111 protein-coding genes, 4 tRNA genes, 2 pseudogenes and 1 riboswitch (1 of these 118 running past the window's edge) are annotated in these 111,755 nt (G+C 70.1%); of the genes and pseudogenes, 56 read left to right on the top strand and 61 right to left on the bottom strand.

Annotated features, from left to right (window positions below):
* Both VAB18032_RS00570 and VAB18032_RS00565 read left to right on the top strand, forming a co-directional pair.
* Positions 1–444 carry the 3' end of a GTPase gene (locus tag VAB18032_RS00570; protein WP_013730812.1) on the top strand. The gene continues 1,233 nt to the left of window position 1, outside the view, so the window shows 444 of its 1,677 coding nt (coding positions 1,234–1,677); its start codon lies off the left edge, out of view; the stop codon is at positions 442–444.
* A 57-nt stretch (positions 445–501) separates the two neighbouring features.
* A complete protein-coding gene (locus VAB18032_RS00565) occupies positions 502–1,722 on the top strand; it encodes a hypothetical protein (RefSeq protein ID WP_013730811.1) in 1,221 nt (406 codons plus the stop codon).
* Positions 1,723–1,773: 51 nt separating this feature from the next.
* Here the strand turns inward: VAB18032_RS00565 and VAB18032_RS00560 are convergent, their stop codons facing one another.
* Both VAB18032_RS00560 and VAB18032_RS31385 read right to left on the bottom strand, forming a co-directional pair.
* A complete protein-coding gene (locus VAB18032_RS00560) occupies positions 1,774–2,403 on the bottom strand; it encodes a phosphatase PAP2 family protein (RefSeq protein ID WP_013730810.1) in 630 nt (209 codons plus the stop codon).
* Between the two features lie 41 nt (positions 2,404–2,444).
* Positions 2,445–3,449 carry a hypothetical protein gene (locus tag VAB18032_RS31385; RefSeq protein ID WP_148272164.1) on the bottom strand — a complete coding sequence of 335 codons (1,005 nt, stop codon included), beginning with the start codon at positions 3,447–3,449 and terminating at the stop codon, positions 2,445–2,447.
* 403 nt (positions 3,450–3,852) lie between these two features.
* Between VAB18032_RS31385 and pdhA the strand changes: the two genes are divergently transcribed.
* The 6 genes from pdhA (at position 3,853) to VAB18032_RS00525 (ending at position 12,744) form a co-directional block, all read left to right on the top strand.
* The gene (gene pdhA, locus VAB18032_RS00550) at positions 3,853–5,028 is read left to right on the top strand and encodes a pyruvate dehydrogenase (acetyl-transferring) E1 component subunit alpha (protein WP_013730808.1); all 1,176 of its coding nucleotides are present in this window, start codon (positions 3,853–3,855) and stop codon (positions 5,026–5,028) included.
* Positions 5,028–6,017: an alpha-ketoacid dehydrogenase subunit beta gene (locus VAB18032_RS00545; RefSeq protein ID WP_013730807.1), complete on the top strand. Its 990-nt coding sequence runs from the start codon at positions 5,028–5,030 to the stop codon at positions 6,015–6,017. Before pdhA ends, VAB18032_RS00545 begins: the two co-directional genes overlap by 1 nt.
* Positions 6,018–6,022: 5 nt before the next feature.
* Positions 6,023–7,483, top strand: coding sequence for a dihydrolipoamide acetyltransferase family protein (locus VAB18032_RS00540; RefSeq protein WP_013730806.1), 1,461 nt, complete (start codon positions 6,023–6,025; stop codon positions 7,481–7,483).
* A gap of 213 nt (positions 7,484–7,696) precedes the next feature.
* Positions 7,697–7,834 (top strand): hypothetical protein, encoded by a 138-nt coding sequence (locus VAB18032_RS32270; protein WP_013730805.1) that lies wholly within the window; start codon positions 7,697–7,699, stop codon positions 7,832–7,834.
* A 343-nt stretch (positions 7,835–8,177) separates the two neighbouring features.
* Positions 8,178–10,739, top strand: coding sequence for a hypothetical protein (locus VAB18032_RS32455; RefSeq protein WP_013730803.1), 2,562 nt, complete (start codon positions 8,178–8,180; stop codon positions 10,737–10,739).
* 169 nt (positions 10,740–10,908) lie between these two features.
* Entirely contained in the window at positions 10,909–12,744 is a 1,836-nt protein-coding gene (locus VAB18032_RS00525) for an NHL domain-containing thioredoxin family protein (RefSeq protein WP_013730802.1), read from the top strand.
* A 77-nt stretch (positions 12,745–12,821) separates the two neighbouring features.
* Here the strand turns inward: VAB18032_RS00525 and VAB18032_RS00520 are convergent, their stop codons facing one another.
* From VAB18032_RS00520 to VAB18032_RS00510, 3 genes are read right to left on the bottom strand one after another with little or no spacing between them, the layout of a single operon-like run.
* Positions 12,822–13,571 carry a LamB/YcsF family protein gene (locus tag VAB18032_RS00520; protein ID WP_013730801.1) on the bottom strand — a complete coding sequence of 250 codons (750 nt, stop codon included), beginning with the start codon at positions 13,569–13,571 and terminating at the stop codon, positions 12,822–12,824.
* The gene (locus VAB18032_RS00515) at positions 13,555–14,409 is read right to left on the bottom strand and encodes a 5-oxoprolinase subunit C family protein (RefSeq protein ID WP_013730800.1); all 855 of its coding nucleotides are present in this window, start codon (positions 14,407–14,409) and stop codon (positions 13,555–13,557) included. Before VAB18032_RS00515 ends, VAB18032_RS00520 begins: the two co-directional genes overlap by 17 nt.
* Entirely contained in the window at positions 14,406–15,068 is a 663-nt protein-coding gene (locus VAB18032_RS00510) for a 5-oxoprolinase subunit B family protein (protein ID WP_013730799.1), read from the bottom strand. Before VAB18032_RS00510 ends, VAB18032_RS00515 begins: the two co-directional genes overlap by 4 nt.
* 106 nt (positions 15,069–15,174) lie before the next feature.
* Here VAB18032_RS00510 and trhA point away from each other — a divergent pair, with 106 nt between their 5' ends.
* Complete coding sequence (trhA, locus tag VAB18032_RS00505; protein WP_013730798.1) at positions 15,175–15,852, top strand: PAQR family membrane homeostasis protein TrhA; 678 nt, start codon at positions 15,175–15,177, stop codon at positions 15,850–15,852.
* 56 nt (positions 15,853–15,908) lie between these two features.
* On the opposite strand, the gene VAB18032_RS00500 is transcribed toward trhA, so the two are convergent.
* Positions 15,909–16,193, bottom strand: coding sequence for a DUF6458 family protein (locus VAB18032_RS00500; RefSeq protein ID WP_013730797.1), 285 nt, complete (start codon positions 16,191–16,193; stop codon positions 15,909–15,911).
* Between the two features lie 115 nt (positions 16,194–16,308).
* Between VAB18032_RS00500 and VAB18032_RS00495 the strand changes: the two genes are divergently transcribed.
* The gene (locus VAB18032_RS00495; protein ID WP_043719200.1) at positions 16,309–16,848 is read left to right on the top strand and encodes a SixA phosphatase family protein; all 540 of its coding nucleotides are present in this window, start codon (positions 16,309–16,311) and stop codon (positions 16,846–16,848) included.
* 78 nt (positions 16,849–16,926) lie between these two features.
* Here the strand turns inward: VAB18032_RS00495 and VAB18032_RS00490 are convergent, their stop codons facing one another.
* The 4 genes from VAB18032_RS00490 to VAB18032_RS00475 all read right to left on the bottom strand — a co-directional run bounded on the left by VAB18032_RS00490 (position 16,927) and on the right by VAB18032_RS00475 (position 21,204).
* Positions 16,927–17,196: a DUF6458 family protein gene (locus tag VAB18032_RS00490; RefSeq protein WP_013730795.1), complete on the bottom strand. Its 270-nt coding sequence runs from the start codon at positions 17,194–17,196 to the stop codon at positions 16,927–16,929.
* Between the two features lie 159 nt (positions 17,197–17,355).
* Positions 17,356–19,212: an acyl-CoA dehydrogenase gene (locus VAB18032_RS00485; RefSeq protein ID WP_013730794.1), complete on the bottom strand. Its 1,857-nt coding sequence runs from the start codon at positions 19,210–19,212 to the stop codon at positions 17,356–17,358.
* A 128-nt stretch (positions 19,213–19,340) separates the two neighbouring features.
* On the bottom strand, positions 19,341–20,468 hold the full coding sequence (locus VAB18032_RS00480; RefSeq protein WP_013730793.1) for a PP2C family protein-serine/threonine phosphatase: 1,128 nt from the start codon (positions 20,466–20,468) through the stop codon (positions 19,341–19,343).
* Positions 20,469–20,568: 100 nt separating this feature from the next.
* On the bottom strand, positions 20,569–21,204 hold the full coding sequence (locus VAB18032_RS00475; RefSeq protein ID WP_013730792.1) for a septal ring lytic transglycosylase RlpA family protein: 636 nt from the start codon (positions 21,202–21,204) through the stop codon (positions 20,569–20,571).
* A 180-nt stretch (positions 21,205–21,384) separates the two neighbouring features.
* Here VAB18032_RS00475 and VAB18032_RS00470 point away from each other — a divergent pair, with 180 nt between their 5' ends.
* Positions 21,385–21,927 (top strand): phosphoribosyltransferase, encoded by a 543-nt coding sequence (locus tag VAB18032_RS00470; protein ID WP_013730790.1) that lies wholly within the window; start codon positions 21,385–21,387, stop codon positions 21,925–21,927.
* Positions 21,928–22,043: 116 nt separating this feature from the next.
* Here VAB18032_RS00470 and VAB18032_RS00465 read toward each other — a convergent pair whose 3' ends face one another.
* Positions 22,044–22,559: an alpha/beta fold hydrolase gene (locus tag VAB18032_RS00465; protein WP_013730789.1), complete on the bottom strand. Its 516-nt coding sequence runs from the start codon at positions 22,557–22,559 to the stop codon at positions 22,044–22,046.
* A 109-nt stretch (positions 22,560–22,668) separates the two neighbouring features.
* Between VAB18032_RS00465 and VAB18032_RS00460 the strand changes: the two genes are divergently transcribed.
* Positions 22,669–23,100, top strand: a complete 432-nt coding sequence (locus VAB18032_RS00460) for an ASCH domain-containing protein (protein WP_043722496.1) — start codon at positions 22,669–22,671, stop codon at positions 23,098–23,100.
* An 11-nt stretch (positions 23,101–23,111) separates the two neighbouring features.
* On the opposite strand, the gene VAB18032_RS00455 is transcribed toward VAB18032_RS00460, so the two are convergent.
* From VAB18032_RS00455 to VAB18032_RS32265, 4 genes and pseudogenes are all read right to left on the bottom strand, one after another.
* Positions 23,112–23,990: an LLM class flavin-dependent oxidoreductase gene (locus tag VAB18032_RS00455; protein ID WP_081476228.1), complete on the bottom strand. Its 879-nt coding sequence runs from the start codon at positions 23,988–23,990 to the stop codon at positions 23,112–23,114.
* Positions 23,991–24,254: 264 nt separating this feature from the next.
* Complete coding sequence (locus tag VAB18032_RS00450; protein WP_043719197.1) at positions 24,255–24,491, bottom strand: hypothetical protein; 237 nt, start codon at positions 24,489–24,491, stop codon at positions 24,255–24,257.
* Positions 24,488–24,853 (bottom strand): annotated as a pseudogene (locus tag VAB18032_RS33275) (hypothetical protein); the annotation flags it as partial. The gene VAB18032_RS00450 and the pseudogene VAB18032_RS33275, both read right to left, overlap by 4 nt.
* A gap of 36 nt (positions 24,854–24,889) precedes the next feature.
* Positions 24,890–25,060, bottom strand: coding sequence for a hypothetical protein (locus VAB18032_RS32265; RefSeq protein ID WP_169804604.1), 171 nt, complete (start codon positions 25,058–25,060; stop codon positions 24,890–24,892).
* A 146-nt stretch (positions 25,061–25,206) separates the two neighbouring features.
* On the opposite strand from VAB18032_RS32265, the gene VAB18032_RS00435 reads away from it, so the two are divergent.
* Positions 25,207–25,965 carry a helix-turn-helix domain-containing protein gene (locus VAB18032_RS00435; RefSeq protein WP_086011261.1) on the top strand — a complete coding sequence of 253 codons (759 nt, stop codon included), beginning with the start codon at positions 25,207–25,209 and terminating at the stop codon, positions 25,963–25,965.
* Here VAB18032_RS00435 and VAB18032_RS00430 read toward each other — a convergent pair.
* Both VAB18032_RS00430 and VAB18032_RS00425 read right to left on the bottom strand, forming a co-directional pair.
* Positions 25,954–27,186 (bottom strand): helix-turn-helix domain-containing protein, encoded by a 1,233-nt coding sequence (locus VAB18032_RS00430; protein WP_013730782.1) that lies wholly within the window; start codon positions 27,184–27,186, stop codon positions 25,954–25,956. The genes VAB18032_RS00435 and VAB18032_RS00430 overlap by 12 nt on opposite strands.
* A 216-nt stretch (positions 27,187–27,402) precedes the next feature.
* Positions 27,403–27,789: a winged helix-turn-helix transcriptional regulator gene (locus tag VAB18032_RS00425; RefSeq protein ID WP_043719189.1), complete on the bottom strand. Its 387-nt coding sequence runs from the start codon at positions 27,787–27,789 to the stop codon at positions 27,403–27,405.
* 101 nt (positions 27,790–27,890) lie between these two features.
* On the opposite strand from VAB18032_RS00425, the gene VAB18032_RS00420 reads away from it, so the two are divergent.
* Positions 27,891–28,514, top strand: a complete 624-nt coding sequence (locus VAB18032_RS00420; RefSeq protein WP_013730780.1) for an NAD(P)-dependent oxidoreductase — start codon at positions 27,891–27,893, stop codon at positions 28,512–28,514.
* Positions 28,515–28,595: 81 nt separating this feature from the next.
* Here the strand turns inward: VAB18032_RS00420 and VAB18032_RS00415 are convergent.
* A tRNA-Gly gene (locus tag VAB18032_RS00415) sits at positions 28,596–28,669 on the bottom strand.
* 214 nt (positions 28,670–28,883) lie between these two features.
* On the opposite strand from VAB18032_RS00415, the gene VAB18032_RS00410 reads away from it, so the two are divergent.
* Positions 28,884–29,894 carry a zinc metalloprotease gene (locus VAB18032_RS00410; RefSeq protein WP_013730779.1) on the top strand — a complete coding sequence of 337 codons (1,011 nt, stop codon included), beginning with the start codon at positions 28,884–28,886 and terminating at the stop codon, positions 29,892–29,894.
* Between the two features lie 67 nt (positions 29,895–29,961).
* Here VAB18032_RS00410 and VAB18032_RS00405 read toward each other — a convergent pair whose 3' ends face one another.
* Positions 29,962–30,507 carry a pyridoxamine 5'-phosphate oxidase family protein gene (locus tag VAB18032_RS00405; protein WP_013730778.1) on the bottom strand — a complete coding sequence of 182 codons (546 nt, stop codon included), beginning with the start codon at positions 30,505–30,507 and terminating at the stop codon, positions 29,962–29,964.
* Positions 30,508–30,582: 75 nt separating this feature from the next.
* On the opposite strand from VAB18032_RS00405, the gene dcd reads away from it, so the two are divergent.
* Positions 30,583–31,161 (top strand): dCTP deaminase, encoded by a 579-nt coding sequence (gene dcd, locus VAB18032_RS00400; protein WP_013730777.1) that lies wholly within the window; start codon positions 30,583–30,585, stop codon positions 31,159–31,161.
* A gap of 39 nt (positions 31,162–31,200) precedes the next feature.
* On the opposite strand, the gene VAB18032_RS00395 is transcribed toward dcd, so the two are convergent.
* The 4 genes from VAB18032_RS00395 to VAB18032_RS00380 all read right to left on the bottom strand — a co-directional run bounded on the left by VAB18032_RS00395 (position 31,201) and on the right by VAB18032_RS00380 (position 36,566).
* Positions 31,201–32,241, bottom strand: coding sequence for a C40 family peptidase (locus tag VAB18032_RS00395; RefSeq protein WP_013730776.1), 1,041 nt, complete (start codon positions 32,239–32,241; stop codon positions 31,201–31,203).
* Positions 32,242–32,253: 12 nt separating this feature from the next.
* Positions 32,254–32,387, bottom strand: a riboswitch (cyclic di-AMP (ydaO/yuaA leader).
* Positions 32,388–32,561: 174 nt separating this feature from the next.
* Positions 32,562–33,575, bottom strand: a complete 1,014-nt coding sequence (locus VAB18032_RS00390; RefSeq protein ID WP_232510724.1) for a C40 family peptidase — start codon at positions 33,573–33,575, stop codon at positions 32,562–32,564.
* A gap of 254 nt (positions 33,576–33,829) precedes the next feature.
* Positions 33,830–36,028 carry a (Fe-S)-binding protein gene (locus tag VAB18032_RS00385; protein WP_013730774.1) on the bottom strand — a complete coding sequence of 733 codons (2,199 nt, stop codon included), beginning with the start codon at positions 36,026–36,028 and terminating at the stop codon, positions 33,830–33,832.
* A 274-nt stretch (positions 36,029–36,302) separates the two neighbouring features.
* On the bottom strand, positions 36,303–36,566 hold the full coding sequence (locus VAB18032_RS00380; protein ID WP_013730773.1) for a cell division protein CrgA: 264 nt from the start codon (positions 36,564–36,566) through the stop codon (positions 36,303–36,305).
* Positions 36,567–36,789: 223 nt separating this feature from the next.
* Between VAB18032_RS00380 and VAB18032_RS00375 the strand changes: the two genes are divergently transcribed.
* From VAB18032_RS00375 to VAB18032_RS00360, 4 genes are read left to right on the top strand one after another with little or no spacing between them, the layout of a single operon-like run.
* Positions 36,790–37,587 carry a DUF881 domain-containing protein gene (locus VAB18032_RS00375; protein WP_013730772.1) on the top strand — a complete coding sequence of 266 codons (798 nt, stop codon included), beginning with the start codon at positions 36,790–36,792 and terminating at the stop codon, positions 37,585–37,587.
* A 53-nt stretch (positions 37,588–37,640) separates the two neighbouring features.
* Entirely contained in the window at positions 37,641–39,494 is a 1,854-nt protein-coding gene (locus VAB18032_RS33410) for a class E sortase (RefSeq protein ID WP_081475986.1), read from the top strand.
* Positions 39,494–39,796 (top strand): hypothetical protein, encoded by a 303-nt coding sequence (locus VAB18032_RS00365; protein ID WP_013730770.1) that lies wholly within the window; start codon positions 39,494–39,496, stop codon positions 39,794–39,796. Before VAB18032_RS33410 ends, VAB18032_RS00365 begins: the two co-directional genes overlap by 1 nt.
* 5 nt (positions 39,797–39,801) lie before the next feature.
* Positions 39,802–40,452: an aminodeoxychorismate/anthranilate synthase component II gene (locus tag VAB18032_RS00360; protein WP_013730769.1), complete on the top strand. Its 651-nt coding sequence runs from the start codon at positions 39,802–39,804 to the stop codon at positions 40,450–40,452.
* Positions 40,453–40,562: 110 nt separating this feature from the next.
* Here the strand turns inward: VAB18032_RS00360 and VAB18032_RS00355 are convergent, their stop codons facing one another.
* From VAB18032_RS00355 to VAB18032_RS00320, 8 genes are all read right to left on the bottom strand, one after another.
* Positions 40,563–41,246: a SanA/YdcF family protein gene (locus VAB18032_RS00355; protein WP_043722488.1), complete on the bottom strand. Its 684-nt coding sequence runs from the start codon at positions 41,244–41,246 to the stop codon at positions 40,563–40,565.
* Between the two features lie 65 nt (positions 41,247–41,311).
* Complete coding sequence (pknB, locus tag VAB18032_RS00350) at positions 41,312–43,141, bottom strand: Stk1 family PASTA domain-containing Ser/Thr kinase (protein ID WP_013730767.1); 1,830 nt, start codon at positions 43,139–43,141, stop codon at positions 41,312–41,314.
* Entirely contained in the window at positions 43,138–44,544 is a 1,407-nt protein-coding gene (locus tag VAB18032_RS00345; protein WP_013730766.1) for a serine/threonine-protein kinase, read from the bottom strand. Before VAB18032_RS00345 ends, pknB begins: the two co-directional genes overlap by 4 nt.
* A 1-nt stretch (position 44,545) precedes the next feature.
* The gene (locus tag VAB18032_RS00340; RefSeq protein ID WP_013730765.1) at positions 44,546–46,051 is read right to left on the bottom strand and encodes a peptidoglycan D,D-transpeptidase FtsI family protein; all 1,506 of its coding nucleotides are present in this window, start codon (positions 46,049–46,051) and stop codon (positions 44,546–44,548) included.
* Positions 46,048–47,535: an FtsW/RodA/SpoVE family cell cycle protein gene (locus VAB18032_RS00335; protein ID WP_013730764.1), complete on the bottom strand. Its 1,488-nt coding sequence runs from the start codon at positions 47,533–47,535 to the stop codon at positions 46,048–46,050. Before VAB18032_RS00335 ends, VAB18032_RS00340 begins: the two co-directional genes overlap by 4 nt.
* A gap of 27 nt (positions 47,536–47,562) precedes the next feature.
* Complete coding sequence (locus tag VAB18032_RS00330; protein WP_013730763.1) at positions 47,563–48,990, bottom strand: PP2C family protein-serine/threonine phosphatase; 1,428 nt, start codon at positions 48,988–48,990, stop codon at positions 47,563–47,565.
* Positions 48,987–49,475 carry an FHA domain-containing protein FhaB/FipA gene (locus VAB18032_RS00325; protein WP_013730762.1) on the bottom strand — a complete coding sequence of 163 codons (489 nt, stop codon included), beginning with the start codon at positions 49,473–49,475 and terminating at the stop codon, positions 48,987–48,989. Before VAB18032_RS00325 ends, VAB18032_RS00330 begins: the two co-directional genes overlap by 4 nt.
* 6 nt (positions 49,476–49,481) lie before the next feature.
* Positions 49,482–50,270, bottom strand: a complete 789-nt coding sequence (locus VAB18032_RS00320; protein ID WP_043719182.1) for an FHA domain-containing protein — start codon at positions 50,268–50,270, stop codon at positions 49,482–49,484.
* A gap of 227 nt (positions 50,271–50,497) precedes the next feature.
* On the opposite strand from VAB18032_RS00320, the gene VAB18032_RS00315 reads away from it, so the two are divergent.
* The 3 genes from VAB18032_RS00315 (at position 50,498) to VAB18032_RS00305 (ending at position 52,575) form a co-directional block, all read left to right on the top strand.
* Positions 50,498–50,583, top strand: a tRNA-Leu gene (locus tag VAB18032_RS00315).
* Between the two features lie 64 nt (positions 50,584–50,647).
* Positions 50,648–51,781: an NAD-dependent epimerase/dehydratase family protein gene (locus VAB18032_RS00310; protein WP_193386281.1), complete on the top strand. Its 1,134-nt coding sequence runs from the start codon at positions 50,648–50,650 to the stop codon at positions 51,779–51,781.
* Positions 51,778–52,575 carry a WecB/TagA/CpsF family glycosyltransferase gene (locus tag VAB18032_RS00305; protein WP_043722484.1) on the top strand — a complete coding sequence of 266 codons (798 nt, stop codon included), beginning with the start codon at positions 51,778–51,780 and terminating at the stop codon, positions 52,573–52,575. Before VAB18032_RS00310 ends, VAB18032_RS00305 begins: the two co-directional genes overlap by 4 nt.
* 70 nt (positions 52,576–52,645) lie before the next feature.
* Here VAB18032_RS00305 and VAB18032_RS00300 read toward each other — a convergent pair whose 3' ends face one another.
* Positions 52,646–54,520 (bottom strand): S8 family peptidase, encoded by a 1,875-nt coding sequence (locus VAB18032_RS00300; protein WP_043719178.1) that lies wholly within the window; start codon positions 54,518–54,520, stop codon positions 52,646–52,648.
* A 219-nt stretch (positions 54,521–54,739) separates the two neighbouring features.
* Here VAB18032_RS00300 and VAB18032_RS00295 point away from each other — a divergent pair, with 219 nt between their 5' ends.
* On the top strand, positions 54,740–55,342 hold the full coding sequence (locus tag VAB18032_RS00295; RefSeq protein WP_013730757.1) for a hypothetical protein: 603 nt from the start codon (positions 54,740–54,742) through the stop codon (positions 55,340–55,342).
* On the opposite strand, the gene VAB18032_RS00290 is transcribed toward VAB18032_RS00295, so the two are convergent.
* The 3 genes from VAB18032_RS00290 to VAB18032_RS00280 all read right to left on the bottom strand — a co-directional run bounded on the left by VAB18032_RS00290 (position 55,310) and on the right by VAB18032_RS00280 (position 56,986).
* Positions 55,310–55,714: a hypothetical protein gene (locus VAB18032_RS00290; RefSeq protein ID WP_013730756.1), complete on the bottom strand. Its 405-nt coding sequence runs from the start codon at positions 55,712–55,714 to the stop codon at positions 55,310–55,312. The genes VAB18032_RS00295 and VAB18032_RS00290 overlap by 33 nt on opposite strands.
* A 199-nt stretch (positions 55,715–55,913) precedes the next feature.
* Entirely contained in the window at positions 55,914–56,135 is a 222-nt protein-coding gene (locus tag VAB18032_RS00285; RefSeq protein ID WP_043719173.1) for a DUF397 domain-containing protein, read from the bottom strand.
* The gene (locus tag VAB18032_RS00280) at positions 56,105–56,986 is read right to left on the bottom strand and encodes a helix-turn-helix domain-containing protein (RefSeq protein WP_013730754.1); all 882 of its coding nucleotides are present in this window, start codon (positions 56,984–56,986) and stop codon (positions 56,105–56,107) included. The genes VAB18032_RS00285 and VAB18032_RS00280 overlap by 31 nt, the downstream gene beginning before the upstream one ends.
* Before the next feature lie 565 nt (positions 56,987–57,551).
* Between VAB18032_RS00280 and VAB18032_RS00275 the strand changes: the two genes are divergently transcribed.
* Positions 57,552–57,839 carry a hypothetical protein gene (locus VAB18032_RS00275; RefSeq protein WP_013730753.1) on the top strand — a complete coding sequence of 96 codons (288 nt, stop codon included), beginning with the start codon at positions 57,552–57,554 and terminating at the stop codon, positions 57,837–57,839.
* A 102-nt stretch (positions 57,840–57,941) separates the two neighbouring features.
* Entirely contained in the window at positions 57,942–58,409 is a 468-nt protein-coding gene (locus tag VAB18032_RS00270) for a hypothetical protein (RefSeq protein ID WP_043722481.1), read from the top strand.
* An 8-nt stretch (positions 58,410–58,417) separates the two neighbouring features.
* Here VAB18032_RS00270 and VAB18032_RS00265 read toward each other — a convergent pair whose 3' ends face one another.
* Both VAB18032_RS00265 and VAB18032_RS00260 read right to left on the bottom strand, forming a co-directional pair.
* Entirely contained in the window at positions 58,418–59,170 is a 753-nt protein-coding gene (locus VAB18032_RS00265) for a PASTA domain-containing protein (RefSeq protein WP_013730751.1), read from the bottom strand.
* Positions 59,171–59,242: 72 nt separating this feature from the next.
* The gene (locus tag VAB18032_RS00260) at positions 59,243–59,932 is read right to left on the bottom strand and encodes a PASTA domain-containing protein (protein ID WP_013730750.1); all 690 of its coding nucleotides are present in this window, start codon (positions 59,930–59,932) and stop codon (positions 59,243–59,245) included.
* Positions 59,933–60,053: 121 nt separating this feature from the next.
* Here VAB18032_RS00260 and VAB18032_RS00255 point away from each other — a divergent pair, with 121 nt between their 5' ends.
* On the top strand, positions 60,054–61,478 hold the full coding sequence (locus tag VAB18032_RS00255) for a hypothetical protein (protein WP_013730749.1): 1,425 nt from the start codon (positions 60,054–60,056) through the stop codon (positions 61,476–61,478).
* 4 nt (positions 61,479–61,482) lie between these two features.
* Here the strand turns inward: VAB18032_RS00255 and VAB18032_RS00250 are convergent, their stop codons facing one another.
* Together VAB18032_RS00250 and VAB18032_RS00245 are read right to left on the bottom strand one after the other, a co-directional pair.
* The gene (locus tag VAB18032_RS00250) at positions 61,483–62,961 is read right to left on the bottom strand and encodes a glutamate-cysteine ligase family protein (RefSeq protein ID WP_013730748.1); all 1,479 of its coding nucleotides are present in this window, start codon (positions 62,959–62,961) and stop codon (positions 61,483–61,485) included.
* A 338-nt stretch (positions 62,962–63,299) separates the two neighbouring features.
* A complete protein-coding gene (locus tag VAB18032_RS00245; protein WP_013730747.1) occupies positions 63,300–63,881 on the bottom strand; it encodes a YceI family protein in 582 nt (193 codons plus the stop codon).
* A gap of 103 nt (positions 63,882–63,984) precedes the next feature.
* Here VAB18032_RS00245 and VAB18032_RS00240 point away from each other — a divergent pair, with 103 nt between their 5' ends.
* On the top strand, positions 63,985–64,497 hold the full coding sequence (locus VAB18032_RS00240; protein WP_013730746.1) for a MarR family winged helix-turn-helix transcriptional regulator: 513 nt from the start codon (positions 63,985–63,987) through the stop codon (positions 64,495–64,497).
* A 272-nt stretch (positions 64,498–64,769) separates the two neighbouring features.
* Here the strand turns inward: VAB18032_RS00240 and VAB18032_RS00235 are convergent.
* The 7 genes and pseudogenes from VAB18032_RS00235 to VAB18032_RS00205 form a co-directional block, all read right to left on the bottom strand.
* A pseudogene (locus tag VAB18032_RS00235) lies at positions 64,770–66,509 on the bottom strand (ATP-binding protein); the annotation flags it as partial.
* A 112-nt stretch (positions 66,510–66,621) separates the two neighbouring features.
* Positions 66,622–67,770, bottom strand: a complete 1,149-nt coding sequence (locus VAB18032_RS00230; RefSeq protein WP_013730744.1) for an acyl-CoA dehydrogenase family protein — start codon at positions 67,768–67,770, stop codon at positions 66,622–66,624.
* 86 nt (positions 67,771–67,856) lie between these two features.
* Entirely contained in the window at positions 67,857–69,389 is a 1,533-nt protein-coding gene (locus VAB18032_RS00225; RefSeq protein ID WP_043722467.1) for an acyl-CoA carboxylase subunit beta, read from the bottom strand.
* Positions 69,390–69,592: 203 nt separating this feature from the next.
* Positions 69,593–70,501, bottom strand: a complete 909-nt coding sequence (locus VAB18032_RS00220) for a hydroxymethylglutaryl-CoA lyase (RefSeq protein WP_193386301.1) — start codon at positions 70,499–70,501, stop codon at positions 69,593–69,595.
* Between the two features lie 86 nt (positions 70,502–70,587).
* On the bottom strand, positions 70,588–71,925 hold the full coding sequence (locus VAB18032_RS00215; RefSeq protein ID WP_013730741.1) for an acetyl-CoA carboxylase biotin carboxylase subunit: 1,338 nt from the start codon (positions 71,923–71,925) through the stop codon (positions 70,588–70,590).
* Between the two features lie 226 nt (positions 71,926–72,151).
* Complete coding sequence (locus tag VAB18032_RS00210) at positions 72,152–72,778, bottom strand: TetR/AcrR family transcriptional regulator (protein WP_013730740.1); 627 nt, start codon at positions 72,776–72,778, stop codon at positions 72,152–72,154.
* 247 nt (positions 72,779–73,025) lie between these two features.
* Complete coding sequence (locus VAB18032_RS00205) at positions 73,026–73,916, bottom strand: sulfurtransferase (protein ID WP_043722457.1); 891 nt, start codon at positions 73,914–73,916, stop codon at positions 73,026–73,028.
* 122 nt (positions 73,917–74,038) lie between these two features.
* Here VAB18032_RS00205 and VAB18032_RS00200 point away from each other — a divergent pair, with 122 nt between their 5' ends.
* A complete protein-coding gene (locus VAB18032_RS00200; RefSeq protein ID WP_158309484.1) occupies positions 74,039–75,256 on the top strand; it encodes an LPXTG cell wall anchor domain-containing protein in 1,218 nt (405 codons plus the stop codon).
* A gap of 54 nt (positions 75,257–75,310) precedes the next feature.
* Here VAB18032_RS00200 and VAB18032_RS00195 read toward each other — a convergent pair whose 3' ends face one another.
* Entirely contained in the window at positions 75,311–76,090 is a 780-nt protein-coding gene (locus tag VAB18032_RS00195) for an SGNH/GDSL hydrolase family protein (RefSeq protein ID WP_043722454.1), read from the bottom strand.
* Positions 76,091–76,278: 188 nt separating this feature from the next.
* Between VAB18032_RS00195 and VAB18032_RS00190 the strand changes: the two genes are divergently transcribed.
* Both VAB18032_RS00190 and VAB18032_RS31370 read left to right on the top strand, forming a co-directional pair.
* Positions 76,279–76,917, top strand: a complete 639-nt coding sequence (locus VAB18032_RS00190) for a formylglycine-generating enzyme family protein (protein WP_013730736.1) — start codon at positions 76,279–76,281, stop codon at positions 76,915–76,917.
* Between the two features lie 121 nt (positions 76,918–77,038).
* Positions 77,039–77,602, top strand: a complete 564-nt coding sequence (locus VAB18032_RS31370; protein WP_148272162.1) for a hypothetical protein — start codon at positions 77,039–77,041, stop codon at positions 77,600–77,602.
* Between the two features lie 155 nt (positions 77,603–77,757).
* On the opposite strand, the gene VAB18032_RS00180 is transcribed toward VAB18032_RS31370, so the two are convergent.
* Positions 77,758–78,207, bottom strand: coding sequence for a hypothetical protein (locus VAB18032_RS00180; RefSeq protein WP_013730734.1), 450 nt, complete (start codon positions 78,205–78,207; stop codon positions 77,758–77,760).
* Between the two features lie 177 nt (positions 78,208–78,384).
* Between VAB18032_RS00180 and VAB18032_RS00175 the strand changes: the two genes are divergently transcribed.
* From VAB18032_RS00175 to VAB18032_RS00150, 6 genes are all read left to right on the top strand, one after another.
* A complete protein-coding gene (locus VAB18032_RS00175) occupies positions 78,385–79,560 on the top strand; it encodes a sensor histidine kinase (RefSeq protein WP_013730733.1) in 1,176 nt (391 codons plus the stop codon).
* Complete coding sequence (locus VAB18032_RS00170) at positions 79,557–80,222, top strand: response regulator (RefSeq protein WP_013730732.1); 666 nt, start codon at positions 79,557–79,559, stop codon at positions 80,220–80,222. The genes VAB18032_RS00175 and VAB18032_RS00170 overlap by 4 nt, the downstream gene beginning before the upstream one ends.
* Before the next feature lie 48 nt (positions 80,223–80,270).
* Complete coding sequence (locus VAB18032_RS00165; protein WP_013730731.1) at positions 80,271–82,022, top strand: proline--tRNA ligase; 1,752 nt, start codon at positions 80,271–80,273, stop codon at positions 82,020–82,022.
* A gap of 80 nt (positions 82,023–82,102) precedes the next feature.
* On the top strand, positions 82,103–82,528 hold the full coding sequence (locus tag VAB18032_RS00160) for a CBS domain-containing protein (protein ID WP_013730730.1): 426 nt from the start codon (positions 82,103–82,105) through the stop codon (positions 82,526–82,528).
* Positions 82,529–82,554: 26 nt separating this feature from the next.
* Positions 82,555–82,995 (top strand): SufE family protein, encoded by a 441-nt coding sequence (locus tag VAB18032_RS00155; protein ID WP_013730729.1) that lies wholly within the window; start codon positions 82,555–82,557, stop codon positions 82,993–82,995.
* Between the two features lie 8 nt (positions 82,996–83,003).
* Positions 83,004–83,639 (top strand): DsbA family oxidoreductase, encoded by a 636-nt coding sequence (locus VAB18032_RS00150; protein ID WP_013730728.1) that lies wholly within the window; start codon positions 83,004–83,006, stop codon positions 83,637–83,639.
* A gap of 47 nt (positions 83,640–83,686) precedes the next feature.
* Here the strand turns inward: VAB18032_RS00150 and VAB18032_RS00145 are convergent, their stop codons facing one another.
* From VAB18032_RS00145 to VAB18032_RS00135, 3 genes are all read right to left on the bottom strand, one after another.
* Positions 83,687–84,235 carry a YbaK/EbsC family protein gene (locus tag VAB18032_RS00145; RefSeq protein WP_013730727.1) on the bottom strand — a complete coding sequence of 183 codons (549 nt, stop codon included), beginning with the start codon at positions 84,233–84,235 and terminating at the stop codon, positions 83,687–83,689.
* A gap of 80 nt (positions 84,236–84,315) precedes the next feature.
* Complete coding sequence (locus tag VAB18032_RS00140; protein ID WP_013730726.1) at positions 84,316–84,513, bottom strand: hypothetical protein; 198 nt, start codon at positions 84,511–84,513, stop codon at positions 84,316–84,318.
* Between the two features lie 75 nt (positions 84,514–84,588).
* Positions 84,589–85,224, bottom strand: coding sequence for a GAP family protein (locus VAB18032_RS00135; RefSeq protein ID WP_043722451.1), 636 nt, complete (start codon positions 85,222–85,224; stop codon positions 84,589–84,591).
* 252 nt (positions 85,225–85,476) lie between these two features.
* Here VAB18032_RS00135 and VAB18032_RS00130 point away from each other — a divergent pair, with 252 nt between their 5' ends.
* On the top strand, positions 85,477–89,934 hold the full coding sequence (locus VAB18032_RS00130) for a cation-translocating P-type ATPase (protein ID WP_013730724.1): 4,458 nt from the start codon (positions 85,477–85,479) through the stop codon (positions 89,932–89,934).
* Between the two features lie 54 nt (positions 89,935–89,988).
* Here VAB18032_RS00130 and VAB18032_RS00125 read toward each other — a convergent pair whose 3' ends face one another.
* Complete coding sequence (locus tag VAB18032_RS00125) at positions 89,989–90,753, bottom strand: class I SAM-dependent methyltransferase (protein ID WP_013730723.1); 765 nt, start codon at positions 90,751–90,753, stop codon at positions 89,989–89,991.
* Positions 90,754–90,845: 92 nt separating this feature from the next.
* Between VAB18032_RS00125 and VAB18032_RS00120 the strand changes: the two genes are divergently transcribed.
* The 5 genes from VAB18032_RS00120 (at position 90,846) to VAB18032_RS31355 (ending at position 95,148) form a co-directional block, all read left to right on the top strand.
* On the top strand, positions 90,846–91,760 hold the full coding sequence (locus VAB18032_RS00120) for a MerR family transcriptional regulator (RefSeq protein ID WP_043719161.1): 915 nt from the start codon (positions 90,846–90,848) through the stop codon (positions 91,758–91,760).
* A 676-nt stretch (positions 91,761–92,436) separates the two neighbouring features.
* A complete protein-coding gene (locus VAB18032_RS00115) occupies positions 92,437–92,709 on the top strand; it encodes a hypothetical protein (RefSeq protein ID WP_415877986.1) in 273 nt (90 codons plus the stop codon).
* A 39-nt stretch (positions 92,710–92,748) separates the two neighbouring features.
* On the top strand, positions 92,749–92,967 hold the full coding sequence (locus tag VAB18032_RS00110; protein ID WP_013730720.1) for a hypothetical protein: 219 nt from the start codon (positions 92,749–92,751) through the stop codon (positions 92,965–92,967).
* Positions 92,967–93,383, top strand: a complete 417-nt coding sequence (locus tag VAB18032_RS31360) for a DUF6941 family protein (RefSeq protein ID WP_148272160.1) — start codon at positions 92,967–92,969, stop codon at positions 93,381–93,383. Before VAB18032_RS00110 ends, VAB18032_RS31360 begins: the two co-directional genes overlap by 1 nt.
* A gap of 829 nt (positions 93,384–94,212) precedes the next feature.
* Positions 94,213–95,148, top strand: a complete 936-nt coding sequence (locus tag VAB18032_RS31355; protein ID WP_148272159.1) for a hypothetical protein — start codon at positions 94,213–94,215, stop codon at positions 95,146–95,148.
* 504 nt (positions 95,149–95,652) lie between these two features.
* Here VAB18032_RS31355 and istB read toward each other — a convergent pair.
* The 4 genes from istB to VAB18032_RS00085 form a co-directional block, all read right to left on the bottom strand.
* Positions 95,653–96,441: an IS21-like element helper ATPase IstB gene (gene istB, locus VAB18032_RS00100; RefSeq protein ID WP_013730719.1), complete on the bottom strand. Its 789-nt coding sequence runs from the start codon at positions 96,439–96,441 to the stop codon at positions 95,653–95,655.
* Entirely contained in the window at positions 96,441–97,667 is a 1,227-nt protein-coding gene (istA, locus tag VAB18032_RS00095) for an IS21 family transposase (RefSeq protein ID WP_013730718.1), read from the bottom strand. Before istA ends, istB begins: the two co-directional genes overlap by 1 nt.
* Positions 97,668–98,174: 507 nt before the next feature.
* A complete protein-coding gene (locus VAB18032_RS00090) occupies positions 98,175–98,687 on the bottom strand; it encodes a kinase (protein WP_232510638.1) in 513 nt (170 codons plus the stop codon).
* Positions 98,688–98,734: 47 nt separating this feature from the next.
* Entirely contained in the window at positions 98,735–99,538 is an 804-nt protein-coding gene (locus VAB18032_RS00085) for an AAA family ATPase (protein ID WP_232510636.1), read from the bottom strand.
* Between the two features lie 294 nt (positions 99,539–99,832).
* Here VAB18032_RS00085 and VAB18032_RS00080 point away from each other — a divergent pair, with 294 nt between their 5' ends.
* The 13 genes from VAB18032_RS00080 to VAB18032_RS00025 all read left to right on the top strand — a co-directional run bounded on the left by VAB18032_RS00080 (position 99,833) and on the right by VAB18032_RS00025 (position 107,565).
* Positions 99,833–100,231, top strand: a complete 399-nt coding sequence (locus VAB18032_RS00080) for a hypothetical protein (protein ID WP_013730715.1) — start codon at positions 99,833–99,835, stop codon at positions 100,229–100,231.
* Positions 100,231–100,449 (top strand): hypothetical protein, encoded by a 219-nt coding sequence (locus VAB18032_RS00075; protein ID WP_013730714.1) that lies wholly within the window; start codon positions 100,231–100,233, stop codon positions 100,447–100,449. The genes VAB18032_RS00080 and VAB18032_RS00075 overlap by 1 nt, the downstream gene beginning before the upstream one ends.
* A gap of 94 nt (positions 100,450–100,543) precedes the next feature.
* Complete coding sequence (locus VAB18032_RS32260) at positions 100,544–100,714, top strand: hypothetical protein (RefSeq protein ID WP_169804603.1); 171 nt, start codon at positions 100,544–100,546, stop codon at positions 100,712–100,714.
* 50 nt (positions 100,715–100,764) lie between these two features.
* Positions 100,765–101,025, top strand: coding sequence for a DUF4326 domain-containing protein (locus tag VAB18032_RS00070; protein ID WP_013730713.1), 261 nt, complete (start codon positions 100,765–100,767; stop codon positions 101,023–101,025).
* Positions 101,022–102,665 (top strand): FtsK/SpoIIIE domain-containing protein, encoded by a 1,644-nt coding sequence (locus VAB18032_RS00065; RefSeq protein WP_148272158.1) that lies wholly within the window; start codon positions 101,022–101,024, stop codon positions 102,663–102,665. Before VAB18032_RS00070 ends, VAB18032_RS00065 begins: the two co-directional genes overlap by 4 nt.
* A complete protein-coding gene (locus VAB18032_RS00060; RefSeq protein ID WP_013730711.1) occupies positions 102,662–102,970 on the top strand; it encodes a hypothetical protein in 309 nt (102 codons plus the stop codon). The genes VAB18032_RS00065 and VAB18032_RS00060 overlap by 4 nt, the downstream gene beginning before the upstream one ends.
* Before the next feature lie 26 nt (positions 102,971–102,996).
* On the top strand, positions 102,997–103,185 hold the full coding sequence (locus tag VAB18032_RS00055; protein ID WP_013730710.1) for a hypothetical protein: 189 nt from the start codon (positions 102,997–102,999) through the stop codon (positions 103,183–103,185).
* Positions 103,182–103,766 (top strand): hypothetical protein, encoded by a 585-nt coding sequence (locus VAB18032_RS00050; protein ID WP_013730709.1) that lies wholly within the window; start codon positions 103,182–103,184, stop codon positions 103,764–103,766. The genes VAB18032_RS00055 and VAB18032_RS00050 overlap by 4 nt, the downstream gene beginning before the upstream one ends.
* Positions 103,763–104,203 carry a hypothetical protein gene (locus VAB18032_RS00045; protein WP_013730708.1) on the top strand — a complete coding sequence of 147 codons (441 nt, stop codon included), beginning with the start codon at positions 103,763–103,765 and terminating at the stop codon, positions 104,201–104,203. Before VAB18032_RS00050 ends, VAB18032_RS00045 begins: the two co-directional genes overlap by 4 nt.
* Positions 104,191–104,424 (top strand): hypothetical protein, encoded by a 234-nt coding sequence (locus VAB18032_RS00040; RefSeq protein WP_148272157.1) that lies wholly within the window; start codon positions 104,191–104,193, stop codon positions 104,422–104,424. The genes VAB18032_RS00045 and VAB18032_RS00040 overlap by 13 nt, the downstream gene beginning before the upstream one ends.
* Positions 104,421–106,163, top strand: coding sequence for a replication initiator (locus VAB18032_RS00035; protein ID WP_013730706.1), 1,743 nt, complete (start codon positions 104,421–104,423; stop codon positions 106,161–106,163). Before VAB18032_RS00040 ends, VAB18032_RS00035 begins: the two co-directional genes overlap by 4 nt.
* Positions 106,160–106,345, top strand: coding sequence for a helix-turn-helix transcriptional regulator (locus VAB18032_RS00030; protein WP_013730705.1), 186 nt, complete (start codon positions 106,160–106,162; stop codon positions 106,343–106,345). The genes VAB18032_RS00035 and VAB18032_RS00030 overlap by 4 nt, the downstream gene beginning before the upstream one ends.
* Positions 106,345–107,565 (top strand): tyrosine-type recombinase/integrase, encoded by a 1,221-nt coding sequence (locus VAB18032_RS00025; RefSeq protein WP_013730704.1) that lies wholly within the window; start codon positions 106,345–106,347, stop codon positions 107,563–107,565. The genes VAB18032_RS00030 and VAB18032_RS00025 overlap by 1 nt, the downstream gene beginning before the upstream one ends.
* Positions 107,566–107,627: 62 nt before the next feature.
* Here the strand turns inward: VAB18032_RS00025 and VAB18032_RS00020 are convergent.
* The 5 genes from VAB18032_RS00020 to gyrA all read right to left on the bottom strand — a co-directional run bounded on the left by VAB18032_RS00020 (position 107,628) and on the right by gyrA (position 111,738).
* Positions 107,628–107,703 (bottom strand) — tRNA-Ala (locus VAB18032_RS00020).
* A gap of 38 nt (positions 107,704–107,741) precedes the next feature.
* Positions 107,742–107,870, bottom strand: a complete 129-nt coding sequence (locus VAB18032_RS32585) for a DLW-39 family protein (protein ID WP_013730703.1) — start codon at positions 107,868–107,870, stop codon at positions 107,742–107,744.
* A 45-nt stretch (positions 107,871–107,915) separates the two neighbouring features.
* Positions 107,916–107,989: transfer RNA gene (locus VAB18032_RS00015), tRNA-Ile, on the bottom strand.
* Positions 107,990–108,308: 319 nt separating this feature from the next.
* On the bottom strand, positions 108,309–109,214 hold the full coding sequence (locus VAB18032_RS00010) for a DUF3566 domain-containing protein (protein WP_013730702.1): 906 nt from the start codon (positions 109,212–109,214) through the stop codon (positions 108,309–108,311).
* A gap of 4 nt (positions 109,215–109,218) precedes the next feature.
* The gene (gene gyrA / locus VAB18032_RS00005) at positions 109,219–111,738 is read right to left on the bottom strand and encodes a DNA gyrase subunit A (RefSeq protein ID WP_013730701.1); all 2,520 of its coding nucleotides are present in this window, start codon (positions 111,736–111,738) and stop codon (positions 109,219–109,221) included.
* Positions 111,739–111,755: the final 17 nt, after the last annotated feature.

Here is a 111,755-nt window from a genome sequence, read left to right as displayed (position 1 = left end):
TCCCGGCTCGGCGACCTGCCGGACGCCCTGGACCGCGCGATCGCCGACACCGACCTGGGGATGAACCGGCCCCGCCTCTGGTGGCGGCTGGTCGGCGGGTTGCAGTGGCTGGTGACCCTGGCCGCCGTGGCCGGGCTCGGCTGGCTCGCCCTCGGCTATGCGCTGCGGGCCCTGGGGTTGCCGGAGCTGCGTCATCCGATGGTCGGTGAGGTGCCCGTGCCGACCCTGCTGCTGCTCGGTGGGCTCTTCGCCGGGCTGCTGATGGCGGCCCTGACCCGGCCGGTGGCACGGTGGGCCGCCCGGCGGGCCCGGCAGCGCGCCGAGGCCCGGTTGACCGGGGCGGTGACGAAGGTCGGCGAGGAGTACGTGCTCGCACCGGTTCGGACGGTGATCGCCGCGCACGCCGACGCGCGGACCGTCCTCGAGGTCGCCCGGCATCGCTGAGCGACGCCGCACGTCTGCTCACCGGTCATCGGGCCCCGAGCGGCGTAGTGTCGGGTCATGGCCACGCCACAGACCCCGTACGAAGCGGTGCTGCACGCCGCCCGCGACGTGACCAAGCTCGACACCGCCCTCGACGCGGAGATGCTCGGCGCGGCCCTGCTGGGCAGCGTGTACGAGGTTGCGGAGACGGACCGGGAGACGGCAGTACGCGAGTTCGTGGCCGGTTTTCTCGCGGCCACCTCGCGACGGCGGGCTCTCGCCGCCACCACCGTACGCGCCGTGTTCGCCGCCCTCGTGCCGGACGCGAAGGGCGCGGACCGGGTCCGTCCCGGCGCTGCCGCACCAGCCTGGTCGGGTCACCTCGGCCGGGTGCACCTCACCGGCACCTGGGCGTACGGCGACGTCTACGGCGACCAGACCTCCTACCTGGCGACCTTCGCCTACGACGACACGGTCGGCGGGCCGGAACATGCGCTTATCGCGTTGGTGGACCACAACATCGGCATCGCCAAGGACGTCTTCGTCGGCGGGCCCGCGAGCCGGATCCTGGCCCAGGTCCGACAGTTGTGCGCCGAGGACGAGCTGACCTGGTTCCGGGAGGAGGATCCGAGTCGGATGCGTGGCGAGGTGAGCCGGCATCTGGCGGTCACCGACCACCTGGGGCAGTTGCCGGGTACGACGTCACTGGCCACGGATCGGGCGCTGGTCGGGGCCCGGCTGACGATCCTGCCGGCCTGGCAGGGCGCGGTGCCGGTGCCGTCCGACGATCCGCTGCCGGCAGCCGTACGGGCCGACGAGATCCGACGTTTCCTCGCCTCGCCGGAGGCGAAGCGGGCGGGCTTCGACGACGTCGACGGTGCCGAGTTGGCCTCGCTGCACTTCTGCCTGGGCCTGCTGCTCGACCACGCGGCCACCTTCGCCGACGCCGACCCGCTGCGCTGGAGCCCGACCGTGGCCGGGTTCTTCCTGCTCGACTGGGTGCACCGTCGGGCCGTACTCGACATGGACGACGCGGCGATGCTGCCCCGGGTCCTGCGGGCCTGGGCCGCGTACGCCGCCCGCAGACGTGGGTTGCCGGAAACGGCTGCCGCCGGTACGGACACCGCCATCGCCGAGATGGTGCCCGAGTTCGTCCGGCTCTACGCCACCGGCGAGCGGCGCAGCCCGGCGACCGCGGCGGTGGCGCAGTTGATGGCCGACGGGGTCGACCCGGACGATCCGGCCGCGCTCGACGCCTGGATCGACGCCAACCGGCACCGCCTCTCCGACGACAGCTGACCGCGGGCCGTGGCGAAGTTGTCACGGCGACCGCACTCGGATCGACCAGGGTCAGCGCAGCACGGTGAAGACCACGGCCGCGACCAGGCCACCGAGGACGCCACCGGCGAGCACCTGGGCGGGGGTGTGATCGCCCAGGCGCACCCGTGACCAGCCGACCAGCCCGAGCAGCGGGGTGGCCACGAGCACCCAGACGCCGAAGGTGACAAGCAGCACCGCCAGCGTGCCGACCGCGACCGCCGAGTGGATCGACATCTTCCACCATTGGCTGACCGTCACTGCGACCACCAGACCCACAAGTCCGGCGGCGACCAGGGCCAGCACGGGTCGCGGCGCGCCGAGCACCGCGAGCAGGGCCAGCCCGGCCGCCACCGAACCGAGCCCGAACAGCAGCGGAATCCGCCGCTGTTCGCGTACCCGGACGTGATGATCGGTGAGTCGGCCGCGACGCACCCCGCCGACGATGTACGCCATCGGGAGCAGGCTGGCGAAGACGACCGCGACCAACCCCCAGCCCACGCCGCTCAACCTGCCCTGGGCGCTGTGCCAGCCGATCACGACGGTGAGCAGGGAGACGAGGATGGCGGGCGCGGTCAACTCGGTGACGATCCGGGCCAGTCGCAGCCCTGGGCCGGGCCGGGCCGCAGCGACGTCGTCAGCGACCAGGTCACGGTCGACCAAGATCAGACCCCCCGCTCCGCTCCGGTCCGTCGACGGCCTTCTCACCGTACCGTCGGTGACCCGGTGCTTCCCGGGTGATCCGGAGTGGGGCAGGCCGGCTCGCCCGACCTGCTCGGACCCGCCGAGGCGCTGGGCCCGTCGGGCGTGGCGGGGTCCCGGGGCAGGTGGGGGTTCGCCGACGTGGACGGCTCCGACGTGGACGGCTCCGTCGTGGCAGGCGAGTCGGTGGCAGGTGGGTCGGTTGCGGGCGGGTCGGTGCTCGCCGACGGGTCGGTCGGGTCCGGCGGTTCCGCCGATGCGCTCGGCCCGGCACCGCCCGGGTCCGGCGAGGCGGACGGGCTCACGGAATCACTCGGCACGGGCGGGTCACTCGGGACCGGCGGTGGCGAGGTAGGTGTGGCCGGCGGCGCGGGAGTGACTCCCGGCACCGGCCGGGTCGGCGTGGGGTGGGGAGTCGGGGTCGGGCGCGGGAGCGGCGCGGGCACCGGGCTGGGCGGCCGAGGTCGGGGGTCACTGTCCGGTAGCTCCGGGCGACGCTCGGGTGTCAGGTCCACCGGCGTCGGCCCCGGGTCAGGTCGGTCCACCGGGTCGATCGGCGGGGCGGCCGGAGCGGTCGACGGCACCGCCGTCGAGGTGGCTGCGGGGGCACCGGTGGGCGGCGGCGGGATGACCACCGGCCCGATGGACGGCGTCGGGATGAACGGCGTACCGCTGTCCGGCAGGGCGGTGCTGCCCACCGTCGCCGAGCCGGTGCTGATCGCGGCGAGAACCGGCATCGAGGCCGTGCCGGCGAGCAGCGCCACGGTCAGCAGGTAACCGCGGGACGGACCGGCGGTGCGTACGGCGCGGTGGGTACCCACCACCCGGCGGTAGCTGCCGGGTGCCCGGTGCCGGCCGGAACTCCCGGCGCCCTCGTCTGGTTCCGACACCACGCACTCCTCGTCGTCGCCCGGGGCCTGGACCGTGATGAGCTGCCCCGGCGGACCGCCGAGTGAGATCGGGGTCCAGCCGGAAACAGCGTCGGTCAGCGACTCCGGGTCAGCCAACCCCCCACCGCGTGTCGAAACGCTCATATGGCCGAATAGCGACAAATCATCACCGGAACGTCCGGGCGTCATTGGAGCCGACACCCCGGCATTTCAGGTAACGAACCGGACCGGCCCTGGGATGCGGGGCAGGCAGGGTGTGGGGCGGCTCACCTGTGATGCGAATATGGAGCCACGACGGCAGCGCAGCCGTGACCTCCGCGCACCCACGCGGAAGGCGCGACTGGGCGCCGGCGCTCCCGAACCGGGTTCGGCCATGAATCCGGCTCAGGCCGCGCGGCAACCCCCACCGGGGCTAGGCGCGGTCGCCAGGAACCGATCCCGGCACCAGCCGGGGCGGGCTCACGAGTCGCGCGGCCGGGTGACCCCCCGGTGCCGACGCAGACACGACAGGGAGAGACGGATGGCAAAGGGCGACCCCGGGGCCAGCACCCGCGGCCGGCGAGCCGCACCCCGATCCAGGAAAGCCGCGACCGGCGACCCGGAACTGGTGCAACTGCTCACCCCGTCGGGTGAGCGCATCGACAGCGTCACCGGCCCGGACGGCGTCGAATACCGCGTCGACTTCACCGACGAGGAGTACCGCGGCCTCTACCGTGACCTGGTACTCGTGCGGAAGTTGGACGCCGAGGCCACCGCCCTGCAACGGCAGGGCGAACTGGGCCTGTGGGCCAGCCTGCTGGGCCAGGAGGCCGCGCAGGTCGGTTCCGGACGGGCGCTACGCGCCCAGGACATGGCCTTCCCGACCTACCGGGAGCACGGCGTCCTCTACTGCCGTGGCATCGATCCGATCATGCCCCTGGGCCTGTTCCGCGGCGTCGATCAGGGCGGCTGGGATCCGAACGAATTCAAGTTCAACATGTACACGATCGTGATCGGGGCGCAGACCCTGCACGCGACCGGGTACGCCATGGGTGTCGCGATGGACGGCAAGACCGGCGGCGAGGACGGCGAGGCGGTCATCGCCTACTTCGGCGACGGCGCCACCAGCCAGGGCGACGTGAACGAGGCGTTCGTCTGGGCCAGCGTCTTCAACGCCCCGCTGGTGTTCTTCTGCCAGAACAACCAGTACGCCATCTCCGAGCCGTTGGAGCGGCAGACCCGGGTTCCGCTGTACCGACGGGCCGCCGGCTTCGGCTTCCCCGGTGTGCGGGTGGACGGCAACGACGTGCTGGCCACGTACGCGGTGGCCCGGCACGCCCTGGACAACGCCCGCAACGGGCAGGGCCCGAGCCTGATCGAGGCGTACACCTACCGGATGGGGGCGCACACCACCTCCGACGACCCGACCCGCTACCGCATCGCCAGCGAGGTCGAGGCCTGGCAGGCCAAGGACCCGATCGCCCGGATGAAGGCCTTCCTGGAGCGGGAGAAGATCGCCGACAGCGACTTCTTCGCCGAGGTCGACGAGCAGGCCCGCCGGGAGGCGATCGACCTGCGCGAGCGGGTGCTGGCCATGCCGAACCCGGAGCCGGTCACCATGTTCGACCACGTCTACCCCAACGGGTCGCCGCTGCTCGACGAGCAGCGCGCACAGTTCAACAAGTACTTCGACTCGTTCGAGGGGAGCGCACACTGATGGCCACGGAGACGCTCACCCTCGGCAAGGCCCTCAACGTCGGCCTGCGCAAGGCCCTGGAGAACGACCCCAAGGTCGTCATCATGGGCGAGGACGTCGGCAAGCTCGGCGGCGTCTTCCGGATCACCGACGGGTTGCAGAAGGACTTCGGCGACCAGCGGGTGATCGACACGCCGCTCGCCGAGTCGGGCATCATCGGCACCGCGGTCGGCCTGGCCATCCGGGGCTACCGGCCGGTCTGCGAGATCCAGTTCGACGGCTTCGTCTACCCGGCGTACGACCAGATCGTGTCGCAGGTGGCGAAGATGCACTACCGCTCGGGCGGCAACCTGCGCATCCCGATGGTCATCCGAATTCCCTTCGGCGGCGGCATCGGTGCGGTGGAGCACCACTCGGAGTCGCCCGAGGCGTACTTCGCCCACACCGCCGGACTCAAGGTCGTCTCCTGCGCCAACCCGCAGGACGCGTACGTGATGATCCAGCAGGCGATTGCCTCGGACGACCCGATCGTCTTCCTGGAGCCGAAGCGGCGCTACTGGGAGAAGGGCCAGGTCGACCTGGACACGCCACTGACCGAGGCGTACCCCCTGCACTCGGCCCGGGTGGTGCGGCCCGGCACGGACGCCACAGTGCTGGCGTACGGCCCGATGGTGCGCACCTGCCTGGACGCGGCGACCGCCGCGGCCGAGGACGGCCGCAACCTGGAGGTCATCGACCTGCGCACGCTCTCCCCGCTGGACCTGGCTGCGGTGTACGAGTCGGTGCGGCGCACCGGCCGCGCGGTGGTGGTGCACGAGGCACCGTCCAACGTGGGCCTGGGCGCGGAGATCGCCGCCCGGATCACCGAGGAGTGCTTCTACTCGCTGGAGTCCCCGGTGCTGCGGGTGACCGGCTTCGACACCCCCTACCCGGCCGCCCGGGTGGAGGAGGAGTACCTGCCCGACCTCGACCGGGTGCTCGACGCCGTCGACCGCACCTTCGGCTGGTGAGCGTTATGTCCCGGATCAAGGAGTTCAACCTTCCCGACCTGGGGGAGGGCCTGACCGAGGGCGAGATCCTCGCCTGGCTGGTCAAGGTGGGCGACACCATCGAGCTGAACCAACCGATCGTCGAGGTGGAGACCGCCAAGGCGGCGGTGGAGATCCCCGCGAAGTGGGCCGGTCAGGTGCAGGCGATCTTCCACCCGGAGGGCACCACGGTCGAGGTCGGTACGCCGATCATCGCGATCGACACCGACCCGGGCGCCGGGCCGGTCGAGTCCTCGACCGAGGAACTGCCCGCGCCCTCGGCGGCGTCGCTGGCCGCCGTCGACATCGCTCCGGCAGAGGGCGCGGTCGAGCCGGGCCTGATCGGCGGTCCCGCACCGGGCGGTCGTACCGCCGTCCTGGTCGGCTACGGCCCGCGCACCACCGCCGCGAAGCGCCGTCCCCGCAAGGGCGCGGCCCCGGCCCAGGCCACCACCGCCCCGGTCACCCCGGCCGCGCCGGCCCCGGTCGTCGCGGCTCCGGTGCCGGTGCAGGCCGCGCCGGTGCCGACGGTGAACGGCAACGGTCACCCCGGCGGTCCGGTGCTGGCCAAGCCGCCGGTACGCAAGCTCGCCAAGGATCTCGGCGTCGACCTGCGTACGCTGACCGGCTCGGGCCCGCTCGGCTCGATCACCCGGGAGGACGTCCAGCAGGCGGTGGCGGCGTCGTCGGCTGCGGCCGAGCCGCTGACGGTCGGCGCGGCGGCCACCTCCGCCGCGAGCTTCGGTGCCGACCGCGAGCAGCGCATCCCGGTGAAGGGGGTACGCAAGCTCACCGCCGAGAACATGTCCCGCTCGGCGTTCACCGCCCCGCACGTCACCGAGTTCCTCACCATCGACATGACCCGGGCGATGAAGGCGCTGGACCGGCTGCGTGGCCGGCGGGAGTGGCGCGACGTACGGGTCTCGCCGCTGCTGCTGGTGGCGAAGGCGGTGCTGCTGGCGGTCAAGCGACACCCGATGGTCAACTCGACCTGGGCCGGCGACGAGATCGTCGTCAAGGAGTACGTCAACCTGGGCATCGCGGCGGCCACCGAGCGCGGCCTGATCGTGCCGAACATCAAGGATGCCGGCCGGCTGACCCTGCGGGAGTTGGCGGACGCGATGACGGACCTGGTGCAGACCGCCAAGGCCGGCAGGACCTCGCCGGCTGCCATGTCGGGCGGCACGCTGACCATCACCAACGTCGGTGTGTTCGGGGTGGACACCGGGACCCCGATCCTGCCGCCGGGGGAATCGGCGATCCTGGCCTTCGGGGCGGTGCGCGAGCAGCCCTGGGTGCACAAGGGCAAGGTGAAACCACGCATGGTGACCACGCTCGCGCTCTCCTTCGACCACCGGATCATCGACGGTGAGCTGGGTTCGAAGTTCCTGCGCGACATCGGTGACTTCCTCACCGACCCCGAGGCGGCACTGCTCGCCTGGACCTGACGCGCTGCGACGACGGCCGGTGTGCCACGGGTGAACGCCCGGCACGCCGGCCGTTGCCGTTGGGTGAAGAATGCCGGTCCACATCGCACCCCACACCTAAGATTCGTAGGCTCGTGGCGCAGCTCACCTAATAATCGATGGATGCTGGCGGCGTTTTGCTGTTCAATAGAGACATCACCGGGCCGACAACCGAATAGCCAGCAGGAGAGAACCATGAGCATGATCGAGCGAATCCGTAGCCGCCGCGACGCCAACCGCCGCGCCCGGGCCATCGAGCGGGCCCTGCGCTCCGCCAGCTCGCCGGCCGTACGCGACGAGATCCTCGTCATCGCCCAGCGTCACATGCACTGACGCCCACGACGTTTATTCACCTCCTCCCCGACGACGACCCGCCCGGATCACCGGGCGGGTCGTTGTCATTGCGCCCATGCCCTGACACCGGGATACCGCCTCGCCCCAGCGCCCGGTACGGTGGGGCACGGTCGTCATCCCCGGCCCCGGGAAGGTCGATGCGATAGATGCGAATCGACACCACCCGGCAACGGACAGTGATGATTGGCGCTCCCCGGATGCGCCCCGGTGACCACCGGATACGGTGCGGGGGGAGCCGGCACGGCCGGCACGCCGGCACCGCCGGCTGCCCGGCCGAGACGATCGGCGACGGCGGCCGACATGTGATGGAGGAGGCGCACGCATGACGTCCGAGGGCCCGCACCACCCCGGCCACGAGCCGGACGAGGTGCCGCCGGGCGGCGGCGGATCGGCGCCGTACGGCGACCGCCCGGTTCAGCAGGAGAACGGATACGGCGCACCTGCCTCGGATCTCGGCTGGGCACCCCCACCGCCGGCCCGACCCGACCAGGCCGCTCCCGCCTGGGCGAGTCAGCCGGGTGCCGGCTGGGGCAACCAGCAGGCCAACCGGCAGGCGCAGGCTCCGAGCGCCGGCACCTGGACGCCGGCCGGCGGCCAGCAGTCCTGGAACCCACCGGGCGAGCAGCCCGCCGCCAACTGGCCGGCAGCGTCCACGTCGGACCAGCCGGCCTGGGCCAACGCTGGGCAGAGCAACCCGGCCTGGGGTGGTGCCCCCACATCAGAGAGCACCCAGCCAGCTGAGTGGACACCCCACCAGACCTCGTCGGACCAGTCCGCGAGCAGCCAGTCAGGCTCCCCACCCGCCAGTTGGCAGGGCAACCAGCAGCCGGAGTGGAACACCGCCCCCCGCCCGGGGGAGCAACCTCCCGGCTGGGCCGCCGGCGCACCCGAGTCGGCGCAGCCGGACTGGGCGCAGGCGAAGCCCGCCCAGCCCGACTGGGCGCAGGCCAACCCGCCTTCACAGTCCGAGCGGGCGCAGAGCAACTCGCCCGCGCAGCCCAACTGGACGCAGAGCAGCCCGCCTGCTCAACCGGACTGGGCGCAGGGCAGTGCGCCCGCGCAACCGGACTGGGCGCAGGGCAACTCCCCCGCGCAGCCGGACTGGGCCCAGGCCAAGCCCGCCCAGCCCGACTGGGCGCAGGCCAACCCGCCGGCGCAGCCGGACTGGGCGCAGACCAGCCCGGCAGCCCAACCGGAGTGGGCGCAGGGCGGCCCGTCCGCGCAGCCGGACTGGGCTCAGACCGATCAGGCCGCGACGCGCGGCGAGCCGGCCGCCCGGGCCACCGCCCAGGTGCCACCGGCCGACCCGGCACCGCAGCAGCATTCCGCTCCCGGCGACCCGGCCCGCGCCGGTGCCTGGCCGGGCGAGCAGCAGGAACAACCCGGTTGGCCCGTCGGCCAGGGACGCCAGCCGGAGCCGGCTGGCTGGGCTCAGGATCAGGCCCCGGCCTGGACGCCCACCGAGGCCGCCAGCGGATCGGCATCGCCGCTGCCGTCCCGCAACGCCGCCGACCGCGCGCCGCTGACCGAGATCGAGCCGTGGGCACCCGGCGAGGCCTGGGGTGGTGGCGGGGCACCCGAGGCAGGGCCGTCCCGATCCGACACCGGGCGTGCCGAGGAGAGCCCGGTGTACCAGCCCGCGCCGGCGCCCGGCATCTCGCCGGCCAACATGGTTCCGCTGCCGCCGCAGGAGCAGCGGATCCCCGGTGCCAGCCTGGCTGCGGCACCCCCGGCCGACTATTCCGCCCCGGGCCAGTACCCCGGCGACCAGTCCACGCCGGGTCAGCGCCCCGGTGCCGACCAGCCGGCCGGCAGCTGGGGGCAGCCCGAGTCGCGGCCGGACGAGCCGAAGCCGCCGGCTGAGGCGTCGATCCCCGCCCCCCGTACCTCGCCCGAGTCGGTCGGCCGGGCCACCCCGCCGACGGCGGCGGCCGGCGGCGTCTCGGCCAGCGCGTCGGTGCCGACGACCAGCCGGGTCACCCCGCCGGCCGATCACACGGCCATCCCGACCAGCACGCCGGCACCTCGGGTGTACGGCCGGCCGGCCCGTCCGGAGCCGGAGGAGCCGGTCCAGGAGCGCGAGGAGCAGCCCCAGCCGCCCCGGTTCGGCCAGGGCCCGGAGCCACGCTTCGCCGATCACGAGCAGGCTGGACCGTCCGCCTTCACCGGCGCAGCCGCTCCCGCGTCCCCGGCCTTCCCGCCGGGCCTGCCCGCCTTCGCCGACGCGCCGGCCACCGATCGGCCGGTCAACGGCGTCAAGCCGCACCCCGAGCCGGAGCGACCGGCCGACCGCTTCGGCGGCCCCGCCGGGGATCCCTTCGGCAGCCCGGCCGGTGACCCGTACGGCGGCGCGGCTCGCGACCCCTTCGGCGGCCCGACCGACCGCCCCGGCGTCACCTACGGTTCCCCCGCCCGTCCGGAGTCGGGCCCAGACCACACGTCGGCCTTCCCGCCGGGGCCCCAGGCGAACGCGCCGTGGAGTCCGGGCACGCCGGCAGCCGAGCCGGAGCAGGGCCGCTTCGACGCGTTCAAGCCGGTCGCCGAGCCGGCCGCCGACGCGCCGCCACCGAAGGTACGCAACGGCCGGGTGCTCGCCGCGGTGCTTGTCGCCGCGGTGCTCATCCTCGCCATCCCGCTCGGCCTACTGCTGCTGCTCGGCAAGTTCGGCGGCTCGGACGACAACGCCTTCGACCCGGCGGTCGGCTCCTGCGTCAAGCGCTCGGGCGACTCCGCCGTCGAGGCGGTGTGCGGGGAGCCGGAGTCGTTCAGCGTGGTGTCGAAGGTCGAGTCGAAGGACAAGTGCCCCGACCCCGCCCTGCCGTACGTCGAGTTGCGCGGCGACGTGGCCAACCCGGTGCTCTGCCTGAAGAACTCCGCCGGCTGATCACTCGCTGCCACCCGCGCGGTTACGACAAACGCGAAGCGCCCGCCCTCGCCAAGGGGCGGGCGCTTTCGCACACTCCGGTGGCCCGGAGGCGGCCCGCTCGTGCTGGATGCCGCCAGGTGATCCGCCCAGCGGGTCGGCGCGGCCTGCGGTACGGCACGATGGGGGTATGAGTGCACGCGTACGGGCGCCGGAGCTGCGGGGTCGGGGTTGGCTGAACACCGGGGGGCGCGAGCTGACGCTCGCCGACCTCCGCGGCAAGATCGTGATCGCCGATTTCTGGACGTTCTGCTGCATCAACTGCCTGCACGTGCTTGACGAACTGCGCCCGCTCGAGGAGAAGTACGCGGACGTCCTCGTCGTGATCGGGGTGCACTCGCCGAAGTTCGAGCACGAGAAGGATCCGGTCGCGCTTGCCGACGCCGTCGAGCGGTACGGCGTGCACCACCCCGTACTCGATGATCCTGAGCTGGACATGTGGCAGCAGTACGCGGCCCGCGCCTGGCCGACCCTCGCGGTGATCGACCCCGAGGGCTACGTGGTGGCCACGATGGCCGGCGAGGGTCACGCCGAAGGGTTGGCCCGGTTGATCGACGACCTGGTCGCCACCCACGAGGCCAAGGGCACGCTGCACCGGGGCGACGGCCCGTACGTCCCGCCGGCGGAGCCGCAGACCACCCTGCGTTTCCCCGGAAAGCTGGTGGTCGGGCCGGACGGCACCCTGCTGGTGTCGGACTCCGCCCGGCACCGGGTGGTCGAGTTGGCCGCCGACGGGGAGACGCTGCTGCGCGCCATCGGCACCGGCAGCCGGGGCCGGGTCGACGGTACGGCCGACACCGCGACCTTCTCCGAGCCCCAGGGGCTGTGCCTGCTCCCGCCGCACGTGGCCGAGGTGGCCGGCTACGACCTGGTGGTCGCCGACACGGTCAACCACCTGCTGCGCGGCGTACGCCTGGGCAGCGGTGAGGTGGTCACCGTGGCCGGCACCGGGCGGCAGTGGCGCTCCACGGTCGACGACCACGCCCACGACGCGCTCTCGGTCGACCTCTCCTCGCCCTGGGACCTCGCCTGGTACGACGACAAGGTCGTCATCGCCATGGCCGGCATCCACCAACTGTGGTGGTTCGATCCGATCAAGCGGACCGCCGGCATGTACGCCGGCACGACTGTGGAGGCGCTGCGCGACGGGCCGCTGGCGGAGACCTGGCTGGCGCAGCCGTCCGGGCTCGCCGTCTCCGCCGACGGCCGCCGACTCTGGGTCGCCGACAGCGAGAGCAGTGCCATCCGGTACGTCGAGGACGACGTCATGGGTACGGCGGTCGGTCAAGGCCTGTTCGACTTCGGTCACGTGGACGGGCCGGCGGCGCAGGCGCTGCTCCAGCACCCGCTCGGCGTCTGCGCGCTGCCCGACGGTTCGGTGCTGATCGCGGACACCTACAACGGGGCGGTACGGCGCTACGACCCGGCGACGGACGAGGTGTCGACAGTGGCCACCGACCTGGCCGAGCCGAGCGACCTGGCGCTCACCCCGGACGGTGCGGTGCTGGTGGTGGAGTCCGCCGGGCACCGGATCACCCGGTTGGCCCCGGGTGCGCTCTCCGCCGTCGGCGCGAGCACCGTCGACGGCCCGCGCCACCGGACCGAACGCAAGCCGACCGACCTGGCGGCCGGTGAGGTGACGCTGGACGTGATCTTCACCCCGGCGCCCGGGCAGAAGCTCGACGAGACGTACGGCCCGTCCACCCGGGTGATGGTGTCCGCGTCCCCGCCGGAGTTGCTGGTCGAGGGGGCCGGCACCAGCACGGACCTGTCCCGCCGGCTGGTGCTCTCCGACTCGGTGACCGAGGGCGTGCTCCAGGTGACCGCCCAGGCGGCCACCTGCGACGCCGACGTCGAGCATGCGGCGTGCCACCTGACCCGACAGGACTGGGGCATCCCGGTACGTGTCGCCACCGGCAGCGCGACCCGTCTCCCTCTGGTGCTGCGCGGCCTCGACGCCGGCTGACGCCGCATCGGGCGGATTGTGTTAACAGGGGGCCCCTCCTCTACCGCAGGCGTTAACAAGGTGCCCTTCCTTTCACCTCAGGTGAAGGGGGTGGGGGTGGCGCCGGCGTCGATGAGGGCGGCGCGGACGAGTTCCGCGGCGGCCACCGCGCCGGGGCTGTCGCCGTGCAGGCAGATCGAGTCGACCACGCACGGGAACACGCTGCCGTCGGTGGCCACCACCGTCTGCTCGGTGGCCATCCGTACGGCCCGGCGGGCCACCTCCATCGGGTCGGTGACCAGGGCGTCGGGCGAGGTACGCGGCACCAGTTGACCGTTGGGCAGGTAGTTGCGGTCGGCGAAGCCCTCGGCCACCACCCGCAACCCTGCGCCCTGGGCGAGTTGAGCCAGCACCGAACCGGGCAGGCAGAGCAGGGGCAGTTCCGGGTCGTAGTCGTTCACGGCGGCCACCACCGCCGCCGCCTGTGTCTCGTCGCGGGCCGCCGCGTGGTAGAGCGCGCCGTGCGGCTTCAGGTAGCGGACCCGGGTGCGGTACGCGCGACAGAAGGCGTCGAGCGCACCGAGCTGGTACAGGACCTCGTCACGCAGTTCCGCGAACTCGTACGCGATGTGTCGACGGCCGAAGCCGGCCAGGTCGCGGTAGCCGACCTGGGCACCGACGGCGACCCGGCGTTCGGCTGCGGCGGCGCAGACCCGGCGCATCGTCACCGGGTCACCGGCGTGGAAGCCGCAGGCCACGTTGGCCGAGGTGACCAGTTCCAGCAGTGCCTCGTCGTCGCCGAGTTGCCAGACACCGAAGCCTTCACCGAGATCAGCGTTGAGGTCCATGGAACCTGACGGTAGTGCCTGGTCTGGCCTGGGCGAGCGGGGTCACGTCGTCCACCACGGCGATGACGGGATATCCGCCGGTGGTGGGATGGTCGGCGAGGAAGATCAACGGCTGGCCGTCCGCCGGCACCTGGACCGCACCGAGGACGACCCCCTCGCTGTGCAGTTCCCCGGGCACCGCGCGGGGCAGCGGTGCGCCGGTCAGTCGCGCGCCGACCCGGTTACTCAACGGACTCACCGTGTACGCCGTGCCGTACAGCCGGTCGAGCGCCACGGTGTCGAACCAGTCGTGTCGCGGCCCGAGGCGGACGGTCAGGTGCAGCTCCTGCGGGTGTGCCCTCGGCACGGTGACGTCGACCGGGGCGGGTGGGCCGATCGGGACGCCCACCGGCAGCCGGTCGCCGTCGCGCAGTGGTGCCGGTCCGAGTCCGGCGAGGGTGTCGGTGGCCCGGCTGTCCAGCACCGGGTCCACGGCGATGCCGCCCGCCACCGCCAGCCAGCAGCGCAGACCCCGTCGGGCGGGGCCGATCCGCAACACCGCCCCCGCCGGTACGGCCAGCGGACGACCGGGGTCGCCGGGCCGCTCGCCCACCCGGACGTCGACCTCGGCACCGACGACGGCAACGGTGGTGGCCCGGGTGAAGCGCAGTGCGCAGCCGGTCATGGTGATCTCCAGGCCGGCCGCCGGTTCCGGGTTGCCGACCAGCCGGTTGGCCAGCCGTAACGCCTCCGGGTCGAGCGCGCCGGAGCGGGGGACCCCGAGGTGCGCCCAGCCGGGGCGGCCCAGATCCTGCACGGTGGTCAGCGCCCCGGCGGTCAGTACCTCGATCTCGCTCATGTCGGCAGCAGGCGCACCGGGGTGCCGGGGGTGAGCCGGGCCGGCGGGTCGGCGTGCACGTCGAACAGGGCCAGCGTGGTACGCCCCACCAGCAGCCAACCGCCCGGTGAGGCGGTGGGATAGATCCCGGCGTACGGGCCGGCCAGTGCCACCGAGCCGGCCGGCACCCGGGGTCGCGGCGAGGGCAGCCGGGGCACCGCCAGTTCGGCGGGGAGCCCGGTCAGGTAGCCGAAGCCGGGGGCGAAGCCGCAGAAGGCCACCCGGAATTCGGTATGCGCGATGCGGCGCACCACGGACGGCACATCCGTGTGCCAGAGTGCCGCCACCCGGGGCAGATCCTCCCCGTCGTACGTCACCGGCACCTCGACCGGTTCGGCGGCGGCCGACGTGGTCAGCGGCGGCGTCGGGGTCCACGTCCTGATGGCGGCCGCGGTGGTCGCCGGGTCCGGTACGCCGTCGAGCAGCACGGTGGCCGCCGCCGGGACGATCTCGGTGGCCACCAGGTCGCCCCGCTCCCGACGACGCCACAGCTCGGCCCGCCACCCCTCCACCACTGCGGGGTCCACCGGCTCGGCAGGGTTGGGGGAGTCGGGCTCACGGTCGGCGGGTGCGGCGAAGTCGAGGAGCAGGGCGTGCCCACCGACGCGTCTGATCCGCATGCCACTATCCTTTCGGACCGGGGCACCCGGATGCGTCATCCACTCGTCCGCAAGCGTGACCCGTTGCACTACCCGAAAGTAACCTACGCTGCCGTAACCTGGTGATGTGACGACCTCAGCACCGTCCCGGCTCAAGCCGGTCGACATCGGGAAACCCCGGATGCGCGGCTGGCTGCACACGTACGCGTTCTTCGTCGCCGTGGTCTGTGGCATTGTGCTCTGTTCGATCGCCGCCGCCCGACCCGGCTGGACACCCCTGATCAGTTGCGCCGTCTACAGCTTCACCGTCTGCGGCCTCTTCGGCACCAGCGCGCTCTACCACCGTCGCGTCTGGTCCACCCGCGGCTTCCAGGTGATGCGGCGGATGGACCACTCGATGATCTTCCTGTTCATCGCCGGCACGTACACGCCGTTCTGTCTGCTGCTGCTCGACAACCGCGCCACCGTGACCATGCTGGCGGTGGTCTGGGGCGGCGCGCTGGCCGGCGTGGCCCTCAAGATGGTCTGGCCCCACGTCTCGCGGTGGGTCTCCGCACCGCTCTACCTGGCGCTCGGCTGGGTGGCGGTGGCGATCCTGCCGGACATCCTGCGCCAGGGCGGTGTCACCGCGTTGGTGCTGCTCAGCGTCGGTGGCGCGATCTACACCGTCGGCGCGGTCTTCTACGCGCTACGCCGGCCGAACCCGTGGCCCACCGTGTTCGGGCATCACGAGTTCTTCCACGCCTGCACCCTGGTCGCGGCGATTTGTCACCACATCGCCATCTACTTCGCCCTCTTCGCCTGACCGCAGGCCACGGGGTCGGTGGGCGAACCCACCGACCCCCGGTTTGCGTACGCGGATCAGACCGTGGGGCCGGGTCGGCGCACCTCGCGGTACTCCTGCACCACCCGGTCGTCCTGCACCGGTACGGCCCGGTCGGCGACGACCCGCTCCTGACGGACCGGGGTGACCACGGTCCGTCGACGCGAGTTCCAGAAGTAGAGCGTCACTAGCAGGCCGGCAACCCCCGTGAGCATCAGCACCCAGCCGACGACGCTCAGGTTGAGCCAGCCGAGATCCGCCTCCACGGCGAACGCGAAGATCGCGCCGAGCGCGATCAGGAAGATACTGCCACCGATGCCCATCTCTCGTCTCCTCGGCTATCGAAGCTGCATTCCACTTCGCCGCGGCCATCGATGAGGTTGCGGCATGCCTGGACTTACCCCGGCACGGAGATCGCCAATCGGGCAAGCTGGTGACATGAGGGACGGCGCGGTGCAGGAACGGACGCTCGTGCTGCTGCGGCATGCCAAGGCGGAACCGCCCACGGCGGATGGTCTCGACGTCGAGCGCCCGCTGTCGGCGCGGGGACGAGCCGACGCCGCCGCGGCCGGTGCCTGGCTGGCCCGGTACGGGCTGCTGCCCGAGGTGGTGCTCTGCTCGGCGGCGCTGCGGACCCGACAGACCTGGCACGGCGTCGAGATGGGCATGACCGGGTCACCCCCGGAGGGTGGCCCGGCCGGTCCGGTGCCGGAGGTCCGTTACGAGCCGGATGCGTACGAGGCACATCCGGAGGATCTGCTGACCCTGGTACGACGGGTCGATCCGACGGTCGGCACCGTCCTGCTGATCGCCCACAACCCGGGCATCTCGCTGCTGTCGGAGCTGCTCGACCCACAGCGGGCCGACCCGGCCGGGCTGCACACCAGCGACCTGGTAGTGCACCGGAGCACGCTGCCGTGGGCGGACCTGGCTCGCGGTACGGCGGCGATCAGCACCCGGCACACCGCCCGAGGCTGAACCACACCCGCGGCTGAACACGGACGCGCCGAGTCAGCGGGAGCCTGTCCGTCCCGCTGACTCAGCGCGTGTGTCGTCTCAGCTCGGTGGTGCGGTGGGCGGCGGCGGATCGGGAGGTGGCGGCATCATCGCGGTCGGATGAGACAGCCGGTTCTCCTCCACGATCAGCGTCCTCGCCCGCTTTCGGCGGTCCTGCCAGAACCAGAGCGTGGTGAGCAGGACGCCCAGGCCGGCCAGGATGAACACCCAACCGACCGCGCGTAGGTCGACCCACCAGACGTTTGCCCGAATGGCGAAGGTCAGGATCGCACCGATGGCGATCAGGAAGATCCCACTACCAATGCCCATGTGCGCGGCACTCCCCCGTGCGGTTGCTCTGGGCGTACGTTGACTGGCTCGCGACGGTTACCCGTCCGAGCCGGGGTTACCCGCGCCGCGCCGGGGCGAACACGGCCGACGGCCGGCGGGCAGTACGCCCACCGGCCGCCTGGAGCCGCTGTCCACAGGTCAGAAGACCTCCTCCGGGAGGTCCATGATCTCCAGGTCGGTGCCCTCGATGATGCGCCGGTCGGCGCCGATGCGCGGCAGCACCTCGCGGGAGAAGAACCGGGCGGCGGCCACCTTGCCGGTGTAGAACGCCTTGTCCGCCGCCGAGACCTCCCCGGCCAGCGCCTTCAGCGCCACCTCCGCCTGCTTCTGGAGCAGCCAGCCGACCACCAGGTCACCGATCGCCAGCAGGAACCGCCGGCTGGCGAGCCCGACCTTGTAGAGCGCCCGGGTGTCGCCGCCCTGGGCCTCGCCCAGCCAGCCGGTCAGCACGCCGAGGATGGTCTGGATCTCGGTCAGCGCCTTGCCGAGCGCCTGGCGCTCCTGCTTGAGCTGGCCGTTGCCGCCCTCGCTGGTGATGAACTCCTGGATCTCGGCGGCCACCGCCATCAGGGCCTTGCCGTTGTCCCGGACGATCTTCCGGAAGATCAGGTCGAGGCTCTGGATCGCCGTGGTGCCCTCGTACAGGGTGTCGATCTTGGCGTCCCGGACGTACTGCTCCAGCGGGTAGTCCTGGAGAAAGCCGGAGCCACCGAAGGTCTGCAGGGACTCGTGCCCGAGCAGCTCGTACGCCCGCTCCGAGCCGACGCCCTTGACCAGCGGCAGCAGCAGGTCGTTGACCCGCTTGGCCAGCTTGGTGGCCTTCTCGTCACCGGCCGCCTCGGCGATGGCGACCTTGTCCTGCCAGGAGGCGGTGTAGCAGACCAGCGCCCGCAGACCCTCGGCGTACGACTTCTGCAGCAGCAGCGAGCGGCGTACGTCGGGGTGGTGGGTGATGGTCACCCGGGGGGCGGTCTTGTCGGTCGACTGGAGCAGGTCGGCACCCTGCACCCGGTTCTTGGCGTACTCCAGGGCGTTCAGGTAGCCGGTGGAGAGGGTGGCGATCGCCTTGGTGCCGACCAGCATCCGGGCGTACTCGATGATCATGAACATCTGCCGGATGCCGTCGTGCTTGTCGCCCATCAGCCAACCCTTGGCGGGTACGCCGTGCTCGCCGAAGGTCAGCTCGCAGGTGTTGGAGACCTTCAGGCCCATCTTGTGCTCGACGTTCGTGGCGTACACGCCGTTGCGCTCGCCCAGCTCGCCGGTTTCCTCGTCGAAGTGGTACTTCGGCACGACGAACAGCGACAGACCCTTGGTGCCCGGGCCGCCCACGCCCTCCACGCCGACCGGGCGGGCCAGCACGTAGTGGACGATGTTGTCGCTGAGGTCGTGCTCACCGGAGGTGATGAAGCGCTTCACGCCTTCGATGTGCCACGAGCCGTCCGGCTGCGGGATGGCGCGGGCCCGGCCGGCGCCCACGTCCGAGCCGGCGTCCGGCTCGGTGAGCACCATCGTCGAGCCCCACTGCTTGTCGACGAAGAGCTTGGCCCACTTCTTCTGCCGCTCGGTGCCCTCGACCCGCAGCACGTGGGCGAAGGACGGGCCGGAGGCGTACATCCAGATCGGGGCGTTCGAGCCGAGCACCAGCTCGGCGAGGGCCCACCACAGCATCCGGGGGGCGTTGCTGCCGTCCAGCTCCGCGGGGAGGTCCAGCCGCCAGAACTCGGAGTCCATGAACGCCTGGTACGACTTCTTGAACGACTCCGGCAGTGGCGCGGTGTGCGTGGCCGGGTCGAAGACCGGTGGGTTGCGGTCGCTGTCGGTGTAGCTGGCAGCCAGGTCCTCGCGGGCCAGGCGGTCCATCTCGGCGAGGAAGGTGCGCGCCGTGTCGACGTCGAGGTCGGTGTACGGCTCCTGGCCGAACGCCCGGTCCGCCCCGAACACCTCGAACAGGTTGAACTCGAGGTCCCGAAGGTTGCTCTTGTAGTGGGTCATGCCGCTGGCCCCGCTTCCGGACAGGTGTTACCGATCAGTAACCCCGACTGTATTACTCGCGGGTAGACAGCGACAAGTCGCTCGCCGAAGTGACAGCAATTACACACGATCGAACACGGGGGTTCCGGTCAGCTCTCGGTCGCGCCGACCTCCCAGCTCGGCACCACCGCGGTCACACCGCTGGCGGTGCCCGTGTACTCCATCAACACCAGCGCTATGTCGTCGTCGAGCCGGCCGTGCACCCACTCCTTGAGCGCGGTCTCCAGCGACGCCAGGCCGTCGGCGACCGTCCCGTGCCCGAGCAGCCGCCAGGCCCGGTCCGCAGTCGGGAAGAACTCGCCGTCCCGACGCGCCTCGCCGAGACCGTCGGTGAACAACAGCAGGCGATCGCCCGGCTCCAACCGCTCCACCCGGGGACGCACCACCGGCATGAAGCCCAGCGGCGGCGCGGGAGCGGGCGGCTCCAGCGGGATCACCGCACCACCGCGCAGCAGCAGCGGAGCCGGATGCCCGCAGTTCACGATGGTCAGCGTGCCGCCACGCTCCTCGACCAGCGCCGCGGTGACGAAGTCCTCGTCGCCGACGTTGCGGGCCACCGCGCGGTCCAGGTCCGCCACCACGGCCCGCAGATCGGCCCGCTCGTAGGCCACATGCCGGTACGAGCCGAGCACGATGCTGGCCAGCCGGACCGCCTCCAGCCCCTTGCCGCGTACGTCTCCGATGATCATGCGTACGCCGTACGGGGTTTCGATCGCCTCGTACAGGTCGCCACCGATCTCCGCCCGCGCGGTGGAGGAGATGTACCGCCCGGCCACCGACAGGGCACCCACCCGAGGGCCGAGCGGGCGCAGCACCGCCTGCTGGGCGACCGCCGCGAGCTTGGACAACTCGGCGATCTGCTTGGCCTGCCGCTCTCGTACCGAGGCCACCGCCGCGGCGATGCCGGTGCCCAGCACGATGCCCGCCACGGCGACCGCGGTGGACAACGACAGCGTCCGCTCGGCCAGCGCGAAACCGGCCCCGAGCAGAGATGCCACCGTGCCGGCGCCGAGCACCACCCGCCAGGACGCCAACGCGGCGGCCAGGAAGGGGGCGGCCACCATCAACGCGATGTAGTTCGCCGCACGGCCGTCCGCCAACTCCACCGCCGAGACGGTTGCGAGCAGAACGAGGGCCGCGCCGAGGCCGGCGCGGGATCCGGGGCTCAGCGGGCTACGGCCCGGCTGGAGGAGTCGCGTGCGTACGTCCGACAGCATGCCTGATAGATGTGAACGAAAGCACGAACCTGACCCGTCGTACGAGCGGACTCTGGCCACCAGGATCGTGGGCCAGAGCCGATCGCCGGCCGGCACCGGCTCAGCCGAGCACCTCGTACCGGACCTCGATGTGGCCCAGGTCGAGCGACGCGATCTCGGCGAACGCGGCCCGGGACAGGTCCAGGCAACGGCCGGCGATGAACGGACCCCGGTCGTTGATCCGGACGGTGATCGACTTGCCGTTGGCCGGATTGGTCACCCGGACCTTGGAGTTGAAGGGCAGCGTCTTGTGCGCGGCCGTCATGTCCTCCGGGTTGAACGTCTCGCCGTTGGCGGTCATCTGACCCTGCCAGTAGAACGACGCCCCGCACGAACCGGTCTCCACCACCGGTCGTGCCGTCGTCTTCTTCGCGGTGGGCGTCGGCTTCGTGCTCGGCGTCGGCTTGGCGCTGGGCGTACGCGGCTTGCTGCGCGACGGCGCCTGCGCGGTACGGGTCGGCGTCGGGCTCGCGGTCGCGCTCGGTGAGGCGCTGACGCTCGGCGAGCCGCTGGCCAGGTCAGGCGTGGCGGAGCTGGGCAACAGCTCGATCGCCGCCGGCCGCACCGGCTCCGACCCGGCGGTCAGCCGTACGGCGCCGACGGTGCCACCGACGGCGAGCGCGACGGCCACCACCGCGCTGGCCGCGATACCGGCCGGCGAACTGATCCTTCGGGTACGGGTGTGCCTACCAGTCACCGGCCCGGTCCTTTCCTCAACAGATCAAATCGGGTCGGACCATAACGAGAGAAGCACTTCCGAAGTCAACGTGATCATGGTGGTATGCCCGGAATTGCGGCGATACCTGAAGCCGATCATCCGACCCGCGATCGGCCGGGCGGCCCGGTGCCCGCTGACGTCCCGGCGCACCATAGGAGGATGTCCGCCGAGCTCAGCAAGCGTCTCGTCGAGTTGTTCCGTTGGGTCGACCCGGGCCCGGACGCGAGCCACCTGGTCAGCGACGTCTCCGGCTGGTGGCGGGACCCGACCGTCCTGGCCGAGTTGGGCCCGGCACTCGTCGCACCGTTCCGGGCGGCCCGCCCCACAGTGGTCGTCGCACCGGCGGTCACCGGTTTCCTACTCGGCCCGCTGGCCGCCACCGCGCTCGGCGTCGGCTTCGTGCCGGCCCACAAGCCGGGTGACGGACGACTGCCCGCCGGGCCACTGACCTGGGCGCAGAGTCCGTCCGACTTCCGTGGTCGGCGCGTCGACCTGGCGGTGCAGAGCCGGCACCTGAGCGCGGGCGACCGGGTGCTGGTGGTGGACGACTGGGTCGCCACCGCCGCCCAGGTCCAGGCCCTCTACGACATCTGCGCCAGCCTGGGCGCGGAACCGGTGGGCACCTCCGCAGTGGTCGTCGACTGCCCCCCGTCCGTAGCGACCACCCTCCGCATCCACGCCCTCACCACCCTGCCCGGGTGAAAGGAAGGGCACCTTATTAACGCCTCAGGTAGAGCAAGGGCCCCTTATTAACACCCGCCCCGCGCCGCGCCCGCACCCGCGCCGCGCCCACAGCCGCGCCGCGCCCGCAGCTGAGCTCAGCGGACGAAGCCCTCGACCACCGTGCAGACCCGGCCGAGCGCCTCGGCCGAGTGGGCCAGCGGCCCCGGCACCATCAACGCGTGATCGGCGGCCGGGATCTCCAGCACGTGCGGGGTCAGCCGCCGGGCGGTCGCGCTGTCCCAGGACGAGTCGGCCGTACCGCCGACCAGGATGAACGGGGCGGTGGCCCGGCGCAGCGCGTCGACCAGCTCCGCCCGGTGCAGCAGCGGGGTGAGCCAGACGGCGGGCAACCCGCGCGCGGCCGCCAGCGGCGCGGCCAGCGTGCCGAGCGACTTGCCGACCAGCAGGTCCGTGCGTTCATTCAGGGACGGAGCGACCTGGTCGCACACCCACCTGCCGATGGTGTCCACGTCGAAGTCCTCCGGCACCTGCCAGGAGATCCCGTGCAGCCCGAAACCGGCCCGCCGCAGCGCCTCACCCAGATAGAGGAACAGTGGGTACCGGGTGTCGTAGCCACGCCCCGGAATGAGCACCGCACGTCGGTCCGCCATGGACATCTCCTTCTTGTCGGGCATCGACCGTACCGCCAGAAAAGCCGCGGCGGCATGGCCGAAGCGTCACCGGGCACCCACCAGCTGGTCGGCCGGTACCCTCGGCAGGATGTGGCCACGGATCGGCGACCTGCGCGCCCTCGCTCTCGGTACCCCCGGCGAGCTGCGAACCCACCTCAACACGCTGGTGCTCAACGGGGTGAAGACCGCGACCGCCGGCCTGCTCGACGAGTACGCCTCGGACGGCGAGGAACTCGAACACGTCGGTGAGCGGCTGGCCCTCGTCGACGACCACGACGCGCTGCTGGGCGTCGTCGAGGTGACCGACGTGCAGACCTGCCGCTTCGCCGAGGTGCCCTGGGACTTCGCCCGCGCCGAGGGTGAGGGCGACCGCTCGATCGAGGAATGGCGGGCCGGCCACGCCGCCTACTGGGCCCGCATCGGCACCCCGGTCACCGACGACACCCAGATCGTCTGCCTCCGTTTCCGCCTGGTCAGCGCTGGCGATGGCGGCATCGCCACCGGCGACCTGAGCACCTGACCCCGGCGTCCTCAGCCTCGTAGCTGCGGCAGGAGGCGGGTGGCGACGTCGGCCAGGACCGCCTCGTCACCGGCGTACCAGCTGCTCTCCCGGGGCCAGTGCGTAATCACGTCGGTGAAGCCCAACTCGGCTGCCCGCCCGACCTGGTCGGCGAAGAACTGGGCGCTGTTCAACGAGAAGATCGGAGCCGCGTCCAACGAGAGATAGCGGTCCAGCGCGTCCGGGTCACGCCCCTGCGCCGCCAGCACCGAGTCGAACCGGGCCACCGTCTCGGCCACCCCCGCCCACCAGGTGTCGAGGTCGTCGCCACCGTTGCCGATGGTCACCCAACCCTGGCCGTACCGGGCGGCGAGCCGCATCGAACGCGGCCCGTTCGCAGCGACCACGAACGGCACCCGTGGCTGCTGCACACACCCGGGGTTGTTGCGCGCGTCGACCGCCGCGAACCAGTCGCCGCGCCACGTCGTACCGTCCTCGCGCAGGATCGCGTCGAGCAGCTCGGTGAACTCGCCGAACCGGTCCACCCGCTGCCGTGGCGGCAGGGTCTCGCCACCGAGCACCGCCGAGTCGAAGCCGATGCCACCCGCGCCGAGCCCGAGCAGCACCCGACCGTCGGAGACGTCGTCGAGTGCCGTCACCTGCCGGGCGAACGCCGTCGGATGCCGGAAGTTGGGCGAGGCGACAAGCGTCCCGAGCCGGATCCGGGAGGTCACCGTCGCGGCGGCGGTCAGCGTGGCCATCGAGTCGAACCAGGGCCCGTCCACCAGATCCCGCCAGCCCAGGTGGTCGTACGTCCAGGCGTGGTCGAACCCCCACTCGTCGACCTGCTGCCAGCGGTGCCGGGCCACCGACCAGCGCTGGTCGGGCAGAATCACGATGCCAATCCGCATGATCACCAGGGTACGGCGAGCCCGGTCATCGGGCGCGGCACCATCGCGTCGGAGACCTCGGTCCCTACTTGCGGTCCCGTCGCGCCATCCAGAGGCCAGCGACAGCCGCCGCGGCGAGCGGCACCAGACAGCACAGGCTGAGAATGAACAGATGCCACGGCCTGATCGCTCCCACGGCCAGCAGCGTACCGACAGTCGGCCACCTACGAGGTCCCGTGGTCGACGGAGCCAGCGCTCGTCTCGTCCTGATGTGTTCTGGCCCGGTTACTGTCCTTCTGAGGGTTGCCTGGCCCAGCCGATGAAGCGTCGGTGCAACGCCCCGGCCGGCGCCCACGGCATGTCCTCGGCGGCCTGGACAAGACAGACCCCGAGGTAGAGGGCCAACGACACCGGCGCACCGGCATACTCCGCCCGCAGCTCCCGCCGCCGCGTCGGGCACGGCCACGGCAGGTCACAGCCACCGCAGCTCCAGATCGGCAACACCGGACCGTGCGTGCTCACCGCACGCCCCCCAGGAACCGGGCCACGCTCGCGCGGGCCTGCCGGCTCGTCGCCCACTCCACCTGCCAACACGGGTACGGCACCAGCCGCGCCCACCACACCCGGCAACCCGCACACATACCGTCGAGTCCTCGAACGTGTACGGCGAGAATCATGCGCTCCGGCCCGCCCGTCACTGCTCACTCTCCGGCGGCCAGTGACCACGGTTGATCGGGATCCGGTGCCGGGCACGACAGGGCAGGTCGGCACCGCATCGGCAGACACGCCGCCAGCGCTGCCAGGACCACACCGGCCGATGCCGCCGCGCGAACGTCAACGCGGTAGCGGAGAGATACTCGTCGTACGAGACGCGCCGCACGTAACCTCCCTCGCCGCTCCGCCGTCCGACCGGCGACCGCTCAACGCCGTCCATAACGCCACCGCTGCTCCGGCACCGCCCGGGTGATCTCCTCCGCCGGTATCCGATCCGCTTCAGCCCCGGCGAGCAGCCGCCGCCTCGCCGCCTCCCGCTCTGCTGCCTGGATCTGCTCGCCCCGACTCATTGCCGGGTTGTCGCCATCACCTGGCATCCCCACCTCCGTCAGCAGAAGAACAGCGGCAAGCTCGATCGCCGAGTCCGTTCCACAATGACGTCGAGATGTCACCGACTGCGACGGCACAAGACCCGACAAACTGACCACATACCCGGCGACATTTAGGCGACATACCGCTATGGTTGGCGCTCATGACCGTCCCGAACACCGCCCTGCGCGCTGTCCGCACCGGCATGCGCATGAGCCAGGACGACTTCGCCCGCGCGCTCCAGGCCGCCGGCCACCGTGTCGGCGAGCCCAACGACGCCAACAAGAGACTCGTCCAGCGATGGGAGTCCGGCGCGATCACCGCGCCACGACCGGTCTACGCCCGCGCGCTGGAGGTCGTCACCGGCCTACCCATCTCGCTACTCGGCTTCGCCGCCGTGCCCAACGGCAATGTCGCCGACGATCAACACGGCGGCCACGACTTGACAACTCCGATGTCCGACCTGGCCACACCGACGCCAAGCGCCAGGACAGCGACGGTCCACAGGTCCTACGAAGGCGTCTGGCTCAGTCGCTACCAGTACTACTCCAGCGGCCGGGGAGATTCCTTCGCCGGGCAGCACTTCCTGGTCATGCTCCAGCACGGAGACCGACTGACCGCGCGCAGCCTGCCCGGCTCGGCCTCATCGTCTCTGTCGCTCGACCTCACCGTGGACGGTGCCGTGGTCACCGGAACGTGGGTCGAGCAGACCGACCCGGCCGGCTACTACCGGGGCGCCCGCTATCACGGCGCGATCCAACTACTCGCCGAGCCCACAGGTCGACGGATGGCCGGAAAATGGGTCGGGTTCGGCAAGGACATGGACGTCAACACCGGCCCATGGGAGCTCATCTTCCGCGACGCCTCCACCTCGAAGGCAACGCTGGACCTGTACAACACGTCAGCGGAATAGGGGGTGGTCGCCGAAGTCGGCACTGACCTTGACCGCGAGGTCACGGGCGTCGTCTCGGATGGAACGCGGCCCGTCGAGCAGGTCCAAGGTGATCTGACGGGCGTACCCGTTGAAGCGGATCGTCTCCGGAGCCGACTCGTACGCCTTCCGCAGCGTCGCCACGGTCGCTTCCTTGTCGTCCTTGCCGTAGTGCGCCCGCGCGACCTCGATGAGATGGCGTGCCCGACGCGGCCGCGACGGGATCGCCGCCGCATCATGACGGCGGGCCTGCCGCGCCGCCTCGCCGGATTTCTGCAGCTCCACTGCCACGGTCACCGCATGAGCACCCATGATGACCTGGGAGAACGACGTCTGCGGCTGGTAGAAGGCCTTCGGCAGGCGCTGTGCCACCTGGTCCGCACGGTCCCAGTACCGCCAGGCTCGCCCTTCCTCACCGGCACGGGCAGCGGTGTAGGCGGCTTCGAAGTTCAACGCACCCCACAAGGCCAGCAGATTCGTGCTTCCGTCGGCTGCCCGCGACTCCAGGGCCGACAGCACGTCAAGCGTCACCGCCATCGCGGTGTCCCAGTCACCGGCGTCCCGATGCACCTGACACAGGAACCACCCCGCACACGCGATCGCCTCCGGATCACCGGACTCCTGCGCCGCCACCATCGCCCGATCCGCCACCCGCCAGAGCAACTCGGCAGCGGGCTGGTACGCGATGAACATCTGGGCCAGCCCGAGCGTCTCCGCCAGCAGGGCCTGCGCCTGCCGCCGCTGGTCACCCTCGTACGCCAACACGGCCCGCTGCCCGTCGCGCAGCAACCCCGGCAACAACCCGCCCAGCACCGTACGGTGATCCGACGCCTGATGCCGCGCCCGCCACGCCACCGCAAGCCGCTCCCTCAGACCGGCCAACGACTCCGCCGGGGTGTAACCAGAGAGCGGGATGCGGTTCACGGCATCCCGAACCGACGCCAGAGCCGGATGCTCCGGTCCGTTGACCGTCGCAGACCGGTCACCCAGTTCTACGGCCAATACCGACACGTCGATCTTCAGGGCACGCGCGATCCGATCCAGCATATGAATGCGCGGCGGCAGAATCCGATCCGTCTCCACCGCCTTGACCCACTCGGCGCTACGCCCCACCAGCCCACCGAGCACCGCACGAGTCTTCCCGGACCGCTCCCGGTAGACCTTCAACCGCTGCCCGAACGTCAACTCCGGCAAGGAATCCACCCGGAACCTCCTCGCGTAGCGCAGCGAAGACCACCGACCCATCGGCCGCAATCACCACGCTACCGACAGGCAGGCCACCCCATAACCCCTCACACTCCGGGGTTTTCAGCGTCAGCAAAAGCGCACTGACAATCGCGGCCGCCAAACGCCGTCACCGAACGACGCCAGACAACGCTCGACCGGTACAACACGTCAGCGGATTAGTGCGGCACAGTGTCATCCGGCGCGGTCGAGGCGGGTGGCGTTGTCGTACGACTCTCGGGCATCGAGCAGTTCGTTCCAATGCTGCTCAGCCCACGCGCACGCGACCGCCATCGGTTCGAGCATGCTGCGGCCCACCGGCGTCAGCTCGTACTCGACATGCGGGGCGAGTTCGGCGTAGACCGTGCGCTTGACCAGGCCATCGCGTTCGAGGGAGCGCAGCGACTGGGTGAGGACCTTGGGGGTGACGCGGCGCAGCGGCACGCGCAGTTCGGAGAACCGGCGAGGCCCATGCTCAAGGCAACGGATGATCAGCGCCGCCCACTTGTCGCCGAATCGGATCGGAGTGAGCGAGGACGGGCACAGCTCGTCGAACATGTCAGCGGGCAGGGGCTGCCTCATGGCCCCACGATAGCTGGTATCCCGGTGGTAACCATGACCCTCGATAGCGTCGGCTGACTGGCCGGACGCACGGGCTCTGGCCCTGGTGAGAGGCATTGCTCATGAACATCGTGGTCTTCGGCGCGGGCGGCCGGGCCGGACGGCAGGTCGTCGCCGAGGCACGTCGGCGCGGCCACCAGGTCACTGCCGTGGTGCGCGACCCCGCACGCCACAACAACCTGGCCGACGTGCGAATCGTGGCTGGCGACGTTACGGACGCGGTGAGCATCGCGGCCGTAGCCGCCGGGCATGACGCCGCCATCAGCGCGGCCGTGGACCTGTCCGTGTCACCGCACGACTTCTTCACTGCCTCGTCACGCGCCCTGGCCACCGGGCTGGCGAAGGCGGGCGTGCGCCGTCTGGTGGTGGTCGGCCTCGCATCGATCATGCCCGGGGCGTCCGGCGCGGCCCTGATGGACGAGCCCGGCTACCCGAACGAGTACCGCTCCTTCTACCTTGGCCACGCAGCAGGACTTGAAGAGCTTCAGACCTGCGACCTCGACTGGGCGTACATGGCTCCCGCAGGCGACTTCGATCACGAGGGCACGCGCACCGGCCATTACCGGCTCGCCGATCACGGCGATGCGGCCAGTCGGATCAGCTACGCGGACTTCGCGATCGCACTGCTCGACGAGATCGAGGCACCTCGCCACCACCGCGTCGCCTTGAGTGTTCGGGAGCTGTGATACCCAGGATTCTCATGATCGTTTACCTTGGAAAATCGAAGGCCCTGACCGGAACTCACGTCCTGATCAGGGCCTCTCGCGTGGAGCGGGTGACGGGAATCGAACCCGCACTGTCAGCTTGGGAAGCTGATGTTCTGCCATTGAACTACACCCGCAAGCGGGACCACTGTACCTGAGTCACTGCCCCCGTGCACCCAGGCACCCCGCTCGCCACCCGGACCGCCGAGGCGATCAACGACCGGCAAGAAGTTTCACCCCAAGCAACATATGCCCATTCTCAAATCTATCGATGGGTTGTAACGTCTGCCCCACGTTTTCCGCACGGCGCGACACAACCCCCCGGTCGCGTCGACAGAAAGAGGTGGGCTTATGGGACTCCGTCCCGTCCTGCTGAACCGGCGCCTCGCCGGCATCGCATCGACGTCACTGGTCATGGCGCTCGGCCTGGTAACGGTGGGCGCGCTGCCGGCCGCCACCATCTCCGCCAGTCCGGCGATGGCCGCCGGGCACGCGCACGCCGACGAGGAGTGCGCGGAACCCACCGGCAGCGCGGCCCGGGTCCGCGGTGGCGGTGTCCTCGCGCACGACCCGAACGAGCTGACCAAGAGCCAGGTCCTCCAGCGGGAGGCCGAGTTCGCCGACCTGCTCCAGGAGCGGGCCAAGCGGGTCGGTCAGCGTAACCTCGGCACCCAGGCCGCCGCCGCGTCGGTCACCATCCCGGTCGTGGTGCACGTGATCCGGAGGGACACCACCCGCGCCGGCGGAAACATCCCCGACTCGATGATCCAATCGCAGATCAACGTGCTCAACCAGGCGTTCAGCGGGGCAACCGGTGGGGCGGCGACCGCCTTCGCCTTCCAGTTGCAGAGCATCAACCGGGTCACCAACACGTCGTGGTACCCGATCCGGCAGGGCACCACCGCCGAGCGGCAGATGAAGACCCAGTTGCGGGTCGGCGGCAAGAACACGCTGAACATCTACCTGGGGGCGCTGAGCAACAACCTGCTCGGCTGGGCGACCTTCCCGCAGACCACGCTGAACAGCATGGACGGCGTCGTGGTGCTGAGTGAGTCGCTGCCCGGCGGCACGGCCACCAACTACAACCAGGGCGACACCGGCACCCACGAGGTCGGGCACTGGCTGAACCTGTACCACACCTTCCAGGGCGGCTGCTCCGGCTCGGGTGACCAGGTCTCGGACACCCCGGCGGAGGCTTCCCCGGCGAGCGGCTGCCCGACCGGTCGGGACACCTGCTCCGCCCCGGGCCTCGACCCGATCACCAACTTCATGGACTACTCGTACGACTCCTGCATGTACCAGTTCACTCCGGGCCAGGCCAGCCGCATGATCAGCGCCTGGAACACCTACCGAGCCGCCTGACGCGAGCCCTTCGGCACGTACCGCCTCCGGTGCCGGTCCCGTTCGACGGGGCCGGCACCGGCTGGTGTCAGGCCGCGCAGCGGGCGCGGCGGGCGGAGTGGGCCGCCAACGACGCGGGCCGCTGCGCCTGCGGGGCGGTGGCTGTCGGATCGAGCCAGACCTGGACGGCCGGCGCCCCGCCGTGCTCGCCCGGCACGTCGGAGTTGGCGTGGCCGCGGCGGCTGAGCATCGCGACCTCGATCGTGAACTCGAACAGCCGCCAGTCGACCTGCGGCGCGGCGCGGGCGGCAAGCGCCAGGCGGGCCACGGTGGCGTCGTCGGTGACCGGCCAGGCCCGACCGGCGACGTACGCCTCGTCGTCGCTCTCCTCCGGCGGGAAGGAGTGCAGGGCATAGCGGCCGTCGCGTTCCAGGTCGCGCCGCTTCGGCGAGTCGATCACAAAGCAGTAGAGACCGTCGTCGGTGATCACCGGGGAGACCGGGTGCACCCGGGGCCCGCCGTCGGCGCGGACCGTGGCCAGGTAGCCGAAGCCCGGGCCGTATTGCTGCATGAGAAGGCGGATCTCGTCGGCGAGTCGAGGCTCGTCAGCGGCGAATTCGGACCAGGAAGCCATGTCGACATCTTATCGAACATACGTTCTAGACAGGTAGCGCGACACGCAGGTCAGCCATATCGGTATGGTGTGGCGATGCTGCTCTCCGACCGCGACCTGGTCTCCGAGATCAAGGCGGGCACGCTCGCGCTGGAGCCCTTCGAGCCCACGCTGGTGCAGCCGTCCAGCATCGACGTACGCCTGGACAAGCTGTTCCGGGTCTTCAACAACCACCTCTACACCCACATCGACCCGGCGACCCGGCAGGACGACCTGACCTCACCGGTCGAGGTGCCCGACGGCGAGCCCTTCGTGCTGCACCCGGGCGAGTTCGTGCTCGCCTCCACCCTGGAGGTCATCTCCCTCGGCGACCAGTTGGCCGGTCGACTGGAAGGCAAGTCCAGCCTGGGGCGCCTGGGCCTGCTCACCCACTCCACCGCCGGCTTCATCGACCCCGGCTTCTCCGGGCACGTCACGCTGGAACTGTCCAACGTGGCGAACCTGCCGATCACCCTCTGGCCCGGCATGAAGATCGGTCAGCTCTGCATCTTCCGGCTCTCCTCGCCGGCCGAGCACCCGTACGGATCGGCCGTCTACGGCTCCCGCTACCAGGGGCAGCGCGGGCCGACGCCGAGCCGGGCCTGGCAGAACTGGCGCACCTGGCCGACCCGCTGACCACACCAACGCCAGGCCCAAGCTCAGTCAGGACAACACTCAGCCGGGTCGGCCGAAGCTGTGGATGGGGCTGGTGTCCATCCGTTTCATCTTCACCGGCTGACCGGCGCGGGAGGCGTGCACCACCCAGCCGTCACCCACGTACATGCCGACGTGGTGCAGATCGCGGTAGTAGAAGACCAGGTCACCCGGGCGTAGGGCGCTGCGGCTGACCGACGCGGTGACCTGACGCTGCCGGGCCGCGTTGTGCGGTAGCGCCACCCCGGCCCGCGCCCAGGCGGCCAGCATCAGACCCGAGCAGTCGTACGCGTGGGGTCCCTCGGCCCCCCACACGTACGGCTTGCCGATCTGGGCGCAGGCGAACTTCACCGCCACCCCCGCCGGCCCGCCCGGATAGCCGGCCGGGCAGGGCGCCGGACGCAGCGGGCCGCCGCCTCCATTGCCGTACGCCCGCAGCCGGAGCCGCTGCAACCGGTCGATCTCGGCGTCGATCTGGCGGCGCTTCTGCGCGAGCTCGGCCTCGGTACGGGCCAACTGGTCGATGGTGCGCTCCAGCCCGGCCTTGGCGGTGGTGAGTTCGTCGCGCAGTTCGCTCGCCTCGCGTACGTCCTGTTGCTGGAAGTGGGCGTAGCGGTTGAGCAGGCCGATCTGCTCCACGACCTCGCCGGGCGACCTGCTGTCCAGCAGGGCGTTGACGGCACCGACCGTGCCGCCCTTGTACGCCCGTGCCGCCAGCGCGCCGACCCGGGTCATCGCCGCGTCGACCTGCTGCTCAAGCGGTGCGATCCGAGCGGCCAGGGCGTCGGCCTCCCGGCGCTTACCGGCGAGATCCTGCCGGGTGGAGTTGTGGCGTTCGATGAGTGGTTCGAGCCGGTTCCAGTCCGCGTCGATCTGGCGCTCGATGGCGTCGACCGTCGGCTCGGCGTGGGCCGCCGTCGCGCCGCCGGTCAGCATGACGGCGGTCGCGGACAGGGCGGCGAGTGCGGTGGTGCAGCGGTACCAGCGGGATCGCGGCGCAGCCGTCGTCGGGCCGGGCGTCGCCGGCCGTGCTGACGGTGGCCGCGGGGCATGGTGTGCCACCGGGCTCCGTACTCCTTCTTCCCGTACCGCCTACCGGGTTAGCTGACGGGTTCGGGCGGGAAGGGAGCGCCCTACCGCGGTGATCGCGGATTCACCCCGGGAACCTGGATCCCCGGCTCGCGCAAGCGACTCGGCGGTGTCGGACCGTTACCGCCCCTGGTGGACGGAACTGCCATCGGACCCGACGATTGCCCAGCGTAGGGACGATCCCCGTCGATACGCAACACATCCACACCATCACTCACGGTGCACAAATCCGACAACGAACAGGGCCCCCGGTCGCTTGACCGAGGGCCCTGGTGATGTTCCTGTCTGCTCGCTCAGCCGGGTCGGCGGAAGCCGGCGATCGGCATCGTGGTGATCGGGGAGACGTTCACCGGCTTGCCCGCTCTGGGTGCGTGCACCATCAGATTGTTGCCCAGATAGAGGCCGACGTGACTCAGGTCACTACGGAAGAAGACCAGATCGCCGGGGCGGGCCTCAGACCTGGAAATGGCCTTGCCCTCGTTCCACTGCGCACCGGTGAAGTGCGTCAGGTAGATGCCGGCGGCCTTGTACGCGTACTGGGTCAGCCCGGAGCAGTCGAACGAGTTCGGGCCGGTGGCACCCCAGACGTACGGCTTGCCGACCTGGGCGCAGGCCACCTTGATGGCGGTGCGGGCCGCCGCGCTGACCACCCCGTTGATGGTCGGGCAGTTGGTGGTCTTGACCGTGGTCACCGGCAGCGACCGCTCAAGTTGCTTGATCTTGGCGTCGATCTGCTTCTTCTTCGCCGCGAGCTGCTTTTCCTTCGCCTCCTGGTCGGCGATCAGCGCGTCGAGCTTGGCCTTCTGCGTGTCGTACTTCTTGCGGACCTTCATCACGCTCTCGAGCTGCTGGCGCTCGTACGCCGCCAGCCGCTCCAGCATGGCCATCTGCTCGCCGAGCAGGTCCGGCTTGGCGTTCAGCAGCACCGCGCCGATTTCCTGGGACGGTCCGTTCACGTAGTACCGCGAGGCGAGGTCCGCCACCCGGTTCATGGCCAGTTCGGCTTCCAGGGCCAGCGGCTGGATCTTCTTCTGCAGGTCGGCCGACTTCTTCCGGTTGACCTTCAGCTGCGACCGCACCTTGTTGTACTGCTCGATGGTGGGCTCAAGCTGCTGCCACTGCTTGTCGATCTGACGCTCGATCTCCTCCACCGAGGGCTCGGCGTGCGCGGGGGCGGAGAGCAGGCCAGCGCCGACTGCGGCGGCAGCCACCAGGACGAGCAGACGGTGAGCGGCTCTCCGCAGGCCACCTGGACGGCTCGACCGTCCGGGCACGTGACGATGGAGGGGCATGGTTGCCACCGGCAGCGACTCCTTTGCAACCGACCGCCGGGTGTCCCGCGGGCGGTAGAGGGGCGGAACAGACGACCTACGGCGGTCGGTGCCCAACATTAGGGAAGGCACCGGGCGGAATCAAGGCGACCAACGAACGATTCACGTTTGCGCGACCGGTTGCGCACAAAGGGTGTCGATCATTTCGTTATAGTCACGCGGGTAAATATGAATACGGGGTACGACGGACCACGTGAGCCCGCCGTACCCCGTAGCTGTTCAGGCCTTGCTCAGCTGCCGACCGGCTCGCCCTCCTCGGCGCCCCGGGCCTGCTCGGGGCGGACCGACCGCAGTAGGACGCTCGCCACATCGACCACCTCGACCTGCTCGCCGGCGCCCTTGCCGTTCACTCCGTCGGTGAGCATCGTCGAGCAGAACGGACAGCCGACGGCGATGGTCTTCGCCCCGGTGGACATGGCCTCCTCGACCCGGTCCACATTGATCCGCTTACCGATCCGCTCCTCCATCCACATCCGCGCGCCACCGGCGCCGCAGCAGAAGGAGCGCTCGCTGTTGCGCGGCATCTCGGTGATCTCGCCGGCGCCCAGCGCACTGCCCAGCACCTCACGCGGCGGGGTGAAGACCCGGTTGTGCCGCCCGAGGTAGCACGGGTCGTGGTACGTGACGCCGCCGTCGACCGGCTGCACCGGGGTGAGCTTGCCGGTGGCGACCAGATGCGCCAGCAACTGGGTGTGGTGCACCACCTCGAACTCGCCGCCGAGCTGGCCGTACTCGTTGCCCAGGGTGTTGAAGCAGTGCGGACAGGTGGCGACGATCTTCCGCTTGGCCTTCTCGCGGCCGGAGAACGCCTCGTTGAGGGTCTCCACGTTCTGCTGGGCGAGCATCTGGAAGACGAACTCGTTGCCGATGCGGCGGGCCGGGTCACCCGAGCAGGTCTCGCCCTCACCGAGGATGGCGAAGGAGACGCCCGCCTCGTTCAGCAGCGTGGCCACCGCGCGGGTGGTCTTCTTGGCCCGGTCCTCGAACGCACCGGCGCAACCCACCCAGAACAGGTACTCGAAGTCGTCGACCTCGCCGACGCGCGGCACCTCGAAGTCGAGGCCCTTGGTCCAGTCCTCCCGGGTGTTCTGCGGCGCACCCCACGGGTTGCCCTTGTTCTCCAGGTTGCGCAGCATCACGCCGGCCTCGGAGGGGAAGCTCGACTCGATCAGCACCTGGTAACGCCGCATGTCGACGATGTGGTCGACGTGCTCGATGTCCACCGGGCACTGCTCGACGCAGGCGCCGCAGGTGGTGCAGGACCAGAGCACGTCCGGGTCGATCACACCGCCGGCCTCGGCGTCGCCGATCAGCGGCTTCTCCGCCTCGGCGAGCGCCAGCACGTCGACGTGGGCGAGCTGCGCGGCGGTGGCCTTCTCCTCGCCGGTGAGGTCCTTGCCGCCGCCGGCCAGCAGGTAGGGCGCCTTGGCGTACGCGTGATCCCGCAGGCTCAGCACCAGCAGCTTCGGCGACAGCGGCTTGCCGGTGTTCCACGCCGGGCACTGCGACTGGCACCGGCCGCACTCCGTGCAGGTGCTGAAGTCCAGCAGGCCCTTCCAGGTGAACTGCTCGACCTGAGCCACCCCGAACTGGTCCTTCTCGGGGTCCGCCTCCTCGAAGTCCAGCGGCTTGCCGTCGCTCATCATCGGCCGCAGCGGGCCGAGGCCGGAGCCGGCCGCCCCCGGCTTGCGCTTGAAGAAGATGTTGGGGAAGGCCAGGAAGCGGTGCCAGGCCACACCCATTGTCACGTTCAGCGAGATCACGATGAGCCAGGTCATCGAGATGGCGATCTTGATCAGGGCGGCGACGCTGACCCCGGACTCCCAGTCCGGCAGCGCCGAGCCGACCGCGTGGCTGAGCGGGGTGGCCCAGGTCGGGTACTCGAAGTGGTCGGTGGCGACCTTGAAGCCCCGGATCAGGAAACCCATGATCAGTACGGCGAGGACGACCGCCTCGACGAAGTAGCCCTGCCACATCGTCGACCCGGTGAACCGCGAGCGGCGACCGGCCTTCGTGGGCCGGTTGGCGAGCCGGATCGCGATCAGCACCACGATGCCGACGATGCCCAGGATGCCGATCCACTCGGTGACCAGGCCGTAGAGCGCCCAGCCGCCGATCAGCGGCAGCCCGCCGGTCGGGGACACCACCTCGAAGTACGCTTCGAGCACCAACAGCGACAGCACGATGAAGCCGACCATCACGAACCAGTGCGCCGCGCCGACCACGCTCCAGCGCAGCATCCGGGTGTGCCCGGCGGTCTCCGCGAGCATGGTCCTGGTGCGGCTGGCCTTGTCACCGAACCGGGACGGGTCGGGCTGACCCAGCCGGATCACGGCCGTCATCTGCATGACCGCGCGCACCGCAAGCCACACCGCAACGGCGGTGATGGCGGCCGCGAGGATCGTGGTGACGATCTGGACGCTGCCCATCGAGTTGGCCTCCCGGTCTGCTGCCTGGCGAGCGGCTCGGCGACCGGGTCGGAGGTGCGTACGCGACCTCAGCCGCCGCGCACCTCGAACCGGACCGGTCGATGACCGTCCCGCTCGGTCATGCAGTGCAGCCTACGCGCAAGGTTACCCAGCAGTAACGTGAGTCTTCTCGCACCTGGGCCACGCCGCCCTGCGCCCACCCTAGGAGGCAGCCGCAGCATCCGCGCGACGGGGCCCTCGACGACTCACCCGGCGCTGCCGGATGAGCTGCGGATCAGCGCCAGCGAGACAGCAGGATCAGCGAGCCGACCATCGCGCCGAAACCCACCGCCAGGTTCCAGTACCCCAGCTCCATGACCGGGTACTCCTGCTCGGAGAGGTAGTAGACCACCAGCCAGCCGATGCCGAACACGATCAACGACACGGCGGTGACCGGCAGCCAGATCGGGCTGGGCTTGCGCGTCGCCGCTGTCGCCGCCGGGCGGACGTCCGTGGGCGGGGTGTACACCTTCTTCTTGCGGACCTGAGACTTGGGCACGACGCTCTCCAGAGGGGTTACGACCTCGTCCGGCCTGCAACCGGGCGCGAGGGCGACGGTCCATGGCCAATAATGTTCGAGAGCTAGCGTAGTCCGGAAGCCCCGCTCAATCCACGAATGGGGGCCAGACCGTTGCCCGGCAACCCGGGAACGGACGACGGACGAGGGCCACCACGACCGTACGGATGCGGTCGCCGGGGCCGGAGACAGGGGGAAACGGGTCGTGGAGTACACGTCCGGCGCAGCCTCGTGGCAGAAGGTGGTGCGGCGTCTTGTCGCCGGCCTGCTGCGGCGCGGGCGGCGGCGACGCCCTGGCTGGTCGATCGGCGTACCGCTGATCGCCGCCGCCGCTGGCCTGCTCTTCACGACCACGGCCACCACCGCCGGCGGCACCGCGCTGCGTGAGGACCGCCGCCCTCAGCTCACCGAGCTGATCGAGGACCGCCGGGAGCGGGTGGCCCTGAACGAGGAGCGAGCGGCGACGCTGCGCCGGGAGGTCGAGAGCCGTACGACCGACCTCGCGGACTCGGACACGCCGATCAAGGAACAGCAGGAGCGGGCCACGGAGAACCTCGCGGTCGCCGGCTTCACCGCCCTGACCGGTCCCGGGCTGACGGTCGAGCTCAACGACGCGCCGCAACTCGGCAAGCTCCCCGAAGGGGCCAGCAACGACGATCTCGTCGTGCACCAGGGCGACGTGCAGGCCGTGGTGAACGCGCTCTGGGCCGGCGGTGCCGAGGCCATGTCAATCATGAATGTCCGCGTTCTGGCGACCAGCGCGGTACGCTGCGTGGGTAACACCCTGCTGCTGCACGGCCGGGTGTACTCCCCACCCTTCAAGATCGTGGCAATTGGCGATCCCGGCGCGCTTCGAGCGGCCCTCGCCGCTTCCGAGGGAGTCCGGTGGTTCAGGAACGCGGTGGAAAACTACCAACTCGGGTACTCCGAGCATGCTTCCACGGTCACCGTGCCCGCATTCGAGGATTCCACCACCCTGCGCTCGGCAACGGTGCCAGAGTGAGGCCGTCATGCGTGATCTAGTCATCAGCACGGTGCCGGGGCCGAAGCACCGTCATGAGTGAGCGTCCCGACGGTCGCCACCGCGACCAGGCCGACGAGGCGACCGCCTTCCTGCCCCGCGTCGACCGAGCCGAACCGACCCCCACCCGTCCGGCCAACGCCTGGCCCGAGCCGGTGCCGCCGCGTCCGTCCACGCCGGCGAGTAACGACGGCCCACTCCAGAACACCGGGGTACCGCTGCCGTCGGGCCAGCCGGACATCCCCGTCGGGCCGACGCCCTGGCGAGGAGCGTTCGAGCCGAGTCGGCCGACCGACACCCCCCAGCCGCCCGCGAGCGCCGCGTTCACGCCGCAGCGCCCCCAGAACGGCGTACCCGCCCCGCAGGCCCCTCAGGCCGCACCGCAGCCGTCAAGCGCGCAGCAGTGGCCCACCACGCCGTACCGGTCCGACGGGCGACAAGCGCCCACCGCGCCGCAGGGACCGGCAGCACCGCAGTGGCCCACTGCACCGCCCGGACCTGTCCGGTCACACGCACCCATGGCGTCGCAAGGACCCGGTGCACCGCCTGCGGGTGCCACCTCGGCGCAGCGGCCCACCGTGCCGCACCTGCCTGCTGAGCCCGGCGGGCACGCAGCACCGCCTCCTCCCGCCACGCAGCACGCAGGTGGCGCGCCGTACCCGAACGGCATGCCGCCAGGACACGGCGCTGAGCCGGGGCAGGGGGTGCCGAGCGGACCAGCTTTGAGTGGTTGGTCGGGCGATGGTCCGACTGCGCTGATGCCCAGGATCGGGGACGCCGCAGCGACACCGCCCCCGGCTGCGAGCGGGGGCCAGCCGACGGAGCCGGGCCGTCCTGGCCAGAACTCGACCGCCCCTGCTCCACAGGACGGCCCTCAGCCTGGTTTCGCAGCGTCCGGCCCGCAGCCGGCCCGCAGCGGGCCACACCAGCAGGCCGGACCGGGCGGTTCCGACGGGCGGGCTGACGAGGCGGCCACCGCCCTGATTCCGGCGGTGGCCGGCGTCCGCCCTGGCACGCCGCCCGCGATGGACTCGACCGCCCTGATGGGTGCGGTACCCCGACCGCCGCAGGTCGAGGAGCCCGCCGGCGCCGACCAGCCGACCGAGCCACCCAAGCCACGCCGGGGCGACCGGGTGGTGCAGTTGCGGGCGGAGCAGACGGGCGAGGGCTACAAGAGCGTCTACTCGGAGCTGACCCGCCCGTCCTTCTGGTCTCGCGTACGCACCGGTCTGCGCTTCGGCGGTGAACTGCTGATCACCTTCGGCCTGGTGGTGCTGCTCTTCGCGGGCTACGAGATCTGGGGTAAGTCGGCGATCGTCGACGCCCACCAGGACGAGCTGAGCCAGCAGTTGGCGCAGGCCTGGGGGCCCGAGGGCGATCCGACCGTGGCCCCCTCGGCCACTCCCTCCGCCTCCGCCTCACCCAAGCCGCCGGTGCAGGGCAAGCCGATCGCCGGTCTCTTCATTCCGAAGTTCGACAAGGAATGGATCGTGGTCGAGGGCGTGACCCAGAAGGACATCCGGTACGCCCCGGGCCACTACCCGGAGAGCGCCATGCCGGGTCAGGTGGGCAACTTCTCCGTCGCCGGGCACCGCAACCGGGCCACCTTCTGGCGTCTCGACGAGCTTCGCAAGGGCGATCCGATCATCGTCCAGGACCGCGACCAGTGGTACGTCTACCAGGTCACCGAGAATGTGATCGTCAAGCCGCACCAGGTCGAGGTGGTGGCCCCGGTTCCCGGACGTCCGGGAGCCAAGCCGACGAAGCGGATGCTCACCCTGACCACCTGCAACCCGAAGTTCGACAACTACGAGCGCTTGATCATTCATGCGGAGTTGACGCGTACCCAGTCGAAGGACCAGGGACGCCCGGCTGAGCTGGGGACCTGATGTACGGGTGGATCTGGCGCAAGCTGCCATTCGGGCTGCCCGGCAAGCTGATCGGCAGCCTGCTGCTCGCCACCACGGTCGTCGCGCTGCTCTGGTACGTGGTCTTCCCCTGGGCCGGGCCGCTGCTGCCCTTCACCGGCGAGGACGTCCAGGTCACCCAGCAGGACTCCGAGGTGCCGGGCGCCCCCGGTGACGTGGAGCCGGGCACCGATCCGGCCGACGACGAACCAGCGGGCGACGAGCACGATCTGCCGTACGACACCGACCGGAACAACACCCCACCCCCCGACGAGGACGAGTGAGACCGATGCGCGTCCTGGTGATCGACAACTACGACTCGTTCGTCTTCAACCTGGTCCAGTACCTCGGCCAGCTCGGCGTCGAGTGCGACGTACGGCGCAACGACGAGATCGACCTCGCTGAGGTGGGCCGGCTCGGTGAGGCCGGTGTGCTGCTCTCGCCGGGGCCCGGCAGCCCGGATCGCGCCGGCATCTGCCTGGACGTCATCCGCGAGTACGCCGGCAAGCTGCCGATCTTCGGTGTCTGCCTGGGGCACCAGGCGATCGGCGAGGCGTTCGGTGCCACGGTCACCCGGGCACCGGAGTTGCTGCACGGCAAGACCTCGCAGGTCCACCACGACAACAGCGGGGTTCTCGCCGGGCTGCCCGATCCGTTCACGGCAACCCGCTACCACTCCCTGGCGGTGCTGCGCGAGACGCTGCCGGACGAGCTGGAAGTCACCGGCTGGACCGAGTCAGGCATCGTGATGGCGATGCGGCACCGCACCCTGCCGATCGAGGGGGTCCAGTTCCACCCCGAGTCGGTGCTCACCGAGGGCGGCCACCTGATGTTGGCGAACTGGCTCGCCACCTGCGGTCACCCGGAAGCTCTGGACCGCGCCCCGGCCCTGGCCGCCGAGGTGGACGCCCGCCGCCTGGCCGCCTTCGCCACCACCTGAGCCGACGGCCGACACCAGCAACCCGACCACACCGGCCCGGTAGCGACCGCTACCGCGACCGGCCCGGTAGCGGCGGCCGGTGGAGGTGGGCACCCCGGAGCAGGGCGGGCTCAGTCGGACAGCGCGTCGGTGACTCCCGAGTGTGCCGGCGAGTCGACTGCGGCGGGCCGGTTGCGGATCGCGTCCCAGGCGGCCTTGCCGCTGGCGAAGTAGTCCCGTACCGCCTTCTCCAACAGCAGGCCGGTGCCGCAGCCGGTACAGCGGGCGGGCACCCCGTCGGCGTCCACGCCCAGCTGCCGACAGAGTGTCACCGCCCGGGACAGGTGGTAGGACTGGGTGACGATCAGGGCCCGCTCGACCCCGTACACCTCCCGCGCGCGGCGACAACTGTCGTACGTGTCCAGGCCGTACGGGTCGGCGACGATGCGCTGCGGATCGACGCCGAGCTGCTCGGTGAGGTGGGCCGTCATCGCCGCCGTCTCGTCACCGGATGCACCGTGCCCGTCGCCGGAGACGAGGACCACCCGGGCCCGCTGCTGGCGCACCAGTTCGGCAGCGGTCTCCAATCGGCCTGCCAACCGGATGCCCGGTTGGCGTCCGTCCTCGGTCACCGCCGTGCCCAGGACGATCACCACGTCCGCGACCGGTGCCTCATCGACGGCATGGACGTGGCCGTACGCGGCGACTGTCGTCCAGACCCACGGCAGGCTGGTGAGCAGGAGCAGCAACAGCCCCAGGACAGCGATCCGGCGTACCGGTCGCCAGCGACCCGGCCGACGCACCGGCCCGGTCACCGGCTGATCGTCCGGCACCCGCGCCGCGGGATCGCCGGCTCCCTGACCCGACTCGCCCGGCGCGGTCACTCTCCAGGCAGGCGGAACGGCGGGAAGATCGGCAACAGCTCGCCGTCGCCACCGCCACTGCCACCGCCACCATCGTCGTCCGGCGGTGGGGTGGTCGGATCCCCGGTCGGCGGGGCCGACGTCGGCGGGTCGTCGTCCTCCGGCTCCGGCACCGAGACGAAGATCGTCACCTTGGTGCCCTTGGTCCGCTGGCTACCGGCGTTGGGGTTCTGGTCGGTCACCCGACCGGCCCGGTCAGCGGGCACCTCAGGGCCGATCTCCACGTTCCACTCAAAGCCGGCGTTCTCCAGTTCCCGCTTCGCGTCGGCCTCGGTGAGGTTCTCCACGTTCGGTACCCGGACCACGTTGCCCTTGGAGACGGTGAGGGTGATCACGGTGTTCTCGGCGACCTTCTCGCCTTCCTTCGGGTCGACCTCAAGCACCAGCCCGGCCGCTTCGGCACTGTCCTTCGGCACGGTCTTGACCCGGAGCTTGCGCTCCTCGATGCGCAACGTGGCGCTTTCGACCTTGCTGCCGACGAGCCCCTCCGGGACGGTCGCCTCCGGCTTGCCGCCGCAGAGCTGCACGGTGACCGTGCTGTTCGGGGCGATCCTCTCCCCGGCGGGCGGGGTCTGGTTCGTCACCCGACCCTTACGGCAGTCCGAGGTGAAGACGTCGTCACCCCGCTCCGGCTGGAAGCCGTCCGCCTCCAGTCGGGCGAACGCCTCCTGCTGGGTCATCCCGCTCAACGTGGGCACCGGCACGTCCTCGGGCGTCTTGTCGTTGAGCAGCAGCGCGGCCACCAGCGCGATCACCGCGAGCACGCCGAGCGCGGCGAACATGGCGATCAGCCAGGACGAGGCGCGCCGCTGACGCGGGTCACCCACCCGGGCCGGGATCTGGCGGGTCTGTGTCGCCCCGCCCGACGGGTAGCCCGAGCCGCTGGCCGCGGACATCGGCACGGTCTCGTCCTCGCGCAGCACCGGGGTGGCCATCACCGGCCGACCGGCCGCCGCCCGGAGCAGGTCCGCGCGCATCTCGCCGGCGCTCTGGTAGCGGTTGAGCGGGTTCTTCGACAGCGCCTTGAGCACGATCGCGTCGACCGCCGGGTTGACCTCCGGGTTGAGGTCGCTCGGCGTCGGCGGGGCCTCCCGGACGTGCTGGTAGGCCACGCTGACCGGGCTGTCGCCGACGAACGGCGGATGCCCGCAGAGCAGCTCGAAGAGCACACAACCGGCGGCGTACACGTCGGAGCGGGCGTCGACGGCCTCGCCGCGGGCCTGCTCGGGCGAAAGATACTGGGCGGTGCCGATGACCGCGCTGGTCTGCGTCATCGTGGTGGCGCCGCTGGCCAGGGCCCGGGCGATGCCGAAGTCCATCACCTTGACCTGACCGGTCTGGGTGAGCATCACGTTGCCGGGCTTGATGTCGCGGTGGATGATGCCGTGCCGGTGGCTGAAGTCCAGGGCGGCGCAGATGTCGGCGCAGATCTCCAGCGCCCGCCGGGGTTGCAGTCGGCCCTCGGCGCCGAGCACCTCCTTGAGGGTGCGCCCGTTGACGAACTCCATCACGATGAACGGAAGGGTTTCGCCGGTGGGTGCCTGCTCCTCGCCGGTGTCGTAGACCGCGACGATCGCCGGATGGTTCAGCGAGGCGGCGTTCTGCGCCTCCCGGCGGAAACGCATCTGGAAGGTGGCGTCCCGAGCGAGGTCCGTGCGGAGCATCTTGATCGCGACGTCCCGGCCGAGCCGAAGGTCACGGCCACGGTGCACCTCGGCCATGCCGCCATACCCGAGCAGCTCGCCGACCTGGTACCTGCCCCCGAGCAGGCGGGCCTGCGCTGTCATCGCGTCCGTCGTCCTTCGCTCGTCGTCGTCTCGTCGCCCGGTCGGGGCTGATCCAGTCGACGGTACGCCGTCAGGGCCGGATCGTCTCGCCCGTCGGGCCCCAGCACGCCGGACGTCACCGTGTGCACGGACACCTCGACCGGCATGCTGTTGTTGATGCTGTCCTTCAGCCTGTAGGAAACCACGCCCGAACAGACCACGACCAGCGTGCCCAGCAGGATCGCCAGGAACCACATGCCGGACCGTGACCGCCTGGGCGCAGGCCGTGACTGACCGGCCTGCGGGGCGTACGCCTGGGGAATCGGGGCTGCGCCGCGCGGGTAACCGGTCGCCGCAGGTGCGACAGTCGTCGGACGCGGCTGCGCCACCGGCTGCCGTGCGGCTACCGGCCGGTGACCCGCCGCCGGCGCGTGTGGCGCGGCCGGCGGCCGGGGTGCGGCCGGCGAATGCGGTGCCGCGGGTGGGCGGGGCGGCTGCGGCACCTGGGCCCGGCCGGGCGGCGGTGTCGCCGGGTTGCGCCCGACGGGGGCCGGTGAGGCCGGAGCCGCCGAGATGGGCGCCGAGCCACCGGGACGTGCCTGCCGGGACAGCGCCGCCTTCAGTTGCCGGGCGACCCCGGCCAGTACGGCGGCGCTCGCCCAGCGGTCCTTCGGGTCCTTGGCCATCGCCCGCTCGACCAGCGCACAGACCTGCGGCGGAATGTCCGACGGCAGCGGACGCGGCGTCTCCCGGACGTGCCGCATGGCGATGTCGAGCGGGTTGTCACCCTCGAACGGCCGACGCCCAGCGAGGCACTGGTAGGCGACCACGCCGAGGGCGTACACGTCGGAGGCGGGGGTGGCGACCTGGCCGGTGGCCTGCTCCGGCGAGATGTACGACGCGGTACCGAGCACCGAACCGGCCGCGGTGAGCTGACCCACCAGCTCGGAGCGGGCGATGCCGAAGTCGGTGAGCACCAGCGTGCCGTTGGGTCGGACCAGCAGGTTGCCGGGCTTCACATCCCGGTGCACGATGCCCTTGACGTGGGCGGCGTGCAGCGCGTCGGCGGCCTGCGCGACAAGCGCCATCGTCCGGGCCGGGGTGAGCCGGCCGACCCGGCTGAGGGTGGCCGACAGCGGATCGCCCTCGATGTACTCCATCACCAGGAAGGCGATCTGCTGGTCGCTGCCGAAGTCGTAGACGTCGACCACGCCCGGGTGGTTGATCGTCGCCATGGTCCGGGCCTCGCCCCGGAACCGCTCGGCGAAACCCGGCTCGTCCAGCAACGCCGGGAGCAGGCTCTTGACCGCGACCGTACGCCCCAGCACCTGGTCGGTGCCGCGCCACACGTCGCCCATGCCGCCGCTGGCGATCCGCTCGTCGAGGCGGTACCGGTTACCGAGCTGTACTCCCGGACTGAGCATGTCAGCGCCCCCCGGGGTCGGCGATGGCGGCGCGCATGATCTGGCCGGCGATCCGGGCGGCCTCGGCGCTGCCGCCGCTGCCGGCCTCTTCGAGCACGACGCAGACGGCCGAAACGGGGTTGCCGTCGGAGTCCAGTGCGAAGCCGATGAACCAACCGTGGTCGGGGCGGTCCGGCGCGGACTGCGCGGTACCGGTCTTGCCGCCCACGGTGTAGCCGTTGATCTGCGCGTTGCGGCCGGTGCCGTTGCGCACCACGCTGACCATCATCTCCCGCAGGTCGGCGGCAACCTGACCGCTGACCGGGCGGCGCAGCTCGCGCGGGTTCGCGGTGTCGTAGACGGTGGTGCGGTCCGGCGCGAGCAGCTGACGCACCAGGTACGGCCGCATCTGACTGCCGCCGTTGGCGACCGCCGCAGCGATCATGGCCCCCTCCAGCGGGGTCATCCGCACGTCACGCTGCCCGATGGAGGACTGGGCCAGCGCGGCCGGGTCGGGGCCGCCGTCCGGGTTCTCCATGGTGCCGGTACGGCTGGCCGCCACCCCGTGACCGCCTTCGCCGAGCCGACCCACGGTCAGGTCCTCCTGCTCGAAGCCGAAGTCCTGGGCCTTCTTCTTGATCGCATCGGGGCCGAGTTGCACGCCGAGCTTGGCGAAGCCGGTGTTGCAGGAGTCGGTGACCGCCTTCATCAGGGTCACCTCCGCCTGCGGGCAGATCGACGGCGCGGCGTTGGTGATCGACTGACCGGAGGTGGGCGGGGTGTAGCTCGGGCCCGCCGAGATGTTGGTGTCCTTGCCGATGCCGTTCTCCAGCGCGGCGGCGGCCACCACGATCTTGAAGGTGGAGCCGGGCGGCAGCACCTCGCCGAGGGCCCGGTTGCGCAGCGGGCGGGACCGATCCTGATCCAGCTTGTTGTACGCCGCGACCGCCTCGTTGGTGTTGTGGCTGGCCAGCGGGTTCGGGTCGAAGCTGGGTATGGAGACCATGGCCTGCACGGCCCCGGTACGCGGATCGATGGCGATCGCCGCCCCCTTGCTCGCCCCCCGGTTGTTGTTGCGCAACTGGTCGTACGCGACGTCCTGGGCGCGCGGGGAGAGGGTGAGCAGCACGTTGCCTCCGGCGGTGCGGTCGCCGGTGAACATGTCCTTGATCCGGTTGGCGAAGAGCTTGTCGCTGGTGCCGGCGAGGAAGTCGTTCTCGGACTTCTCGATGCCGGTGTCGGCGAGGTTGACCGGCTTGTAGCCGAGCACGTGGGCGTACTTCGCCCCGCCGGGGTAGGTACGGAGGAAGGTCAGCTTGCCGTCGGTCTCCTTGCTGACCGCCAGGGCGGTGCCGCCGGCCTCGATGTTGCCCCGGCGACGCTCGTACTCGGCGACCTGGACCCGACTGTTGTAGTCGCTGGTGCGGTATTCGTCGGCCTTGTACGCCTGGATCCAGTTGAGGTTGGCGAAGAGCAGACCGAACAGGACGATGACGACGACACCGACCCGGCGCAGGGGTGCGTTCACGGCTTGATCACCTCCGTGGGGGCACCGTGCAGTTGCTCGGGTGGGCCCCCGGACGGACGGTTCACCTTGCCGCCGCCGGTGACCGGCCGACGACCGGCGTCGGAGACCCGCAGCAGCACCGCGATGAGCAGCCAGTTCGCCATCAGCGAGGAGCCACCGGCGGACAGGAACGGGGTGGTCTGACCGGTCAGCGGGATGAGCTTGCTGATCCCGCCGACGATCACGAAGACCTGCAACGCCAGGGTGAAGGCCAGACCACCGGCGAGCAGCTTGCCGAACGAGTCCCGCACCGCCAGGCCGGCCCGCAGCCCCCGCTCCACGATCAGCAGGTAGATCACCAACAGGGCGGAGAGCCCGAACAGGCCGATCTCCTCACCGATCCCGGCGAAGATGAAGTCGTTCTGCACCTCGGGCAGTTCCGTCGGCTGGCCGCCACCCGGCCCGGCCCCGAACAACCCACCGGTGCCCAGGGCCAGCAGCCCCTGCACCAACTGGTAGCCCTCGTCGTACGGCTTGGCGAAGGGGTCCAGCCAGATGTCGGCCCGGACCGAGAAATTGAGGAACGGCCCACCGATCGACTTACCGAGCACGTACGCCAGGTAGGCGCCGCCGAAGAACAGGACGAGACCGATGAGCAGCCAACTGACCCGTTCGGTGGCGATGTAGACCGTCGCCACGAACATGCCGAAGTAGAGCAGGGAGGTGCCCAGGTCCTTCTGGAAGACCAACACCAGCAGGCTGATCACCCAGACCACCACCACCGGACCGAGGTCACGGCCGCGCGGGAAGTCGATGCCGAGGAACCGGTGACTGGCCAGCGAGAGCACCTCGCGCTTGCGGACCAGGTAGTAGGCGAAGAAGGCCAGCAGGGCCAGCTTGGCGAACTCGCCGGGCTGGATGGAGAAACTGCCGATGCGGATCCAGAGCTTCGCGCCGTTGATCTCGGAGATGCTGGCCGGCAGCACCGCCGGGAGCATGACCAGCACGATGCCGGCCAGCCCCAGGGTGTACGCGTACCGCGAGATCGAACGGTGGTCGCGCACCAGGGCCAGCAGGCCGGCCGCGAGCAGCACCGAGAGCAGGGTCCAGGCCAGCTGCCGACCACCGGTACCGGCGAAGATGGCCAGGTCGGCGCGCTCCTCCGGGGCCGCGTTGCCCAGGTCGAGTCGGCGCAGGAAGCCGACTCCGAGACCGTTGAGCAGCGCCACCGCCGGCAGCAGGGCCGGGTCGGCGAACGGGGCCAGGAACCGGATCGCCACGTGGATGCCGAGGAACACGGCGGTGAGCACCGCGGCCGGCACCCAGAAGTTCGGGGTGACCGTGTCGAGCACGTTCGCCTCGACCATCGCCCCGTACGCGGCGACCAGCGCCATGGCCAGCAGCAGCAGCGACAGTTCGGCGTTGCGTCGGGACCGGGCCAGGCGTACGCCGGGCCGCTCGCCCGCGGTCGCGGGCGAGGATGCCGGGGTGGCCGCTGCGGTCACGATCGTCCTCGGGTCGGAAGCCGACGCCTACTCGGGCGACCGGCAGGCCGCCGGGTCGACCGTGGGCGTGAAGGCGTCGGTGGGTGGGGCGTCCGGTGTGCTCACCGGCGGGGCCAACGAGCCGTCGGGCGACGGCGAGCCGCTGCTGACCGGGCTCGCCGAGCCGGCCGGAGTGCTCGGCGGCGGCGAGGTCGACTCCGTCGTCGGGTCGACGCTCGGGCTGGAGGTGGGCGGGCAGAGTGGCTTGAGGTTGACGTTGGTCGGGCTGTCCATCGTCAGTTCCGCCAGCCGGCGTGCCGCGTCGGGCTCGTTCCTGGCCGGAATGCCCTGCTTGACCTGCTCCTGAGCGGCGAGGGTGAGATCGTCCAGTTGGGCGGTGCTCTTGGAATGGACCGTGGAGAGATCCATGCCGGCGATCTCGCCCTGGATGCCCCGGAAGACGGCCACCTGGCCGTCGTCGGTCGCCCCGACGTAGTACTGCCGCTGGGTGTAGTCGTACCCGGCGAAGACCCCGCCGCCGATGATCACCAGGAGGGCGGTGGTCATCGCCAGGGCGCGCAGCGGACGGCGGCGGGCCTCCGGCTCGTCGTCGTTGCCGGCCGGCTCCTCGGGCACAGGCGGCCGGGGAGCGGAGAGCGCCGAGGCCCGGGCGGCCGGGGTGGAGACGTCGGCCGAGGTCGCCATGCCCCGGTCCCGCGCGGCCGCACCGCCGACGATCGGGGCCGCCTCGACGATGTCGCGGTCGGTGGCGTCGGCGATGATCACGGTGATGTTGTCCGGGCCGCCGCCGCGCAGAGCGAGCTGGACGAGCCGCTCGACGCACTGCTGCGGGTCGGCGTACTCCCGCATGGTCTCGGCGATGGTTTCCGCACTGACCACCCCGGAAAGGCCGTCCGAGCAGATCAGGTAGCGGTCTCCGGGCAGCACCTGGCGGACCGAGTACTCCGGGTCGATGTCCCGCCCGTCGAGGGCTCGGGTGAGCAGCGACCGCTGCGGGTGGCTGCTCGCCTCCTCCGGGCTGATCCGGCCTTCGTCCACGAGCATCTGGACGTAGGTGTCGTCCTTGGTGATCTGGTTGAAGTCACCGTCGCGCAGCAGATAGGCGCGCGAGTCACCGATGTGGACCATGCCCAGCTTGCTGCCGGAGAAGAGGGTCGCGGTGAGTGTGGTGCCCATCCCCTCCAACTGGGGGTTGGCGTCCACGGTCTCGCGGAGCTGTTGGTTGGCGGTGCCCACGGCGGAACGCAACGCGTCGACCAGGGCGTCACCCGGGACGTCCTCGTCGAGCGGCGCCATGGCACCGATGACGATGTTGCTGGCGACGTCACCGGCGGCCATACCGCCCATGCCGTCGGCGACGGCGAGTAGCCGCGGTCCGGCGTAGACGGAATCCTGGTTGCCGTCTCGGATCAGACCGCGGTCGCTGTGGGCCGCATAGCGCAGGGTCAGAGTCATGGCCGTAATTCGAGAGAGGTGCGGCCGATCCGGATCGGCACGCCGAGGGGTACGGGGGTCGGTCCGGTGACCTTAGCGCGATCGAGGTACGTCCCGTTAGTCGAACCGAGGTCTTCGACGAACCACTGCCCGTCACGGGGCACCAGCCGGGCGTGTCGCGCCGAGGCGTAATCGTCGGTGATGACGAGAGTGGAATCCTCGGCCCGACCGATGGTTATCTGAGCTTCACCCAGCGTGATCCTGGTGCCGGCCAGTTGACCGGCGGTCACCACCAACTGGTGGGCCGCCCGCCCCCGCTTCACCTTCGCCGGCTTTGCCGTCGCCTGACCGGTCGACGCACCCACCGTGCGGGGCGCGGCCACCAGGCGACCGGACCGGGCCCCGGCGAAGAGGTCCCGCCGGATGACGCCGACCACCGTGAACACGAAGATCCACAAAAGGACGAGGAATCCGAACCGGGCGACGGTGATGACGAGTTCCGGCAAGGCGGATCAGCCGTCCACGCGGAAGGTGAGCGTGGTGGTGCCGAGCTGGATCATGTCACCGGGGTTCAGCGCCACGGCGGAGACCCGTTGGCCGTTGACCATAGTGCCGTTGGTGGAGCCGAGATCGGTCAGCACGACCTGCCCACCGTCGAAGTCCAGCCGGGCGTGTCGGCGGGAGATGCCGACGTCCGGCAGACGCAGGTTGGCCTGGTCGCCGCGACCGATCACGGTCGAGCCCATCTGCAGCGGGTAGGTGCGGCCGTCGCCGGAGACCAGTCGCACGTTACGACCGCCACCGTGCCCCGGCGGCGGGCCGTAGCCGCCACCCTGCTCGTACGCGGGGTAGCCGGACGGGCCGGCGTCGTAGCCGGGCGCGGAGACCGGGGCGACCTCGCCACCGGTGTAGACCTCGGCGGTGACCCGGAACATGCCGGTGTCCAGCCCTTCACCGCGCTCGATCTCGACGATCACGTCGCCGTAGACCGTCCACGCCTGCTCGCCGATGAACTCCGCCTGCGACTGGGCCAGCTCCTGGGCCAGCGCGGCGGCGTACGGCGCCAACCGACTGTGGTCGTACGGCGAGAGATCGATCACGTAGCGGTTGGGCACCAACGTGCGCCCGCCAGCCAGGATGGCCTTGTGCGCCTCGGCCTCCCGCTGCATGGCGTTGAGGATCTCCACAGGGTGCACGACCCCTTTGAAGACCTTGGCAAAAGCCCCTTCGACCAGGCCTTCCAGACGCTTCTCGAAGCGTTGCAGCACGCTCACCGGCTCCTCCTCGGGTCCCGAGGACATGATGGTATCGGTCCAGAGCGCACGCAGCTCACACGCCGCTCGGCCGGCAGGCCACGCCTCGTTCGGACGGCTCAGGATTGTCGTGCTACTCTTTCGTCCGCCACGAACGGTAACCGCTGTGAGCAGCGAATGCCATTCGCGGCAAAGACCGAAGCCACGTAACATGGCCGAGACCCCGCTGGCGACAGCGGAGACGGCAATGACTACGCTGTCCGAGGTCAAGCCACGGGGAAGTGGCGGAATGGCAGACGCGCACGGTTCAGGTCCGTGTGTCCGAAAGGACGTGGGGGTTCAACTCCCCCCTTCCCCACCAGTGACGAGGGCTTCGCGAATTCGCGAGGCCCTCGCTCTTATTCGGGCGTACCGGGCGTCAGGCTATGCTTCGCTGGTTTCTGCCTCCAACGGACCAGGAGTGGCTCGTGAGTGTCGCATTCGTGACCGGTTCGGGCGGGTTGATCGGCTCTGAGGCGGTCCGGCACTTCGCCGGCCTGGGTCTCGACGTGGTCGGCATCGACAACGACATGCGGCAGGAGTTCTTCGGCGAGGAGGCGTCCACCGCGTGGAACGTTCGCCGGCTCACCGACGAGTTGGGTGAGGCGTACTCGCACCACAGCATCGACATCCGCGACCGAGGCGCGCTCGGCGCGCTGTTCAAGCGGTACGGCCGGGACGTCGCCGTGGTGATCCACACCGCCGCGCAGCCCTCGCACGACTGGGCGGTACGCGATCCCTTCACCGACTTCGACGTGAACGCCGCGGGCACCCTGAACGTGCTGCAGAACGTCCGCGAGCACTGCATCGAGGCACCGGTCATCCACTGCTCGACGAACAAGGTCTACGGCGACCGCCCGAACAGCCTGCCCCTGGTCGAGCTGGAGACCCGCTGGGAGATCGAGCCGGGGCACCCGTACGAGCAGGGCATCCGCGAGGACATGTCGATCGACGCCTGCCTGCACTCGATCTTCGGCGCCTCCAAGGTCGCTGCGGACGTGATGGTGCAGGAGTACGGCCGCTACTTCGGGATGAAGACGGCCTGCTTCCGGGGCGGCACCCTGACCGGGCCGGCGCACTCGGCCACCGAGCTGCACGGCTTCCTCGGTTACGTGATGCGGGCCAACATGGAGCGCCGCACCTACAAGATCTTCGGCTACCAGGGCAAGCAGGTCCGGGACGCCATCCACAGCTCGGACGTGGTCTCCGCGTTCGAGGCGTTCTTCCGCAACCCGCGCTCGGCCGCCGTCTACAACCTCGGTGGCGGTCGGCACTCCAACACCTCCAACCGGGAGGCGTTCGCGCTGGCCGAGCAGATCACCGACCAGGAGATGATCACCGAGTACGTCGAGGCCAACCGGATCGGCGACCACAAGTGGTGGATCGGCTCCAACGAGGCGTTCCAGGCCGACTACCCGGACTGGAAACAGGTGTACGACGTACCCATGATCATGCGAGAGATCTACGAGGCCAACGTGGACAAGTGGGTCCCGGCGCGCGACGGCGAGGTCCGGCCGTGAGCAAGCGCAACGTGCTCGGCGTCCTGGTCGACGCCACCGACTACGCCACGGCGACCGAGCAGGTCATCGCCGCCGCGCAGGAGCGTCGGCCGATGGCGTTGACCGCCCTGGCCGTACACGGGGTGATGACCGGGGTGCTGGACCCGGCGCACAACGCCCGGCTGAACTCCTTCGACCTGGTGACTCCGGACGGCCAGCCGGTGCGGTGGGCACTGAATCTCCTGCACGGCGCGGGGCTGACCGACCGGGTCTACGGGCCCCAGCTGACCCTGCACGTGCTCTCCCGCTGCGCCGACGAGGGCCTGCCGGTCTACCTGTACGGCTCGACCGAGCAGACCCTGGCCCGGCTGATCCCGGCGCTGGAGCGGATGTTCCCGGCGCTCAAGATCGCCGGAGTGGAGCCGTCCAAGTTCCGTGCCGTGCAGCCGGGCGAGGACGTGGAGATCGCCGACCGGATCAAGGCCAGCGGCGCCCGGCTCGTCCTGGTCGGCCTGGGCTGCCCCCGCCAGGAGATCTTCACGTACGCGATGCGCCCGCTGCTGGACATGCCGCTGATGGCCGTCGGCGCGGCGTTCGACTACCACGCCGGGCTGCTGCGCCAGCCGCCGCCGTGGATGCAGCGGGCCGGGCTGGAGTGGTTCTGGCGGCTCGGGCTGGAGCCGAAGCGGCTGTGGCGGCGGTACGTGATCCTCAATCCGGCGTACCTGGGCCGGCTGTTCGCACAGAAGGTCGGCCTGTGGAAGGCCCGCCCGCCCGCGCCGGCCACCGAGCGCCCGGCCGGTTTCGCGGTCTGACCGCCCGCCGGAGAGTTGACGACGAACGGGCCCCCGGCCAAGCGGCCGGGGGCCCGTTGTCGTACCGGTGTCAGAGGCTCAGGGTCCAGGTGTTGATGTAGCCGGTGTCGCCGCCGTAGACGTCACGCACCTGCAGGCGCCAGGTGCCGTTCGCCGCCTCGCTGGACAGGTTCACCGTGTAGGTGGTGTTCACGTGGTCCGCGCTGTCGCTGATGTTGCTGTTCTTCAGCCGGTAGGACGAGCCGTCCGGGGCGAGCAGGTCGATGACCAGGTCGCCACGGTAGGTGTGCACGATGTTCACCGCCACGGTCGAGCTCGACGAGGCGTTCCGGTTGCAGCCGGAGATGGTGATCGAGCTGGTCACCGCCGAGCCGGCGTCCGGGATCGAGACGTCGGTGCCGTTGGTGCCGGAGCAGCTGCCGCTACCGCTGCCGGTGACCGTCAACGTGTAGGTGGCGGTCTTGGTGCCGGAGGCCGCGCTACCGGTGATGGTCACCGGGTACGTGCCGGCCGGGGTGCTGGCCGAGGTGCTGATGGTCAGCGCCGAGGACCCACCCGAGGTGACCGTGGCCGGGCTGAACGAGGCGGACGCCCCGGACGGCAGGCCGCTGGCCGAGAGGCTGACCGACTGGGCGGAGCCGTTGGTGGTGGCGGTGGACACCGTGGCGGTCGCCGAACCGCCCGGCGCGACCGAACCAGAGGTCGGCGACACCGAGACCGAGAAGTCGTTGGTCGGCGGCGGGGTGCTGCCGTTGACCACGTAGAGCAGCTGGTTGGGGGTACCGGTGCCGACATTGCTGATCACGTTCGGCGTGGAGTTGTTGACCAGGTAGTCCCGCACCTGCTGGTTGCTCCAGGACGGGTTGGCCGAGAGCACCAGGGCGGCGGCACCGGCGACGTGCGGCGAGGCCATCGAGGTACCGCTGATGGTGTTCGTCGAGGTGTCGTTGGTGATCCACGGGGCCGTGATGCTCACGCCGGGCGCCAGGATGTCGACGCAGGTGCCGAAGTTGGAGAAGCTCGCGGCGGCGTCGTTGTTCTGGGTGGCACCGACGGTGATCGCCGGCGCGGTCCGGGCCGGGGAGTAGTTGCAGGCGTTCTGCCGGACACCGAGGCTGTTGCCGTTACCGGCGGCCACCACGAAGGTGACACCCGAGTTGATCGAGTTGATCACCGCGTTGTCGAGCGTGGTGTTCGCCCCGCCACCGAGGCTCATGTTGGCCACGGCAGGCTTGACCGCGTTCGCGGTGACCCAGTCGACGCCGGCGATGACACCGGCGTTGGTGCCGCTGCCGGAGCAGTTGAGCACCTTGACGGCCACCAGTCGGGTCGCCTTGGCGACGCCGTACGCGGTGCCGCCGACCGTACCGGCGACGTGGGTGCCGTGGCCGTTGCAGTCGGTGTTGTTGGAGTCGACCGCGTTGGTGCCCCAGGTCGCCCGGCCGCCGAAGTCCGAGTGGGACGTCCGGATGCCGGTGTCGATGATGTACGACGTCACGTTCGAGGCCGTGTTGGGGTACGTGTAGGAGCTGTTCAGCGGCAGGTTGCGCTGGTCGATCCGGTCCAGACCCCAGGACGGGGGGTTCGTCTGGGTGGCGGCGAGTTGCACCGTGTGGTTCTGCTCGACGTAGGCCACTGCCGGATCGGCCGCGATCCGGGCCGCAGCCTTGGCACTGAGTCGCAGCTCGGCGCCGCGGATGGCCGCGCTGTACGTGCGCGCCGCCGCTCCACCGTGCCGCCGCAGCAGCCGGTCCACAGAGGAGCCGACCGCGGCACGGCCGACCTCGCTGTCCTTGAACACCACGATGTAGCTGTCTTTGACGGCGGTGGCGCCGCCGGCGCTTCGGATCGTGCCGACCGGCTCGGCGGCCATGGCGGGCGTCGCTGCCGCCACCATGGCCAACGCGGCCAGTCCGACGAAAACGGACCTCTGTCGAAGAACCATCTTCCTACCTCCCTCTGTCGGCAGCCCTCGTCGCATTGCTCATGACCCACTGATCGATGGCTGCCGATCAAGGAGAGGGTAGTTCGAGACATGGACACAGATAAACATGTCGGATCCCTCATAACATGAAACGATGGTTCCCCTACGGGGGGCGGCTACGGGACGAACGGGGGGCGGTCCCGGATTCGGCGAGCCGGAAAACGGGCAAGGCTGACAGGCATGCAGAACCACCTCGTCCTCCTGCTCCCGGTCGCCGTCGTCTGGTGGGCCGCCGGCTACCTCGCGGAGGGGTTGCCCCGGATGACGCACGCGCGCGAGCTTCGTCGACATGCCGGCTGGCTGCTCGGGCTCACGCTGGTCGGGCTCAGCCTGACGGTGGCTCTGCCGATCGCCGGTCTGACCACCGCCGGGGCGACCCTGGCCGACCGGGCCGCCGCTGGGCTGGCGCTCGCCGCGCTACCGGCGCTGGTGGTGGCGCTCTGCACCGTACGCCGGGTGCGTCGGCTCCGGGCCGGAGCGGGCGCACTGGCCGCCGCCGCCCGGACGCCGGCACCACACGGGCTACGGGCCGCCGCCGCCCACCCACTGATCGGGCTGCCGCTGCAGGTGACCGGCCTGGCCCTGCTGCCCGCGCTGATCACGGCCAGCGGTGCCGCCGAGTTCTTCGGGCCGGGCATCACCGGGCCGGCGGTCACCATCGGGGTGCTGGGCGTCGGGGCCATCGGGGTCCGCCACGCGCTGCGCCACAACCGGCTCGCCGAGCGAGCCATGCCGCAGCGGTCCGCAACCTCACCGAGCCCGGCCCGCGCCCTGCACGTATAGCAGCTCCAGGATCGCCCGCGTCGCCTCGAACCAGCGGTCGAGCCAACCCGGCGGCGGCACACTGCCCCTCGGCGGCAACTCCATCAGCAGGCCGCGCAGCAGCGGATGATCCGCAAGGGAGCCGTCGTCCACGCTCGACCATCCGGTCGCCGGGAACGACGGTTCGGTGAGCGGGTTCGGGTCCAGCGACGGCAGAGTGAGCGGCGACGTGGCCTGCTCGCTCGGTGCCGTGGTGTCCCGCCCGGAGTGTTCGGTGTCCGTGGACACCACCTCGGTCAACACGGTGTCCCGCCGAGCCCCGCGATATTTGCCGCCGAACCTTTCCGGCTTGCCCGGGCTGTTGGTGAGGTTGTCCGATCCGATACTCGTCATTCGTCTCGCCTGCCTCGCTCGGTTACCCGCCCTGCTCGGGGGGATGTCGACCAGCGCGTACCGAGAGGTACAACGAGACGGGTGGGAAGTGGCGACGGCAGCCGACCGGGCCGGGCCCCACGGAGGGACCGCCGAGCGCGGCGGACGACGTGGTCCCCGACCGGACGTGCCGATCGGGGACCAGGTCGTTGCTACGGGATCAACCCCGTCCGAAGACGCCGCCCCGTGTGCCGGCGACGAAGGCGTGCCAGTCACCCGGAGCGAAGACGAGGGCCGGTCCGGCCTTGTCCTTCGAATCCCGGACGCCGACCGCCCCGGTCACATACGCCACCTCGACGCAGTTGTCACAGTTCGGCCCGCTCTTCGAGCTCTTGAACCAGTGCGCCTGCGTCAGGTCCACGGGGAATCCTTGCGTCGCCATTTCCACAGCGGCTCCTCTGCCAATTTTGCGATGTACCCGACGGACTCCTCCGGACGCATGGCCGCTGCTCGAATGTGATCGAAGATGAAGCTGTACTTCTGCAGTTCGTCGCTCTTCTCCAAGAAGAGCCCACCCGTGGCGTTCTCCGCGTACACGACATCCGGATCACCTGGTTCGGGGAAGCTCAGGATCGTGAAGGTGCCGTCCATGCCAGCATGTGCCCCAACCTCGAAGGGCAGGACCTGCAACGTCACATTCGGCAGCTGGGCTACCTCCACCAACCGATTGAGCTGGTCACGCATGACCGTGTCCCCGCCCACCGGACGGCTCATCACCGCCTCATCGAGCACCACCCACAGATCGACCGGATCGTCCTGGGTCAATAACGACTGGCGACCGAGTCGGACACGCACTCGTTGTCGCACCTGTTCCGCAGTGAAATCAGGGCGGGCCGCGCGAATCATCGCGCCGGCGTAATCCTCGGTCTCCAGCAGACCCGGAACCACCTGCTGCTCGTACGCCCGGATCGAACTGGCCGCGGCCTCCAGGCCCACGTACGCCCCGACCAGCACCGTGCTGTACGGGTGCCACCAACCCTTCTGCCGCGCCTCCCGAGCGATCTGCACCAGCTCGTCGCTCTCAGCGCCGACCACCCCGTAGATCCGGAGCATGTCCCGGACGTCCCGGGGCGTCGCGGTGGTGTGACCGGTCTCGATCCGGGAGATCTTCGACGCCGAACACTCCAGTTGCTCGGCCACCGCCTCGATGGTGATTCCGGCCGTCTCGCGCTGACGGCGCAGTTCCGCGCCCAGGCGACGCCGGCGGATGGTCGGACTGCGCCGCTCGCTCACGGTGTCACCTTCCGCCTCGACGCGCCGCTGTCTGCCGCCCGCCTGGGGCGCGACCATAAGGCGGCGGGCGTTTCGCGGCAAGGGGTGGAGCCGGTCCTCGACCGGCCGCGACGGGCGAAACCGGTCCTCAGTGTGCCGTCCGGGTGGCGGCACGTTCAAGCGCCGTTTCGCGCGAGCCGCTCACGTATCGGCAAAAGTCGACGTGCAACTTGCATGAAGCACGACGCTGATGCACTCTGTCCGTATGACGCGGGCTACGCACCGTTCTGATCCAGTCTCCCCCTGTGATCACCGCGGTGCCGACGGAGACGACGACCGGGTGACCCGGTCGATCGGCGACCGGCCCCGCGAATCCGGTGGCCGGTCGCCGACGCGCGACGGCGGCGGTGGCCCCAGACACCTTCCCTGACAGCCCAGACACGGCGGGCCGAGTACGCCACCAGCGCAGCGAAGCCCGTCGACGCCACGAACCCGGTTCCCGAGTCACGACCTCGTCGCCGGAGCCCGCACTTCCCCCCGATCAGCCTTGCCGGCCTCCCCGCCGGCCGACCTTTCAGGAGCCCATGTGCTTCCCCGCTCCGGTGACGTACTGAACGTGACAAGCGCGGCGAGTGTCCAGTTCATCAGACCGATTCACTTCCGGGTGATCCGGGTGCTGGACCGCCCGACCTATGACGGTTGGCTCTGGCTCGAAGGTTACGAGTTGAACACGGCGGGGGACGCGGTCAACCGTCGATCGATCTTCGTCCAGCGGGCCGGGCTGCACCTGGTGCAGGCCGCGCCGCAGCCGCGACCGCACACCGTCCGCTCGGCCCGTCGGCCCGTCACCCGGACCCCGGTCCGGGTGGGCTGAGCATTCGAAACGCCGCCGACGGGCACACCGACGCCATAGAATCGGTGTGCCCACCCCGGCACGTCTCCACCGCGCCTCCAGGACCCCGAACCTGGGATGGCCATGGTCAATCTGTCCGCGCGGCGGCCCCATCGGTCCCGTATCGCCCACGCCTTCGGAATCCTGGCACTGTTCGGTGCCGCCATCACCCTGATGGTGCTGGTCCGGGATCCCGCTCTGTCCTCCACCCGGCTGGCCGAGCCGGTTCCCGCACCCGAGATCACGGTGGTGGAAGCCACGCCGCCGACCGGGTCGGGAGGCTCACCGCCCGCCTGGGACGAGTTCGACGACGACCGCACGGCACCACTGACGCCCAACGACTCGGCTGCTCTGCCTGACGGCTCGGCCGCGATGCCCGGCGACTCCGAATCGTCCGCCGACAGTGCGCACCGGGCGGCGACGTCCGACCGAACCGGCGACCGGCACAGCTCCGATGCACTCAGCCGGTCGCTGTTCTGGTCAGGGGTATTCGGGCTCGCCATCTCCCTCGCCGGGCTCGGGCTGGTCAGCACCAGACGACGGATGTGGTGAGCAGCCGATCACCCGGTGGGGCTCGCCGTGGCCGTCGGGTCGGTGGTCGGCCCGGTCGTCGTCGGGTCGGTGGTCGTCGGCGCGGTGGTCGGTGCCGTCGTCGACGGGCTGGGGGTGGCGACCACCAGCCTGACCACGTCGCCGGGCTGGACGGGCTCACCCTGGCCCGGATCGGTGGCGATCACGGTGCCGGCCGGCTGGTCCGACGGGCGGTACACGACCTCGGGTTCGAGATCGAGTGCTTCCAGCCGGGCTCGGGCCGCATCCTCGGAGAGCCCGACCAGGGGCGGCATCGGCAACCCCGTCGGCGCAGCGCTTGTCGTCGGTGCCGCCGAGGGCGAACGGGTTGGTGAAGCCGACGCGCTCGTCGGCGCCGTCGAGGTCGGCTGGGGCGACGGCGGCGGGGAGTCGTCCTCGTCCACCGCCTGGCGTGCCAGCCACAACCCCACTCCGAGCGCGCCGAGCAACAGCAGCAGGACGATTCCCCAGAGAATCGGCAGCCACCAACGCCGACCGGCCTGCTCGTCGCCGTACCACTCGCCGGCGGTCAACTCACGGTCGTCACCCGGGCCCGGTGGCCGCACCTCCGCCCGCCCCGACCACAGCTGGGGTCGGGGCGTCGGCGGCACCACCACTGTCGCGTCCGCCTCGGTGCCTTCGGGCGGCGTACCACCCAGCACAGCGGTGTCGTCGGGATCTCCGGCGGGCGGAGGCAACGGACGTGTCCGGTCGTCCGGCTGTTCCTCGCCCCGCTCGCTCATGTCGGCATCCCCACGCTGGTCAACCTAGCGGTTCCGCCCGCCATCGGCCGGAATCAGCGTGTCGGGTGCCTGTCACTGCCGAAGGAACTCGTCATCCGACGACCGAATCCCGCAGAAGATGTACACGATGTCGTCCCATCGTCCAACGGTGCCGGCGGCGGGCTCCTGTTCGGTGACCTTTCCGGTCAGCCCGGACGGATAGTGCGGCGAGAAGCCCTTGTCGAAGAGTTCGGCCGCCGCCTCCCGGCAGTCTTCCCCGACCACCTGCGGCATCTCGTTCAGTGGGGCCGCCCCGGCCACGGTGATCGAAATCGTGCTGCCGTGCTTCACCGGCGTACCGGCGACCGGATCAGTGCTCCGTACGCTCTGGTTGTCGCCGGTGCCGAAGATGAACTTCCATTCCAGCCCGCGCTTTCGCACCTCGTTCCGGGCCTCTTCGAGGTCCATGCCGACGAGATCCGGCACGGTCAGCCCGGTCGGACTCGGTGCGGCGGCACTGGTCGGGGCGGCACTGGTCGGGGCGGAGGTGGACGCGGGCCGCTCGCGCGGTGTCGACGGGGCCGGTGCGCTCGGGCTGCGGCCTCCCTTCGCAGCGACGGGCGTCTCCGGCTGCCGCTGTTCGTCGCCCGCGAGCACCCAGCCACCGGCGGCTCCGATGACCGCGAGCAGCACCGCCGCGACGCCACCACCAACCACCATCGTCTTCCGATCGGGACCGGTGTCGGCCCGCGTCGTCCGGCCGTCCGTCACCTCACCCGTCATTGCGCCCACCGCCTCATCACCGGCGACCGTACCCATCGACGACAAACACCGTCCGTCACCTTGATCGCCCGGTACGGCGCACGACTCGCCGCGCCGGGCACAGGAGGTTACGCTGCCCGGCATGGCCAGACAGGGCTGGGGAGGATCGATCGCCACCGCGGTCGGCGTGGCAGCTGGCGCCGGTGCCGCCCAACTGGGATTCGGCTACGGCCTGGGCATTCTGAACTGGGCGCCGGCCGAACCGACCGCCGGCACGGCCGCCTGGGTGGCCAGCCTGATCTGGGCCACCTGGATCGCCGCCACCTCGACCGTCTTCGGTGCGGTCTGCGCCCAGCGGCTCCGGGACCGGCGTCCGGCGCTGTCCACACCCGACGTCGAGTCGGCAGCTGACCCGGGTCGACTGCCGGCAACTGACGGGCGCGGTGGTGACAGCCTGTGGTTCATCGCGTTGGCCGGTGCCGCCGCACTGGGCGCGCTGATCACCGTGTTGCTTGTCGCCGTACCCGCCCGGGTCGCGGTGGTACCGGACACTCCCTCGCCGCGGGACATGGCCGCCGGGTACGCCGCGGTCGGTGTGCTGGTCGGCGCGCTGGTGGCCCTCTGGTCACTGCGCTGCCGGGCGGCGGCCACCAACGTGATCGCCACCGCCGGTTGGTTGTGGCTGCTCGCGGTCGTCGCCGTACTCGACTCGGTGCTCGCCGGTCGGGGCCTGACCACCGCCCAGTTGGGCATCTGGCAGCTCAGTTCCGACAGCGACCAGTTCTGGATCCGGGACTACTTCTACTGGCCCGGGGCGATTCTCTCCCTCGGATCGGCGTTGGTGATCGGCGCGCTGGCCGCCCGCCGAGGCGTCCGCGACGCCGACCGCCGGGTGGGTGCCACCGCCTCCGGTGCGGCCGGTCCGCTGCTGGTGGCAGTCGCCTACTTCCTGGCCGTACCGAGGTTGACCGCGATCAACCCGGAGCAGGTGTCCGCCCACCTCATCGCCCCGTACGCGGCAATAGTCGGTGTCGGCGGTTCCGTCCTCGTCGCGGCGCTCGCCCAGCGGTCCGCCCGGCGCAGGTCGATGCAGCCGGCCACCGACGCGGCATCCACCCCGCAGGTGCCTCGACAGCGTCCCGGCACCCACGACAGCACGGACGCACCGACGAACGGTGACCCCGGTGCCACGGGCGTCCCGACCAGCGGTGACCGCGACAGCACGGACATACCGACCACCCGTGACCACGGTGGCGCCTACCCACCGGACAGCGGCAACCGCGACAGCGCGGGCACACCGGCCAGCGGCGATCAGGGCGGCAGCGGTGAACCGACCCGACGCAGCACCTCCGAGCCGTCGGCGGGGCAGCCGTCCGAGGTCATCTCCGCCGAGGCCCGGAGCGGCGCGGGCGCGGGCCGCGCCGAGGCCCGGGACCGTTCGGGTGCGAGCCGCGGCGAGGCCGGCGGCGGCTCGGGTACCGGTCCGGACGCCGAGCCGGCAACCGGCGCCACTGCCGGGCCGGAGGCTTCGAGCCGACGGGCCCGACCACCGCGTCGCGCCCGCTGACGGGTCAGTCGACGGGCCAGGTGTGCACCGGCTCGTTGCTGCCCTGCAGCTCGGCGTAGCGCTGGAGCATGTGGTGCAGCGCGGCCGGTCGGTCCAGGCCCCGCTGCCGCTGTGCGGCCCACACCGTCGCCGTCTGCCAGACCGCCCCGTTACGGCCGGTACGACAGCGCTGCTCGATGATGCCGAGGAGCCGGTCGCGTTCGGCCGGGGCCACCCCGAAGGCGTCGAGCCCGGCGGACGCGATGGGCAACAGCACGTCCAGCACCAACCTGGTCACCGGCACCTCGCCGAGCCGGGGCCAGTGCAGGACGGCGTCCATGCCCCGTCGGGCGGCGATGTGGAAGTTCTCCTCGGCGGAGCTGAAGGTGAGCTGACTCCAGATCGGACGGTCGGCTTCGGCCAGGCCGCGGACCAGCCCGAAGTAGAAGGCGGCATTGGCCAACATGTCGACCACGGTCGGGCCGGCCGGCAGCACCCGGTTCTCGACCCGCAGGTGCGGACGCCCGTTCATGATGTCGTAGACCGGGCGGTTCCAGCGGTAGACGGTGCCGTTGTGCAGTCGCAGCTCGGCCAACTCGGGCACACCGCCGGCATGCAGGACCTCGACCGGGTCCTCGCTCTCACAGATCGGCAGCAGCGGCGGGAAGTAGCGGACGTTCTCCTCGAAGAGGTCGAAGATCGAGGTGATCCATCGTTCGCCGAACCACACCCGGGGTCGTACGCCCTGCGCCTTCAGCTCGTCCGGACGGGTGTCGGTGGCCTGTTCGAACAGGGCGATCCTGGTTTCCGCCCAGAGCTGCCGGCCGTACAGGAAGGGTGAATTGGCACCCACCGCGACCTGCGCTCCGGCGATCGCCTGGGAGGCGTTCCAGTAGTCGGCGAAGCTGTCCGGCGCGACCTGGAGGTGGAACTGGAGGCTGGTGCAGGCCGCCTCGGGCGCGATCGAGTCGGTGTGCGTACGCAGCCGTTCGACACCACGGATGTCGAGTTCGATGTCCTCGCCCCGGGCACCGACGATCTGGTCGTTGAGCACCCGGTACCGTTCGTTCGTCGACAGGTTGTCGGCGACCAGGTGACGCTCGGTCAGCGTGGGCAGGATGCCGACCAGGACGATCCGGGTGTCCGACCGGGCCGCCCGCTCACTCGCCCGGTTGAGGCTGCCGAGCAGGCCGCGTTCGTAGTCGGTGAAGCCCGCACCGGAGATCAGTCGAGGGTTGGCGTTCAGCTCCAGGTTGAACTGTCCCAGCTCGGTCTGGAACAGCGGATCGGCGATGGCGGCGAGGATCTCCTCGTTGCGCATCGCGGGTTCGGCTGCGGGGTCGACCAGGTTGAGCTCGATCTCCAGCCCGGTCATCGGCCGGTCGGCGTCGAAGCCGAAGTCGTCAAGCATCAGGGCGAAGACGTCCAGGCAACGGCGGACCTTCTGCCGGTAGAGGACCCGGTCCTCGCGGGAGAATGCGGCCCGATCGACGTCCCTGCCCATGTGTTCCTCCCGGCGCGCGACGCGACGGAACGGTGCCGTTCCGCAGCGCAGTGTGAACCTTACTCGCCGACGCGCCGAACCTGGCCGTCCCGAAGATCGGTCCATTGCCGCAGTCCCCCGGCAGAGCAGCGCCGCTCTGACCAGCGACGGGCCAGTTCGGACACGCCGGAAGAAGTCCTACCCAGCGCCGGTGTCGTGGCCTACGAACAGCTTGACGAACAATCTGTGACATTTGGCACCGACGGCAGCGCCCTGGGACGGTGGGGCCAGGGCACAGGGGTGGTGAACAGCCGACAGGCCCGCGCGGTGAAGCGCGGGCCTGTCGGGCGTACGAGAGGTCAGGCCTGGCGGACGGCCTCGCCCTCGATCTCGATCTTGATCTTCTTGCCGACCAGGACGCCACCCGACTCCAGGGCGACGTTCCAGGTCAGGCCGAACTCCTCACGGTCGATCTCGGCGCTCGCCGAGAAGCCGAAGATGTCGGTGCCGAAGGGGCTGCGGCCGACACCCTCGAACTCGACCGTGAGGTCGACCGGGCGGGTCACGTCCTTGATGGTGAGTTCGCCGGCGAGGACGAACTCGTTACCGCTGTGGGACTTCACGCCGGTGCTGCGGTACTCCAGCGTGGGGAACTTCTCCACGTCGAGGAAGTCGCCGCTGCGCAGGTGGGTGTCCCGGTCGGCCTGGGCGGTGGTGATGCTGGCCGCCTGGATGGTCGCGCTGACCGTGGACTCCAGCGGCTCCTCGGCGATCGTGATGGTCGCGCTGGCCTCGGTGAACTCACCGCGAACCTTCGCCACCATCATGTGCCGGGCCATGAAGCCGACCCGCTTGTGCGCGGCGTCCAGCAGGTAGGTGCCAGCCGCCGGGATGGTCAGGCCGTTCCACTCGCGGGTAACCGACTCGGTGCTGCTGGTCATGAGAGACTGCCCTCCGGTAGAGAATGTTGGCTTGGTCAACGACTGACCAAGCAACTATACCCTCGACAACATTCCACGTGTCAAGGACTGCTAGGATGGCCTGGTGAACCCGAACGTGTTCGATGACTCTCGCATCACGGCTGTCGGCCTCCTCTTCGAGGTACATGCCGGGCTGTCCGCCCGGTTCGCCGCGCAGATGGAAGAACACGGGCTGTCCCCGGTCGAGTTCGAGGTGCTGACCCGGCTCACCCGCTCGCCCGACAACCAACTGAGAATGACCGACCTCGCGGCCCAGACCTCGCTGTCCACCAGCGGCGTGACCCGGGTGGTCGACCGGATGGAACGCGATGGCCTGATCGTCAGACGTGCCTGCGCGTCCGACCGGCGTAGTTCGTTCGCCGTGGTGACGCCGGCCGGCCTGCGCCGGCTCGATGAGTGCCTGCCCGGTCACCTCCAACTCATCGAGGACTGGTTCACCGGCCAACTGGATCCGACCGCCCTGAACGCCCTGCTCGACGGCCTGCGCCGGGTGCGGGACGCGGTGCATCCCTGCGCCACGGCCGGCAGTGGTGACCCGGCCACCGGACCGGAGCACGCCAAGTCCACCGCCTGTTGATCGTCGTTCGCAGGTGCCGCGTTTTCAACCCCCGCCGCCGAACTATCGGTGGTCGGCCCAGCAGCCGAGGGTGACGTCAGCGGCAGAAAGAGCGGCAGAACCGATCGAACAAACGGCGATAGGTCACCAAATGCGACAGGTCGCCTTTCGCCGTCTCGCTAGTCTCGGGTCACCGGGGGCGCAATGGGGGGTGCCGGCGCGGGCGATGAGCGAGGGGTGGCAACAGGGGGCTTCCTCGCCCGCGCCACCACCCCCCGTTGTCGTGACCGATCGCGGGCCTTCGGCAAGTCCTCCACCACAGCGGCCTGCTCGTCGGCGAGCGATGCCGCCCCGCGCGACGCGCGCAGGCGCAGTTCCCCGTCGGCCTCGGCGGTACGTGGGTCGGCCAGCAGCCGCAGCAGCCACTGCCGCCCGGCACCGGCGCGCCCGCGAAGCCGCCACCAGAGCGGCAGGCCGGCCGCCAGGCGCAACGCGGTCAATGGGTCGTCCACCGCGGCGTACGCCAGCGCGGCACTGATGTCCCCGGACACCTCGTCGAGTCGACGCGCCGCACCGGTGGCGTCGGCCCCGGTCAGGCCCGGTGCGGTGCGCTCCACGAACCACGTGATCACTCGCGCGTGCCGACGCTGGATCACCGCCGCCTCACCGGCGCCGGAAACCCGTTCGACGGCGTAGTCGCGTACCGCGTCGAGCAGTCGGAAGCGAAACGGCCCATCCCCGCGTACGTGCAGCAGTCCCAGTTCGATGAACCGGTTGAGCAGCCGTACGGGGTCGGCGGTGATGGCCGTGCCGGTGAGCATCTCCTCGGCCAGTTCGATCGACCACCGGTTGTCGAACGCGGAGAACCGGCGCAGCGCCGCACGCTCCTCGTCGTCGAGCAGCCGGTAGCTCGTCGCCACCGCGTCGCGCAGCGTCCCCGCCACCGCCGCCCGGGTGTCGTCCGGCCGCAGTTGACCGGTCGGCCAACCGCTGCGGGTCGCCATGTCCAGGTCCAGCACCCGATCGCCGTAGCGGTCGAGCAGTTCGGTCAGGCTGAGCAGTCGACCGCGTGCCGCCATCAGTTCGATGGCCAGCGGAAGCCCGCCCAGTCGCCGCACCAGCGCGGCCAGCGCCGGAAGTTCGGTCTCGGTCGGTGGCTCCCGGCGGACCTGCGCCAGCCGAGCGGTGAACAGCGCCACCGCCGGGGAGGCGGCGAGCGCCGACTGATCGATGTCTCCCGATGCCGGCACATCCAGTGGCAACACCGGTCGGACCCACTCGTCCGGCAGCCCCACCGGATGCCGACCGGTGACTAGTACCCGCAGCGAGGGCACGGCGTCGACGAGACGCTGCACCGCACCGGCCACCGAATCGGGGGCTCGTTCGGCCGCATCCACCAGCAGCGTCGGGTCGCCGATCCGGGCGGTCAACTCGGTCGTCCGGGACACTCCGAAGGCGCCCAGCGCGGCCGCGAACACGTCGGCGACGTCCGACCCGACGTCGACGTGCAGCCCGCTGACACCGCCCGGACGACCGGACTCCGACGGCGGCCCGACCGGGCTCGCTCGTCGAGCGGCGGCGACAGCGTGGCAGGCGGCCAGCGCGAGGGCGGTCTTGCCGACACCCGCCACCCCCACCAGGCTGATCACCCGAGGTCCGCGCGGCTCGGTCAGCAGGGTGACCAACTCGGCCAGATCCCGTTCCCGCCCGATCAGCTCGGGCGGTGGCGGGACGGGTGTCGGCTCACCCGCAGTGGCCCGGGCGGTGCCGCCATCGGCTCTGCGAGCCGCGGCCACGAAGGCCGTACGGGCGGCACCGGACAGGTCGAGCGCATCGGCGAGCAGATCGACGGTGGTGCGCTGCGGGCGCGAGGAGCGTCCCCGTTCCAGGTCACGAACCGTCCGTACGCCGACGCCGGCACGAGTCGCGAGTTCGGCCTGGGTGAGGCCGGCGGCCCGGCGATGCCCCCGCAGCAGATCCGCAAGGCCGGACGACCCGATCCACCCGGATGAACGATCATGACTCGAAGTCATGGTCCGGGACATTACGGGCCAGGCCCGACATCCGGCAGGCGAGCGTCAACCACCCGACCGGTCGATGCCGAAACCCGACAGGCGACCGGCGCACCCGGTCACCGGACCCCGGTCACATCCCCAGGTCACGCGCGATGATCATGCGCTGCACCTCGGACGTGCCCTCGCCGATCTCCAGGATCTTGGAGTCCCGCCAGAACCGGGCCACCGGGTACTCGTTCATGAAGCCGTACCCGCCGTGGATCTGCGTCGCCTCCCGGGCGTTGTCCACCGCGATCGTGCTGGCGTGCAGCTTGGCGATCGCCGCCTGCCGCTTGAACGGCTCGCCGGCAAGCATCCGGGCCGCCGCGTCGTAGTACGCCAGCCGGGCCGTGTGCGCCTTCATCTCCATGTCCGCGACCTTGAACTGGATCGCCTGGTAGTTGCCGATCGGCTGGCCGAAGGCGTGCCGCTCGCGGGCGTACTTGATCGACTCGTCGACGCAGCCCTGGGCGAGGCCCACGGCCAGCGCGGCGATGGCGATCCGGCCCTCGTCGAGGATGCGCAGGAACTGGGCGAAGCCGCGACCGCGCTCGCCGAGCAGGTTCTCCGCCGGCACCCGGCAGTCGTCGAAGGTCAACTCGTGGGTGTCCGAGGCGGTCCAGCCGACCTTGGAGTAGCCGGGCGCCACGGTGAAGCCCGGCGTACCGCTCGGCACGATGATGGTGGACAGTTCCTTCGCGCCGTCCGGCCGGGTGCCGGTGACGGCGGTGACGGTGACCAGGGCGGTGATGTCGGTGCCCGAGTTGGTGATGAACGCCTTCGAACCGTTGATCACCCACTCGTCGCCGTCCAGCACGGCCCGGGTCTCGGTGCCCCCGGCGTCCGACCCGGTGCCCGGCTCGGTGAGCCCGAACCCGGCCAGCGCCTCGCCGCTGAGCAACTTCGGCAGCCACCGGGCCTTCTGCTCCTCGGTGCCGAACCGGTAGATCGGCATCGCGCCGAGCGAGACCGCCGCCTCCAGAGTGATCGCCACGCTGGAGTCGACCCGGGCCAGCTCCTCCAACGCCAGGCAGAGGGCGAAGTAGTCGCCGCCCATGCCGCCGTACTGCTCGGCGAAGGGCAGACCGAACAGGCCCATCTTGCCCATCTGCCGGATGACCTCGTACGGGAAGGTGTGCTGCTCGTAGTGCTCGGCGATGACCGGCGCGACCACCTCGCGGGCGAAGTCCCGCACGCTGTCGCGCAGCGCCTGGTGCTCCTCGGAGAGCCGGAAGTCCATCGGGGTTCCTCCTGTGTGGACGGCCGACGAGCGCTCGTGACGCCTCGACGGTGCCGGTGCTGGCTGATGCGTACGGTGACGCCGGTTCAGACGGGGGTGACGCCGTGCCGACGACGGGAGAAGTGCCGGTCCTTGCTCCGGGCGGCGGTGAAGCGGCGGATCAGTTCGGCGCGCAGTTCGTGCGGCTCGACGATCGCGTCGATGACAAGTTCGCTGGCCAGCCGGACGATGTCGATGTCCTGCTCGTACTCGGCACGCTTGGCGGCGACGAAGGCGGCCCGCTCGGCCTCGTCCTCGATCGCGGCGATCTTGTTCGCGTACACCGCGTTGACCGCGGCCTCCGCGCCCATCACCGCGATCTTCGCGGTGGGCAGCGCGATTGTCGCGTCCGGCTCGAAGCCGGGACCAGCCATGGCGTAGAGGCCTGCCCCGTACGCCTTGCGGACCACCACACAGATCTTGGGTACGGTCGCCTCGGAGATCGCGGTGATCATCTTGGCGCCGTGCCGGATGATGCCCTGCTTCTCCACCGCGCTGCCGACCATGAAGCCGGGCACGTCGGAGAGGAACAGCAGCGGCACGTTGAACGCGTCGCAGAGTTGCACGAACCGGCTCGCCTTGTCGGCCGAGTCGACGAAGAGCACCCCGCCCTTGAACATCGAGTTGTTGCCGACCACGCCGACGACCTCGCCGTTCAGCCGGCCGAACCCGATGGTCAACTCCTTGGCCCAGAGCGCCTGGATCTCGAAGAACGAATCCTCGTCGAGCAGGCCCTTGACGTACCGTCGCATGTCGAAGGCCTGCCGCTCGCTGGCCGGCACCAGCGCGGCCAGGTCCGCCTTGGCGGGTGCGGCGACCGCCTCGGCGGTCGGCGGCTGCTGGGTCCAGTTCGCCGGCAGGTACGACAGGTAGCGCTTGACCACGTCGAGCGCCTCGGCCTCGGTCTTGCAGAGGAAGTGCCCGACGCCCGACTCGGCGCAGTGGACCTTCGCCCCGCCCATGGCCTCCAGGGTGGTCTTCTCCCCGGTGACCATCTCGACCATCCGGTCGGAGCCGAGGTACATGCTGGCGTTGCCGTCCACCATGGCCACCACGTCGCAGAACGCCGGGATGTACGCGCCACCGGCCGCGCTCGGCCCGAACAGCGCGCAGACCTGGGGGATCGAGCCGGATGCGCGTACCTGATTCCAGAAGATCTTGCCGGCACCGCGGCGACCCGGGAACAGCTCGACCTGGTCGGTGATCCGCGCCCCGGCCGAGTCGACCAGGTAGACCATCGGCACGCCGGTGTCGTACGCCCGCTCGATGATTCGGATGATCTTCTCGACGGTACGCGCACCCCAGCTGCCGGCCTTGACCGTGGAATCGTTGGCCATCAGGCAGACCTGGCGACCGTCGATGGTGGCGGTGCCGGTCACCACCCCGTCGGCGGGCAGCCCGTCGGCGAGCGCGTTGGCGTAGAGCCCGTCCTCGACGAACGATCCCTCGTCGACCAGCAGGGCCACCCGCTCCCGGGCGAACAGCTTTCCCTTGGCCGCGTTCGCCGCGTGATACTTCTCCGCGCCACCGGCCCGAACGCGCTTACCGAGCTGCTCCAGCGCCCCACCGTCAACAGTCACCACGGCTCCCCACCACGCCCAGCCTGAACGATCGTTAATCTACCCCACCCACGCCCACCCTCACCACGCCACACCCACCCCTCCTACCCGCGATCTTGCACTTCTCGTCGCCACATATCGACATAAGGAGCGCATATGGGCGACAAAAACTGCAAGATCGCGGGTGGATGGGGCGGCGCGGGGAGGGGTGGGGCGTGTGGGGTTCAGGGGAGGGGGGTCAGGGCGGTGCGGGGGCCGGCGCGGAGGACGCCGGAGGGGAGGCGGCGGGCGGTGAGGTCCTCGGCGAGTTTGGCGGCGTCGATCAGGGCGTCGAGGTCGATGCCGGTGTCGATGCCCATGTCGTGCAGCATGTGCACCGCCTCCTCGGTGGCCAGGTTTCCGCTGGCACCCGGCGCGTACGGGCAGCCGCCGAGACCGCCGACGCTGGCGTCGAACTCGGTCACCCCGAACTCCAACGCGGTCAACAGGTTCGCCAGGGCGGTGCCCCGGGTGTTGTGGAAGTGCAGCAGCACCGGGATGTCCGCGTTGCGGTCGCGTACGGCGGTGAGCAGGTCACGGACCCGTCGGGGCGTACCCATGCCGGTGGTGTCGCCGAAGGCCACGCGGTCGGCGCCGTCGGCGACCACCCGTTCCACGATGGCCGCGACCCGGGTCGGGTCGATGTCCCCCTCGTACGGGCAGCCGAAGCTGGTCGCGATGATCACCTCGGCCTGCGCGCCGGCACCGTGCAGCATGTCGATCAGTTCGGCGATGTCGTCGAGCGACTCGGCGGTGGAACGGTTGACGTTGCGCCGGTTGTGCGTGTCGCTGGCGGAGACGACCACCTCGATCTCGGTGAACCCGGCGGCCAGGGCCCGCTGCGCGCCTCGCGTGTTCGGCACCAGCGCCGAGTAGCGAACTCCGTCGACCTTCGTGGCCCGTTGCCACACCTCGTCGGCGTCGGCCATCTGCGGGATCGCCTTGGGGTGCACGAACGACACGGCCTCGATCCGCCGTACGCCGGTGCGGGACAGCGCGTCGAGCAGCCGCACCTTCGCCTCGGTCGGGATCGGCTCCTCGTTCTGCAGCCCGTCACGCGGCCCAACCTCCCGGATGGACACGACCCCCGGCAGTTCCCTCATCCCGGCCACCTCACTGTGCACCTCAACCTCTCCTCGTCCTCTCCGAGCATGGCACCCCCACCCGCATGCGGATGGGGTCAGCGCATGCGGGTTATCAGGGTGGTGTCGTAGGTGCCGGCGGTGAACTCCTGGTTGTCCAGGAGTTCGGTGAAGAAGGGAAGGTTGTTCTTGGGGCCGGCCAGGGCGAAGTCGGCCACGGCGGTGCGGGCGCGGGCGATCGCTTCGGGGCGGGTGTCGGCGTAGACGACGAGCTTGGCCATCAGGCTGTCGTAGAACGGGGTCACGGTGTTGCCCTCGACGTAGCCGGAGTCGACGCGTACGCCCTCACCGGTGGGCTCCACCCAGGTCTTGATCACTCCGGGGCCGGGCAGGAACCGCTTCGGGTCCTCGGCGTTGATCCGCAGCTCGATGGCGTGGCCGCGCGGGCTGAGCGCGTCCGGGTCGAAGGTGGGGGCCAGGCCGGCGGCCACCCGCAGTTGCTCCTCGACCAGATCCAGGCCGTAGACCAGCTCGGTGACCGGGTGCTCCACCTGGAGCCGGGTGTTCATCTCCAGGAAGAAGAACTCGTCGGTGCCCGGGACCAGCAGGCATTCCACCGTGCCCGCGTTGCGGTAGTCGACCGCCTCGCCGGCCCGTACCGCCGCCGCGAGCAGGCGTTCCCGCAGCTTTGGGGAGACCGCCGGGGAGGGCGACTCCTCGACCAGCTTCTGGTTGCGGCGCTGCACCGAACACTCCCGCTCACCGAGGGCGACCACCCGACCGTCGGCCAGGCCGAGGATCTGCACCTCGACGTGCCGTACCCGGGGGAAGTAGCGCTCGATCAACACCGAACCGTCGCCGAACATCCGCTCGGCGAACGCGCGCACCTTGTCGTACTCGGTACGCAGCGCGTCGTCGTCGGCGGCCACGCCCATGCCCATGCCGCCACCGCCGGCGGCGGCCTTCACCATGACCGGGTAGCCGATCTCGCCCGCCGCAGCCAGCGCCGTCGTCAGGTCGGCGGCCGGCTCGGTGGTCCCGGGTGCCACCGGAACCCCGGCGGCGGCCATCAGGTTCCGCGCATTGATCTTGTCGCCCATCGCGCTTATCGCGTCCGCGCCAGGTCCGACCCAGATCAGGCCACTGGCCTCGACGGTACGGGCGAAGTCGGCGTTCTCCGACAGGAAGCCGTAGCCGGGGTGGATGGCCTGTGCACGGGTCGACGCGGCGGCGGCGAGGATCGCCTCGGTGTTGCGGTAGCTCTGTGCGGGGTTGGCCGGACCGACGCAGACCGCCTCATCGGCCTCGCGCACGAACGGCAGATCGGCGTCGACCTCCGAGTGCACCGCGGTCGCGCGTACGCCGAGCCGCCGCGCGGTACGGATGATCCGGCGGGCGATCTCGCCCCGGTTGGCGACCAGCAACGACTCGATCATGAGTCCTCCGAGCGTCCAGATGGTGGGACAGCATGCTAGGCAGGCGTACCGCCGTGGAGCAAGGAAGCGGGTCACTCTCCGCCCGCGACAGTGCTGCCGAAGCGGCGCGTCGGCGCAGGTGGACCGGCATGTCGGGGCAGGTGCATGCCGATGCGGGCCAGGAGGCTCAGACTGTTCCGGTCGGGGCGCGGGATACCCAGGCGAGGCCGGTTGCGGCGCGGGAGGCTCAGGCGGGGTCGGTGGGGGCGAGAAGTGCGGCGAGGGTGGCGGCGCGCAGCAACTCGGCCCGGCGGCGGCGGTCGACCTCGCCGCCGAGGAACGGGGTGGAGTTCATCAGGCCGAACGCGGCGTGGGCCAGCACCCGCGCCTCGCCGTCGGGCAGCCCGGCGTGCAGGGCGGTCAGCACGGTGACCCACTCCTCCACGTAGAGCCGCTGAAGACGCCGGATGCGCCGTCGGGGCTCCTCGGGCAGCCGGTCCAGCTCGTGCAGGTGCAGCGCGATGACAGCGGGATTGGCCAGTGCGAAGTCGACGTGAAAGTCGATCAACGACTCCAGCACGGCGCGGGGATCGCCCGGGTGGGCGGCGGCGCGCTGCCGACCGCCGTCGAGCAGCCCTTCGCTGACCGGCACCAGCGCGGCGACAAGCATCGCTTCCTTGCCGGCGAAGTGGTGGTAGAGCGCCGGGCCGGTCACCCCGGCCGCCGCGCCGATGTCGTCCATCGACACACCGTGGTAGCCGCGCGAGGCGAACAGCCCCACCGCGATCTCCAGGATCTCGTCCTTGCGGGACCGGCGCCGCCCCGTTCCCGTGGCCCCGCTGTTCGCGCCGCGGGCCCGCTGCTCCACCGTCACCGGGCAAGCGTAGACCCAGGCCGATGACGGGGGGCAGGCTCGGTTACCCGCCAGTCCGCCTGCCGGGAACGCCCGCCCGGCAGCGCTGTCGAAAACCCTCCCAGGGCGACACGCCGCACCAGCCCAGAGGACAAATCCACCCCCGGCGGGCACGTCCGGCCCCCACCGCCCGGCGCTACCGGACAGCCGACCGCCGATCGATCATGAAGTTGCCTGCGTCCGGCAACTCCATGATCGACTCGACGGATCAGGTCGGGTTCGGGCCCTTCACGACGGGAGCGCGGACCAGGTTGCCCCATTCCGTCCAGGAGCCGTCGTAGTTGCGGACCTGCGGGTAGCCGAGCAGGTGGCGCAGCACGAACCAGGTGTGGCTGGACCGCTCCCCGATCCGGCAGTACGCGATCACGTCGTCGTCGGGGCTCAGCCCGAGCTGGTCGGCGTAGATGGCGCGCAGTTCCTCGGCCGACTTGAAGGTGCCGTCGTCGTTGGCGGCGGACTTCCACGGCTTGCTCACCGCACCCGGGATGTGCCCACCGCGCAGCGCACCCTCCTGCGGGTAATCCGGCATGTGCAGCATGTCGCCGGTGTACTCACCCGGCGAACGCACGTCGACCAGCGGACGGCCCGCCGCGACGTGCGCCGCCACCTCCTCGCGGAACGCCCGCACCGGTGCGTCGTCGCGCTGCGGCACCGGGTACTGCGCCCGCGGTCGGTCGGGCCTGTCGCGGGTCATCTCCCGGCCCTCGGCGATCCACTTCTGCCGCCCGCCGTCGAGCAGGCGCACGTCGGCGTGACCGAAAAGCGTGAAGACCCAGAGGGCGTACGCGGCCCACCAGTTGAAGTTGTCGCCGTAGAAGACGACCGTGTCGTCCCGGCCGATGCCCTTGGCGGCGCAGAGTTCGGCGAACCGTTCGGCGTCCAGATAGTCGCGGGTCACCTGGTCGTTCAACTCCAGGTGCCAGTCGACCTTCACCGCACCGGGAATGTGCCCGGTGTCGTAGAGCAGCACGTCCTCGTCGGATTCGACGACGACCAGACCCTCGTCGTGCAGGTGCTCGGCCAGCCACTCGGTGGTGACCAGCCGCTGCGGGTCGGCGTAGGACTGGAGTCGGGGATCGGGATCACTCGGCACAGGCATGATCCCCAAGGTACCCAGTCGCGGGCTGCCGGGTGGCACGCTCCGCTGACGGGACAGCGCGACGAGGCCACCACGAATATCGTCGACAACAAACACTGGCCGTTCCCTCGGAAGGTTTCGCTGTGGCTGTTGGTCGTCGCTGGCTGTCACGTACGGTGGCCGCCACGTTGCTCGTCCTTGCCGGTACGGCTCTCCCCGCTGGTCCCGCCGCTGCGGTCGACCCGGAGCCGAAGTTCGCCTTCGATCTGACCAGCACGACGGCTCCGCTGGGAGTCGAAACGAAGAGAATCCATCTGAGATTCACCAACCTGACGACTGACGAGACCCCGACCGCGTGGCAGTTCAACGTCCGCCCCACCGATCCGGACTCCTGGGAGAAGGCCGCCGTCCAGTGGCCCGGCCCGGGCACCGACATCGGCGAGTGCGACGGTGAGCCCGAACACTTCTACTGCCACATCGCTGCCCCTGCGCATGAGGGGTTGATACCGGGACCCGGCGAGACGACGGAGATCCCGCTCGACATCCGTGTCCGCGTGCAGGACGAGCCGTACGAGGGCAGCTTCGTGGTCACCGTGCACGCGTACTGGGCGGGCGAGCGGTCACCCGACGTCGAGAAGACCTTCCCGCTGACGATCGTCGACGAGGCCGAGGCTGATCTGTCGGTGCTCGCCCCGGACGTGAAGCAGTCGGTGCAGGTGGATGCGGACGGCAAGCTCGAAGCGACCGGGCCGCTGAACCCGGGCGAGACGGCCGCTGTGCGCTACCAGATCGTCAACCAGGGCCGGAAGGCGGTCAGCGGGGTCAAGGTCACGCTGGGCCTACCCGAGGGCGTCACCTTCACCGCGCCGCCCGAGGAGTGCGCGATCGACGCCGACGGACGCTCGGCGGTCTGCACCTACGACACGCTCGCACTCGTACCGGCCGCTGAGGACACCGACCCCAGGGACGACGTTCACTCCGCCGTCGAGGTGCACAACCTGGTGACCGTGCCGGCCGACACCAAGGCACCCGTCACGTTGCAGGGCGGGACCGTGCAGGTCGAGGGCCTGACCGAGGAGGTCGTCGCCAAGTCCGACCTGGTGCGTACCAAGCTGCCGGCGAACGCTGTCGCCGTACCGGCGGCGGATGTGGATGCCAGCGACAACCAGGACGGCTTCTCCGTCGTGGTCGCCGCGCCCCGCAGCGGCGGGGACGACGACGGTGGCAACGGTGGCGGTGGTGAGCTGCCGATCACCGGGTCGCCGACCACGCTGATCGCCGGAATCGGTGTCGTCCTGCTGGCAGGTGGCGGCCTGATGCTGCTGCTCGCCCGACGTCGGCACCGCCTGCCGCACGCCTAGCGGCCCTCGCGTCACCCGCCTGACCAGGAAGTCGTCGTGTTGGCGGCTTCCTGGTCAGCGAGGCGGTTGTGGTGGGAGCGGGCCGAGCAGAGGGCGTTTGGCGGTCAGGGTGTCGCCGGACGAGCGGCCGGTGATCCGGCGCTTGATCCAGGGGGCCAGGTGCTGTCCGGCCCAGCGCAGGTCGGCCGCGCGGGCCGACAACCAGGGCGTCGGTTCGGGGTGCGGCGGTACGAGCAGCCACTGTTCGTCGCAGCCGACGCCGAGGGCGGCGAGCACCTGGCCGGCGACCCGGCGGTGACCGGCCGCAGACAGGTGCAACCGGTCGGTGCTCCACAGCGTCGAGTTCAGGTAGGTGTCGTCGGCGTACAGGTCGACCAGGATCGCGCCGTGCCGCTCGGCGGTCTCGCCGACCGCGCGGTTGACCACGGCGAGCCGGGGCCCGATGAGCCGCTGTCCGGGCAGCCGGGGCGTCACGTCGGCGAACCGGAACAGCACCACGTCGGCCCCGTCCGCGCGCAGCCGGCCCACCACCTGGTCGAAGCGCGCGGCCAGGGCATCCGGGTCGAAGGTACGACGCAGCACGTCGTTGCCACCGGCGGCGAAGCTGATCAGGTCGGGCTTCATCGCCAACGCCATGGGCACCTGCTCGGCCACCACGTTCGGAAACGTACGTCCCCGGATGGCGAGATTGGCGTACTGGAAATCGGGACCGGCCTCGGCGGCGAGCCGGGTGGCGACCAGATCGGCCCAGCCCCGGAAGCTGCCGTCCGGATAGGGGTCGTCCAGACCTTCGGTGAAGCTGTCCCCGACCGCGACGTAACTACGCCAGCGCACCACTGCTCCTTCAGAGGAGTAAGGAAGGGCCCCTTCTTAACGCCTGCGGTATAGGAAGGGCCCCTTCTTAACGTCGGAGAGTCTGGCACCAGGCAGGCATCCCCGGCTGCCCCTGAGGCTGGATCGTGGCGGAGGTCATCGCCTGACCAATTCGAGTACGCTCGCTGTTCGTGACGGCGGAACTTGCCATGATCTCCATCTCGGCCGGGCAGGTGACGCTGTCGGACCGGCGTACCCAGCGGCGCTGGTCGGTGCGACTCCAGCCGTACGACATCGCCGCGGTTCCGGTCACCCAGGAGCAGTACGCGCAGGTCACCGGCGAGCGCCCCAGCGCGGCGACCGGCGATCGGCTTCCCGTGGAGAGCGTCTCCTGGTGGGATGCGATCCGCTTCTGCAACGCCCTGTCCCAGCGGGACGGCCTGACGGCGGCGTACCGGCTCGACGGCGACCAGGTCGGCTGGAATGTCGACGCCGACGGGTACCGACTGCCGACCGAGGCCGAGTGGGAGTACGCCTGCCGCGCCGGCACGACCGGCCCCCGATACGGGCCGTTGGACGAGATCGCCTGGTATCGCGGCAACTCCGCCGAGCGGATCCACGAGGTCGGTGGCAAGCAGCCCAACACCTGGGGCCTGTACGACATGTTGGGCAACGTGTGGAACTGGTGCTGGGACGTCTACGACGCCGAGATGTACGGCAGTTACCGGGTGCTGCGTGGCGGCGGCTGGTTCGACGAGCAGTGGAGTTGCCGCGCCTCGGTACGCCGTCGCAGCCATCCGACGTTTACGGTCGACGATGTGGGTTTCCGGGTCGCACGCTCCGGATGATCGAGGGATAGCGCCGCGAATTCGGCGCGAATAGTGTCTCCAGCCACACTGTCCGGGAGCCTGGGGGTGCCATATCTATTCGGGCGATTACCCCTACTTCATTCCGGCCCCCGGCGGAACCGTGGAGATTCCCATCCTCATCACCGTCAGCACAAATACGCAGGAGCCCTTCGAAGGTGAGTTCAGTCTCTCAGCCGGCATGTCCTGGACTGAGAACAACCCTGTCGAAACCAGGAAGCGATTCACATTCAGCGTGGTCGACAACCCCGAAGCCGACCTGTCGGTGATCGCGTGGGACGTGGATCAGTCGGTGCCCATCGATGCAGGCCCGATCGGACCCGATCCTCATGGGCCGTTGAACCCGGGGGAGGCGGGCGGGTTGCAGTACCTGGTCGCCAACCACGGCCGGAAGGCGGTCAGCGGCCTCAAGGTCACGATCCGCCTACCCAAGGGCGTGACGTTCATCTACCAGGACGAACCGTGTGTGATCGACAGCGACGGACCGACGGCGGTCTGCACCTACGACAGGCTCGCGCTCGTCGGCGAACGCCGTCGCCGTACCGGCAGCCCGATGTGGACGTCAGCGACAACCAGGACGGTTTCGCCGTCGTGGTCGCCGCATTCCCCAAGGACGATGGCGGGGGTGGAGGTGGCCTGCCGGTCACCGGTCCGCAGGCCGGGCTGATCACCGGCGCCGGTCTCGCCATGCTGACGGTTGGCGGCATCCTGCTGCTCCTGGCCCGACGCCGCACCCGACTGCCGCACGCATAGCGACGCAGCACCACGTTGTCACCCGGTGACTCCGACCAGGGACCACCGGGTGACAACGTCTGGCGATCACTACCCGCGGCGGGCCAGGGACCAGGCGATCAGGCCGCTCACCGCGCCGACCAGGACGCCGGTGAAGACGCTGCTGATGGCCGCGAAGACCCGGATGATGACTGCCTGCGTGCCGGGGGCGAGATCGCCGAGATTGCCGCCGAGAGTCGGCGGCGCGTCGAACGCAGCGTCCCAGAGCACCTGGTGGGTCAGCGCCAGCAGCACGCCGTAGATCAGGCCGAGGACGAGCAGGGTGAGGAAGGGGTTGGGCACCCGCCGCAGCACCGCGGTCACGATCCAGACCATCGGCGGTACGACCACCAGCAGCAGATTGACGAAGGTGCCCTCGTGCACCAACCCCAGATCGTGCAGCACCACCCGAGGCAGCCCGAGCAGCGCGAGCCCGAGCAGGGCGGGCCACGGAATTCCGAGTGCCGTCCGACGCTGCGGAACAGGCTGTGCGGTGCTCATGGCGGCAACTCCCTCACGTTGTTAATAGGGGGCCCTTCCTCTACACGAGGCGTTAACAAGGTGCCCTTCCTTTCGACAGTGGCGGGGGTGGGGGCAGGGGCGGTACGTCGGTGGGCGACTGTTCGGGTCGCCTTCTGACGACCCCGACGCGCCCGTTCAGCGCCGTACGCTGAGTTCGTGGCCGGTCGTGCGAGGGAGCAGGCGTTCCGCCCCTGGGTCGTCGATGTGCTGCTCGGGGTGGGTGTCACAGTCATCGTCTCGATCGTGATCAGCGCCAACGAGGGTGGCCGGCACGGGCCGGAGCGGGTCGCGTACCTGTGGGCCGTCGGTCTCGGCGCGCTGATGCTGGCCCGTCGCCGCTACCCGGTGCTGGTGCTCGCCGTGACGGTGCTGGGCCTGTTCGCCTACTACGCCGTCGGCTACCCGGCGATCGGGTTGGCCGTGCCGGTCGCCGCCGCCCTCTTCTCCGCCGCCGAGTACGGGCGACTGGTCGCCGCCGTCACCGCCGCCGTGGTGGTCACCGTGGTCTCGGTGGTCTTCCGCCTCGCCGAGGGGCAGGATTTCGCCTTCGTGGTCGGCTACGAGTTGGCCGGGCACGTCCTGTTGATGGGCGCGGCGATCGCCCTCGGCGACAGCGTGCGGTCCCGTCGGGCGGCGCAGGCGGACGCCCGGCGGATCGCCGAACTGACCGCCGCGCGTTACCAGCAGGAGGCGCAGACCCGCGTCCAGCACGAACGGATGGCTGTCGCCCGGGACCTGCACGACTCTCTCGGGCACACCGTGTCGGTGATCGCCCTGCACGCCGACGTCGCGCGGGAGGCGTTGGGCCGCGACGAGGCCACCGCCCGCTCGGCGCTGGAGTTGATCCGGTCGGCGGCCGGTCGCAGCATGATCGACCTGCGGCGCACGGTGACGCTGCTGCGCTCGCCGGACGACAAACGCCGCACGGTCGTCTCGCTTGCCAACCTCGACGCGGTCACCCAGGCGGCCGGCGCGGCCGGCTTCGACGTCGACGTCCGGGTCGACCTCGACCCGCCCGTGCCCGGTCCGGTCGAGGCCGCCGCGTTCCGGATCGTGCAGGAGGCGATCACCAACGTCGTACGACACTCCGCCGGCAGCCGGGTCGAGATCCGGGTCCGCCAGGACGAGGACCGTCTGACCCTGTCGGTCATCGACAGCGGCACCGACGCGGAACTCGAAGCACCGAAGGCAGGCACCGGACCGCCAGGCATCGGGCACGGCATCGCCGGGATGCGGGAGCGGGCCGAGAGCCTGGGCGGTCGACTCACCGCCGACCCGGTGCCGGGCGGTTTCGCCGTCCACGCCGAACTTCCGCTGGTCGGGCCGGCATGACCAGCGTGCTGATCGTCGACGACCAGGATCTCGTCCGGGCCGGCATCCGTACCCTGCTGTCGGCCGATCCGCAGATCGACGTGGTCGGGGAGGCCGCCGACGGCCGGTCCGGGCTCCGGCTGGCCCGGCAGTACAGGCCGGATGTCGTACTCATGGACATTCGGATGCCGGTGCTGGACGGCCTGGCCGCGACCGCCGCGATCCGGGCCGACGCCGGGCTGGCCGCGACCCGGGTGCTGATCCTCACCACGTTCGACGACGACGAGGACATCATCGAGGCGGTGAGCCTCGGTGCCGCCGGCTACCTGCTGAAGGACACTCCCTCGGACGAACTGCGCCGGGCGGTGCTGACCACTGCGGCGGGCGGGAACCTGTTGTCGCCCACGGTCACCCGCCGGGTGATGGAACGGCTCGCCGCCGCACCCCGCCCGGCTCGTCCCGATCCCCGGTTGGCCGTCCTGACCGAGCGGGAGCGGGCCGTGCTGGCCCGGGTCGGATTGGGTGAGACGAACGACGAGATCGGCAGGGCGTTGTTCATCAGTCCCGCGACCGCGCGCACCTATGTGAGTCGACTGCTGGCCAAGCTGAACGCCCGGGACCGTACGGCGCTGGCGGTGATCGCGCATCGGGCCGGGTTGAGCGAGCCACCCGACGACCGCTGATGCGCAATGCGTTCGCCGACATCGGCCCTGCGGTCGTACCCTGCGGCAATGCTGTTGCGGATGTCCACCACGCTGCTCCGGACCCTGCGCGACGACCCGGCCGACGCGGAGGTGCCGAGTCATCGGCTGCTGCTGCGCGCCGGATACCTGCGGCGGGCCGCGCCGGGCGGCTACACCTGGCTGCCACTGGGCAAGCTGGTCCTGGACCGGGTCAGCGAGATCGTGCGGGCCGAGATGGCGGCGATCGGTGGCCAGGAGGTGCACTTCCCGGCACTGCTGCCGGCCGAGCCGTACCGCACCAGCGGGCGGTGGACGGAGTACGGCGACGACATCTTCACCCTGGCCGACCGGCGCGGTGCCGAGCACCTGCTCGCGCCGACCCACGAGGAGATGGCCGCGTTGCTGGTGAAGGAGCTGTTCACCTCGTACCGGGATCTTCCGGTGACGCTGTTCCAGATCCAGACCAAGTTCCGCGACGAGGCCCGTCCCCGCGCCGGTCTGCTGCGTGGGCGCGAGTTCCTGATGAAGGACGCGTACTCCTTCGACCTGGACGACGAGGGTCTGCGGGCGGCGTACGGCCGGCACCGCGCGGCGTACCAGAAGATCTTCGACCGGCTCGGCCTGGACTACACGGTGGTGCACGCCGTGTCGGGGGCGATGGGCGGTTCCGCGTCGGAGGAGTTCCTGGCCACCGCAGCGGTCGGGGAGGACACCTACGTCGGCTGCACCGACTGTGACCATGCGGCCAACACCGAGGCGGTCACCACGCCCGTGCCACCGGCCGGCGATCCGCAACGGCCACCGGCCGTCGAGGTGCACGACACCCCGGAGACGCCGACCATCGCCAGTCTTGTCGCTCTCGCCAACGAGCGGGCGCTCGGCGGTCGGACCGACTGGACGGCCGCCGACACCCTGAAGAACGTGGTGCTGACCGTACGCCGCCCGGGTGTCGAGGAGACCGAACTGCTTGTCGTCGGGGTGCCCGGCGACCGGGAGGTGGACCTGAAGCGGCTGGCCGCCGCACTGTCACCGGCCACCGTGGACATCTTCGACGGCTGGGACGCCCATCCGGAACTGGTCCGTGGCTACATCGGGCCACAGGTGCTCGACAAGCTCGGTCTCCGTTACCTGGTCGATCCCCGGGTCGTGACCGGGACGGCCTGGCTGACCGGCGCCAACGAGCCGGGCCGGCATGCCACAAACGTGGTCTGCGGTCGGGACTTCACCCCCGACGGCACGGTCGAGGCGGCCGAGGTGCGTCCCGGCGACCCCTGCCCGGCCTGTGCGCAGGGCCGGCTGACGATGCGCCGGGGCATCGAGATCGGGCACATCTTCCAACTCGGCCGCCGCTACACCGATGCCTTCGCCGTCGACGTGCTCGGCCCGCAGGGCAAGCCGGTACGACTCACCATGGGCTGCTACGGCATCGGGGTGTCCCGGGCGGTGGCGGCCATCGCCGAACAGCACCACGACGAGCGGGGACTGGTCTGGCCGACGTCGGTCGCACCGTGCGACGTACACCTGGTGGCCGCGGGCAAGGGCCCGCAGCTCGACGCGGCCGTGGACCTCGGCGCGCAACTGGCCGCGGCCGGCCTGCGGGTGCTCGTGGACGACCGGGTCGGCGTCTCGGCCGGGGTGAAGTTCACCGACGCCGAGCTGATCGGCATCCCGCGCACCGTCGTGGTCGGCCGCCGCCTCGCCGACGGGTACGTCGAACTGCGTGATCGGGCCACCGGCGAGCGCGTCGAGCTGTCGCTGCCCGACCTGCTCGCCCAGCTGGCGCCGGCGACGCAACGGTGAGCCTCGCGCCGAATGGGGTGTAGTCGCCGGAGAACGGGGTACCGCATTCCGATCGGCCGAAACGTTGCATGGAGGCTCTCATGTCCGACTACCGCGTCGCCGACGTGATGACCCGACAGGTCATCTACCTGCCGGCGGAAACCACCCTCGACGAGGCGGCCCGGGTGATGAAGGAGGCCGACATCGGTGATGTCGTCGTCACCGAAGGCGCCACCCTCGCCGGTCTGCTCACCGACCGCGACATCGTGGTCCGGGCGGTCGCCGCCAACAGCGACCCCACCAGTACGACGATCGGCTCGATCACCACCCGCGAGGTGGTGATGATCGAGCAGAACTGCTCGGCCGGTGACGCGGCGGCGCTGATGCGCGAACGGGGCGTACGCCGGGTGCTGGTCTGCGACGCCGAACGCAAGCTGGTCGGCATCGTCTCCCTCGGCGACCTGGCCGTGCAGTTCGACCCGCAGTCCGCCCTCGGGCAGATCAGCGAGCAAGCCCCCACGCTGTGAGGGCGGCACGCCGGTAGCCTGGCGGGATGCCCGAGATGCCGAGCAAGCTGGCCGAGATCGTGGACGAGTTCGCCGCCGCCCCGCGGGACGTGGTGTTGGAGATGCTGCTGGAGTACTCCGACGCGGTGCCGCCGCTGCCCGCCGGGCAGGAGGGCCACGAGGGCATGGAGCAGGTGCCGGAGTGCCAGACGTCGTTCTTCCTGCGCGCCGAGGTGACGCCCGAGGGCACGGTGCGCACCCTGTTCGACTGCCCGCCAGAGGCGCCGACCACTCGGGCGTTCGCCGGCATCCTCGCCGAAGGGCTGGCCGGGGCCAGCCCTGAGCAGGTGCTCGCCGTGCCGGACGACCTGTATCAGCGGATGGGCCTGGCGCAGGCGATCAGTCCGCTGCGGGTGCGTGGCGGCACCGCCATCCTGGGTCGCCTCAAGCGGCAGGTGCGGGAACAGATCGCCGGGTCGGCGAGTTGACGCCGGTTATGGAGATCGACATCTACGCCGACGTGGTCTGCCCCTGGTGCTGGATCGGCCGGCGGCGGCTCGACCTGGCCCTGGCCTCGTACGAGGGCAAGGTCACCGTCCGGCAGCGTCCCTTCCAACTCGACCCGACGCCGGTGACCGAGCCCCGGCCGCTGTTGACGGCCCTGGGCGAGAAGTTCGGCGGGCCGGGTCGCGTCGGTCCGATGGTCTCCCAGGTCACCGAGATCGGTGCGACCATCGGGCTGGATTTCCACTTCGAGCGGGCGATCGCGGCCAACACCTTCGACGCGCACCGGCTGATCGGCTGGGCCGACGAGCGGGGTCGCGGCGCTGAGATGGTCGAGGCGCTGCACCGCGCCCACTTCACCGACGGGGTCGACATCGGTTCCGCGGAGGTGCTCGCCGCCGTCGCCGCCGAAGTCGGCCTGGACGGCGCCGAGGTCCGCCGGTTCCTCGACTCCGAGGCGGGAGTCGCCGAACTCACCGACGAACTGGCCGCCGCTCACCAGATCGGGGTGACAAGCGTGCCCACCTTCGTGTTCGCCGGCAAGTACGTGGTCGCGGGCGCTCAGGAGCCGGCCACGCTGCTGGCCGCCCTCGCCGAGGTGGAGCGACGCGAGGCCGCCGACGGCTGAGTCGCCGGCGATGTTTCACGTGCAACAACATCGACGGTGATCAGCCGCTAGACCGGCTTGGCCAGGTCCTCCACCACCCGCGCGTTCGGCAGCGCGGCCAACGCCGCCCCGGGCAGCGCGATCTTGCTGTGCCGTACGCCCGATCCGACGATGACGTACGGGGTGGCGACCACGCGCGCGTCGATCAGGATCGGCCACTGCGCCGGCAGACCGATCGGGGTGATCCCGCCGTACTCCATGCCGGTCAACTCGACCGCGTCGGTCATCGGCGCGAAGCTGGCCTTACGGACATCCAAAGCCCGGCGGGCCACCCCGTTGACGTCGGCCCGGGTGGTGGCGAGCACCAGGCAGGCCGCGTAGCGGATCACGCCCTCACGCTTGCCGGCGACCACCACGCAGTTCGCCGACTCGTCCAGCCCCACCTCGTACGCGGCACAGAACTCGGCGGTGTCGGCGAGGTCGGCGTCGATCGGCGCGACAAGCACCGAGTCGACCTCCACCGGGGCGTCGGTCGGCCATGCGGCCAGCGCGGCGGCGACCGGCGCGGCCAGCAGATCGGGGCGGGTACGGGCAGGCTCGGTCTTCAACGTTCCCATCACAGCTGAGATCGTCGCATCCGCCGCAGGTCACACCGCAGGCAGCCGACCGAATCACCGGGCCGTACCGGGCCGGACCGTCAGCCGTTGTTGCTGAGGAAGCCGTGCTTCTGAAGCAGCGCGCGATCCCGGGCCGCGGCCATCTCCTCGGCCCGCTGGGCCTGCACGCGCCGCATCTCGACGTCCTCAAGGGCATGCCGGACGGCGAGCCGGATCACCCCGTACAGGAAGATGAACCCGCAGACGTACAGGATGCTGGTGGCGACGAACGTGAGCATGATTCGACCCTAGGGCGGGCGTACGGCGAGACGTGTCATCTCCGGCACCGTCCCTCATTCGGGTGAACGTCCGACTCATCGCACCAGGTCGACGACGGTGATCGCGAAGAAGATCGCGATCACCGCCTCGCTGACTATCCACGAGTGGGTGTCCGCCCACCTCCTGATCCTCGGCAGCACCACCTCGGCCCGGTGCCCGAGCAGCAGCAGAGCCAGCAACGGTAGGGCCAGCAGGGTCAGGGTGAGCAGCACGAACGGCAGCAGATGCCACCAGGCCTCGTCACGTCGCGCCGCGGCAGCCCCGACCGCGATCATCGTCAGGCCGTCGGTCGGATTCGCCAGGAAGAGCAGCAGGCCGACCCGGAACGCGTACCCGGGGCTGGCGTGCTGGAGCCGGCCCATCCAGCTGGGCGGTCCATGGTGGCGAAGCAGGTAGACAACGATCGCCAGCACCACCAGCACCCCGAGGACGAGCCAGTCGATGTTCCGCTCCACAGCGCCACGTTCACTGCCGGTCGAGAACCGGATCCGGAACAACCGCAGCGCCAACCAGGCCACCGTCGTACCGCCACCCACCACGATCGCCGCACCCGCCAGGTAGCCCAGCGACGCGGCCCGCGGCCGATCGGAGGAGGCGAAGAAGACCGCCGCCACCAACTGGGTGCCGGCGACCATGACCACCGCCAGCGGCAGCAGCGTCAGGAAAACCATCGGCAGCCGATCACCGCCGGACACGACCGGCCCGCACTCATCCCGACCCTCCCCATGTACCGCCGTCATCCGGCATTCCACCCACCGAACCGGCTCATGCCCACCCGAACGGGAAAACATCCCCCACCCGGAAGGGCATAACGGACGCCCCGGCGGGAAGCCAGGCCGCCGGGCACGACCGGTAGGAGGCGAGATGCGGTACGGCAGAAGCAGCGGGAAGCTGACCAGGCACCCGATCCGTGCTACCCGTCGATGACGTCCCTCGGCGGCCTCGTCCGCCGCCTCCGGCCACCGGTCGACGTGCCGCTGGTGAACGATGTAGCCCGCGACGCCGGCGCAGCCGTCACCCGGCTGGCCCGCACGATCGGGCTCAGCAGCCGCCGGGTCTGGTCCCGACCGGGACGCCACCACATCGAGGTGCACGGCGTCTGCCAGGACGGCGGTGACGTCCTCGCCCGCCAGGTCGAAACGGCGCTGCAACGAATGCCCGGCGTGCAATGGGCCCGCGTCAACGCCCCCTCCGGCCGGGTCGTCGTCGCCGTCGACACACCCGGGCCGAAGGTCCGCGAACTCATCGCCACCATCGCCCGCACCGAACGCACCTGCCCGCACGAACCCGACCCGGACATCCCCCCGCCGCAACCACCCGAGGAAGGGCCACGAACCGCCCGTACGCTCGGCGCGCTCGCCTCCGACGCCCTCGGCCTGACCATCTCCGCGGCCACCCGCATCCTGCCCATCACGCCGATCCCCGCCGAGGTCGCCGGTCTACTCGGCGCCGTCGACCTGCACCCCAGGCTGCACGCCCTCGCCGGACTCGGCATCCGCAGCGACCCCCGCGCCGACCTGCTGTTCCCGCTCGCCGAGGCGGTCGTGCAGGGCCTCGCCGGTGGCTGGACGGGCATCGTGCTCGACGGGGCCCAGCGGATCGTGCAGTGGGGCGAAGGGCTGGCCCAGCTGCGCGCCTGGGAGAAGGCGGAACCTCGCCTCACCGGGGAACCGGAGCGCGCCGTCGCCCGTACGCCCGACGGTGAGCGGCCCTGCCCGAAGCCGGACAGCACCGTCGACCGGTACAAGACCCGGATGCTCGGCGGCGGGGTGGCGGCCTTCGCTGCGGCGGCACCGGTGATCGGCCCGAAACGCGCCGCCGCGCTGGGTCTGTCCGCGCTGCCGAAGGCCCCCGGCAGCGGCCGGGAAGGGTACGGTGCCCAGCTCGGCTGGATCCTCGCCAAGCGCGGCGTCATCGCCATGGACCGCAGCGTGCTCCGCGAACTCGACCGGATCGACACCCTGGTGCTGGACACCCGGGTGCTCGGCACCGACCGGGGCGTACTGGCCGACCTGGCCCCGCTGCCCGGCGCCGACACCTCCCAGGTGGCCGCGCGAGCCTTCGCCCTGTTCGATCCGGACGCGCCGGGTGAACTACGCCGACTGGACGGCTGGCAACTCGGCCCCCTCGACCGACTCGACGTACGCGACCCTGGCGACACGGACGACAGCCGCCGGCTGCGCGAACGTGGCGGAAACCTGCTCGGCCTCGCCCAGGGCGACACCCTGGCCGCCGTGCTCCGGGTCGATCCGGAACCCGCACCGGGCGTCGACAGCCTGCCGGCCGTCGCCCGGCAGGCCGGACTGCGGATCATCGTGGCCGGCGGCGACGCCCAGCGACACGCCTTCGCCGACGCGCTGCTGCCCGGCGAGGACCAACTGGCCGCATCGATCCGCGTACTGCAACGCGAAGGCGCCATGGTGATGCTCGTCTCCGGCGACCGGGCCGCACTCGCCGCCGCAGACTGCGGCCTGGGCGTCGCCGACCCGGAGGCGCTGCCACCGTGGGGTGCCCACCTGCTCATCGGCACCGACCTGCGGATCGCCGCACTGATCATCGAGGCGGCCGGGGTGGCCCGCCGGATGACCGTGCAGAACATGCGCGTCGGTCTGGCCGGTACCGGTCTCGGCGCACTGAGCGCACTCACCGCCGACCGTGCCGTCCTGCCCGTCCGTACCCTCGCCGCGGTCAACGGCGCGGCGGCGCTGGCCTTCGGTCACGGCGTGTGGCGGGCCACCCGACTGTCGGAGCACGCCGAAACACCCGCCCCGGCCATCACCGCCTGGCACCTGATGCCGGTGCCGACCGTCCTGCAACAACTCGGCAGCAGCCCCGACGGGCTGACCGACACCGAGGCCGAACGCCGCCAGGCCAGCGGCCCCGGCGAGGCGGGCGGCCGCGGCGGGCTGCTCCGCGCCTTCGCCGACGAACTGGTCAACCCGCTCACCCCGATCCTGGTCACCGGGGCGGCGCTCTCCGCCAGCTTCGGTTCCCTGGTCGACGCGGCCCTGGTCGGTGGAGTCGTCGGCGGCTCCGCGCTCGTCGGCGCCGTGCACCAGCGCAACACCGAGAAGGCCCTGTCCCAACTGTTGTCCCGCTCAGCGGTGACCGCCCGGGTTCGCCGATCCGGCACCGAACGGATGGTGCCCGCCGACGACCTCGTACCCGGTGACGTGATCGTGCTCGAATCCGGCGACGCCGTGCCGGCCGACTGCCGGGTGCTGGACTCCGTCGGCCTGGAAGCCGACGAATCGTCCCTGACCGGCGAGTCGCTGCCGGTCAGCAAGAACGACCAACCGGTGGTGGCCGCAGCCGTCGCCGAACGGCGGTCGATGCTCTACGAGGGCACCACGATCGCCGCCGGACAGGGCACCGCCGTGGTGGTGGCCACCGGCGCCGACACCGAAGCCGGCCGCAGCCTCGCCCTGGCCCGCCAGGCACCACCGGCCAGCGGGGTCGAAGCCCGGCTGGGCAACCTGACCCGCGCTGCGATCCCCCTGGCCGCCGGTTCGGCGGTGGCGGTGGTCGGTGCCGGGCTGCTGCGCGGCGTACCCCTGGGTCAGACCGCCGCGACCGCCGCGAACCTGGCCGTGGCCTCCGTGCCCGAGGGACTTCCGTTCCTGGTCAGCGCGGCCCAGCTGGCCGCCGCACGACGCCTCGCCGGGCACGGCGCGCTGGTCCGCAACCCGCGCACCATCGAGGCGCTTGGTCGGGTCGACGTGCTCTGCTTCGACAAGACCGGCACCCTCACCGAGGGACATCTGCTGCTGGCCGGCGTCGGCGACGCGGACGGGTACGCCTCGACGGAACAACTCGACGACCGGCTGCGACAGACCCTCGCGGCCGCGTTACGCGCCACCCCCACCGCCGACGACCCGGAAGAGTTGTCCATGCAGACCGACCGCGCGGTGCTGCGCGGCGCACGCGCCGCCGGGGTGCACGAACAGGACGCGGCTCCGGGCTGGCGGGCGGCGGGCGGCCTGCCCTTCGAACCCTCCCGCGGCTACCACGCCAGCGTCGGCGAAACCCAGGGCCGGATGCTGCTGAGCGTCAAAGGCGCACCCGAGAAGGTGCTGCCCCGATGCGCCGCCCGCCGCACCGGCGGCCACGACGAACCGCTCGACGACGCCGGCCGCGCCGACCTGCACCGGCAGCTCGGTGAACGCGCCGGGGCGGGACACCGCGTCCTCGCCATCGCCGAACGCTTCGTCGACGACCCCGACATCACCGACGACGACGTGGCCGACCTGACCTTCACCGGCTTCCTCACCATCGCCGACGGAGTACGGGACAGCGCCGCACCGGCCGTCCACCGGATCCGGCAGGCCGGCGTCCACACCATCATGATCACCGGTGACCATCCGGCGACCGCCGAGGCGATCGCCGCCACCATCAGCCACGGCGAAGCCCAGCGTGTCGTCACCGCCACCGAACTCGACGAACTGGACGACGACGCCCTCGCCGACCGGCTCGCCGCGACCGACGTGGTGGCCCGCTGCACCCCGACCCACAAGGTCCGGATCATCCAGGCCCTGCAGAAACGCGGACGGACCGTGGCGATGACCGGCGACGGCGCCAACGACGCACCCGCCATCCGCCTCGCCGACGTGGGCATCGCCCTCGGCCAACGCGGCACCCCCGCCGCCCGGGCCGCCGCCGACCTGGTCGTCACCGACGACCGGCTGGAAACCATCATCGCCACCCTGGTCGAAGGCCGCGCGATGTGGTCCTCGGTACGCCACGCGCTGAGCATCCTGGTCGGCGGCAACCTCGGCGAGATCGCCTTCAGCGTGCTGACCGCCGCCGCCACCGGCCAGGCCGCCCTCAACGGCCGCCAACTGCTCCTGGTCAACCTGCTCACCGACATGGCCCCCGCGATGGCCATCGCCGTCCGCCCACCCGCCGCCGACCACGCCGACGGCATGCTGCGCGAGGGGCCGGACCGTTCGCTCGGCCAGACCATGACCAAGGAGATCGGCCTCCGCGCGGCCGCCACCACGCTGGGCGCGACCGCCGGCTGGACGTTGGCCCGCTACACCGGCCGCCGCCGACGCGCCGGCACCGTCGCCCTGGTCTCCCTGGTCGGTACGCAACTCGGGCAGACCGTACTGGCCGGCGGCACCAGCCCGACCGTGCTCGCCTCCACCGCCGTGTCGTTCGGCGTACTGGCCGCGGTGGTGCAGACGCCCGGGGTCAGCCAGTTCTTCGGATGCACCCCGCTCGGCCCGGTCGGTTGGACAATCGCGACCGGCTCCGCCCTCGGTGCCACCCTCGCCAACGGCGCCATGACCAGACTGGTGGCCCGACTACCCCCACTCGACCGCCCGAACGCCGACCACACTGGCCACGGTGACCACCAGTCGCCGGAGCCGCCGTCCTGAGGTCGGTTCAGGCCGTGACAGCACCGCCCGCACCGGCCCTGGTCAAGACGGTGCTCACGGCTGGCCGACGATCAGACGGAGCGACCCGTTGAAGGTCGGCTGGGCGCGCAGGTGCCCGTGTCTCGCTTCCCAGACACCCGAGTCGAGGTCGCCCCGGAGCCGCTCGACGGCACGGGCGGTCGCCGCCTCGTCGACGAAACCCCACGCCGACTGAGCGGCCCGGACCGCAGGGTCGAGGAGACGTTCCGGGCGGGCGTAGTAGGCCTCGGTGAAACCGTCCACACAGTCGACAGGAATCGGCACCTCGATGACACTCACCTCGGTGCCGATGGCCTCCGCGATGGTGCTGATCACCGGATAGCGGCGGCGCTCCACGGCGATCAGCTCCGGGGCGTACTCGGCCAGCCAGAAGCGATCGAGTGCGGCACCGTCGAAGGTGAGCACCACCACCGGACCCCGCGCGACCCGACGCAGCTCCGCCAGCCCGCGGGCGGTGTCCGCCCACTGGTGCACGGTCACGGTCGCCATCACCGCGTCGAAGGCAATGTCGTCGAACGGGATGGACTCGGCAGCGGCGTTCAACGCCGGTACCGCCGTCGCGGGCCGCTGGCCACGCATCCGCGCCGACGGTTCGAGCGCCACCACGTACCGGTCGGTGGGCTCGTAGGAGCCCGCCCCCGCACCCACATTGAGAACGGTCCGGGCGTCGCCCAACGCCGTGTGGATCAGCGCCGCGATGCGCGGATCGGGGCGCCGCTGCGAGGCGTACCCCTGGCCTTCTGTCTCGTAGTCGAAGTCACCGACCGGTGTGCCAATCATGCGGGCACGCTAAACCCGCACCTCGGGGTACGGGTCAAGTCGACGTTGCGGCCTTGACCCGTACCCCAGGGTTCGGGTTTAGCATCGGGGACGTGCGGGTGGGTGAGCTGGCACGTCGGACCGGAACGACCATCCGGGCGCTGCGGTACTACGAGTCCGTCGGGTTGGTCGTACCCCGCCGCCTCGGCAACGGCTACCGCGAGTACGACCCCATCGCGGTCCGCCTGGTCGCCCAGATCCGGGAACTGATGGCGCTCGGCCTCAGCGTCGAGGAGACCCGCCCGTTCGTCGAATCCATCGCCGCCGGTGCCGACGACACCGACGTCTGCGCCGCCGCGCTGGCCACGTATCGGGGCACCGTCACCGCCCTGCAGCAGCGCATCGGCAAACTGACCGCGCAACGCGACGCCCTCAACGCCCGCCTCGACGCCGCAGCCACCCGCGTCGCACCCGGCCAGTCACCCGCCGACACCCACCCACCCGACCTGATCGGCAAACCCCTACCCGCACTGGCCTTCTACGCCACCGACGGCCGACCAGTCGACCTCGCCGCACTCGGCCCCGGACGCACCATCATCTTCGTCTACCCGCTCACCGGCCGCCCCGGCGTCGACCTGCCGAACAGCCTTCTGGAGGTGGCCGGCGCACTGCGGGACACCGAGCAACCAACCTGGTTCCGCGACCACCACGCCGAACTGCGCACCGCCGGCGCCGACCGCGTCTACGGCCTGTCCGCACAATCCACCGGCTACCAGCGCGAACTCGTACACCGGCTGAGACTGCCGTACCCACTGATCCCGGACCCGCGCCTCAGCCTGGCCGCCGCCCTCGGCCTACCGACCTTCACCGCCGGCGACATGACACTGTACGAACGACTCACCCTGGTCATCGCCGACGACGTGATCGAGCACGTCTTCCACCCGATCCACTACCCGGCGTCACACACCCTGGACGTCATGCGCTGGCTCACCAAGAAGCGCCTACCCGACGCGAGGTCGGGCGGGTGAGCTGGCTGCGGCTACCGCTTTCGCGCTTGTCAAGCCGCTGGTCGCCCTAGTCTGACCCCAAGGATGACCTGCGACGGTACGCCACCGACTTTCTCGGCACGCTACTGCTGGTCTTCCAGTTCGCCGGCGCCACTGTCGCCAGCGCCGTGATCTGGGGCCTGGTGCGTTGGGGAGACGTGGTGGACCAGACCGGCGCGCTGGGCAGCAACGGGTACGGCAAGCTCCGCATCCGGGTGCCGAGGGCTCGTGTCGCCCTGATCGCCCGAAGGGCTGGTCAACAGCGAGATCATGTTGCGTGGTGGAGCCCAGGGGACTCGAACCCCTAACCCCTGCCTTGCAAAGATCAAGACTCCTGTCGGCTGATGTCGGCCACTGCCGCTGGCCTGCTCGCCGTGTCGCCTACCGTCGACCCCGGACCGTGTCCGTCGACGGGCTTGGCTGTACGGATGGCTGTACAGCCACCTTCTGATCCGTAGCTCCGGGCAGTGCTGTCTGTACAACTGCCTACGCTGGTAGCCGGCCGCTAGTTGTCGCCTGGCATCGGCTGCGGGCCGCTTGCTGTACTTCGCTGCTGTACTGCCGCGCCAGTTGCAACCTGCGCTTGTCATGCGGGCTAGCGAATAAGCCCACTGTGTGGTCGTCTAGATTCAAGGCGATCTACGACCAGCGGGGCGGTGTGGAGTTGAGCGGTCTCTGGGTTGCACGACTGAACATCAGCACCCGGACCGCGCAAAAGATCATCCAACGCCACGACATCACGCCGGACGAGGTTCGCGCGGCGGTTGTCTGCGTCGAAGGCCTGACCTACGTCTGGGATGAAGATCCAGAGCGCGGAACACGGGCAATCGTGCAAACCTTCGTACGAGGTCGTACCACCTTGGTTGTCCTCTACGACGCAGATGACCCGTTGGGTGACGTTTACAACCTGGGGAGCGCCTACTTCCGCTAGGGGCTGGCGAAGGCGGCTCTCAGGGGGCATCATGACGCTATGAGCCGACGGGACGAAGAGTTCTACGAGGCAGACGAGCCGCTGGACAAGATCGTCGATGCGTTCGAGCGCGGCGAGAAGCGTGTAACTCGCGCTCCTGAGCTGGGACAGACAGCGTACCTCAAGGTCAAGGGCCGTTTGCTGGGACGTGGCGTGCCGGTGACAAGGCCTACGACGCGCTCTGAGAACAAGGCCACCAAGGAACTGATCAGCAACTAATGGCGTCGCCGCTGGAAGTGCAGCTGATTCTCTGTGACGCCGCGCAGGCTGAGGCCAGGACCGGGAAGGTCCACATGCTTGGCGCCGGTTGGTCTGTGACCTCAAGCCCCACCCAACATGCCGTCGCACTGTTGATTAAGGTTCCATGGGACCGAGCGAACCAGAAACTTAAGCTCTCGCTTCAGTTGCGTGACGGCGACGGGAAGCCAGTTGAGCTCTCAACCGACCAAGGGCCTGCTTCTGTACAGGCCGAGGGGGACATCGAGGTAGGCCGGCCGCCTGGCCTTGCACCGGGCAGCATGCTCGACGCCTCGTTCGCGCTCAACGTTCCCCCTCTACCGCTGTCTCCCGGCCGTTACGAGTGGCATCTTGATCTAGCAGAGAAGACAGAGTCGGCCTTCTTCACCGTGCGCTGAGAAATTTCGCCAGCTGCGATCCGGGGCGAAGCGCTACGCTTCCGGTCAAGATCAGCCGTTCTGGCCTCGCTCCGACGAGGTGCGCTGGATGCCCGTAGCGGAACACTTCGGTGTGAACCTCGATCTCGCTTGTTGTCGTTCATCAGCGGATGCCGGTCCCTGCCATCGCGCAGCCTCCGACCATCGTCACGAGGCGCTGAGCAACGGCGGGCATCATGCGTCTTGCTGACGATCGCGCCAGCAGGACGCTACGCTGTTCGGGCGGGGTCAGGATCGGATCGCGACCCCAACGGCAATCGCTAGAAGGATCAGCACCGGCGACGCGTAACCTGCGGCAATCAGGGCCTTCTCTCTAGTTGTCCTCGGTTCCAGGTACTCGTCCGGCCCGAGAACGTTGGGCCAACCGTTGCGGTACTCCACTCGATGTCCCTCGGGTACCTCGACTTGGATGGTCGGCCTGGTTGTAGCCGAGATCAGGGCGTGAATGCCGTAGACGGGCAGCCAGCAACCGGCGGTAACGACGGACAAGATAATGTGTGCGGCATGCCAGGAATGGCCAAGACTGCCCGTTTTGAGAGTTAGGGTTTGCATAGTCAGCGCCAAGTGTTCCGATCCGGTGAATTCACCTGGGTGACCGTAGCGAGGCCACTCACGAGGGCTAGACATTCGTCAGGTACCCGACGAAACCATGCTGCCATCCCGATGTTCCTCTGGACGCCAAGCTCCACCAACCGGTTCGCTGGTGAGGTCGGACTGCTTCGTCGTCGGCACTGGTCGGCTGGCTTGGCTGGCCGGATGGCCGTACCACTTGGTCAGTAGGCTGGCGGCCATGCGGGACAGGTTGAACAGCCCTCAAATTCCTAATCAAATGCAAGGCGGCCAGATCGGTCACTTTGAGGTCGCATACGACGCAGCAACAAGACGACCCGGACTTCACATTCCATGGTCGGGACTCAGTCTCGGGCTTTTTGCAATCAGTATGACCTCTATCGGCACCCTCATCGTAGTTGTTAGCATTAAAGACGTCGACCTGCTTTCTACGATTGCCCTAGCCCTCGCGGTGCTCGCATTTGCCGCTCAACTAATCGTTTCTCTTGCCCAGGCTCAAGGATCCGCACAGCAACTAACCCAGACCGAAAGGGTTAACACCGAAACGAAGTCGGCGCTTTCAGAGGTCAAATCTACCGCCAATGCGCTACTGACGAATCAGTCCGACCAGTTCAACAAGATACTTTCGGCGCTCCTACGTTCCGCCACTGAGGATGCCGTTCGCGAAGTGGCCGAAGCATCGTCCGATGCCGGCAAGACGGCACCTGGGCAGGCAGAAATCCTTGACCCAGAGGCCGTGGCGGAGCGCGTAGAAGAGAGAGTCAAGCGGCTTCTTTCTAGCCAGTCAAATATCGGTGCACCTGATCGAGGTGTACCATACAGACTCCTCCTGCGCCCAGATATAGGATCAGACTCACTCTCGATGGCGCGAACATTGAGCCCCGAAGCGATTCTAGTTTTCGCGTCTATAGTTGCCCAGCACGGAGCAACCAAAGGAATGCTTAGCATCTCGCGGCCCGCTTCAGTGGAGGCGCCATCTCTGCAAGAACTATCCGATAGAGGGCTTATCCGACTGGCTGCAGCCCGCGAAGATCGCCAGAGGATTTACTTCACCGGTTCAGGAAGAGTGCTGGCCATGCTTATCATGGGAGACCATTTTAGAAATCCGTGGTACTGGACTGTATTGCTGCAGGGAAAGCCGGAAGCTCCGGAGTAACCGCCAACTGCCATCCCGTCTGCCGCCGACCCACACTCTGTGGAGCGGGCCAGGGCCAGGGTGACAAGGTGGAGCGCCCTACCGGACGAACGACCTTGTCGCCCTGGCCCTGGTCTGCTCGGCTTGCCTGGGTCGGCGGTGGACGGGATGGCATCCCTCAACCACTACCACCCACGGCCGGAACGGTTCGGCAACTCCATCCTGGAGTCGTCTGGCCCCCGCCGGAGGCACAGTCTCTGACCCCAACCGCTGCCCTACCCTCCGCCCCCTCCCTCACCTTCACCTCTTTCCCACCTCGGACCCGTGAACGGTCGGCGTGATTCCGTTCGGCAACTCGACCGGCCCTGCCGTCGACTGGTCCGCGGTTCCCCGTCATGAGGCTGAATGCGTGATGTGAGGTAGGACGTTGTCGTCCTGGTCCTGGTCGTCCTCCGTGTCAACGCCGGCTGAACTTTGACCCCTCTGTTCCGGTCGAATTTTGACCCCCTCGCTGGTTGTTGATGTTCAGTCGTTGGTCTTGGTGGCTGCGGGGACGCGGCCGAGGTCGCGGTCTTTGAGCCGGTAGCTGTCGCCCTTCATCGAAATGACCTCGGCGTGGTGGACGAGGCGGTCGATCATGGCCGCGGCGACGACGTCGTCGCCGAACACTTCGCCCCACCTGCCGAAGGGTTTGTTGCTGGTGACGATCAGCGAGGCTCGTTCGTAGCGGTTGGAGACCAGCTGGAAGAACAGGTTCGCCGCTTCGGCTTCGAAGGGGATGTAGCCGACCTCGTCAACGATCAGCAGCGGGATCCGGCCAAGCTTGACCAGCTCGTCTTGCAGCCGGCCGGCGTGGTGGGCATCAGCGAGGCGGGACACCCACTGGGCGGCGGTGGCGAACGCGACCCGGTGCCCGGCCTGGCAGGCTCGGATCCCGAGGCCGATGGACAGGTGGGTCTTGCCGGTGCCGGGCGGGCCCAAGAAGACGACGTTCTCCTTCGACGCCACGAAGTCGAGGGTTCCCAGGTGGGCGATGGTCTCCCGCTTCAGAGAGCGTTGGTGCTCGAAGTCGAACTCCTCCAGGCTCTTGCGGGCCGGGAACCTCGCTGCCCGAATGCGTCCCTCACCGCCGTGAGCCTCCCGGGCGGCGACCTCGCGTTGCAGACAGGCGGCGAGGAACTCCTCATGCGTCCACGACTCCGCCCGGGCCCGCTCCGCCAACCTCTCGACGGAGGCAGCGAGGGACGGCGCCTTGAGAGCGCGGGTGAGGAACGCGATCTCCGAGGCGACGTTGCGGCTGGTCTTGGCGGCCATCACGCAGCCACCTCATCCAGGCCGAACAGGCGGTCGTAGTCGCTCAACGGCCGGCGTTCGACCTGGGCGTCGACGGCGGTCGTCGGGGTGCGTTGGGCAGCGACGCGCAGGTCCGCGGCGGCTTGCCGGTGGGCGGGATCGGTGATGCTCTGATGCTTGGCCCAGCACCGGTCATGCCGGGTCACCGACCGGCCGTCGCAGAACACCTGCACCTGGTCGCAGTCGGCGGTGACCTCAACCCGCCGCCCGACCACCGACGGGTGCACCGAGTAGTCGTTGCCGTCCACGCGCACGTAATGATCGCGGGGAAGTCGGGTGGTCTGCCGCCAGCCGACCACCGGCGCAACCGGTGGCAGCGGCAGCATGGCGGCCCGGTCGGCATCCCACCGGTCCAGCGGGCGGCAGCCCAGCACACGGTGCTGGCGGTTGTTCGCCCGCACCAACCACTCGGTGAGCTGGGCGTTGAAGTCCTGAGGTGAGCCGAAGCAGCGTCCGGGCAGGAACGACGTCTCCAGATAGCCGTTGGCCCGCTCCACCAGGCCCTTGGCCTCCGGGTCCGCCGGCCGGCACTGAATCACCTTGATGCCCAGGGTGCCGCGGAAGGCATTCATCGCCTCGGTCAGCTGCGGCCGCCCGGTCCGCCACTGCCCGACGGCGGACTCGTTGTCCCACACCAACGCCTTGGGCACCCGCCCCCAGCCGGAGATCAACGTCCAGTGCCCGACCAGCAGGTCCGCCGACTGCCGCGACGGGATCATCACCGCCGACAACCACCGCGAATACCCCGACACCATCACCAGCACCGGCGGCCTGCCGACCTGCCCGAAACCCAACGGCACGTCCGCCGGCGGGAACCACAGATCGCACTGCGCCAGCTCTCCCGGCAGATACTCCGTCCGCTGGCTCGGGTCCGGACGGCGGAACAACGGCCGCAGTTGCTGCACCCGATCGGCGAACACCGTCTTGCCGCGGGTCCACCCCACCCGCTCCATGATCACCGTCGTCGGCATGTCCGGGAACTCCGCCAACAACGCCCGGATCTGCGGCTCCACCGCGTCCACGATCGAACCCTTCGCCGCCCGCTGATAGCGGGGCGGCTCATGACTGGCCAAGGCCCTGCGCACCGTGTTCCGCGAGACCCCCAGCCGACGACAGATGGCCTTGATCGCCATCCGCTCCGCCCGGTGCAACCGACGGATCTCCGCCCAGTCCTCCACGCTCAGCACCTCCCGATGCTTCCGGAAGGGGTCAAAATTCAGCCGGAACCACGGGGTCAGTTTTCAGGCGGAGCCGACACTCCGGGACTCGTCACCGGTTCCCTTCACGGAACCACGGGTGACGCGCGGGGCGGGCGTGGCTTTCGGGCCGGCTGACTTACCGCCCCGCCGCCGAAGGCGGGCGGGGCGGCGGCTCCGTCAGGAGCCGGTTACCGCGCCCGGCCCGCGCCGCGCGGAGCGCGCTTGATCTAGTACAGGCCAATTCGGCAACAGATCACAGAAAGCTCCGAGCCGACCAAGGCCAACCACGACACCACCTGGCCGACCGGCACTCGTGCACCCAAAACGACCGAGCAACCCGCGACCCGCAACGGCATCCGTCCGAAACGAGCTGCCTGCCGGGACCGCGGTCTGCCGTTCCCTGGGATCTCTTCCGCTGAGTCCGCGTGCTCTGCCAGCTCTCTGCCTGGCCCGGCCTACTGCTTCTTCCGCCACCCTCTGCCCGACACCTTCACCTCATCCGGCGTCGCTCTTGGATATCGCTGGGCGGATGTCGTCCAGGACGTGGCGGTGAATGACCTCGGCCGCCGTACGTGGCGACATCTCGGCGGTGTTCAGGAAGAGGTCACGCTCGGCTAGTGGTTCGGTGTCGTCCCATGCGCGGAGACGTGCGGCTGTGTCGCCAGTGTGCCGGGAGATGATCCGCTGCTCGGCAACGTCTCGCGGGCACCAGAGGTAGACAACCAACCACCGGGCATCGGAAACGGCGGCCGTGACCGCAGCGACGGCGGCACGCTGGCCCAGGTGCACGACCGGCACCCCGACCGAAAGCTGCTCTACCAGCGATGGGCGGTCAACCACGTAACGGGCGCCGTACCGGTGGTTCTCCCAGACGACTTCGCCACGCTGGTGCAGCTGGTCAAGTGTCGCTGCGTCGGTGATCCGGTAGCCGGTGGTGCGTCCCGGTCCGACCTTCATGCGCTGGTAGAGAGTGAAGCGGGCGTCGAGGTCATGCAGGGCGGTGGTCACGGTGTCCTTACCGGCCGCGGGCGGGCCGTACAGGATTACGCCACGCATCAGGGTGCTTCGTCCGCGAGGATGGCCTTCACCAGTTCCTTGGCCTGCTCTTGCAGGGGCCGGCTCGATGCGCAGTTGTCCACTACGAAGTGGTCGCCTGGCGGGCGGAAGTCGAGGTTGATGCCGCTCAGGTAGCGGTCCCAATCCGCCAGTTTGAAGGCGTCGCGGGCAGCTCCTCGGCGGCGTACGTAGGTCAGCATCGTGTCGCCGTCGCAGTACACCCAGACCACAGTCGGGATTGCCTTCGCTGCCTCGTAGTAGGCGCGGGTCCGGGCCATCCAGGCGGGGTCGTTGAACTCGCGGATGAACGGCGCGGTGACGATCACGCTGTTGCCGCACTGCACGTTCTCGCTGGCCGCGTCCTGGAGGGCCTCGTACTCCCTCGGCCGGATTGTGTCCAGGTACGTCTGCGACTCCCGATCGTGTGGCGATTGGCCCAGCGTCTCTAGGGCCGCCTCGACCACCGGCCGGGTCAGCGTGTCCTTGTCGAGCATCGGCCAGCCCGTCTCGCGCGCCAGGATGCGGCCCAACTCGGTCTTGCCGCTGCCTGCGTACCCGCCGATCAGGATCACGCGGGGACGCTGCGGACGGACCTCGCTACGGCGCAGTTGGTCAGGAGCGTTCACTACGCGCTTGGACCGGGACTCGTTGATGACGAGCCCTTCCTCAGCCAGGACCTTCATCGCCTCGGTGATGGTGAAGACGCTGACGCCCCACTCCTCAGCGAGCTTCCTGGTTGACGGCAAGGCGGTGCCGTGGACGAGCCGACCTGCCTCGATCTCGTTGCGGATGTTGCGCGCCACCTGCTGATGCCGGGCCTCCGGCCGCTCGGTACGGCCGTGGGGAGAGGTCATCACGGTGCTCCCTGCTGGTCGGGTTTGCACTGTTCGGGCTGGTCCGGCTGTGAGGGCTGACCTAACCGTTCGGACTGATTGCAGGCTACCAGGGCCTAACAGATGAAAGGTGTTCTGCCTGCTCAGTGACGCTGCGCAAGAACTTTATACCTAACAGTTGACTGGCATACATATCAGTTGTTAGGTTCACTGCGTCACATAGACCGGGTTGCCGGTCAAGTCGCAGCAGCGAAGGAGTAAGTCATGGCCCTGAGGGGTGGAACTCGGTTCTCGGTCCCGTTCGCGGCGGTGTTCCCGCACGGCGCGGTGTTCGTGCCGGACTCGATTGCGGAGGCGCAGGACTTCAACGAGGCGACCCGGCAGCGGACGCCGTCCAAGGACAAGGTGACGGGTCAGCGGGTGTGGCAGTGCCGGGTGATGGACATGGACCCGGAGTTGGGTGCCCGGTCGCGTGAGGTGTCGATCAAGATCCTGGCGGACGTGCAGCCGGTTCCGCCGGTGGGTCCGTTCCAGCCGGTGGAGTTCGAGGGCCTGACCGTGACCCCGTACGTGGGATCGAACGGCCGACTCGCCTTCTCGTACCGGGCGACCGCGCTGGTCGCGCCGAAGACTCTGGCCGAGACGCGCGGTAAGGCTGCCTGATGTCGGCGGCGAACGTGGCCGTGAGTGTGCACGTCAGGGCCGATATCGCGTTGTCATTCCGCTCCCACCCGGCAGAGGACCGGGTCGTGGTGCAGCTGGGTGACACCGGCGGTGAGGTGGTGTTGTTCCTGCCTCGTGCAGAGATCGACCGGTTGGCCGGTGTGCTGGCCGCGGCTCGTGAGTCCTTGACGGTGCCTGCCGTAAAGGCGGCGGCCTGACTGATCGTGGCGCGGGGCGGCCCATGCCCTAGGAAAGCCGGCCGCCCCGCTGCCCTCTCCAAAACCTCTGTCGGCCTGGAAGGGCGGTCTCATCATGCCAAGAGAACTGGACTGGACCCGGACCGGCGGTGCCGGTGATCCGGTCCCGTGCGTCCTGTGCGGGAAACCGGCGATCTGCCGGAGCCCGAAAGGTACGCCGGTGCACAAGGTCTGCGCTGAGGCGTGGATCGAGCAGCAGGAGCAGAACCGTAAGGCGGTGGCGTGATGGCCGCCGGGGTTCGTCGTGTGCAGCGTCGCCGATCGGCGGGTTGGCGGATGCCGACTGGTGCGGTCTACGTCGGTCGGCCGTCTCGGTTCGGTAACCCGTTCATTGTCGGGGTGGATGCGGTCGATCGGGCGGATGCGGTGAAGAAGTTCGCCGCGTGGCTGGTGGCTAACCCGGTGCTGCTGGCGCGGGTTCGTCGTGATCTGGCGGGCCGTTCGCTGGCCTGTTGGTGTCCGCTGGCCCAGCCGTGTCACGCCGACGTGCTGATCGTGGCGGCTGCCGGTGTGGACGTGCGGGGGTGGTCTCGGTGAGGGCTCCGTTGGTGAACTTCCGCCGGTTTCAGATCACCGCCCCGTGGCCGCTGGTCTGGACGGTCACCGGCCTGTTCCTGTTGCTTCGCTCGATCGTCGCCGTGGTGCGTCTGGCCGTGTTCGCGGTGCGGCACTGGCGAGCCTGGCCCCTCGTCGCCCTGGTCCTGCTCGCCATCGACGGCTACCGGTCGCACGGCTGGTGGCCCCACCTCCTGGTCCTGCTCGTCGCCGCTGCCGGTGGTGGCGTGTGGTGGTGGAAGGGCCGGGAGTCGTTTCACCACCTCGTTGCACTTCGCGCGGTGACGGTGTGGCGGCGGTTGTGGGTGTACCGCAGGCAGTGGCACGAGGTCATGTCCCTGTGCGGGCTGGTGAAGAAGTACGACGGCGGCGAGGTAGTGCCGCGGCTGCTGTCGGTGCGGTGCTCGTATGCCACCGATGAACTGGTGGTGCGGATGCCGAAGGGTCAGAACCCGGAGGTGTACCACAAGGCGGCGCGGGATCTGGCGTACTCGTTCGGCACCCGCCACTGCCGGGTCTTCTCCGGCCGCCGTCAGGCACCCCCGGCCCGCACTGGCCGGCTGGCGTGGTTGTTGCGGCTGGTGGATCGGGTGCGGTTCCGCGACCGGCCCCGGCATGTGTGGTTGGTGTTCATCCGCCGTGACCCGCTGACCCGCGTCGTCGCACCGCTGCCCGTCCCGGCACGGCCGGACTTCACCGCCCTGCCGCTGGGTGTGCGGGAAGACCTGGCCGTGTACTGCCTGCGCCTGTTGGCCACGCATGTGCTGATCGGCGGGGCGACCCGGATGGGAAAGGGCTCGGTCATCTGGTCCCTGCTCCGCTCCCTCGCCGCGGGTATCCGGTCGGGGTTGGTGCGGGTGTGGGCGATCGACCCGAAGGGCGGCATGGAGCTGTCCATCGGACGGGCGTTGTTCTCCCGGTACGTCGATGACGACTGGACCCGCATGGCCGACCTCCTCGACGACGCCGTGGCCCGGATGCGGGCGCGTCAGCAGGCGTTGCGGGGGAAGGTGCGGGTGCACACGCCCAGCGTGGATGAGCCGTTGATCGTCGTGGTGATTGACGAGATCGCCGCTCTGCTGGCGTTCCTGCCGGACAGCGACATCCGCCACCGGATCACGCAGGCGTTGGGGCTGTTGCTGACCCAGGGTGCCGGGTTGGGGGTGCTGGTCGTCGCCGCGACCCAGGACCCGCGCAAGGAAGTCGTCTCCGTGCGGGACTTTTTCCCCACCCGCATCGCTCTCGGCCTCACCGAACGGGCTCACGTCGACCTCCTCCTTGGCGACGGTGCCCGCGATCGGGGAGCACTCGCCGACCAGATCCCGACCTCGGCCAAGGGCGTCGCCTACGTCCTGCTCGATGGGCAGCCGGAACCGGCGCGAGTGCGGTTCTCCTACCTGCCCGATGACGTGATCCGGGACATGGCCGCGACCTTCCCCGCACCACCGGAAACCCAGCCGGAACCCATCGACGTCCCGGCCCCAGCCAAGCCGGTCCGCAGCAGCGGCAACGGCAGGCACGTCTACCGGCCGACCCCACCGAAGCAGGCCGCGCCGCTGCTACCGCCGTCACTGCTCAACGCCCTGGACCTCAACACCACGAACGGGAGTGACCCGCGATGACTGACCAGCTGCCGGAGTCGACCCCGGTGCGGATGCCCTACGCCGACGAACCCGACGAGCAGACGCCGGAGCCGCGTCGCTTCTACCGGCTGCGTGCCCCGCACGTCGACAAGGCATCCGTGCCGGTCACTGTCCGGGTCACCCCCGACGCCGACCTGTACCTGGCCGTCGGGTCCGGCCGCCGCCGCATGTACCTCACCCCCGCCGAGGCGTGGGCGCTATGGCGGTGCCTCTCCGAAGCCGTCGCCTCCACCGGCGAACCGCCGGAGTGGATCCGCGTGCACATCAACCCCACCCACCGCTGACTCGCTGCGTGTTTGGAGCCTGCCCGATGCGTACCCGACGACTCACCCGCCGACCCATCCGCCGCATCTGCCTCGACCTCGCCCACACCGAACCCGAGCAGCACTGCCCCTACTGCACCCCCGACCCGCACGCGGCCGACATCATCGCCGCCGCCCTGCGCCAGCACTCCGAGATCGCCGCCGAAGACGCCGAAGCCTGGGGATGGGCCGCATGAAACGGCTACTCAACGCCGAACGGTGGGAAGGCGTCGCCCTGGTCCTCATCCTCCTGGCCGTGGGCGGCATGGCCGGCGCCGCGTCGTTCACCCACGTCAAGGACTGGACCATGGCCCACGCCCCGGCCGGAACCGGGGACTGGTTCGGCTGGTCCAACGCCGTCATCTCAGAACTGATGCCCGCCGCCGCGCTGCTGGTCATCCGCCGTCGACGCCGCCGCGACCCGCGCGCCTCCGTGGCCTACCCGCTGGTCCTGCTCGTCGCCGCGGTGGCGCTGTCCCTCGCAGCGCAGATCGCGGTTGCCAACGACAGCTTCTCCTCACGGCTGCTGTCCTCGGTGCCCGCGCTCGCGTTCCTCGCCCTGTCCAAACTCGTCCTCACCGGCAGTCCCAAGACGCCACCCGCCCCGGCGCGCCGTGTGGAGGAGCCTGCCGACGAACCGGCCGAGATGGAACCCGCTCACCTGCCGACTGACCCGACCCCGGCCGCTGTTCCCAACGCCATTCAGTCCGCGCTGGTGTCGTCGGTCGTCCAGACCCCGCGTAACGGCCACGTCTTCACCTCGGAGGTGACCCGATGACCCGCACCCACCTCGCCCGCCAGTCCCACCGCCGTCCCGCCGTGCTGGCCCGCCGTGTCGTCGGCACCCCCGCCGAGGTCGCCGCAACCGTCGCTCTGGTCCGCGACTCCGGACGGCTGCTGTCCATGACCGCCCCACAATCCGTGTCTGGTGACCCGGACCGGGTGACCGTCACCGTCCGGTTCCTCGACACCCCGGCCGCCGCCCCTGCGGTGGTGCGTCGACTGCGACGCGGGCACATCATCGCCGCCGCCACCCTTCCCGCTGTCGCCGCTGTGGCGGGTGTCGGCTACGCCGCTACCCAGCTCGCCACCGCCGTCCGCTCGGCGGCACCGCTGATCGCGGGCGTGGTCCTGGTCCTGATCGTCCTCGCCGTTCTGCTCCGTGCACGCAAACCGGGCTGCCTCGGGCTGCACTGCTCCGGTTGCAAGCACTGACCGCCGTGGCTGGCTGGCCCACCTACTGCGCCCGCTGCGGTGGGCCAGCCATCGCCCTGATCGAAGCAGGCCACCCCGGCACCGGCCACTACCGCGCCGAGGTGACCTGCACCCGCCACCACCCTGCCGCTATCCGCTGGGCCTCCCACGTCGGCCCGGCCCGCACCACACCGATCGGTGACCAACCTGCCCTGTTCGACCTTCCGGAGGTGACCCGTTGACCGCCCCGACCCTGCCCGGCCTCACCCCCGACACCCCACCCCCAACCGACCTGCCCGCCACCGTCGCGCCGGCGGCTGGTTCCCGTGCCGCTCGCCTCGCTCTGCCCATGTCCCGGCAGGTGCTCACCGAGATGGCCGCGGAGTACGGGGTGTGCCTGCGCCCGGTCACCCTGCGCCGTACCGACCTGCACACCGGTCTGACCGAGGTCATCGACCTGCCCTGCGGCAGCACCAGGGAAGACAAGTGCCAGCCGTGCGCCAAACGCGCCCGGCGGTTGCGGCAGACCCAGATCCGCGAGGGCTGGCACCGCGCCGACGAACCCAACCCCACCGGCCCGAACCCGGCAACCGAAGCGCAACGCGAGCTCGTCATGCTGCGCGCTCACCTGGAGTTCGCCCGCGATGAAGCCCAACGCTCCGGCCAGTTCGACCAGATCCCCGCCATCGATCAAGCCATCGCGGAAGTCGAAGCGGCCACGGCTGCCGAAGGAATGCGCGGGCAGATCGCCCCCGGCCACGACGAAGAGGATTCCGGCGCTCGACGTAAGCGGTCGACTCGGCGGCGTCAGGACGCGCCGGACCTGCCGCGTAAGAAGGTCGAACCGCGCACCCTCGGCCGCGTCTACGTCGCGCCGGACGGCACGCAACACCGGCCGTCCATGTGGCTGTCGCTGACGCTCGGCTCCTACGGCCGGGTCCTCCCCGACGGCACACCCGTAGATCCCGGCTCGTACGACTACCGGCGGGCCGCCTGGGATGCGGTGCACTTCGCCCGACTCCTCGACCGGTTCTGGCAAAACCTCCGCCGCTGCGTCGGCTGGAACGTCCAATACGCCGGATGCGTCGAACCCCAACGCCGTCTGGCCCCGCACGCGCACTTCGCCATCCGGGGAACCATCCCGCGTGCGGTGCTGCGGCAGGTCGCCGCCGCCACCTACCACCAGGTCTGGTGGCCCCCGGCCGACCAACCGCAGTACACCCTCGACCGGCCACCCGTCTGGGACAACGACCAAGCGGCGTGGGTCGACCCCGACACCGGGGAAGCGTTGCCGTCGTGGGCTGACGCCCTGGACCTCATCGACACCAACCCCGACGCCCAACCCGCCCATGTCGTTCGCTTCGGCACCCAGATCCATGCCGAAGGCGTCACGCCCGGCACGGTCCACGCGCAGCGGACGATGGGCTACATCACGAAGTACATCACCAAGTCAGCGGCCGACTGCCACAAGACGGAGACGGACCGGCAGCGGGATCACCTCGACCGGCTCTGGCAGGAACTACGAGTCACGCCCTGCAACGAACGGTGCGCCAACTGGCTGCTCTACGGCATCCAACCCAAGAAGGCACACGGCCGACTCCAAGCAGGCCGGTGCAAGGGCAAGGTGCACCAACGGGCCACCCTCGGCATCGGTGGCCGGCGAATTCTCGTCTCCCGCGACTGGTCCGGCAAGACCCTCGCTGACCATCGGGCCGACGCTCGGGCCTGGGTCCGCAACCTCCTCGGGGTCACCACCGGGGCGGCCGACGCTGAGCCCGTCGACCAGGACCAGCCGCCCGCCTATGCGTGGGAGCTTGCCCGGCCCGATGACCCGGACGTGCCGCCCCTGCAACACCGGCTCCTGCGCGCCCTGTCCCAACGCGCGCAGTGGAAGGCCGCACTACTCGCGGCACGCGATAAGGCGACACAAGGCAGCTCACCCATTGACGTGCCCGTACCGACCACTGAGGAGGACCGATGACCGCCCCGACGATGGAACGGCTCTGGACGGTTCAGGAGGTGTCGGCGTTCCTGGGTGTCCCGGTCGGCACGCTCTACCAGTGGCGCTACCGCCGGACGGGTCCCCGCGCCTGTCGGGTCGGGCGTCACCTCCGGTACCGCCCCGCCGACGTGCGGGCCTGGCTTGACGGGCAGGCGGGCTGATGCCAGTCGACGACCTCTGGTACCTGAACAAGCGCGGTCCGGACGGCAAGCGGCTGCCTTCCCGCCGGCACGGGCAGGGAAAGCGGTGGCGGGTCCGGTTCGCTGACGCTGCGGGAGATCCGCGTACCCGATTCTTCGAGCGCAAAGCCGACGCGGAAGCCTTCGATGCTCGCGCCCGTACCGGTGCCGCCGAGGAGAGCAAGGTCCAGCAGTCCGCACGGCTTCTGACACTCCGGGATTACGGGGACCGCTGGCGGCTCTCCCGTGAGGTCGGGTGGGCGCTGGAAACCCGCAAGCGGGTCGAGTCGAACCTCCGGTGTCACCTCTACCCGGCATTCGGTGACCGTCCGCTGCGGGCAATCAACCTGACCTCGGTCTTGGAGTGGTTGACTCGCCGTTTGGCCGAAGGTACGCCGTCCACATCGCTCAAGCTGTACTTCGAGCTGCTCGACACGGTGCTCAACGCCGCCGTCACCGACAAAATCATCCCGGACAACCCCTGTGATGGCGTCAAGCTCTCCCAGGTGCTTCGGGGCTACTCTCGGGCACCGAAGTGGGTTCCCACCGAGCGTGAAGTTCTGACGCTGCTCGACGTGGTACCGGCCCGCTACCGGGCGGCAATCTGGCTCGGCGCTGGCCAGGGCTACCGCCTCGGTGAAGCGCTCGGTGTGGAAGACGGTCCGCGCTGCATCGACCAGGAGCGCAGCGAGCTCCACGTCGCGCAGCAACTCCGGTACGCGCCTCGCCAGCATGACGGGTTCTATCTCAGCGAGCCCAAAGCTGGCTCCTCCGGCACCCTCGACCTGGATCCCGTCGTCGGCCAGGTCCTCGCCGAGCACGTCCGGGAGTTCCCGCCCGTCCCGGTCGAGCTGGTCGACCTCACCGCGGGCAGCCCAGTGCGTCGGTCGGTGCCGCTGCTGTTCACCACCACGCGCGGGAACCCGTTCACCGATCGGACCTGGTCGCGGGAGTGGGCCGACTGGCGTGCGGCTGCTGGCTGGCCGAAGGAGCACGGCACCTTCCACGCTCTGCGGCACTTCTTCGCCACGACGCTGATCACCAACCACGCCGAACCGCAGGAGGTACAGCGGATGCTGCGACACAAGACCCTGCGGATCACGCTGGAAACGTACGTCCATTGGTGGCCGAAGCGAGACCGGTCGCGCGGCATCGTCGGGAGCGTCCTGCGGTCGGCCCTCGCCAATCAAGATCACAACTGATCTGTACTGACGTTGTACTAGTCGATCAACTCAAGAGAGAAACCGCAGGTAGCGGGTGGTATTGGTGGAGCCCAGGGGACTCGAACCCCTAACCCCTGCCTTGCAAAGGCAGTGCTCTGCCAGTTGAGCTAGGGCCCCGTGGCGGACGGTGCCGCCTGGTGGTCGGAGCTACGCGATCAGCGCAGATCCGGCGAGGTGGTCGCCTCGTGCCAGAGCGCGCGCTCGTCGTTGGCTTCCTTCATCTTCTTGGCCACCACGGCGGCCACACCGACGACACCGACCAGGATCAGCAGCTTCTTGAACATCGGGGCTACCCCTCACGCTCGACGTGGCCGTCGGACCATGTGCGGTGGGGCTAGCTGGAATCGAACCAGCGACCTCAGAGTTATCAGCTCTGCGCTCTAACCGACTGAGCTATAGCCCCGCGTAGCGACGAGCAACATTAACCCATCCGCCCACGCCGCCCCAAATCGGGGGTCGGCCTGGACCCTGCTCAACGCCGTCGCCCCTGAACCTACCGGAGAGCAGGCGACCAGCCCACCGAGATACCCGTGCCGACGGGTCCGGCCCGACGGCTGCGGGGTGGTCGACTCCGTTACGCCGAAACGGTGGCTTCCCAGCACTGCGTACCCCGCTGTTTCGCCGAAACGGCGGCCAGCGCCCCACTTCGGCGCCTGGTTCGGCTGGAGACAGTCAGCCGGGCCGACCCCCAGGTCGGCCCGGCTGAGACGTCCAAAGGGCTGTCAGTCGCGCTCGGCGAGAGTCAGCTCGATGCCACCCACCAGGTCGGCGCAGACGTTGTAGACGAACGCACCGAGGGTGGCGAGGGCGGTGAACAGCACGACGTTTACCGCACCGATAAGCATCGAGGTGAAGATCACGCCCGTCGCGGTGATCTGGAAGCCGCTGGTGCCCTGACCACCACCGGCGTTGACCAGGTCGCTCAGGCTGTCGTTCACGCTGGTGAAGACGCCCATCGCGTCCAACGCCAGGTACAGCACCGACGTCGCGACCACGATCACGATGAACAGCACCACGGACACGGCGAACGCGAACTTCATCACGGACCACGGGTCGATCCGCTTGAGGTTCAGCCGGGCCCGGCGCGGTCCGCGCGACGCGGCCGAGCTCACCGAGGTACGCGCAGCGCGTACCGCCTCGCCCACGCGCGCCGCGCCCACGGCGGCTGTGCCGACCCCCGGGGGGAGCCCGCCACCGTTGGCCGGACGGCCGGTGTTCAGCGGCCGGGCCCCATCCGGCTTCGGAGCCGACCCGGTCACCCGCGGCTGGGTGCCGGTCGTGCCCGTACCGACTGTCGGCAGCACACCCGTGGTGCCCGACGCGGACTGGCCCGCCCGGGTGGCGATCGGCTGGGTGACCGACGGCTTGCCGGCAGCGGCGGCCGAGCCAGCGGCCTCGCCGCCGGCCTTCTCCTCCGCAGCCTCCGCAGCCTGGTCTTCGCCGGGCTTGTCAGGCGGCGGAGCCATACCGGGAGCCCGGGTGAACTTCGGGGCAGGCGCGTCGGCGGGGACCGTGGCCCGGCCTACGGCCGCGCGGCCGGTCGTTGGCGTGCCGTTCTGCGCGGCCTCCTCGTCGACCGGGTTGGCCGAGGGTCCCGTGTTCCCCGACTTCGCCTGTGTCTCCGTCATTCAACTAGTCCTGTTCGTCAGGCTCGTCGGCATTGCGAGCAATCGCCACGATAGTCACGCCATCCGGAAGGTCCATCAGCTTGACCCCCATTGTGTTCCGGTCACGCGTACGGCGTACAGGCTTCACCGGAGTCCGGATGACGCCACCGTTGCTGGTGATGGCGAACAGCTCGTCGTCCGGGTCGATCACCACAGCGCCGACCAGACCACCGCGCCGCTCGGTGATCTTCGCAGTCAGCACACCCTTACCTCCCCGGCCCTGCACCGGGTATTCCTCGATCGGGGTACGTTTCGCGTATCCACCGTTCGTGGCCACCAGAACGTCCAGGCCCTCCCGGACGACCTCCATGGCCAGCAACTCGTCCTCATCGCTGAACCGCATGCCGATCACACCCGAGGTGGCCCGACCCATCGGCCGCAACGCCTCGTCGGTCGCGTTGAACCGGATCGCCTGGGCGTTCTTCGACACCAACAGCAGATCATCAGTGGGACCGACAAGCGCAGCACCGACCAGCTCGTCCTCATCGCGCAGGTTGATCGCGATGATGCCGCCGGACCGGTTGGAGTCGAACTCCTCAAGCCGCGTCTTCTTCACCAGGCCGTTCTTCGTCGCCAGGACCAGATAGGGAGCCACCTGGTAGTTCGGAATCTCGATGATCTGCGCGATCTGCTCGTCCGGTTGGAAGGCGAGCAGGTTCGCCACGTGCTGACCCTTGGCCACCCTACTGGCCTCAGGAAGCTCGTACGCCTTGGCCCGGTAGACGCGCCCCTTGTTGGTGAAGAACAGGATCCAGTCGTGCGTCGAGCAGACGAAGAAGTGGCTGACGATGTCGTCCTGCCGCAGCGTCGCACCGCTCACACCCTTGCCGCCGCGCCGCTGCGAGCGGTACAGGTCGACCTTCGTCCGCTTGGCGTACCCGGTCCGGGTGATCGTGACGACCACGTCCTCGCGGGCGATGAGGTCCTCCATCGAGACCTCGCCGTCGAACGGAATGATCTTCGTACGTCGCTCGTCGCCCCACTTCGCGACGATCTCGCCCAACTCCTCCGAGACGATCCGCCGCTGCCGCTCCGGCTTGGCCAGGATGTCCTTCAGGTCGGCGATCTCCAGCTCCAGCTTGGCCAGGTCGTCGAGGATCCGCTGCCGTTCCAACGCCGCCAGCCGGCGCAGCTGCATGTCCAGGATCGCGGTCGCCTGGATCTCGTCGATCTCCAGCAGCCGGATCAGACCCTGCCGGGCGTCCTCCACCGTCGGTGAACGCCGGATCAGCGCGATCACCTCGTCCAGGGCGTCCAGCGCCTTGGACAGACCGCGCAGGATGTGCGCCCGCTCCTCCGCCTTACGCAGCCGGAACGCCGTCCGCCGTCGGATCACCTCGATCTGGTGCTCGACGTAGTAGCGGATGAACTGCGCCAGGTTCAACGTGCGCGGCACGCCGTCGACAAGCGCCAGCATGTTCGCGCCGAAGGTCTCCTGAAGCTGGGTGTGCTTGTAGAGGTTGTTCAGCACCACCTTCGCGACCGCGTCGCGCTTGAGCACCAGCACGATCCGCATACCCGTACGCCCGGAGGACTCGTCCCGGATGTCGGCGATGCCGGCGAGCTTGCCCTCCTTGATCAGCTCGGCGATCCGCTCGGCCAGGTTGTCCGGGTTCACCTGGTACGGCAGCTCGCTGACCACCAGCGCCGGGCGCCCGCGCTTGTCCTCCTCGACCTCGACCACCGCGCGCATCCGGATCGAACCACGACCGGTCCGGTACGCGTCCTGGATGCCCGACTGGCCGACGATCAGACCGTGGGTGGGGAAGTCCGGGCCCTTGACGATCTCCAGCAGCGCTTCGAGCGTGGTGGCCTCGTCCGCCTCCGGGTGCTCCAGGCACCACTGCACCGCCGCGCCGATCTCCCGCAGGTTGTGCGGCGGGATCTTGGTGGCCATACCGACCGCGATGCCCTCGGAACCGTTGATCAGCAGGTTCGGGATCCGCGACGGCAGGATGGTGGGCTCCTTGGCCCGGCCGTCGTAGTTGTCCTGCAGGTCGACGGTGTCCTCGTCGATGTCCCGCAGCATCTCCATCGCCAGCGGGTCGAGCTTGCACTCTGTGTACCTCATGGCGGCAGCCGGATCGTTACCGGGCGAACCGAAGTTGCCGTTGCCGTCGACCAGGGGGTAGCGCAGCGACCACGGCTGGGCCATCCGGACCAGGGCGTCGTAGATGGCCGAGTCGCCGTGCGGGTGGAACTGACCCATCACATCACCGACGACGCGGGAGCACTTCACGTAGCCACGGTCGGGCCGGTAGCCCGAGTCGAACATGGCGTAGAGAATCTTGCGGTGGACCGGCTTGAGCCCGTCCCGGACGTCCGGCAGCGCCCGCCCGACGATCACGCTCATCGCGTAGTCGAGGTAGGAGCGCTGCATCTCCACCTCGAGCCCGACCGGCTCGATCCGGTCGTGCGAGACGACGGCGGCCAGCGCCTCGGGGACCTCGGGCTCGTTGGGTGTGGACTCGGGGGATTCGGTCACTGTTTACCCTTATCAGA

Origin of the sequence: Micromonospora maris AB-18-032 (assembly GCF_000204155.1) — a bacterium.
GTDB lineage: Bacteria > Actinomycetota > Actinomycetes > Mycobacteriales > Micromonosporaceae > Micromonospora > Micromonospora gifhornensis.
The sequence above is the reverse complement of the archived record's forward strand: the minus strand, read 5'-3'. Positions and strand labels throughout refer to the sequence as shown.

What these genes read in the sequence shown, in the direction of transcription:
- VAB18032_RS33410 (WP_081475986.1), top strand. Translation starts at nt 37,641, where the DNA reads ATGAGTGAGCGTCCCGACGGTCGCCACCGCGACCAGGCCGACGAGGCG.
- VAB18032_RS00405 (WP_013730778.1), bottom strand. Translation starts at nt 30,507, where the DNA reads ATGGCTTCCTGGTCCGAATTCGCCGCTGACGAGCCTCGACTCGCCGAC.
- VAB18032_RS00125 (WP_013730723.1), bottom strand. Translation starts at nt 90,753, where the DNA reads ATGATTGGCACACCGGTCGGTGACTTCGACTACGAGACAGAAGGCCAG.
- VAB18032_RS00215 (WP_013730741.1), bottom strand. Translation starts at nt 71,925, where the DNA reads ATGATCGAGTCGTTGCTGGTCGCCAACCGGGGCGAGATCGCCCGCCGG.
- VAB18032_RS00060 (WP_013730711.1), top strand. Translation starts at nt 102,662, where the DNA reads ATGACTGACCAGCTGCCGGAGTCGACCCCGGTGCGGATGCCCTACGCC.
- VAB18032_RS00180 (WP_013730734.1), bottom strand. Translation starts at nt 78,207, where the DNA reads ATGAGCACCGCACAGCCTGTTCCGCAGCGTCGGACGGCACTCGGAATT.
- VAB18032_RS00135 (WP_043722451.1), bottom strand. Translation starts at nt 85,224, where the DNA reads ATGGTTTTCCTGACGCTGCTGCCGCTGGCGGTGGTCATGGTCGCCGGC.
- VAB18032_RS00410 (WP_013730779.1), top strand. Translation starts at nt 28,884, where the DNA reads ATGGGACTCCGTCCCGTCCTGCTGAACCGGCGCCTCGCCGGCATCGCA.
- VAB18032_RS00460 (WP_043722496.1), top strand. Translation starts at nt 22,669, where the DNA reads ATGTGGCCACGGATCGGCGACCTGCGCGCCCTCGCTCTCGGTACCCCC.
- pknB (WP_013730767.1), bottom strand. Translation starts at nt 43,141, where the DNA reads ATGACAGCGCAGGCCCGCCTGCTCGGGGGCAGGTACCAGGTCGGCGAG.
- VAB18032_RS00385 (WP_013730774.1), bottom strand. Translation starts at nt 36,028, where the DNA reads ATGGGCAGCGTCCAGATCGTCACCACGATCCTCGCGGCCGCCATCACC.
- VAB18032_RS00360 (WP_013730769.1), top strand. Translation starts at nt 39,802, where the DNA reads ATGCGCGTCCTGGTGATCGACAACTACGACTCGTTCGTCTTCAACCTG.
- VAB18032_RS32270 (WP_013730805.1), top strand. Translation starts at nt 7,697, where the DNA reads ATGAGCATGATCGAGCGAATCCGTAGCCGCCGCGACGCCAACCGCCGC.
- VAB18032_RS00025 (WP_013730704.1), top strand. Translation starts at nt 106,345, where the DNA reads ATGCCAGTCGACGACCTCTGGTACCTGAACAAGCGCGGTCCGGACGGC.
- VAB18032_RS00320 (WP_043719182.1), bottom strand. Translation starts at nt 50,270, where the DNA reads ATGTCCTCGGGACCCGAGGAGGAGCCGGTGAGCGTGCTGCAACGCTTC.
- VAB18032_RS00285 (WP_043719173.1), bottom strand. Translation starts at nt 56,135, where the DNA reads ATGGCGACGCAAGGATTCCCCGTGGACCTGACGCAGGCGCACTGGTTC.
- VAB18032_RS00525 (WP_013730802.1), top strand. Translation starts at nt 10,909, where the DNA reads ATGAGTGCACGCGTACGGGCGCCGGAGCTGCGGGGTCGGGGTTGGCTG.
- VAB18032_RS00110 (WP_013730720.1), top strand. Translation starts at nt 92,749, where the DNA reads ATGAGCCGACGGGACGAAGAGTTCTACGAGGCAGACGAGCCGCTGGAC.
- VAB18032_RS00205 (WP_043722457.1), bottom strand. Translation starts at nt 73,916, where the DNA reads ATGCCTGTGCCGAGTGATCCCGATCCCCGACTCCAGTCCTACGCCGAC.
- VAB18032_RS00290 (WP_013730756.1), bottom strand. Translation starts at nt 55,714, where the DNA reads ATGACGAGTATCGGATCGGACAACCTCACCAACAGCCCGGGCAAGCCG.
- VAB18032_RS31360 (WP_148272160.1), top strand. Translation starts at nt 92,967, where the DNA reads ATGGCGTCGCCGCTGGAAGTGCAGCTGATTCTCTGTGACGCCGCGCAG.
- VAB18032_RS00465 (WP_013730789.1), bottom strand. Translation starts at nt 22,559, where the DNA reads ATGGCGGACCGACGTGCGGTGCTCATTCCGGGGCGTGGCTACGACACC.
- VAB18032_RS00495 (WP_043719200.1), top strand. Translation starts at nt 16,309, where the DNA reads ATGAGGGACGGCGCGGTGCAGGAACGGACGCTCGTGCTGCTGCGGCAT.
- VAB18032_RS00345 (WP_013730766.1), bottom strand. Translation starts at nt 44,544, where the DNA reads ATGCTCAGTCCGGGAGTACAGCTCGGTAACCGGTACCGCCTCGACGAG.
- VAB18032_RS00190 (WP_013730736.1), top strand. Translation starts at nt 76,279, where the DNA reads ATGATCTCCATCTCGGCCGGGCAGGTGACGCTGTCGGACCGGCGTACC.
- VAB18032_RS00140 (WP_013730726.1), bottom strand. Translation starts at nt 84,513, where the DNA reads ATGCTCACGTTCGTCGCCACCAGCATCCTGTACGTCTGCGGGTTCATC.
- VAB18032_RS00485 (WP_013730794.1), bottom strand. Translation starts at nt 19,212, where the DNA reads ATGACCCACTACAAGAGCAACCTTCGGGACCTCGAGTTCAACCTGTTC.
- VAB18032_RS32585 (WP_013730703.1), bottom strand. Translation starts at nt 107,870, where the DNA reads ATGTTCAAGAAGCTGCTGATCCTGGTCGGTGTCGTCGGTGTGGCCGCC.
- VAB18032_RS00365 (WP_013730770.1), top strand. Translation starts at nt 39,494, where the DNA reads ATGTACGGGTGGATCTGGCGCAAGCTGCCATTCGGGCTGCCCGGCAAG.
- VAB18032_RS00055 (WP_013730710.1), top strand. Translation starts at nt 102,997, where the DNA reads ATGCGTACCCGACGACTCACCCGCCGACCCATCCGCCGCATCTGCCTC.
- istB (WP_013730719.1), bottom strand. Translation starts at nt 96,441, where the DNA reads ATGGCCGCCAAGACCAGCCGCAACGTCGCCTCGGAGATCGCGTTCCTC.
- VAB18032_RS00155 (WP_013730729.1), top strand. Translation starts at nt 82,555, where the DNA reads ATGCCCGAGATGCCGAGCAAGCTGGCCGAGATCGTGGACGAGTTCGCC.
- VAB18032_RS00230 (WP_013730744.1), bottom strand. Translation starts at nt 67,770, where the DNA reads ATGGACTTCCGGCTCTCCGAGGAGCACCAGGCGCTGCGCGACAGCGTG.
- VAB18032_RS00130 (WP_013730724.1), top strand. Translation starts at nt 85,477, where the DNA reads ATGACGTCCCTCGGCGGCCTCGTCCGCCGCCTCCGGCCACCGGTCGAC.
- VAB18032_RS00545 (WP_013730807.1), top strand. Translation starts at nt 5,028, where the DNA reads ATGGCCACGGAGACGCTCACCCTCGGCAAGGCCCTCAACGTCGGCCTG.
- VAB18032_RS00270 (WP_043722481.1), top strand. Translation starts at nt 57,942, where the DNA reads ATGGTCAATCTGTCCGCGCGGCGGCCCCATCGGTCCCGTATCGCCCAC.
- VAB18032_RS00470 (WP_013730790.1), top strand. Translation starts at nt 21,385, where the DNA reads ATGTCCGCCGAGCTCAGCAAGCGTCTCGTCGAGTTGTTCCGTTGGGTC.
- VAB18032_RS00050 (WP_013730709.1), top strand. Translation starts at nt 103,182, where the DNA reads ATGAAACGGCTACTCAACGCCGAACGGTGGGAAGGCGTCGCCCTGGTC.
- VAB18032_RS00510 (WP_013730799.1), bottom strand. Translation starts at nt 15,068, where the DNA reads ATGCGGATCAGACGCGTCGGTGGGCACGCCCTGCTCCTCGACTTCGCC.
- VAB18032_RS00165 (WP_013730731.1), top strand. Translation starts at nt 80,271, where the DNA reads ATGCTGTTGCGGATGTCCACCACGCTGCTCCGGACCCTGCGCGACGAC.
- VAB18032_RS00455 (WP_081476228.1), bottom strand. Translation starts at nt 23,990, where the DNA reads ATGCGGATTGGCATCGTGATTCTGCCCGACCAGCGCTGGTCGGTGGCC.
- VAB18032_RS00150 (WP_013730728.1), top strand. Translation starts at nt 83,004, where the DNA reads ATGGAGATCGACATCTACGCCGACGTGGTCTGCCCCTGGTGCTGGATC.
- VAB18032_RS00540 (WP_013730806.1), top strand. Translation starts at nt 6,023, where the DNA reads ATGTCCCGGATCAAGGAGTTCAACCTTCCCGACCTGGGGGAGGGCCTG.
- VAB18032_RS00330 (WP_013730763.1), bottom strand. Translation starts at nt 48,990, where the DNA reads ATGACTCTGACCCTGCGCTATGCGGCCCACAGCGACCGCGGTCTGATC.
- VAB18032_RS00565 (WP_013730811.1), top strand. Translation starts at nt 502, where the DNA reads ATGGCCACGCCACAGACCCCGTACGAAGCGGTGCTGCACGCCGCCCGC.
- VAB18032_RS00260 (WP_013730750.1), bottom strand. Translation starts at nt 59,932, where the DNA reads ATGACGGGTGAGGTGACGGACGGCCGGACGACGCGGGCCGACACCGGT.
- VAB18032_RS00030 (WP_013730705.1), top strand. Translation starts at nt 106,160, where the DNA reads ATGACCGCCCCGACGATGGAACGGCTCTGGACGGTTCAGGAGGTGTCG.
- VAB18032_RS00310 (WP_193386281.1), top strand. Translation starts at nt 50,648, where the DNA reads ATGCTTCGCTGGTTTCTGCCTCCAACGGACCAGGAGTGGCTCGTGAGT.
- VAB18032_RS00480 (WP_013730793.1), bottom strand. Translation starts at nt 20,468, where the DNA reads ATGCTGTCGGACGTACGCACGCGACTCCTCCAGCCGGGCCGTAGCCCG.
- VAB18032_RS32265 (WP_169804604.1), bottom strand. Translation starts at nt 25,060, where the DNA reads ATGCCAGGTGATGGCGACAACCCGGCAATGAGTCGGGGCGAGCAGATC.
- VAB18032_RS32455 (WP_013730803.1), top strand. Translation starts at nt 8,178, where the DNA reads ATGACGTCCGAGGGCCCGCACCACCCCGGCCACGAGCCGGACGAGGTG.
- VAB18032_RS00145 (WP_013730727.1), bottom strand. Translation starts at nt 84,235, where the DNA reads ATGGGAACGTTGAAGACCGAGCCTGCCCGTACCCGCCCCGATCTGCTG.
- VAB18032_RS00300 (WP_043719178.1), bottom strand. Translation starts at nt 54,520, where the DNA reads ATGGTTCTTCGACAGAGGTCCGTTTTCGTCGGACTGGCCGCGTTGGCC.
- VAB18032_RS00045 (WP_013730708.1), top strand. Translation starts at nt 103,763, where the DNA reads ATGACCCGCACCCACCTCGCCCGCCAGTCCCACCGCCGTCCCGCCGTG.
- VAB18032_RS00520 (WP_013730801.1), bottom strand. Translation starts at nt 13,571, where the DNA reads ATGGACCTCAACGCTGATCTCGGTGAAGGCTTCGGTGTCTGGCAACTC.
- VAB18032_RS00500 (WP_013730797.1), bottom strand. Translation starts at nt 16,193, where the DNA reads ATGGGCATCGGTGGCAGTATCTTCCTGATCGCGCTCGGCGCGATCTTC.
- VAB18032_RS00295 (WP_013730757.1), top strand. Translation starts at nt 54,740, where the DNA reads ATGCAGAACCACCTCGTCCTCCTGCTCCCGGTCGCCGTCGTCTGGTGG.
- VAB18032_RS00250 (WP_013730748.1), bottom strand. Translation starts at nt 62,961, where the DNA reads ATGGGCAGGGACGTCGATCGGGCCGCATTCTCCCGCGAGGACCGGGTC.
- VAB18032_RS00265 (WP_013730751.1), bottom strand. Translation starts at nt 59,170, where the DNA reads ATGAGCGAGCGGGGCGAGGAACAGCCGGACGACCGGACACGTCCGTTG.
- VAB18032_RS32260 (WP_169804603.1), top strand. Translation starts at nt 100,544, where the DNA reads ATGCCAAGAGAACTGGACTGGACCCGGACCGGCGGTGCCGGTGATCCG.
- VAB18032_RS00255 (WP_013730749.1), top strand. Translation starts at nt 60,054, where the DNA reads ATGGCCAGACAGGGCTGGGGAGGATCGATCGCCACCGCGGTCGGCGTG.
- VAB18032_RS00080 (WP_013730715.1), top strand. Translation starts at nt 99,833, where the DNA reads ATGGCCCTGAGGGGTGGAACTCGGTTCTCGGTCCCGTTCGCGGCGGTG.
- pdhA (WP_013730808.1), top strand. Translation starts at nt 3,853, where the DNA reads ATGGCAAAGGGCGACCCCGGGGCCAGCACCCGCGGCCGGCGAGCCGCA.
- VAB18032_RS00075 (WP_013730714.1), top strand. Translation starts at nt 100,231, where the DNA reads ATGTCGGCGGCGAACGTGGCCGTGAGTGTGCACGTCAGGGCCGATATC.
- VAB18032_RS00245 (WP_013730747.1), bottom strand. Translation starts at nt 63,881, where the DNA reads ATGACCAGCAGCACCGAGTCGGTTACCCGCGAGTGGAACGGCCTGACC.
- VAB18032_RS00070 (WP_013730713.1), top strand. Translation starts at nt 100,765, where the DNA reads ATGCCGACTGGTGCGGTCTACGTCGGTCGGCCGTCTCGGTTCGGTAAC.
- VAB18032_RS00490 (WP_013730795.1), bottom strand. Translation starts at nt 17,196, where the DNA reads ATGGGCATTGGTAGTGGGATCTTCCTGATCGCCATCGGTGCGATCCTG.
- VAB18032_RS00170 (WP_013730732.1), top strand. Translation starts at nt 79,557, where the DNA reads ATGACCAGCGTGCTGATCGTCGACGACCAGGATCTCGTCCGGGCCGGC.
- VAB18032_RS00420 (WP_013730780.1), top strand. Translation starts at nt 27,891, where the DNA reads ATGAACATCGTGGTCTTCGGCGCGGGCGGCCGGGCCGGACGGCAGGTC.
- VAB18032_RS00515 (WP_013730800.1), bottom strand. Translation starts at nt 14,409, where the DNA reads ATGAGCGAGATCGAGGTACTGACCGCCGGGGCGCTGACCACCGTGCAG.
- VAB18032_RS00160 (WP_013730730.1), top strand. Translation starts at nt 82,103, where the DNA reads ATGTCCGACTACCGCGTCGCCGACGTGATGACCCGACAGGTCATCTAC.
- VAB18032_RS31355 (WP_148272159.1), top strand. Translation starts at nt 94,213, where the DNA reads ATGCGGGACAGGTTGAACAGCCCTCAAATTCCTAATCAAATGCAAGGC.
- VAB18032_RS00010 (WP_013730702.1), bottom strand. Translation starts at nt 109,214, where the DNA reads ATGACGGAGACACAGGCGAAGTCGGGGAACACGGGACCCTCGGCCAAC.
- dcd (WP_013730777.1), top strand. Translation starts at nt 30,583, where the DNA reads ATGCTGCTCTCCGACCGCGACCTGGTCTCCGAGATCAAGGCGGGCACG.
- VAB18032_RS00425 (WP_043719189.1), bottom strand. Translation starts at nt 27,789, where the DNA reads ATGAGGCAGCCCCTGCCCGCTGACATGTTCGACGAGCTGTGCCCGTCC.